Here is a 111448-nt window from a genome sequence, read left to right as displayed (position 1 = left end):
AGGGCAACGCGGGTCATGAAGGCAAAGGCTTCGGAGAAATTCTTGAAGGTGAAGCTGCGGGTGATCGAGCCACCATCCTTGGCCAGCGACCAGCCGTCGAGGCCGGCAAGTTCGGCGCGGATCGCCTCTTTTGCTAGTTTCTCCCTGGCCATGTCCGTCTACCGCATGATCCGCGAAGCGTCGGCGGCGCCGACCAAACGGCTGGCGACGCGGTTGTCGGCACCTGAAAGCGGCCAGGCCTCCTCGACGACGTAAGGCCCGCCGCCAACCGAATCGCGCGACGACATCAGCACGAAGCGGCCGACCCGGAACGGCAGCGTCGAAAAATTGCCGCGTGCCGACAGGTACTGGGCGACGTCGAGCGGGCTCGAATTGCGCAGGCGGGCCAGCGTCACATGCGGCATGAACTTGCGCGGGTCGGCCGGGATGCCGAGCCGCTGGCAGATGCGCTCGATCTCGGCCTGCAATGCGGAAAGATCGGGCGAAGCGGCGACCCCGGCCCACACCGCATGCGGCTTCTTCTGGCCGAAGGCGCCGACGCCGGACAGCGTCAGCGGGAAGGACGGGCGGTGAACACGGTCAAGCGCATTGGCGATGTCGTCGGCGACATGGCCCTCGACATCGCCGATGAAGCGCAGCGTCAGATGATAGTTTTCGACATCGATCCAGCGGGCTCCGGGCAGGCCGCCCCTGAGCAGGGACAGTGAAAGAGCGGCATCACGCGGTATCTCGAGGGCGGTAAAAAGACGCGGCATGGGAAGCCTCCTGTCCTCGAATCGAACTCTTGCCCCTAGCGAATCATCGATATTCAAACGGGGCAAGGGGTTTGTTGGTCGCAGGCCTGCCTAAAAGCTTCCCCTGCGGAAGGTGTTGCGACGGCGAACCCTCGCCTTCAGGAATTGCCCCGGACCGCTTCAATGGTCTTCTCCACACTGGGCAGGATACCCTCGACGATGCGGTCGACGCCTCGGGCGTTTGGATGAAGGCCGTCCTCGAGTTGCAGGACGGATTGACCGGCGATGCCCTCGAGAAAGAAAGGATAGAGCGGCACGCCATATTTTTCAGCCAGTCTCGGAAAGGTCGCGTCAAAGGCGTTCTGGTAGTCGGCGCCGAGATTGGGCGCCGCGCGCATTCCGGCCAGCAAAACGGCGATCTTGCGCTGCTTCAGCTTTGCCAGCATGGCGTCCAGGTTCTTTTCCGCTATGGCGGGCGAAACGCCGCGCAGCATGTCATTGGCGCCGAGCTCCAGGATGACCAGCTGCGTGCCGTCCGGCACCGACCAGTCGAGCCGCGACAGGCCGCCGCTCGTCGTATCGCCGGAGACGCCGGCATTGGCGACCGTGACATCGTAGCCCTTGGCGCGCAGCGCCGCCTGCAACTTCTCGGTGAAGCCCTGACCTGGCCCGAGGCCATAACCCGCCATCAAGCTGTCGCCGAAACCGACAATGGTGAACGGTTCGGCGCGCGCCGACGAAATGGCGCCGCAAATGGCGAGGAAAAGGGCGAAGGCTGCGGCAAAGGTGTGTTTGAAAGCCATGCGGCAGGCCCCATATGACCAGGAACATCTGTTGGCGAAGGCAGGTTTTCGTCTTTGTCGAGCATCGGATGCTCTAGCCTTCATCCCCCATATAGGACGATTTGATTTTGGAAGAAGCCGTCATTTCGCTGAAAGACGTATCGCTGACGCTCGGCGAAGGTGCATCCTCGGTCCATGTGCTGAAGGGCGTCAGCCTCGATGTGGCGGGCGGCGAAGCGACAGGCATCGTTGGACCTTCAGGTTCGGGAAAGTCGACATTGCTGATGGTTTTGGCCGGGCTTGAAAGGGTCGATTCGGGGACGGTCCGAATTGCCGGCGAGCTGCTCAACGGCAAAAGCGAAGATCAGATCGCATCGTTTCGGGGACGAAACATCGGCATCGTGTTCCAGTCGTTCCATCTCATCCCCAATATGACGGCGCTGGAAAACGTTGCCGTCCCGCTGGAGCTTGCCGGCCATGTCGATCCATTCGGCGTGGCGGCACGCGAGCTGGCGGCGGTGGGCTTGAGCGATCGCGTCACCCATTACCCCGGCGAATTGTCTGGCGGCGAGCAGCAGCGCGTGGCGATCGCCCGGGCGCTGGCGCCGTCGCCGCGCATCCTGATCGCCGACGAGCCGACCGGCAATCTCGACCAGGCAACGGGGCGGCACGTCGCCGACCTGCTGTTTGCCAAGGCGGCCGAACGCGGCATGACGCTGGTGCTGGTCACGCATGACCCGGTACTCGCGGCGCGCTGCTCGCGCCAGGTGTCGATGCGGTCGGGGCTGATCGAAGACGCGCCTAAGCCGGCCACCAGGGCTGGCAGGGTGACCGCATGATGCCGCTGGCGCGCACGCTGAGGCTCGCCTTTCGGTTTTCGCTGCGAGAAATGCGTGGCGGGCTGTCCGGCTTCCTGATCTTCCTTGCCTGCATCGCGCTCGGCGTCGCTGCGATCGGCGGCGTCAATTCGGTGGCGCAAGCGATTTCCGCCGGTGTTGCCGACCAGGGCCAGACGCTGCTCGGCGGCGATCTCCGCTTCCAGCTCAACCAGCGCGATCCGACTAGATCGGAACGCAGCTTCCTCGACCAGCTTGGCACGGTTTCGCACAGTGCCAATATGCGCTCGATGGCGAGGCTCGAGGACGGCTCCGACCAGGCGCTGGTCGAGGCCAAGGCGGTCGACGGCGCCTATCCGCTCTACGGCGCGCTGGAGACCGAGCCGGTGCTGTCGCGAGAAGATCTGTTCGGCGAAAAATCCGGGGTCTTCGGCGCCGCCGCGCCGGACCTCTTGTTCGAGCGGCTGAACCTTGGCATCGGTGACCGGCTGAAGCTCGGCAGCGCGACGTTCGAGCTGCGTGCCAGGCTGGTCAACGAGCCGGATGCAGTGTCGGATGGCTTCGGTTTTGCGCCGCGGCTGATGGTGTCGACCGACGGGCTTGCCGCTTCCGGCCTGATCCAGCCGGGCAGCCTGGTCGAGAACGCCTATAAGGTCCGCCTGCCCGGCGGCACCACTGAGGCACTGATCAAGGCGATCCAGGAGCAGGCGGCAAACCAGTTCCCGCAGGCCGGCTGGTCGATCCGCACCCGCAGCAACGCAGCACCGGCGCTGTCCTCGAATATCGAACGGTTTTCGCAATTCCTGACTCTGGTTGGGTTGACGGCGCTGGTGGTCGGCGGCGTCGGCGTGGCCAATGCGGTGCGTGCCTATCTCGACGGCAAGCGCGGCGTCATCGCCACCTTCAAGAGCCTGGGGGCTTCGGGCGGCTTCGTCTTTGCCGTCTATCTGGTGCAGATCCTGATGATCGCCGCCCTCGGCATCACGCTAGGCCTTGTGCTTGGCGCGCTGATGCCGTTCGCGGCCAGCGCCGCACTCCAATCGGTCATTCCAGTGCCGGCGGAAGGTGGGTTCTATCCCGGCGCCCTCGGCATGGCAGCGCTGTTCGGGCTGCTGGTGACGCTGGCTTTCGCCTTGCTGCCGCTCGGCCGCGCCCGGGACGTGCCGGCAACGGCGCTGTTTCGCGAAATGGGTTTCGAGGGCCGCGGTTTTCCCCGCCCGCTCTATATCGCCGCGGCATTGGGCATCGCGCTGCTGCTCGCGGTACTGGCGATCCTGTTTTCCGGCGACCGCCGTATTGCCTCGATCTTCGTTGGCGCCACGATCTTTTCGTTCCTGGTGCTGCGTGTGGTCGGCTCGCTGGTGCAGTGGGCGGCGAAGAAAAGCCCGCGCGTGCGCTCGACCGCGCTCAGGCTCGCCATCGGCAACATCCATCGGCCTGGCGCCTTGACGCCGTCCGTGGTGCTGTCGTTGGGACTCGGGCTGACGCTGCTGGTGACGCTGGCGCTGATCGACGGCAATCTCAGGCGGCAGATCTCGGGCAGCCTGCCGGAAAGGGCACCGAACTTCTTCTTCGTCGATATCCAGAGCAGTGACGTCGATGCCTTCTCCGCGCTGGTCGGCAAAGAGGCACCGCAAGGCAGGCTGATCAAGGTGCCGATGCTGCGCGGCCGGGTGATGGCGCTCAACGGCGTCGATGTCGACAAGGTCAAGGTTCCGGCCGAAGGCGCCTGGGTACTGCGCGGCGATCGCGGCCTGACCTATGACGCAAAGCTGCCGGAGAATGCGACGCTGACCGAGGGCAGCTGGTGGCCGGAGAACTATGCCGGCGAGCCGCTGGTCTCGTTTTCCGCCGAGGAAGGCAAAGAGATCGGGCTGAAGCTCGGCGACACCATCACCGTCAACGTGCTCGGCCGCAACATCACGGCCAAGATCGCCAATTTCCGCCAGGTCGAATGGGAAACCATGGGCATCAATTTCGTCATGGTGTTCTCGCCCAACACATTCGCCGGTGCGCCGCATGGCTGGTTGGCGACGCTGACCGAGACGAATGCGTCGGCAGCCGACGATGCGCATCTTCTCAACGCCGTCACGCGTGCCTTTCCCGCGGTGACGACGGTCAGGGTCAAGGACGCGCTCGAAATCATCAACCGGCTGGTGGCGCAGCTCGGCACAGCAATCAGGGCAGCAGCGGGCGTGGCGTTGATCGCCTCGGTGCTGGTGCTGGCCGGGGCGCTCGCCGCCGGCAACCGGGCTCGCATTCACGACGCGGTGGTGCTGAAGACCCTGGGTGCGACCAGAAAAACGCTGATCGCCGCGTTTTCGCTGGAATACATGCTGATCGGCCTTGCTACCGCGATCTTCGCGCTGGCGGCGGGCGCTGTGGCGGCATGGTTCGTCGTCGCGCGCATCATGACGCTGCCATCGCACTTCATGCCCGAGGTGGCGGTGGCGACCATCGGCTTTTCGCTGGTGGTCACGGTCGGCATCGGCCTTGCCGGCACGTGGCGGGTGCTGGGCCACAAGGCGGCGCCGGTGCTGCGGAATCTTTGAGCCAGAGCCGGTTTCGATTAAATCTCGGTAATGTTCCGGGCGGGAAGGCCAATAAAACCGTATCTCCGGCACTTCACGGAGCATTACGCTTGGTTACGGTCTTGTCCTTTACGCCAAGAACCATCATATTTCGGCGCAGGCATGCTGGAGCCCCGCCAGCGGCGCCTGGGTTCAAAAGGACCTGACACCGGACGGGGCAGAAGCAATATGAGGATTTCCATGGCTGATCCCGTTCGCAATTATCAGACGCGCGCCGTGCCCGGCGCCGGCGTCGATGCTGCCATCGACCAGGGCCTGCGGGCCTACATGATTAAGGTCTACAATCTGATGGGGCTTGGCCTCCTCATCACCGGCCTTGCCGCGGTCGGCACAATCATGCTGGCCACTACCAGCGATCCCGCCTCGGCGGTCGCGACGTTGCCAAGCGGCGAGATGCTGACCTCGTTCGGCTACGCGATCTTCGGCTCGCCGCTGAAATGGCTGGTGATCTTCGCCCCGCTGGCAGCGGTGATGTTCCTGTCGTTCCGCGTCCAGTCGATGAGCGTTTCGGCCGCGCAGACGACATTCTGGGTCTACGCCGGCCTCGTCGGCCTGTCGCTGTCGTCGATCTTCCTGGTCTACACCACCGCCAGCATCTCGCAGACCTTCTTCGCCACCGCCGCCGCCTTTGGCGGGCTGTCGCTCTACGGCTACACGACCAAGCGCGATCTCTCGGCGTTCGGGTCGTTCCTGGTCATGGGCCTGGTCGGCCTGATCATCGCGATGGTGATCAACATCTTCCTGCAGTCGTCGGCGCTTTCCTTCGCCGTTTCGGCGATCGGCGTGCTGATCTTCGCTGGCCTCACCGCCTACGACACGCAGAACATCAAGGAGATGTACTTCGAGGGCGACGAGACCGATGTCGCCGGCCGCAAGGCGATCATGGGCGCATTGAGGCTCTATCTCGACTTCATCAACCTGTTTATGTTTCTGCTGCAGTTCATGGGCGACCGTCGCTAAGTACGGTTTTCCTGGACCAGCGAGTTTGGAAAGGGCGGCCCAATGGCCGCCCTTTTCTTTTGTCCCGGCTTTTGCTGTGATATAGGGCAGATGAACGACGTGCCTAAATTATGCGCAGCATCACGATACGCGCCGCGACATTGGCCGACCTTGACCAGATCACGGAAATCTATGCCGACGCGGTGATAAACGGCACGGCGAGCTACGAACTCGAACCGCCGAGCCGCGCCGAGATGGGCACGCGCTTCGACACTCTGATGGCGGGCGGCTTTCCCTATCTCGTTGCGGAAAAGGCCGGCGCCGTGCTCGGCTATGCCTATGCCGGGGCGTTCCGGCCGCGCCCGGCCTACCGCTTCGTCGTCGAGGATTCCGTCTATGTCGCGCCCGAGGCCAAAGGGCAAGGCGTCGGGCTGCTCTTGATGCAAGGGCTGATCGAAGCGGCCAAGGCGGCGGGTTTTCGCCAGATCATCGCGGTGATCGGCGACGGCCGGCCCGACAGCGCCTCGGTAAGGTTGCACGAGAAGCTCGGCTTTCGTCATTCCGGCCGCCTGGAAGGCTCAGGCTATAAGCACGGACGCTGGCTGGACACGGTTTTCATGCAGCTGCCGATCAACGGCGGGGCGTCCATCCCGCCTGATCCGCAATCGCTGCCCGAGCGCAAGTTCCGCCTGCAAAAATAAAGGGTTACGCCTCGACCAGCTTCAGTGTTCGGTCGAACACGCCAAGCACCCGGCCGAGTTCCTGGCCGCGCTTGAGGATGCGCCCGCCGGCGGCGATGACGGCGAACGCGCCTTGCCGGCGCGCCAGCTTCGGATCCTTGACGATCTGGAAAAGCGGCACTTCGCTGGTGCGGCGGAAGACGGAAAAAACGGCGCGGTCGGCGAGATGGTCGATGGCATAGTCGCGCCACTCATTGGCGGCAACCATACGGCCGTAGAGCCTGAGGATCTGGTCCAGTTCGCGCCGGTCGAACCGCACCGGCTGGTCGAGGCGTTCGCGTCTTGCCTCATGCAGCGGGATCAATATTGCGGATGCGTCCCCATCCTCCGTCCCGCTGCTGCGATCAGTCATGCCTGGATCCTCGCAATGAATCGTACGCCGACCAAAGTTGGCGCTTTCGTTGCCGAATTGCAAGGCCCGGCCGGGCAACGGCAGCACCGCGCGGTTTCTCCAGCGTCCAGTCACGTTTGCGAAACGCCTGTTGAAATTGGTGATGCTTTGCCACAATCCTGCCCTTTTTTATCCGTGCTCATGCCCCAATGTCCGACGAATTTACCGGCGTTGCCTGAGACGGTTCGGTCCGGCACCGGCTCGTAAACCCCAAGCCCCCCGCCCACGGGTCTGCGTCGGATCGAACCAACCTCGGTTTTTCCTTGGAAAGATCGGGTGCGACGATCCCAAAACCTAAATGACCGGCGTCAGAAGCAAGCTGACGCCGGTTTTTTATTAGCCGTGGCGATGCGATCCATCCAGATAGGCTGTCGTCGGAGGCTTGAGCGCGGTTATCCCTTCTCCCACAACAAGGGGAGAACGGGGGCGCCCTATCTAAGGCTTGCGGATAAAGGCTGCGCCCAGGATCGGCCCGGGCATGCCGTCCTTGCCGACCGACTGCAGCAGCACGGCGCAGCCGCCCTTCTTGGCGATCTCGCTCATCGGCAGTTCGTAGCGCTGCGCCTTGCCGTGCCACATGCCGGCGGTCTGGATGCTGGAGACGGCGTTCCAGTAGGTCATGCTGCGGCCACTGTTTTCACCCTTGCCGATCTTTATCGTCTGCGGCGGATTGAAATAGACGATGACGACATGCGCGTCGGTTGGGCCGGTCACAGCGTCGCCGGCATCGATCATGACGCGATCGCTGGTCCGGCTGACCTTGATGCCGACGCGCATGCCTTCGCCGACCCTCTCCATGCGGGCCAGCGCGCCGTCGACTTCCTTGCGGCTGGCGCCGTTGACATGGCTGCGGCCGTTTATGACGGCTTGCGGGGTGTAGACGGAACGACTGCCGAAGGCGCGCATATACTCGTATTGCCGCTCGGTATTTTCCTTGCGGCTCAGCGTGTCCTGCCAGCCGAGGTAATCCCAATAATCGACATGATAGGCGAGCGCGACGATGTCCTCCTTGGCGGCGAGCTCGGCGAAGAATTCATCTGCCGGCGGACAGGAGTTGCATCCCTGGCTGGTGAAGAGCTCGACGACGCCTAATGGCTTGTCGGTTGGCTCGGCAAGGGCCCTGCCGGCAAACGCCGAGAGGGCCAGCGCAAGGGCCGCAAGCCGCAATGGTCTTCGAGATGGCATGGCCGTTCCGATCCCGCCGGTGACGCCGGCTTTGTTCTGGTTGTCGAAATATGTGGCAGAAGCGGCAGTCAACGGGAAGTCACGTTGCGGTGAAATTTTGCCGTTGCAACCGCTGGCAAGGGCGCAATAGGTGGACTTGCACTTCACCATGGAAGCGATTCGGGCGGCAATCAGCATGTGGCAATCTCTCCTGGCGCCGGTCGACCTCTATTGCGAACGGACGGGGCCGGAATTCTGGGCCGAACCGCTCAATGCGCTGAGCAATCTGGCTTTTTTTGCCGCCGGGCTATGGGGTGTCTGGCAGGTGCGCAAGCGCGGCACCGGCACCTTCGCCGAAGTGCTGGCCTGGTGGGTGGTGGCGATCGGCGTCGGCTCGTCGCTGTTCCACACCTTTGCCAACCGTGGCACGGTCTGGGCCGACGTGCTGCCGATCGCCGGGTTCACGCTGGCCTACACGCTGTTCAACCTGCGGCGTTTTCTCGGCATGAAATGGGGCAAGGCGATCGCCATTTTCGTCGCCTTCTATGCCGTCGCCGGGCTGGTGACCTTTGCCGTGCCCGACTGGCTGCGCCAGGCGTCGAACGGGACGACCGGCTATCTGCCGCCCTTCCTGGCGCTCGCCTTCTTCGGGGCCATGGTGGCGGCCAGCGGCAACCGTGCCGGCTGGTACAATCTGGCGGGCTCGGCGATCTTCGTCGTGTCGGTCATCTGCCGGATGATCGATCCGCTGGTCTGCGGCGGCTTTCCGCTCGGCACGCATTTCCTGTGGCACATATTCAACGGGCTGATGCTCGGCGTGCTGCTGGCGGCGACAGCGCGGTTCGGAAAGCCAGGAATTAGGGCAGTAGGGCAGTAGGGCAGTAGGGCAGTAGGGCAGTAGGGGAATAAGTCGCTTCTCCTTGCTTCACCCTACTGCCCTACTCCCTTATTGCCCTACTCCCTTAAGCGGCCAGATCGCGCAGCACGTATTGCAGGATGCCGCCATTCTTGAAGTAGTCGAGCTCGTCCAGCGTATCGATGCGGCAGATGATCGGAACCTCTTTGACGCTGCCGTCGCCGTAGGTGATCCTGGCGATCATCTTCTGCCGCGGCTTGATGTTGCCCAGTCCGTCGATCTCGACCAGTTCGTCGCCCTTGAGGTTGAGCGAGGCCCATGAGGTGCCTTCCTCGAAGACGAAGGGGATCACGCCCATGCCGACCAAATTGGAGCGGTGGATGCGCTCGAAGGACTGGGCGATGACCGCGCGGACGCCCAGCAAATTGGTGCCCTTGGCCGCCCAGTCACGCGACGAGCCGTTGCCATATTCGACGCCGGCGAAGATGACCAGCGGCACGCCTTCCTTCTTGTATCGCATGGCGGCGTCGTAGATCGATTCCTCTTCTTTCGACGGGTAATGGATGGTGTAGCCGCCCTCGCGGCCGTTCTCGCCCAGCATGTGGTTGCGGATGCGGATGTTGGCGAAGGTGCCGCGCATCATTACCTCATGATTGCCGCGGCGCGTGCCGTACTGGTTGAAATCGGCGACGCCGACGCCGTGGTCGGTGAGGTACTTGCCGGCCGGCGAGGCCGCCTTGATCGAACCGGCCGGCGAAATGTGGTCGGTGGTGATCTTGTCGCCGAACAGACCGAGCACACGCGCGCCCTTGATATCGCCGATCTTGCCGAAGCCCGACGTCATGCCGGCGAAATAGGGCGGGTTCTGCACATAGGTGGAATTGTCGTCCCAGGCATAGGTCTGGCCTTCCGGCGCCTTGACGTTCTGCCAGTACTCGTCGCCCTTGAAGACGTCTGCATATTTGCGGGCGAACAATTCGCGCGTGACGTTCTTCTCGATGAATTCCTGGATCTCGACCGAACTCGGCCAGATATCCTTGAGATAGACCGGATTGCCGTTGCGATCCTCGCCGAGCGGTTCGGTGGTCAGATCCTTGGTCACGGTCCCGGCCAGCGCGTGGGCGACGACCAGTGGCGGCGAGGCGAGATAGTTCGCTTGCACGTCGGGCGAGACGCGGCCTTCGAAATTGCGGTTGCCGGACAAGACTGCCGCAGCAATCAAGCCCTTATCGTTGATGGTCTTGGAGATCGGCGCCGGCAATGGGCCGGAATTGCCGATGCAGGTGGTGCAGCCGAAGCCGACCAGGTTGAAGCCGATCTGGTCGAGCTCCTTCTGCAGGCCGGATTTCTCGAGATATTCGGCGACGACCTGGCTGCCCGGCGCCAATGAGGTCTTGACCCACGGCTTCTGCTCGAGGCCGAGCCGGTTGGCATTGCGCGCCAACAGCCCGGCGCCGATCAGCACGCTCGGGTTCGATGTGTTGGTGCAGGAGGTGATGGCGGCGATGACCACATCGCCATGGCCAAGATCGTAGCTCGTGCCCTCGACGGCATAGCGCTTGTCGATTTCGGCGGCCTTCCTGTATTCGGACTCCATGGCCTTGGCGAAGCCAGCCGGAATGTCTTCAAGTGCGACCCGGCCTTCCGGCCGCTTCGGGCCGGCCATCGACGGGACGACACTGCCGAGATCGAGCTCCAGCAGGTCGGTGAAGACCGGATCGGCCGAGCCGGCATCGCGCCACAAGCCTTGCGCCTTCGAATAAGCCTCGACCAGGGCGATGCGGCTTTCGTCGCGACCGGACATTGTCAGATAGCGGATGGTTTCGCTGTCGACCGGGAAGAAGCCGCAGGTGGCGCCATATTCCGGCGCCATGTTGCCGATGGTGGCGCGGTCGGCCAGCGTCATGTTGGACAGGCCCGGCCCGAAGAATTCGACGAACTTGCCGACGACGCCCTTCTTGCGCAGCATCTGGGTGACGGTGAGCACCAGGTCGGTGGCGGTGACGCCTTCCCTCAGCCTGCCGGTGAGCCGGAAGCCGATGACTTCAGGCAGCAGCATGGAGACCGGCTGGCCAAGCATCGCGGCCTCCGCCTCGATGCCGCCGACGCCCCAGCCGAGAACGCCGAGGCCGTTGATCATCGTGGTATGTGAATCGGTGCCGACGCAGGTGTCGGGATAGGCGGTGGTCTCGCCGTCTTCGCTGTTGGTCCACACGACCTGACCGAGATATTCGAGATTGACCTGATGGCAGATGCCGGTGCCGGGCGGCACGACGCGGAAATTGCGGAACGCCTGCTGGCCCCATTTCAGGAACTTGTAGCGTTCCTCGTTGCGCTCATATTCAAGCTCGACATTGCGGGCGAAAGCCAGTGGCGTGCCGAATTCGTCGACGATGACCGAATGGTCGATGACCAGATCGACCGGCACCAGCGGATTGATCTTTTGTGGGTCGCCGCCGAGCGAGGCCATGGCGTCGCGCATGGCGGCAAGGTCGACCACGGCTGGAACGCCGGTGAAATCCTGCATCAGCACGCGTGCCGGGCGATAGGCGATCTCGACGCCGGCGGTGCCCCGGTCAGTCAGCCAGCCGGCGACCGCCTGGATGCTCTCCTTGGTGACGGAACGGCCGTCCTCGTTGCGCAGCAGATTCTCCAGCAGCACCTTCATCGAATAGGGCAATTGGGCAATACCGGTGAGGCCGTTCTTTTCGGCCTCGACAAGGTCATAGTAAACGTACTCGGTGCCGCTGGCGGTCAGCGTGCGGCGGCAATTGAAGCTGTCGAGTGATTTGGACACGTGCGATCCCTAACTGTCGGTTGCCGGAAGGGAACGGACGCCAGTGGGCATGCAAATCACGCGCAAAGGTGCGGGTACGGCCATTTCCGCTATCCGTTCCCAAGCGTCCGGGCCGTTCAAGGCGGCACGCGCGCTGGTTCGGCGCAAATTCGGTTCCCGTGCCGACCGCTGGCACGGATGATGCGGATATAGAGAATTTTCTGGAATAGTTCTAGACACGGAATCGCCATTTTTGGTGCGGCGCGCCGAAGCCGCGCCTGAACTTTCGGCGAAGGGGGACGGATGCGGCTGATCGCCGAAAATCTGGGCGGCGAACGCGGCGGCGAGACGGTATTTTCCGGCATCGAATTCGCGCTGGGGGATGGCCAGGCGCTGGTCGTCACCGGGCCGAACGGCGCCGGCAAATCGACGCTGCTCAGGATCGTCGCCGGACTGTTGCCGGTGGCGGCAGGCCGTGTGCGGTTCGAAGATGGTGGCGAAGACTTTGCGTCGGCGGCCTCGGCGTGTCACTATCTCGGCCACCTCAACGCGATGAAGACGGCGCTGAGCGTTACGGAAAACCTGTGCTTCTGGCGCGATTTTTCGGGCGCCGGTTCCGCGGGTGTTGGAGAGGCGCTGGAAACCGTCGGGCTGGGCGGCATCGGCCATCTGCCTTTCGGCTATCTCTCGACCGGGCAACGCCGCCGCGCGGCGATTGCAAAACTGCTGGTAAGCCACCGGCCATTGTGGCTGCTCGATGAGCCGACGGCAGGACTGGACAACGCTTCGGAGGAGAGATTCGGCGAATTGATGGGGAAGCACCTCGAGAGTGGGGGGATCGTGGTTGCGGCGACGCATTTGCCGCTTGGGATCGAGGGGGCACAAGGGCTGGTGATGGGCGAGGCCGTTTGATGTTGGTGCTCTACGGCGCCCCCCTCTGTCCTGCCGGACATCTCCCCCACGAGGGGGGAGATTGGCAGCTTCGTCGCTGCGCTCAACTCTCAACGATCGAGATTGGCGAAGGCAGTCGTGACAGCCAATCTCCGCCCTTGAGGGGGAGATGTCCGGCAGGACAGAGGGGGGTGCCCAGGCGAAAGCATCTCACATCATGCTAGCCCTCTTCCTGCGCGACATCCGCCTGAGTATCCGCGCCGGCGGCGGGGCGCTTACCGGCGTGATTTTCTTTCTCGCCGTTATCGCGACCATCCCCTTCGGCGTCGGTCCCGAGCTGAAGCTGCTGGCCCGCATCGGCCCGGCGATCCTGTGGATCGCCGCATTGCTGGCCTGCCTGCTCGGCCTCGACCGGCTGTTCCAGGCCGACCGCGAGGACGGCTCGCTCGATCTTCTGGTGCTTGGCAACGACCGGCACATGCTGGCCTTGACCGTTCTGACGAAATGCCTGGCGCATTGGGCGGGAAGCGTGCTGCCGCTGGTCATCGCCGCTCCCTTGCTCGGCCTGTTCATGAACATGGAGCCCATCGGCATCGGTGCGACGGCGCTGACGCTTCTGGTCGGTACGCCGGCGATCACCTTCATCGGTGCCGCCGGTGCCGCGGTGGCGGTGGCGCTGCCGCGCGGGGGCCTGCTGATCTCGGTGCTGGTGCTGCCGCTAACCATTCCCGTGCTGATCTTCGGCGTATCAGCAAGCTATGGCGCGGTGGCGAACCCCGATCCTTTTCTGCAGCCCTTCCTCATTCTCGCCGCGCTGACCCTGTTCCTTGCCGTGCTCGGGCCGGTGGCGGCGGCGCTGGCGCTTCGGCACGGAACGGATTGATGTGGCCGCTGCGCATAGAGAACCCGATCTTTCTCCAGACAATCTACGGCAACTATCCGGACCTGTCTTCCGTCGAGGTAACCAAGGCCGAAATCAATCGTGAAGGGCCTAGCATGTACCTTTCCTTCATCTCGACCGTCCTCCCCTACCGGCCCCCCGCCAAATGGGCGGCGTTCAATGCCGTGTCTTTCGGGCTTGAGTTCATCGCGGTCGAATCGATTAGCCTTCGCAAGTTCCGGAGCCATGGCTGGAGTGCAATCAGGATGTGGGATGACGCCGGTAGAATCCTGCTTACCTGCGAAGGGGCTGTCAGGCTGTCTCTGACGTGCCAATACATGCGTATCAAAAACATATCAGGTGTTTTGCGTTCGCAGTGACCTTCGGCTTGCGATAACCGCAAATCTGCCGCAGACCCGTTCATTGCGACAAACAGCCGGTGAGGCTATGAATTCCGCCGTGAGAAGCCTTGGATCGGGAAAATGAGCGTTCACGCCCTTTATGTCACCGCCGCCTATGCGATCACGGCCGTGGTGCTGGGTGGGCTGATCGGCTGGATTCTGCTCGACCAGCGCGGCCGCAAGCGAGAGCTTGCCGAGCTGGAGGCATCCGGCGTGCGCCGGCGCTCCGATAAGGCAGTCAAATCATGAGCACGGAAACCCAAACACCGGCGCGCCGCCGCCTGATCGTGCTGCTGCCGCTGGTGGTCTTTCTCGGGCTGGCGGGATTGTTCCTGGCGCAGCTTTTGTCCGGGCGCGACGTGTCGGAAGTGCCGTCAGCGCTGATCGGCCTGCCGGCGCCGCAGACCAACCTGCCGGCGCTCGAAGGCACCAATTTGCCGGGCCTCGATTCAAAACAGTTCGCCGGCAAGGTGACGCTGGTCAACGTCTTCGCGTCCTGGTGCGCGCCGTGCCGCGAAGAGCATCCGGTGCTGCTGGCGCTGTCGCAGGACAGACGCTTCGTCATGGCGGCGCTGAACTACAAGGACCAGCCGGAAAACGCCCGTCGGTTCCTTGGCGATCTCGGCAACCCATTCCAGGCGATCGGCGTCGACCAGGCCGGACGCACGGCGATCGACTGGGGTGTCTACGGCGTGCCGGAAACCTTCGTCATCGGCAAGGATGGCAAGATCGCCTATAAGCATGTCGGGCCGCTGACGCCGGACTCGGCGCGGACGCTGCTGTTACCCGAAATCGAGAAGGCACTCGCGGCTCCGGGCTGAGACACCTGAAACGCGATGGACGAACGAGACATCCGCGATCATTTTCTGGCACAGGCGAAAGCCTGCGATGGACTTGGCTCGCCTTTCACCGCGAATTTATGCCGTGCGCTCGCTAAGGTTCTCGACGCAAACACCACGACCGGGCAGGCGGTGCTCGGTTGGCCGGGCGACGCGCGCGCCGACGCCCTCGCATTGCGGCTTTGCGGCGCGCTGCATGGGTTGGTCCTGACGGGTGCCAATGAGCGATTGGCACTGATCTATCCGCCCAACCAGACAAGCGAATCCGAGATCGCGGCGGTGCTGCCGGAGGCAATTGCGCGATCCGACGAGCGGATCGTCGCCGGCCTCGCCGGTGCGCCGCAGACCAATGAAATCGCCCGGTCGGCGATGCTGCTGCCTGGATTTCTGACGGTCGCGCGGGAAACCGGCCTGCCGCTGGACTTGTGCGAGATTGGCGCCAGCGCTGGGCTCAATCTCCTGTTCGACAGCTTTCACTACCGCTACGGCGATGCCGAGTGGGGCGACCGGACCTCCACCGTTCGGTTGGCGCCGGAGGTGCGCGGACTCGCTGTTCCGCTTGGTGGAGCGATCGACGTCCGCCACCGCGCCGGCTGTGACATCGCGCCGGTAGATGTCGCCGACGCAGCCACACGGTTACGGCTTCGGTCTTACGTCTGGGCCGATCAGGCTACGCGGCTGGCCCGGCTCGAAGCTGCGCTGTCACTTGCCGAAAAGTTTCGACCGCCACTTGTCAAAGCGGACGCGGCGGATTTTGTCGGGAAGGCGCTGGCCGCGCGGCAGGAGGGTGGCGCTTTTGTGCTCTATCATTCGATCATGTGGCAATACCTGCCGCGGGCGACCAAGGATGCGATCATCGTCGCCCTGGAGCAGGCGGGCAGACAGGCCACGGCCGCTGCGCCTATCGCAAGGCTGAGGATGGAGCCGCGCGATCCCACAAACAATTGGGCGGTACTCAGCCTGACTTTATGGCCGGGCGGCGAGACGCACCGCCTGGCCCATTGCGATTACCACGGCCGCTGGATCGAATGGGTGGGCTAAGCCCGATCCCATTCACTCAGCCGTAGATCTGCTTGTGGACCTGGTAGAGCATTTCTGAGCGGTCGGCGCGCATGTCGGCGAGGTCGCGGCTGCTGAAGCTGTCGATTTCGGCGACGAGGCGGTTGTAATGCCGGCGCTTGGCGATGCTGGCGCGAGCGCGGCTCATGAGGCTGTCGATGATCATAGCGAGTTTCCTTTTGCGCCGCATTTCGCGGCCAGTTGTTCCTCCCTTGATCTATACGGAGCATGACATAGTTATGGTGCGTTGCAAAAATAAGATGTTGCAATGCACCGTTGCGCTGGGCGCATAGCCGGTTAACGGGATGTGACCTGCCGTCCGGGCCAGCATTCGCTTCCATAATGCTTCAGACGCATCATCGATCTTGCCATATCGATCGCAGGCTGGCTTGATCGCGCCCTTGCCAAGCGACTGCTACCGGGAGGAACCATGGCCAGCGAATTCTACGAAGTTCTCGATCCGCGCTTTTCGCGGCTTTTCAACGGCAATGCACAGGTGGACAGGCTGTTTACCGGCTGCCGATGGGCGGAAGGACCGGCCTGGTTCGCGGCCGGGCGCTATGTGGTCTGGTCCGACATCCCGAACAATCGCATGCTGCGTTACGACGAGACCGACGGCAGCGTCAGCGTGTTCCGTCAGCCGTCCGGCAATTCCAACGGCAACACCGTCGACCGGCAAGGCCGGCTGGTTACTTGCGAGCATTCCGGCCGCCGCGTCAGCCGCACCGAGCATGACGGCTCGGTCATCACCATCACCGACAAATGGCGCGGCAAGCGGCTGAACTCGCCCAATGACGCGGTGGTCAAGTCCGATGGCTCGATCTGGTTCACCGATCCGAGCTACGGCATCGATACCGATTACGAGGGCGACAAGGCCGAAAGCGAGATCGGCGCCTGCCATGTCTACCGGGTCGATCCCGGCACCGGCGAGACCGAGGCGGTGATCACCGACATGGTCAGGCCCAACGGGCTCGCCTTCTCGCTCGACGAGAGCAAGCTCTATGTCGCAGATACCGGCCGCACGCATGGTGCGCAAAACCCAGCGCACATCCGGGTGTTCAATGTCGGCCAGGGCGGCAAGACGGTCTCAGGCGAAAAGGTCTTTGCCGACTGCACCGCCGGCCTGTTCGACGGTTTCAGGCTGGATGCGGACGGCCGCATCTGGACCAGCACCGCCGACGGGGTCCATTGCTACGATCCGGACGGGACGCTGATCGGCAAGGTCAAGGTACCAGAAGTCGTTGCTAATTGCGTGTTCGGCGGCAACAAGCTGAACTGCCTCTACATCGCCGGCACCACATCGCTCTACATGGTCCGGCTCATGGTCAACGGCGCCAAAACCTACTGAGCGGCCGCCAAGCATATGCAAGGGAGGGAACCATGCCATTCGTGAATATCCGCCTGGTCAAGGAGGCGATTGCCGATGACCCGGCCGGCAAAAAGGCCGCGATCGCCGCCCAGGTGACAGCGGCCATCACCGGCGTCACCGGCCTGACCAACAACGATGTCTGGGTGGTTTTCGAGGAGGTCGCTGCACGCGACTGGTTCGTCGGCGAGACCGACGTCGAGACGCGGAGACGGAAGGGCTAATCTCCCGACGGAACGGCAGCGAGGCGGAAGTTTGCGAGAGGCCTGGGGGACAGCGCCCCCTGCCCTGCCGGCCATCTCCCCCACACAGGGCCCACTTGGGGGAGATCGGCAGCTTCGTCGCCTAGCCCGTCTTTCAACGTTGGAGGTTGGCGAAAGCGGGGATGACGGCCAATCTCCCTCCTGTTTGGACCGGAGACATCGCGCTCGTGTCCTCGAATGGCATCCCGAACCTCCCGGCGCAAAGCGCGCCAAACTGTTCGCGATGTCCTCGCACACCTGTTCGCGATGTCTCCGGTCCAAACACCTCCAAGAGGGGGAGATGTCCGGCAGGACAGAGGGGGGCGCGAAGGATCGCCGACGCTCGCTTCGCGTTCGCTCTGCCCTGGGATAACGACAGCACGATGGCCGCCACTTAACGCGAGCGGATGAACTCCGCGAAGGCGGATAGGGCATCGCGCATCGTCAGCCGGTTTTCCGGCTGCGATAAGATATCCTCCACCTCCGGCGGCTTCTTGCCGAGCAGCGCTATTTCGAGCGCTGCCTCCCCATAGAGCGCGAAAGACATTGTCCGCATGACCTCGGCCAGTGCGGCGCGGGCAAACAGCGAGCGCGGCGAGGCGTGGACCAGCATGGCCGGTTTGCCGACGGCGGCATCGCGCGACACCAGCCAGTCGAGCGCGTTCTTCAGGCCGCCTGGCATACCGTGGGCATATTCCGGGCAGGAGACAATGAGGCCATCAGCGGCGGTGACCGCGTCGATCAGCGCCGCTGCTTGCGGCGGCGTCCGCTCGCCTTCGTCGTCGGGGTTGAAGATCGGCAGCCGGCCAAGTCCATCGTAGACGGAGACGTGACAGTCCGGCGGCGCGTTTTGCGCGAGTGCCGCGACCAGGGCCGAATTGGTCGAGGCGGCGCGCAGGCTGCCGGAGATGGCGAGGATGTTCAGCAAAGGAATGGAGACCGGCTTGGGCGATTCGTTGCCGGGCACGCTACCACATGGTCTCCCTGTATTCCTCATCCAGCCAGCGGTCGGTCGCCTCGGCCGAATCGGCGAGCGCCAGCTGGTCGCGCAGGATCTGGCCGAGCGTCGGCAGCGTCGCGCGGTCGTACCAGCTCTCCGGCTTCCACAGTTCGGAGCGCATGAAGGCCTTGGCGCAATGCATATAGGCGGCCTTGACCGTCACCACGACGACGCTTTGCGGCGCCTTGCCGTCGACCGCCAGCCGCTCGCGTAACGCCGCATCGACGGTTATGCGGGCATCGCCGTTGACACGCAGCGTCTCGTTCATGCCGGGAATGAGGAAGAGCAGCCCGACCGAGGGATTGAGAAGGATGTTCTCCAGCGTGTCGAGCCGGTTGTTGCCCGGCCGGTCGGGGATGGCGATGGTCTTCTCGTCGAGCACTGCCACAAAACCCGGCCTGTCGCCCTTGGGCGTCACATCGGCATTGCCGGCGCCGTCGGACGAGCCGATCAGCACGAACGGGCTCTTGCCGATGAATGAACGGCAGTGGCCGTCCAATGTCTTCAATTCCTTGCGGATCGAGCCGTCGGTCAGCCGAGGCGTCTTGTAGATCGTCCTCAACTCGTCGCGCGTGGTGATGAATTCCATGCCCCTCTCCCCTTATTCTGATGCAATTCCCTAGGGAAAACGCTACGCGCTTTTCCCGGGAAAACCGCTACACACTTTCCTGGAATTGCTCTATTTGCCGGCCTTCTCTTCCTTGCCGGCCTTGTCCTCGAGCGAATGGCGCAGGATCAACGGCATTTGGCTTAACGTGAAGACAAGGGTAATGGGAATCGTGCCCCAGACCTTGAAATAAAGCCAGGCTTCCTCAGAAAAGTTGCGCCACACGATCTCGTTCAGCGCAGCCAGAAAAAGGAAGAAGAGTCCCCATCGGAAAGTGAGCTTGCGCCAGCCTTCGGCGTCGAGATTGAAGGCGGAATCAAAGACATAGCCCAACAGCGATCTGCCAAACGCCAACCCGCCAAGCAACGTGATGCCGAACAGGCTGTTGATGATTGTCGGCTTCATGAAAGCGAAGGTCTTGTCCTGCAGCCACAGCGCCAGTGCGCCAAACACAAACACCACGATGGCCGAGACCAACGGCATGATCGGCCAGCTGCGCGTCAAAATCCACGAAACGCTGAGCGATAGCGCCGTCGCCACCATAAAGAACGCTGTGGCAATCAGGATAGGCTCGCCGATATGGCCGAGGATCGGAAATTTCCCGACAAGCCACGCGCCGCGGATGGTGGTGAAAAAGAACACCAGACCAGGCCCGAGCTCGAGCAGGAATTTCAGGCCGGGGTTCAACGCCTTGCGGCGTGGATCGGACGGGTCGCCTTCGAGGATGGGTGGGTTCATAGCGTCCTTCTTACGCATGATCCAATCCAAAGAGCCTGCAACTTTTCGGAATCATGCTCGTCAAGCCACTCCAGCGATCGCCCTGGCGAATTCGCTTGCGGAAAAGGGTTCGAGGTCGTCGACCTGTTCGCCGACGCCGATGAAATAGACCGGCAATTTGTGCTTTGCCGCGATCGCCACCAGAATACCGCCGCGCGCCGTGCCGTCCAGCTTGGTCATTACCAGGCCGTTGACGCCGGCGACATTGCGGAAGATCTCGACTTGGTTGAGCCCATTCTGGCCGGTGGTGGCGTCGACCGTCTGCAGCACGGTGTGCGGCGCTTCCGGATCGAGCTTGCCCAGCACGCGGACGATCTTTTCCAGTTCCGCCATTAGTTCGGTCTTGTTCTGCAGCCGCCCGGCGGTGTCGATGATCAGCACGTCGGAGCCGGCCTCCTTCGCGCGCTCGAAGGCGTCGTAGGCGAGGCCTGCGGCATCGGCGCCGAGCTTCGAGGCAATGACCGGCGAGTTGGTGCGCTCGCCCCAGATCTTCAGCTGCTCGATCGCGGCGGCGCGGAAAGTGTCGCCGGCGGCGAGCATCACCGAGAGGCCGCCATCGGTGAGCTTCGCCGCCAGCTTGCCGATGGTCGTGGTCTTCCCGGTGCCGTTGACACCGACCACCAGGATGACATGCGGCTTGTGGCTGAGATCGAGTTCCAGCGGCATTGCGACATGGGTCAGCACCTTCTCCACCTCGGCCGCCATGATGGCGCGGACTTCGGTGTCGGAGACGTCCTTGCCGTAGCGGCTGGCGGAGAGCGCGTCGGTAACGCGCAAAGCCGTCTCCATGCCGAGATCGGCGCGGATCAGCACATCCTCCAGGTCCTGCAGCGTGTCCTCGTCAAGCTTCCGCTTGGTGAAGACGCCGGCGATGTTGCCCGACAACTCCTTGGAAGAGCGGGCAAGCCCGTCTCGCATGCGCTGGAACCAGGAGCGCCTCGGCGCCGGTTCGGGCGCCTTCTGCGGCTCGGCTTTCTGCTCGACCTTCTTGGTTACGGTGACTTTGCCGGGGGCGGGCTTTGGCTCCGGCGATGGTTGCGGAACGGCTTCTGGCTCGGGCTTTACCTCCCCCTCGATGGGAGGGTGGGGCGCCGGCACGACCTCCGGTTCGGGCGCGATCTCGGTCAAGATCGGTTTCGTCTCGGCCGGCGCTGGCTGGCGGATCGGGGGCGGTATTTCGGCGGGAGGGACTTCGCGCGCTGGCGCTGCTGAGGGAGCCTCGGTGGGCACTACCGGCACTTCGACGGGTGCAGGTTCTGGCTGGGAGGGGACGATTTCTGGCTGCTGCGGCTCGGCCCGGATCTCCTCCGGTTCCTCAGCAGGCGTTTCCGGCTCGGGTGGAATGGTCGGCGGCGGCTCAGGCTTCTGCGATTCCGGCGCCGGTTGGGGTGCCGGAGGCAACTCTGGTTCGACTGGCGGTGGAGGTACGGCTTCGACTTCGGGTCGCGACTCGTCGCGTTTCAAAAACTCCGGGACGGCCCGCTCGGCGGCCGGTTTCAGCGCCTCCAGTTCGTCCCATTTGATCGGCGGCAGCGGCGCGGCCTCGTCTGGCCGCTCCTCGACGACTTCCTTCTTGCCGAACGAAAATATCTTCTTGAAAAACCCAGCCATGTCTTGCGCTCTCAGGCGGCGCGGGCGGCAAGCGGCGCGGCGATCAGTCGGATACCGTCATGGCCGGCGATATCAGCCTCGACAATGTCGCCCGGAGCGCCGGCAGAGACCGCGGCCAGCGTAAACCCTTCGGTGCGGCCAAGGCCGTCACGCTCAATCAGGATCGACTGATGCGTTCCAGCGAGCGAGGCAAGATGGCGGCGATAGGCGGCCTCGCCGGCGGCGCGCAGGCGTGCCGCGCGTTGCTTGACGACGACGCGGCGGAGCTGCGGCATGCGCGCGGCGGGCGTGCCCTGGCGCGGCGAAAACGGGAAGACGTGGAGATGCGTCAGGCCGCATTCCTCGACGATCTCCAGCGAGTTTTCGAACATGGCGTCCGTCTCGGTCGGGAAGCCGGCGATGATGTCGGCGCCGAAAACAATGCCGGGGCGCAGTTTGCGCACATCCTCGCAAAAGCGGATCGACTGGTCGCGGCTGTGCCGGCGCTTCATCCGCTTCAGGATCATGTCGTCACCCGATTGCAGCGACAGATGCAGATGCGGCATCAGCCTCGGCTCGGTGGCGATGGCGTCCAGCAGATCGTCGTCGGCTTCGATCGAGTCGATCGAGGAAAGCCGCAGGCGTTTCACGTCTGGCACCTGCTTCAGGATGGTCTTGACCAATTTGCCGAGCTTCGGTGCGCCCGGCAGATCGGCGCCAAAACTGGTCATGTCGACGCCCGTCAGCACGATCTCGGCATAACCATTGCCGACGAGTCGCTTGATCTGCTCGACCACGGCGCCCATCGGCACCGAGCGCGAATTGCCGCGACCGTACGGAATGATGCAGAAGGTGCAGCGGTGGTCGCAGCCGTTCTGCACCTGGACAAAAGCGCGCGCCCGGCCCTCGATGGCGTCGACCATGTGGGCGGCCGTCTCGCGCACCGAAAAGATATCGTTGACGCGCGCCTTCTCAGTGTCGTTGATGCCGAAATCCGGCAGCGCGCGATAGGAATGCGCCTTCAGCTTTTCCTCATTGCCGAGGACGAGATCGACCTCGTCCATGGCGACGAAATCCTGCGGGCCGGTCTGCGCGGCGCAGCCGGTGACGATGATGCGGGCGGCCGGGTTCTCACGGCGGGCTTTTCTGATCGACTGCTTGGCCTGGCGTACAGCCTCGCCGGTGACGGCGCAGGTGTTGAAGATGATGGCACCGCCTTCGAGGCCGCCGAGGCCCGCACTTTCGGCTTCACGCCGCATCACCTCGGATTCATAGGTGTTCAGCCGGCAGCCGAAGGTGACGACCTCGATACCCTTGTTGCCAAGAGGAGCCATCAGGCGGCGCTTTCGGTGTCGCGCGCCCACGCCCCGGTCGACGGATCGAAGCTGCCGGAAAATTCCCATTCGGCGGCACCGGTGAGGATGACGTGGTCGTCGTCGCGCCACAAAACATGCAGCGAGCCGCCGCCGGGCGTCATCAGCGTGACGCCGCGGCCGGTACGCCGGGTGCGGGACGCGGCGACCACAGCGGCGCAAGCAGCCGTGCCGCAGGCCTTGGTCAGGCCGGCGCCGCGCTCCCAGGTGCGGATGGCCATGGTCTCCGGCGAGGTCACCTGCGCGATGGTGATGTTGGCGCGCTCGGGGAAGATCGGGTGGTTTTCGAGCAGCGGGCCGAAGCGCTCGAGCTCGTACGACCAGACGTCGCGGTCGACCCAGAAGATGGCGTGCGGATTGCCCATCGAGACGACCGACGGCGAATGCAGCACCGGAGCATCGATCGGGCCGATCTGCAGCTCGATCATGCGGGTGTCGCGGAATTCCTCGGCCAGCGGGATGTCCTGCCAGCCAAAGCGCGGCCTGCCCATGTCGACCGAGATCATTCCGTCGGCATGTTCCTCGGCATTGAGGATGCCGGCGACTGTTTCAAAGGCAAATGTCTTCTGGCCGGTCTCGGCGGCGAGCGCCTGGACGACACAACGCATGCCGTTGCCGCAGGCTTGCGCCCTGGTTCCGTCGGAATTCAAGATGTCGATGAAAAAGGCGGTGCCCGGCGTCCTGGGGTCGTGGATCGCCATGATCTGGTCGAACCTGGTCGCCGCATCGGCATTAAGCGCGACGGCTGCCGCAGGCGTCACGCGATCGGCACGGCCACGCATATCGGCAACGATGATTTCGTTGCCGATGCCGTTCATCTTGGCGAAAGGGGCCGCGCTTGCCATCGATCGAAAGGTCTCTTGCCGGTTTGGCGCCTATATGGCGGATAGCGGCAGAAATTACCAGCGCGGCGTGATTTTCAAGTCACCGCGAAGACGCCAAGCACGATCAGCAGGAAGATAATCAGCACGATGCCGATGAGGATGCGTGCGCCGGTGGCAGCGGCTCCGGCCAGTGCCGGCATGCCGAGCAGGCTCGCCGCGGCCGCGATAATCAAAAGAATGATGATCCACCTGATCATGAGAGACACCTCGCAGGCGACAGGTTTGAACACCTACAAACGTCTATGTGATGCCCTAGGTTCCGCCGCGCTAGACCGCCGGCACGTCCCAGACTTCGCCCGGCCGCAAGGCGCGAAAACGTTGCCGCGGCAGGCCGGCAGCATCGAGCGCTTCGCCGAGCTTTCTGGGCGGCTCGTCGATCGGCTCGTTGGTGAGCCGGAACGTGCCCCAGTGACAGCCGGCTGCATAGGCGGCGTTGCACAAAAGCATGCCTTGCACCGCCTCCTCCGGATCCTGGTGATGTGGCGCCATGAACCAGCGCGGCTCGTAGGCGCCGATCGGCAGGATGGCGAGGCGGAAGCCGCCGTGCTTTTGCGCCATCAGCCGGTAATTGATGCCACCGTGGAAGCCGGTATCGCCGGCGAAATAGATCTTTGCGTCGGGCGTCTCGACGACGAAACCCGCCCACAGCGCCATGCGCCGGTCGCGAGTACCGCGGGCCGACCAGTGGTGCACCGGCTCGACATGGACGGCGACGCCATCGCCGATATCGACCCGGTCGCCCCAGTCATGCGCGGAAAGCCTCATACGGGGCACGGCAGCGCCGATGATCGTGTCGTTGCCGAGCGGCGTCAGCAGCAGCGGGTCGTGTCTTGTCTTCAGGCGCTTCAGCGTGGCGAGGTCGAGATGGTCGTAATGGTTGTGGCTGACCAGCACGAGGTCGATCGGCGGCAAATGCGAAAACGCGATGCCCGGCGGATTGACGCGTTTCGGACCGGCGAAGGAGAGCGGCGAGACGCGTCGCGACCAGACTGGGTCGGTCAGGATGTTCAGGCCGGCTGTCTGGACGAGCAGCGAGGAATGACCGACCATGGTGAGGCGCAGCGCAGAACCATCGATGCGCTCGACCGGTCTTGCCGGTGGAAACGGGCTCGGATCCGCCGCCGGCCATTTCGAGCGCTCGCGGCTCAATTGCCATTTCAACAGATCGGCAAAGCGACCCGGCGGCCGTCCGTCGGGATTGAAGAACAAGGTGCCGTCGAAATGATCGCTGGGCGGCCCGCTGTAATAGCGGTTGGCGGCTCTCTTTCTCGCGGCCAAGAAATCGGCTCCCTGCAGTTTGCTGATCGCCAAGAGATAATGCCGGCGCCGGCCCGCACAAGCATTTGAGGTGAACGCCAGGGATTTGGCGCCAGCGCGCCGTATCGAATCAACCGGAGGTGTCGGCCAAACGGCCAAGGCGTAACGCAATTTCAGACAATGTGCATTTTGCGACAAATTTGCAACATTACCGGCGCAAACCGTATTTTAACCATATCGGGTTGAAATTTCGCCACCTTCTCCATCTTGGTGAGGGGGACATTGCGCGGACGGCACCCCCAGCCCGATCCGACGGAGGTTGAAGAATGAAATTTTCGAAAACCGGCCTGCTGGCCGTATCGCTGGCCGCGCTCGTTGCGAGCGGCTGTTCAACCTCACGGTTCACATCGATGGACGAGCAGCAGCCGGCGCCGCTGGAAGCTGCGCCCGCCGGCAAGGTGACCGCAAACCAGCTGCCGCCGCCGGCGACACCCGGCCCGGCCGATCCGTCGAAATTTCCTACCGCGCCGCAGAACACCCAGGTCGCCTCGCTGCCGCCCGACGGGACGGCGCCTGCCGGTGCGGCCGACCTTACCGCGTCCAGCGTCGCCGGCGTGTGGAAGGCAAGCGTGTCCGGCCAGAGCTGTCAGGTGGCGACGCCGCAGACCAAATTCGGTTCGGGCTACCGCGCCGGACCGCTGCATTGCCCGGCGCCGCTCGATGGCATCAAATCGTGGAACGTCGCCGGCAAACAGCTGACGCTCTTTGACGAGAATGGCGGCACGCTGGCACGGCTCTATTCTTCGGGCGGCGAGAAATTCGACGGCCAGACTTCCAACGGCCTGCCGATCTCGCTTACAAGGTAAGAGAACGGCCCCCATTGTTACGCAATTCCGGACGGAAAACCGTTACACACTTTTCCTGGAATTGCCTCTTTTGTTTTTTACGCAATTCCGGACAGAAAACCGCTGCACACTTTTCTTGGAATTGCTCCGGAACGACGTGACCAATGCATCTGCGTGACGGCCTCCAGACCCATGCGACCGTCAAGCAGCGCTATGACCATCTGGTCGAGACGGGCGCCATCGGGCGCGATCCGGCGCAGGAGCGGATCGCCGCTGCGCTCGACCGGCTGATCGAAGAGATATCGGCAAAGCGGCTGGCGCAGAAATCAAGCGCGCTGGGGTGGTTGTTCGCCCGCAAGCGCGAGGTGCACGAGGCGGTCAAGGGCCTTTATATCCATGGCGGCGTCGGCCGCGGCAAGACCATGCTGATGGACATGTTTTTCGAGCTGCTGCCGGTGCGGCGCAAGCGCCGGGTGCATTTCAACGACTTCATGGCCGACGTGCAGGACCGCATCCAGAAGCACCGACAGGCTCGCAAGAACGGCACGGCCAAGGAGGACGATCCGATCCCGCCGGTGGCGCGCGCGCTGGCCGAGGAAGCCTGGGTGCTATGCTTCGACGAGTTCTCCGTCACCGACATCGCCGATGCGATGATCCTGTCAAGGTTGTTTTCGGCGTTGTTTGCCAATGGCGTGGTGCTGGTTGCCACTTCCAATGTTGCGCCGCAGGATCTCTACCGCGACGGCCTGAACCGTCAGTTGTTTTTGCCGTTTGTCGCTATCCTGGAGCGCCACGCGCAGGTGCTGGCGCTTGACGCCGACAAGGATTACCGCCTCGACAAGCTCAGCCGCATGCCGGTCTACGTCACCCCGGCCGATGCCGCCGCCGACCATGCGCTCGACGACGCGTGGGCGGTGATGACACATGGCAGGCCGACGGCCGAGACGATGCTGACGGTGAAGGGCCGGCACGTCATGGTGCCGCGGGCTGCAGGGGAGGCTGCGCGGTTTTCCTTCGCCGATCTCTGCGAGAGGCCGCTCGGCGCCCGCGACTATCTTGCCATTGCCGCCCGCTTCTCGACCATCTTCATCGACCATGTGCCGGTGCTCGGCGAAGGCAAGCGCAACGAAGCCAAGCGCTTCATCCTGCTGGTCGATACGCTCTACGATCATCATGTACGGCTGGTGATGAGCGCCGCGGCACCGCCGGCGCAGCTCTATACGGCCAAGCGCGGCAACGAAGTCTTCGAGTTCGAGCGCACCGCATCGCGGCTGATCGAGATGCAGAGCCACGACTGGCTGGAGGACTGGGCGAAGAGGCAGAGGGCGCAGGGATCATCGACGGAGGCACGGCAGGCACAGGCGTGAGGGATAGTACCGAAGGGGGCGCTGCCGCCGGCGCCTATAATCGATAAACATACATGACGAACCCCTCCGCCGGCCCATGCGGCTCTTTTCGCGACTCGTAAAGTGCGCGAGCAGCAACATTGTCCGGCTCGGTGCCGACCCACGCCTCCTCACAATGCTCGCGACCGAGTGCGAACATGGCGCCGAGCATCCTCGTCGCAATGCCCTGGCGTTGAAAGGCCGGCGCCACGCCGACCTCGTCTACGTAGAGTTCGCTCACCTTGTCCGGGTGGCGGTGGATGACGGCTGCGCATTGGCCAACGACGATGCCGTCGGCGAGGGCCACGACTATGAAATGACCGGGCTCCGCGAGATAGGCGGAGAGCCGATCCGGCCTGACCGGCTCGTCGAAGACTTCGTCGGCAACCCGCATCACAAGGGCGTCATCGCCAGGAAACAGCCTTCTGATTTCCAGTGCCATTGTGTAGAATTCCTCTAGTCGGCTTCAGAATTTTGACGTTTACGTAAGTCCCATTGTTTCTAACCGATTGAAATTACTCACTCCAAAATAATCGTTTGAATTTTTGTGCGGCCGGGGCTATTGCGTGCGGCGAATTTCGCGGTTCCGCAGCATTCCGGCCTCTTCCTCCGACGCCGTCATCAAATCGTCAAGGATTTGGGCGCCGTCATAGTCAAAGGGAAAACATCCTGACATGGCACGCAACAAGATAGCGCTCATCGGCTCGGGCATGATCGGCGGCACCCTCGCCCACATGGTCGGCCTCAAGGATCTCGGCGACGTCGTGCTGTTCGATATCGCCGAAGGCATCCCCCAAGGCAAGGGACTGGACATCGCGCAGTCGTCGCCGGTCGATGGGTTCGACTCGAGGCTGACCGGCGTCAACGACTATGCCGGCATCGAGGGCGCCGATGTCTGCATCGTCACCGCCGGCGTGCCGCGTAAGCCCGGCATGAGCCGCGACGATCTTCTAGGCATCAATCTGAAGGTGATGGAGCAGGTCGGCGCCGGCCTCAAGAAATACGCGCCGAAAGCCTTCGTCATCTGCATCACCAATCCGCTCGACGCCATGGTCTGGGCGCTGCAGAAGTTTTCCGGCCTGCCCAAGAGCCATGTCGTCGGCATGGCCGGCGTGCTCGACAGTTCGCGCTTTCGTTATTTCCTGGCCGAGGAATTCAAGGTCTCGGTCGAGGACGTCACCGCCTTCGTGCTCGGCGGCCATGGCGATTCCATGGTGCCGATGATCCGCTATTCGACGGTTGCCGGCATCCCGCTGCCCGACCTCATCAAGATGGGCTGGACCTCGAAAGAGCGGCTCGACCAGATCGTGCAGCGCACCCGCGACGGCGGCGCCGAGATCGTCGGCCTGCTCAAGACCGGCTCTGCCTTTTATGCGCCGGCCGCCTCGGCCATCGCCATGGCCGAAGCCTATCTCAAGGACAAGAAGCGGGTGCTGCCCTGTGCGGCGTACCTCTCCGGCCAATATGGCGTCAAGAACACCTATGTCGGCGTTCCCGTGGTAATCGGCGCCGGCGGCGTCGAGCGGATCATCGAGATCGAGCTCGCGAAGAGCGAGCAGAAGATGTTCGACAATTCGGTCGCGGCGGTGCAGGGCCTGTGCGACGCCTGCGTCAAGATCGCTCCGCATCTCGCGGCCAAGTAAGCCGGTAACCAAGCCCGCCAAGCAAGCTGGAGACATAGCGCATGAACATCCATGAATATCAGGGCAAGGCGCTGCTGAAAGGCTTTGGCGCACCCGTGGCCGAGGGCGTGCCGGTGTTCAAGGCGAGCGAGGCGGAAGCTGCCGCCAAGGCGCTGCCCGGCCCACTCTATGTGGTCAAGAGCCAGATCCATGCCGGCGGCCGCGGCAAGGGCAAGTTCAGGGAGCTCGGGCCCGATGCCAAGGGCGGCGTCAGGCTGGCGAAGTCGGTGGCCGAGGTCGTCGCCAACGCCGAGGAGATGCTCGGCCATACGCTGGTCACCAAGCAGACCGGCCCGGCCGGCAAGCAGGTCAACCGGCTCTATATCGAGGACGGCGCCGACATCGAGCGCGAGCTCTATCTGTCGATCCTGGTCGACCGCTCGGTCGGGCGCGTCGCCTTCGTCGTCTCGACCGAGGGCGGCATGGACATCGAGGCGGTCGCCCACGACACGCCGGAAAAGATCATCACCGTCGCCATCGACCCGGAAAAGGGCGTGACTGCGGACGATGTGAGGAAGCTCAACGCGGCGCTGAAGCTCGACGGCGACGCCGCCAAGGATGGCGCCACGCTGTTCCCCATCCTCTACAAGGCCTTTGTCGAGAAGGACATGAGCCTGCTCGAGGTCAACCCTTTGATCGTCATGAGGAGCGGCCGGCTGCGCGTTCTCGACGCCAAAGTGTCGTTCGACAACAATGCGCTGTTTCGCCACCCGGACGTGCTCGAATTGCGCGACACCACCGAAGAGGACGAGAAGGAGATCGAGGCGTCGAAATACGACCTCGCCTATGTCGCGCTCGACGGCAATATCGGCTGCATGGTCAACGGCGCCGGCCTCGCCATGGCAACGATGGACATCATCAAGCTTTATGGCGCCGAGCCCGCCAACTTCCTCGATGTCGGCGGCGGCGCGTCGAAAGAAAAGGTGACGGCGGCGTTCAAGATCATCACCAAAGATCCGGCGGTCGAAGGCATTCTGATCAACATCTTCGGCGGCATCATGAAATGCGACATCATCGCCGAGGGCGTCATCGCAGCAGTCAAGGAGGTCGGCCTGCAGGTGCCGCTGGTGGTGCGGCTGGAAGGCACCAATGCCGAGCTCGGCAAGAAGATCATCAACGACAGCGGGCTAAACGTGGTGTCGGCCGATGACCTCGATGACGCAGCCAAGAAGATTGTCGCGGCGGTGAAGGGCTGAGCATTTGGAAAACACTCCGTTTGCCCATCCAATATGGTCAATATTTATGATTGCCATGGGTATCGGCGGACTGTGGGCCTTTCCCGAGCGGAGAAAGATGTCGGAAAAGATGCGCCGCCACACCTCGTTCAGAATTGTTCTTCCAAGATCGCTTGACCTTGGGGTGCATCTTGGCGTGAGCGTCATGCTCTTCTTGGTGGGCCTCCTGTTGCTGTTTCGGATTATCCAGTGAGAACAGAGCGAGTCAGAGGTCGATAGGCGATGCCTCCGCACAAGATAAACCTCGTCGAGGCGGCGGATCAGAAGATCAAGAAGGTCTTCGATCCGCATATCGCCGGCGACGTGAACGACAGCCAGGTCAAGATCGCCAAATTCGGCGATGTCTTCGACTGGCACGCGCATGACAATGAAGACGAAGCATTCTTGGTGCTGCGCGGCCGCATCGCCATCGATTTCCGCGACGGCACGGTTGAGCTTGGCAGCGGCGAGTTCATCGTTGTGCCGCGCGCCGTCGAGCACCGGCCGCGCTCGCTCAGCGAACAGCCGGTGGTGCTGATGTTCGAGCCGGCGACGACGCTCAACACCGGCAACGCTAAGAGCGACCTCACCGTCGCCGATCTCAAGCGGCTCTGACCATGAACGCTGCGCCCTTCTCCTCACTCTCGGCCGATCACCAGCGCCTGCGGGCGCTGGTCGGAGCGTGGCGCGGCGAGGAAGAGGTGTCGGCCACGAAATGGGCCGACGGCGGAACAGCGAGTTCGGAAATACTGGCAGAGGCACAGTTCGGCGGCCTGTTCGTAGTGCAGCGCTATCGCCAGCGCCGCGACGGCACGGTTTCGTTCGGCGCGTACAGCGTGTTCGGCTTCGACCAGCAAAACAAAATCGTCACCATGCACCAGTTCGATTCGATGGGTTTCGTGCCGATGTCGCCGGCCAAAGGCAGCTGGAACGGCACGGAGCTGGTTCTGGAGCGGTCGTCGCAGCGCGGCTCCGCGCGTGTGACTTATATTTTCGACAATGCCGATGCCTTCCGCATGCGACTGCATTTCAAACCTGCCGGCGGCGATGGCTGGCAAGACATGGTGAGCGGCGTCTACCGGCGCGTCTCGCCTTCCTCGATCAACGGTTTTTAGAAAAGGGCTCCGATGTCCATTCTCGTCGACAAGAACACCAAGGTGCTGGTGCAGGGCCTGACCGGCAAGACCGGCACGTTCCATACCGAACAGGCGCTCGCCTACCACGGCACAAAGATGGTCGGCGGCATCCACCCCAAGAAGGGCGGCGAAACCTGGACCGGCGCCAAAGGCGAGGCGCTTCCGATCTTCGCCACCGTAGCCGAAGGCAAGGCCAGGACCGGCGCCAACGCTTCGGTCGTCTACGTGCCGCCGGCGGGTGCTGCCGAAGCGATCCTGGAAGCGATCGAGGCCGAGATCCCGCTGATCGTCTGCATCACCGAGGGCATACCGGTGATGGACATGATCAAGGTCAAGGCGAGGCTCGACCGTTCGACGTCGCGGCTGATCGGGCCGAACTGCCCCGGCGTGCTGACCCCCGACGAATGCAAGATAGGCATCATGCCCGGCAGCATCTTCCGCAAGGGCTCGGTCGGCGTTGTTTCCCGCTCGGGAACGCTTACCTATGAGGCGGTGTTCCAGACCACCAATGTCGGCCTCGGCCAGACCACCGCCGTCGGCATCGGCGGCGACCCGGTCAAAGGCACGGAGTTCATCGATGTGCTGGAGATGTTCCTCGCCGACGAAGAGACCAAGTCGATCATCATGATCGGTGAAATCGGCGGTTCGGCCGAGGAAGACGCCGCGCAATTCCTCAAGGACGAGGCAAAGCGCGGCCGCAGCAAGCCGATGGCCGGCTTCATCGCCGGGCGCACCGCACCGGCGGGCCGCACTATGGGCCATGCGGGCGCGGTCATCTCCGGCGGCAAGGGCGGCGCGGAAGACAAGATCGCGGCGATGGAATCGGCCGGCATCAAGGTTTCGCCATCGCCGGCCCGGCTCGGCACGACGCTGGTCGAGGCGATCAAGGGTTAGGGGAGTAAGGGAGTACGGGAATAGGGGAGTAGGGAACAAGACGAGGGCATTTGCCCTACTCCCTTACTCCCCTATTCCCTTACTCCCCTCCAACAAAGGAGACGAAGCAAAGGCTTCGACAGTGACATGGCAAGACAAGATCAGGCCAACGACCAGTTTTCGCTTACCTCTTTCCTCTATGGCGGCAATGCCGATTATATCGACGCGCTCTATGCCGCCTATGAGGACGATCCCGCGTCGGTCGATCCCGAATGGCAGGACTTCTTCGCGGCGCTGAAGGATGACGCCGGCGACGTGCGCAGGAACGCCAAGGGCGCCTCTTGGGCCAAGCCCTCCTGGCCGATGCAGGCCAATGGCGAGCTGGTCTCGGCGCTGGACGGCAATTGGGGCCTGGTCGAAAAGCACATCGAAAAAAAGGTCAAGGACAGGGCGGTCGGCAACGGCGCAGCGCTTTCCGACGCCGACGTGCATCAGGCGACGCGCGATTCCGTCCGCGCCATCATGATGATCCGCGCCTTCCGCATGCGCGGCCATTTGCACGCCAATCTCGATCCGCTGGGCATTGCCAAGCCGCTCGAGGATTATAACGAGCTGTCGCCGGAGAATTACGGCTTCACCGAAGCCGATTACGACCGGCCGATCTTCCTCGACAATGTGCTCGGGCTGGAATTCGGCACCATCCGGCAGATGCTCGATATCCTGACCCGGACCTATTGCTCGACGCTCGGCGTCGAATTCATGCATATTTCCGATCCCGAGGAGAAGGCCTGGATCCAGGCGCGCATCGAGGGCACCGACAAGGAGATCTCCTTCACCGCCGCCGGCAAGAAGGCGATCCTGCAGAAGCTTGTCGAGGCGGAAGGCTTCGAGCAATTCATCGATGTCAAGTACAAGGGCACCAAGCGCTTCGGCCTCGATGGCGGCGAGTCGCTGATCCCGGCGCTGGAGCAGATCATCAAGCGCGGCGGCCAGCTCGGCATGAAGGAGATCGTGCTCGGCATGGCGCATCGCGGCCGGCTGAACGTGCTGTCGCAGGTGATGGCCAAGCCGCACCGCGCCATTTTCCATGAGTTCAAGGGCGGCTCCGCCGCGCCCGACGAGGTCGAGGGCTCGGGCGACGTGAAGTACCATCTCGGTGCCTCGTCGGATCGCGAGTTCGACGGCAACAAGGTGCATCTGTCGCTGACCGCCAATCCCTCGCATCTGGAAATCGTCGACCCGGTGGTGATGGGCAAGGCGCGCGCCAAACAGGACTATCTGTTCGGCCGCAGCCGCGAGGAGATCGTGCCGCTGGAAGAGCGTGCTAAGGTGCTGCCCTTGCTGCTGCATGGCGACGCCGCCTTTGCCGGCCAGGGCGTGATTGCCGAAATCCTCGGCCTGTCGGGCCTGCGCGGCCACCGCGTCGCCGGCACGCTGCATTTCATCATCAACAACCAGATCGGCTTCACCACCAACCCGCGCTTCTCGCGCTCGTCGCCCTATCCGTCCGACGTGGCCAAGATGATCGAGGCGCCGATCTTCCACGTCAATGGCGACGATCCGGAAGCCGTGGTCCATGCGACCAAGGTGGCGATCGAATTCCGCATGAAGTTCCACAAGCCTGTCGTGGTGGACATGTTCTGCTACCGCCGCTTCGGCCACAATGAGGGCGACGAGCCCGCCTTCACCCAACCGATCATGTATCGCAAGATCCGCAACCAGAAGACGACGGTGCAGATCTATGCCGACCGGCTGATTTCCGAAGGCCACATCACCCAGGCCGAGTTCGAAAAGATGAAGGCCGATTGGCGGGCGCATCTCGAGCAGGAATTCGAGGTGGGCCAGCATTACAAGCCGAACAAGGCGGACTGGCTGGACGGCGCGTGGTCCGGCCTGCGCTCGGCCGACAACCAGGACGAACAGCGGCGCGGCAAGACCGCCGTGCCGGTCAAGATGCTGAAGGAGATCGGCAAGAAACTGACCGAGGTGCCGAAGGATTTCGAGGCGCACAGGACGATCATCCGCTTCCTCGACAACCGCCGCCAGGCGATCGAGTCCGGCGAAGGCATCGACTGGTCAACGGCCGAGGCGCTGGCCTTCGGCGCCATCCTGCTCGACGGCAATCCGATCCGGCTGTCCGGACAGGATTCGGAGCGCGGCACCTTCTCGCAGCGCCATTCCGTGCTCTACGACCAGCGCGACGAGACACGCTACATTCCGCTCAACAATCTGTCGGCTGCGCAGGCCGGCTTCGAGGTCATCAACTCGATGCTGTCGGAAGAGGCCGTGCTCGGCTTCGAATATGGCTACTCGCTGGCCGAGCCGAAGGCGCTGACGCTGTGGGAAGCGCAGTTCGGCGACTTCGCCAACGGCGCCCAGGTGGTGTTCGACCAGTTCATCTCGTCGGGCGAGCGCAAATGGCTCAGAATGTCGGGCCTCGTCTGCCTGCTGCCGCATGGCTATGAAGGCCAGGGGCCGGAGCATTCGTCGGCCCGGCTCGAGCGCTTCCTGCAGCTTTGTGCCGAAGACAACATGCAGGTCGCCAACGTCACGACGCCGGCCAATTACTTCCACATCTTGCGCCGGCAATTGAAGCGGGACTTCCGTAAGCCGCTGATCCTGATGACGCCGAAGTCGCTGCTGCGCCACAAGCGGGCGGTATCGACGCTGCCGGAAATGTCGGGCGAAAGCGCCTTTCACCGGCTGTTGTGGGACGACGCGCAGCTGCTGTCAGGCCAGGCCATCAAGCTCACCAAGGATTCGAAAATCCGCCGTGTCGTGCTCTGTTCGGGCAAGGTCTATTACGACCTCTACGAAGAGCGCGAGAAGCGCGGCATCAACGACATCTATTTGCTGCGCGTCGAGCAGCTCTATCCGTTCCCGGCCAAGGCGCTGATCACCGAACTGTCGCGCTTTCGCAATGCCGAGATGGTGTGGTGCCAGGAGGAGCCCAAGAACATGGGCGCATGGTCGTTCATCGACCCGTATCTCGAATGGGTGCTGGCGCATATCGACGCCAAGCATCAGCGGGTGCGCTATACAGGCCGGCCAGCCGCCGCCTCGCCGGCGACCGGATTGATGTCGAAGCATCTCGCCCAGCTTGCCGCCTTGCTCGACGACGCGCTTGGTGAATAGAACAGAACCGAAAGAAACGGACAGGCACAATGGCAACCGAAATCCGCGTCCCGACACTTGGTGAATCCGTCACCGAGGCGACCATCGGCAAATGGTTCAAGAAGGTCGGCGACGCGATCGCCGCCGATGAGCCGCTGGTTGAGCTCGAAACCGACAAGGTGACGGTGGAAGTGCCGGCCGCCGCCGCGGGCACGCTCGCCGAGATCGCCGTCAAGGAAGGCGAGACGGTCGGCGTCGGCGCACTGCTCGGCACGATTTCGGCGGGCGCCGGCGCGGCAGCCAATGCCGCCGCCGCTCCGGCGGACAAACAGGATGCGGTATCGCAGGCTTCGGCTCCCACCGCAGCCTCGAGCGTCAAGCAGGCCGCTGCCGAGACGGCCAAGATCGCCGGCGACGCCGGCGCGATCGAGACGCGCACAATGCCGCCGGCGCCGTCGGCGGCAAAGCTGCTGGCCGAGCACAATCTCGCGGTCGACCAGGTATCGGGCTCGGGCAAGCGCGGCCAGGTGCTGAAAGGCGACGTGCTCGACCTTATCGCCAGGGGCGCGCCGTCGCAGCCGGCCGAAATGCCGAAGGCAGCGCCTGTACCGGCACCCGTTGCCGCGCGCGCGCCGTCCCCGGCCGACGATGCGTCGCGCGAGGAGCGCGTGCGCATGACCAAGCTGCGCCAGACGATCGCGCGCCGCCTCAAGGAAGCGCAATCGACCGCCGCCATGCTGACCACCTTCAACGAGGTCGACATGAGCGCGGTGATGGCGCTGAGGGGCAAATACAAGGACGTGTTCGAGAAGAAGCACGGCGTGAAGCTCGGCTTCATGGGCTTCTTCACCAAGGCCGTCACCCATGCGCTGAAGGAGATCCCGTCGGTCAATGCCGAGATCGACGGCACCGACATCATCTTCAAGAACTACGCTCATATCGGCGTTGCCGTCGGTACAGAGAAAGGCCTTGTCGTGCCGGTTGTGCGCAATGCCGACCAGATGTCCATCGCCGAAATCGAGAAGGACATCGGCAGGCTGGGGCTTGCGGCGCGCGACGGCAAGCTCTCCGTCGCCGATATGCAAGGCGGCACGTTCACGATTTCCAACGGTGGCGTTTACGGGTCGCTGATGTCGACGCCGATCCTCAATGCGCCGCAGTCGGGCATTTTGGGCATGCACAAGATCCAGGAGCGGCCGGTGGTGGTCGGCGGCCAGATCGTGATCCGGCCGATGATGTATCTGGCGCTGTCCTACGACCACCGCATCGTCGACGGCAAGGAAGCGGTGACTTTCCTGGTCCGGGTCAAGGAAAGCCTGGAGGATCCCGAGCGGCTGGTGCTCGACCTCTAGGGGGCTCCGGTGGCTGAGCCGATCGACCCGATAGATCTGTTCGAACTATTGTCGACAGGCCGTGCTGGCCCAATCGAGCTCGGCAAGAGCGACCGCGAGACGGTTCGCAGCTTGATAGATCCGGAGGATCTGCGGGCGGACAATCATTATCGCCACGGGGACGCCGGATCGGCGTGGTGCATCTATGGTGCCAATTGCGAGTTCTTCTTCAGTCCCGATTTTCGTCTGAGGTCGATTAGTGTCGAGCCTGTCTTCGGAAGACTGGAATCGGGTGGAACGATGGCGACTTGGTACGGCCATCTTAACGTCGATGTGGGCCGGCATCCCGTGACTTTTGCAGGCACAAAACCGATTGCCATACATACCTTGCCCAAGGCACTGCAGTTCCTGAACAAGAGCGAGTTCAAGTGGGCAATCGGCGGCGGTCGTGAGCGCGACGTCTATATTGAGCTGGCGGAGAGTTCTCGCATCTTGACTCTCAAATATGAGGTGAACGCGGTTCCGGTCGACAGGAATGAAAACGTAGCGTTTGAGATAGACTATTTTCTTTCGACGGTCTTCATCCTCGATCAAGCTGTTCAAGGCGGATAGCAGTGACGATCCGTTCTTTCTTGTCCGAAAGCCTGTCGACCGCATCGATAGCGGTCGGCGCGGCGATGATCCCGGCGGCCGCGCACGCCGCCTGCCCGCTCGAGCTCGCCGTCTATGGCGATCCTGAAAACGCCGCCGAGATCGATTTCAGGCCGACCGGCGAGTCGGCCGCCGTCACCAACAGCTTCAAGATGGTACTCGACAAGGGCGTCGTGCTCGACGGCATCGTCATGTGGACCGAGGGCGCGGCGCGGCCGCATGGCTCGCTGATGTACAAATGCCCGGCCGGCGACGTCACCGGCGACGAGCTCGCCGCCTGCACCGTGTGGGAGGGCGTCATCTACACTGCCGACGACCAGGGCGATATCACGTTGCTGCCGGGCGAAGGAAAGGATGCGCCGAAGAAGCTGATCTTGCCTGACTTGGGAGCGTCGTTGCAGATGTCGGCGGCCTATGGCGCCAACGGCTTTTCCAAGGTGCCCTGGGACGTCTTTGCCCTGAAGGGATGTCAGGAATGAGCGCGAGCGGAAAGATCCTGCTGGTGACCGGCGGCAGCCGCGGCATTGGCGCCGCTACATGCAGGCTTGCCGCCAGGGCCGGCTATCGCATTGCGGTCAATTACGCGTCGAATGCAAAAGCCGCCGAAACGGTGGTCGCCGACATCGAGGCTGCTGGCGGAGAAGCCTTCACAGTCAAGGCCGATGTCGGCAGCGAGACGGACGTATTGGCCATGTTCGAGGCTGTCGATGGCCGTTTCGGTCGGCTCGACGCGCTCGTCAACAATGCCGGCGTGGTCGACCAGAGCGCGCGCATCGACGAGCTTAGCGCTGCAAGGCTGGAGCGCATGATGCGCATCAATGTGATCGCGCCGATGCTTTGCGCCCGCGAGGCGGTGAAGCGGATGTCGACCAGGCATGGCGGCAAGGGTGGTGCCATCGCCAATGTTTCTTCGATCGCGGCAAGGCTTGGCGGGCCGGGTCAATATGTCGACTACGCCGCCTCCAAGGGCGCGGTCGATTCCTTCACCATCGGGCTTGCCCGCGAAGTGGCCGGCGAAGGCATTCGTGTCAACGCGGTCAGCCCGGGCATCATCGACACCGAAATTCATGCCTCCGGCGGGCAGCCGGATCGCGTCGAGAGAATGCGCAAGGTGGTGCCTATGCAGCGCGTCGGCACCGCCGAGGAAGTCGCAGCCGCAATTCTCTGGCTGCTGTCGGACGAGGCGTCCTACACAACCGGCGCCAATCTGGAAATCGGCGGCGGCCGCTAAAGCAAAAGGGGACAGTATCATGGCCTATGACGTCGTTATCATCGGATCGGGACCAGGCGGCTATGTCTGCGCCATCAAGGCGGCGCAGCTCGGTCTGAAGACGGCGGTGGTCGAAAAGAACCCGACCTTCGGCGGTACCTGCCTCAACATCGGCTGCATCCCGTCAAAGGCGCTGCTGCATGCGTCCGAGATGTTTGCCGAGGCCGGCCATTCCTTCGAGGCGCTCGGCGTCGAGATCGGCGCGCCCAAGCTCAACCTTGGGAAGATGATGGCACACAAGGATGCGACGGTGACGGCCAACGTCAATGGCGTCGCCTTCCTGTTCAAGAAGAACAAGATCGACAGTTTTCGTGGCACCGGCAAGGTGGTTGCGGCCGGCAAGGTGTCGGTGACCTCCGATGACGGCAAGGTCGAGGAGATCGAGACCAAGAACATCGTCATCGCCACCGGCTCCGACGTCGCCGGCATTCCCGGCGTCAAGGTCGATTTCGATGAGAAGGTGATCGTCTCGTCGACCGGCGCGCTGTCGCTGGACAAGGTGCCGGGCCATCTGGTGGTGGTCGGTGGTGGTGTCATCGGTCTGGAGCTCGGCTCGGTATGGGCGCGGCTCGGCGCCAAGGTCACCGTGGTCGAGTTCCTCGACACCATCCTGGGCGGCATGGATGGCGAGGTCTCCAAGCAGTTCCAGCGCCTGCTGTCGAAGCAGGGCTTTGAATTCAGGCTGGGCGCCAAGGTGACCGGCGTCGCCAAGGCCAAGAAGGGGGCGACGGTTACCTTCGAGCCGGTCAAGGGCGGAGCAGCCGAGACGATCGAGGCGGACGCGGTGCTGATTGCGACGGGACGACGGGCCTATTCGGACGCTCTCGGGCTGAAGGAGGCCGGCGTCGACGTCGACGAGCGCGGCCGGGTCAAGACCGACGGCCATCTCAGGACCAACGTGCCCGGCATCTACGCCATCGGCGATGTCATCGCCGGGCCGATGCTTGCCCACAAGGCCGAAGACGAGGGCGTGGCGGTGGCCGAGACCATCGCCGGCCAGGCCGGTCATGTGAACTATGACGTGATTCCGAGCGTCGTCTACACCACGCCGGAAATCGCCACGATCGGCAAGACCGAAGAAGAATTGAAGAAGGCCGGCATCGACTACAAGGCCGGAAAATTCCCGTTCAGCGCCAATGGCCGCGCGCGCGCCATGCTGCACACCGACGGCTTTGTGAAAATCCTGGCCGACAAGGCCAGCGACCGTGTACTCGGCGTCCACATCGTCGGCTTCGGCGCCGGCGAGATGATCCACGAGGCGGCCGTGCTGATGGAATTTGGCGGCTCGTCGGAAGACCTAGCCCGCACCTGTCACGCCCATCCGACAATGTCGGAAGCGGTAAAGGAGGCGGCATTGGCGACGTTCTTCAAGCCGATCCATATCTGAGCGGTTGAATCGCAGGCGACGGTGGCGATTGGCGAAATAGCCAATCTCCCCCAAGTGGCCCCAACTGGGGAGATGTCCGGCAGGACAGAGAGGGGCGCGAAGGATCACCACAGACGGCTTCCATTCTCAACCGCAGATGGATTTCAGGGTCTCCGCGATGTCGCTTCGCTCCTGCTCCGCGCTGGATGACGAAGATGAAGTTGGCCCATGGCTAATCGCAGCTCAGAGCATCGACGGCTGCTCCCCAAAAAAACGGCCCGCCTTTCAGCGGACCGTTCATATATTAAATCAGCAGTCTGATTACTGAGCCGGTGCCGGCGCTGGTGCTGGTGCCGGGGCTGGCGCAGGGGCCGGAGCCGGAGCCGGTGTTGCCGGGGCCGGAGCCGGAGCGGGTGTTGCCGGAGCTGGCGCAGGAGCCGGTTCGGCTGGTTTCATCGGCTCGGCCGGCGCTGGGGCCGGAGCTGGTGTGCTGGCTGCGGGCGGTTCGGCAGGCGCAGGTGCCTCGCTACGTCTTCCAAAAACATAATAGGCGACAATTGCCAGGATAACGACGACCAGGGCAATCAGCCAGCCGCTGCCGCCGCCGCTTGGCCGTGCGGAGCCCGGCGAGGTGAATGGGTCGTTCGGATTGGGTGTGTTCGCCATAAAAGTGTCCTCCGTGGATGAAAAACATCAAGTAATAGCCATCAACGTACAATCGTTGAATCGGTTTCACATTAGGCGTTGAAAACGCCGAAAACAGGGCAATTCTGATCCGGAATCGCTCGCAGGCATGCATTTCCACCGCAAAATGGGTTCGATCGAGCCAAACCGAACCTTTTTCGGTTTCTTGGCACGAAGCGCGGCTGATCCGCCGGCGCGCCACGCGTAAGGGCTGATCCCGCCTCGGCAATGATTCGGTGTGCAACTCCGCCGTGTCGTTCAGTTGACGGCGGTCACCGTATAGCCGGTCTTGCGGAAACCCTCGACCAAGCCTTGCGCTCCGGGAAGGTGCATGGCGCCGACCGCCATGAAGACATTGCCGTGGGCGAGGATCGGCGCTGCACGATCGACCATCACCTTGTTGCGGCTGGTGATCATGGTCTGCTCGAATTCGGCGTAACCCGATTGGTCGTCGACCTGTTCGGGGACGACAGCCCGAAACAGCGGTACATACATGCCAGTGTCGCCACGCCGGTAAAGCACGATCATGGTTTCGTTGACGTCGTTCACCTTGTCGCCAAGCTTCAGCGTATCGACCAGCCCCTTCAGGTGAAAGGCGATCGGCAGCGAAGCCATGGCGCGCAGCTGGTCGGCGATTGTCTCCAGCCCCTCGACCGATTTGCCCGAAGCCTCGGCGTCCTTGGCAAGCTTGACGTCGAGCACCGGCGCACCGCCAGCCTGGCGGGCTACTTCGCATGCAGGTAGCGCCACCATCGCCGACAGCAACCAGGGTTTCATCTTGGCGACGGTCGCTGGCGGGATGCCACGCGCATCGAGCGCCTTGTTGACCACCGCCGCATCCTCCGGCGACAGCAGCGACGAAAGCGTCGTCTTGTCGGTGAACATCATCAGATCCGGCTCTTTCAGCATTGCTGCCATCATCTTCTGCTTGTCGAGCACTTCGGTGGTCTCGATGATGACGGTGCCAGCCGCATCGAATGCCTTCTGTGCGGCGGGTGGCAGCGTGGTGACGCGCGGGTCGGTAACGTGCATGGTGCCGAACAGGAAGGACGGTTTTTCGCCCGATTTTTCGAGCTTCCACAGCAGGCCCTTGCCGTTCGGCGTCGCTGCCGCCTCCGCCTCGATCTTGCGGTAGGCAGCCGGGTCGTCCTTTTGCAGCGCGCTCAGCATATCGCTACCGGTGCAGGCCGAAGTCTCGGCGCGTGCCTTGCCCGCCGCGAGCAGCGCGACGATGAGGAAAGAGAGGAAAAACAGGGCGTTCAGCGCGACGAGCAGCTTCAGCGACACATGGGTCGCGCGGTCGGCGATGGCGATGAGGCGTTTCATGCTGCGGTTCTAGGTGCAAAAAGCGGCAAAACGGTTAACCGGCGCATCAAAATTGTTGCGAGATGGCCACCGACACATGCATCGATCACGCACGAGGATGAGCTGCTTCGTAAATCTCGAGCAGCCTGGCGGTGTCGACGCCGGTGTATATCTGGGTTGTCGACAGGCTGGCGTGGCCGAGCAACTCCTGGATGGTGCGCAGGTCGCCGCCGCGCCCTAGCAGATGCGTGGCGAAGGAATGGCGCAGCGCATGCGGCGTCGCCGTGTCGGGCAGGTTGAGCGCCGAGCGCAGCTTGGCCATGTCGCGCTGGACGATTGCCGGGTTGAGTGGGCCGCCGCGGGCACCGCGAAACAGCAGGCCCTTGGGATCGAGATGCCAAGGGCAGAGGCGGCGGTATTCGGCAATCGCCCGCAGCGCCACCGGCAGCACCGGCACCAGCCGGGTCTTGCCACCCTTGCCGGTGACGCGCAGCACGGTATCACCAGGTGAGGAAAGATCGGCGCTCGACAGGCCGAGCGCCTCGGAAATCCGCAAACCGGACCCATAGAGCAGGGTCAGCACGGCGGCGTTGCGCGCGGCAATCCACGGCTCCTCCGCCAGTTGGCCTTCCACCGAGACGACGTGTTTTGCATCGCTTGCGGTCAGCGGCTTGGGCAGCGATTTCGGCTGCCGCGGCGCGCGCAAGGCTGTCGCACCTGCCGCATTGGCGAGGCCGCGCCTTTCCAGGAAACGCAACAGCGAGCGGATGCCGGCCAGCCCGCGCCCGAGCGTACGGGCGCCGGCGCCCTCGGCACGGCGGGCAGCGAGAAAGCCGCGCAAATCGGCGGGGCGCAGATCGGCGATGTCGGAAATGCCGGGCGAGCCGCCGCAATGGCCGGTCAGGAAATGCAGGAACTGGCGTGTGTCGCGCTCATAAGCCTCGACGGTTTCGGGCGATAGCCGGCGTTCGCGCGCCAGCATCTTCAGCCAGGCCTCGCGCGCCGCCTGCAGGTCGGGTTTTGCCGATATGAGGAATTCCTGCATTGCACTCTTCCAGTTCCCCGCCATCTTCCGGCACGCGGGTTAGGAAGCGGTGAAGAGCGGCGTCATTGAAATGACGACGGGCTGGGGTTAGAGCAAAGCAAAGGATTTTCCGCAGATGAGCAAGCCGCAAAACCCCGTCCAGATGGCCGTGATCGGTGCCGCGCACGGCATCAAGGGCGAATTGCGCGTCAAGAGCTTTACCGGCGACCCGCTGGCGCTGGCCGATTACGGTCCCCTCTACGCCAGGGACGGCCGCGCCTTCCAGATCGTTGACATCAGGCCCGCCAACACCGTGGTGGTGGTGCGCTTCAAAGGCGTCAACGACCGCAATGCCGCCGAGGCGCTGGCCGGCACCGAATTGTTCGTCGATCGTTCGGTGTTGCCCGATGAGGGCGAAGAGGATGAATTCTACCATGCCGACCTCGTCGGACTGGAGGTCAAGGACGACACCGGTGCGGTCGTCGGCAAGGTCGTCGCCGTGCACAATTTCGGCGGCGGCGACATTCTCGACGTGACGCTGGCGGGGCGCAAGGGCGTGCTCATCCCGTTCACTCAGGCCGCCGTTCCGGAAGTGTCGATCGCCGGCGGCTTTGTCCGCGTTGATCCAGCCGCCGCAGGTTTGGTCGAGGATGAGGACGGCGAGCCTCCCGATGATAACAGCTTCGACCCCAGGGGCAGGCCGCGCGGGCCGAGGGACGCCGGAGGCAACCGGTGAGTTTTTCGGCTTCGGTGCTGACGCTCTATCCCGAGATGTTTCCCGGCGCGCTTGGCCTGTCGCTGGCCGGCCGCGCGCTCGAGACCGGCATTTGGTCGCTCGAAACGATCCAGATCCGCGACTTTGCCAGCGATCGTCACCGTACCGTCGATGACACGCCGGCCGGCGGCGGCGCCGGCATGGTGATGCGGGCAGACGTGCTGGCCAGCGCCATTGACCATGCCTCGCCGGCAGCCGATCCACGTCCGCGCCTGCTGATGAGCCCGCGCGGCAAGCCGCTGAACCAGGCACGCGTGCGCGAACTCGCCGCTGGGCCGGGTGCCGTGATCGTCTGCGGCCGCTTCGAAGGCGTCGACCAGCGGGTCATTGAGGCGCGCGGCCTCGAAGAAGTTTCGATCGGCGACTTCATCCTGTCCGGCGGCGAGCCGGCGGCACTCGTGCTGCTCGACGCCGTGGTGCGCCTGCTGCCCGGCGTCATGGGCAATGCGGTATCGGGCGAGGAAGAGAGCTTTGAAAACGGCCTGCTCGAACATCCGCATTACACACGGCCGCAGGAATTCGAGGGGCGGCCGATCCCCGAAGTGCTGATTTCGGGCAATCACAGGAAGATCGCGGCGTGGCGGCGGGCCGAAGCGGAGAGGCTGACGAAGGAGCGACGACCGGATCTTTCAGCCGCTCAGCCCTTATCGAAATAGTAGAAAGCCAGGAACAGGCCGACGGCGATGACGAAGCCGCGCACCGCGTTCTGCGGCACGCGCCTGGCGATCCAGACGCCGGCATAGCCGCCCAGCGCGCCACCCGGGATCATGATGATCGCCTGCAGCCAGGCAATGACGCCGCCCGAGACGAAGACGAGGATGGCAACCGCAGCGATGACTACGGCCAGCATGTTCTTCAGTGCGTTCAGCCGGTGATAGTCGCCGGACTGGGTGAGACCGAGCGTCGCCAGCATCATGACGCCCATGCCGGCGCCGAAGAAGCCGCCATAGACGGCGGTGGCGAACTGCGCCAGCGACCCGACCAGCGAACCTACCGCGGCCTCATGCCCCGGCTTGGGCGCCGGCTTCAGCCATGGCCCGGCAGCGAACAATGCGGTTGCCGCCAGCAGCAGCCACGGCACCAAGGCGCGGAACGACGGGTTGTCGAGCCCTAGAAGGATGAGCGCGCCAGACAGCGCACCGAGAGCCGAAATGAGGCTGAGCAGCAGTGCGCCACGCCAGAAATGCTTGATGTCGTGCCAATAGGCGAGCGTCGAGGTGATGTAGCCAGGAAATTGCGTCACCGACGATGTCGCATTGGCGACGATCGGCGGCAGGCCGGCCAGGGTCATGGCGCCAAAGGTTATGAACGTGCCGCCGCCGGCAACGGCATTGACCGCGCCTGATAGAAAGCCGGCGAGAAAGAGCAGGACCGCGTCCAAGATTGGCATGAGGGTGTCGTCGCTGGAGGAAAATGCTTATCTTCCGGCTTAGGAAGCTTGACGCGCGGGCGCAACCCCCTGGACCACAAGCGATCACGGGATTGCCACAGCGGCCTCAGCCAAAAAGAAACAGCGCCAAAAAAGAAACAGCGAAGGCGTGACAAAGCGCCGAAATAGCTGTATGTGCGCGCCGAACCGGAAGAAAATATGCCAAGAGCGATCTTCTGGCCCGTCAACAATGACGGTGTAGTCGCCCCTGCCCGATGTTCTCGAACAGAAGTTCTCGAACGAAGGGCATAGCCGAGCGGTCGATGCGACTGCAAGGCGAGTGTCGGACGCTCTGACTGTCGGAAGAACAAGAAGTGGATTATTGAGATGGACATCCTCCGTCAGCTCGAGGCCGAGCAGGCCGCCAAGATCGAAGCCAAGCGCAAGCTCCCCGAATTCCAGCCCGGCGATACCGTGCGCGTCCAGGTCCGTGTGACCGAAGGCACCCGCACCCGCGTCCAGGCCTATGAGGGCGTCGTCATCGCCCGCGCCGGCGCCGGCTTCCAGGAAAACTTCACCGTCCGCAAGATCTCCTACGGCGAAGGCGTGGAGCGGGTGTTCCCGGTCTATTCACCGATGGTCGAAGGCGTCGAGATCGTGCGCCGCGGCAAGGTGCGTCGCGCCAAGCTGTACTATTTGCGTGACCGTCGCGGCAAATCGGCCCGCATTTCGGAAAACACCGGCGTGCGCGCCCGCAAGCTGAACGACGAAGAGCGCGATGCGCTGAACGCCGAGAAGGCGCGCATCGAGGCCGAGAAAGTGGCCGCCGCCCAGGCGCTGGCCGCCGAGAAGGCCGCGCAGGACGCCGCCGAGAAAAAGGCCGCCGACGAGGCCGCCAAGGCCGCGGAAGCAGCTGCCGCCGAATAAGGCTCTTCAAGAACGTATTTTCGGAAAGGCGGCTTCGGCCGCCTTTTTGTTTCGCGAGGCGGATTCTATTTTGCCGGGCTGCATCGGCCGCAATCGATACGGATCGTTCCGTAATGCCGCCGTTGAAAGCATTGAAATCCATTTTCGTGCCGAACGCCGCATCGGAGCGGCTTGCAAGGCGCCGGCGGAAAGCTAAAGTCGGCGCCGGATTTCCTGCATGCCTCGGCCGATCGAGGCGGTTCAGTTCCTGGGGAGCATCGTCATGATCAATTCGAAACTGCTGCTGGCCGGCCTGCTGGCTTGCCTTCTCGTGCCTGTCGCGGCTCTGGCGCAGGCGCTGCCCGACCTCGGCGGCAAGAAAGTGGTGGTGGTGACCGAAAACGCCTATCCGCCGCTGCAGTTCATCGATGCCAAGACCGGCAAGCAGATCGGTTGGGAATATGACGCGATGAACGAGATCGCCAAACGGCTGAATTTCAAGGTCGAGTACCAGAATACCTCCTGGGACGCGATGATCCAGGCGGTTTCCGACAATCAGTACAACATCGGCATGACCGGCATCACCATCAAGGACGACCGCAAGCAGAAGGTCGATTTCTCCGATCCGTATATGCGCTCGGAACAGTTCATGCTGGTGCGCGGCGACGAGAAGCGCTTCACCGATGCAAAGACGTTCGCCGCCTTCAAGGACGGGCTGATCGGCGCGCAGGCCGGCACCACGCCCTTCTACACCGCCGTCTACAGCGTGCTCGACGGCAACGAGCAGAACCCGCGCATCAAGCTGTTCGAGACATTCGGCGCGACGGTGCAGGCGCTGAAGGCCGGCGACGTCGACGTCGTGCTCACCGACGGCACTGCCGGCAAGGGCTATATCGATGCGTCCAATGGCGGCCTTAAGCTGATCGGCGGCCCACTCGGCACCGAGGATTTCGGCTTCATCTTCCCCAAGGGCTCCGACCTGGTGAAGCCGGTCAACGCGGCAATCGCCGCGCTCAAGGCCGACGGTACGCTCGACGCGCTCAACAAGAAGTGGTTCCTTGATTACAAGATGGGGCAGTAGGCCCGCTTGTTGCGCGCATTTCATGACGATTGTGCGCGGGAACTCGCGCTGACTCTGCGCTCGTACACCCCCCTCTGTCCTGCCGGACATCTCCCCCTCAAGGGGGGAGATCGGATTTCGCATCGGCTTTCGCCAATTTTCAGTGTTGCAGAACGGGCCGCGAGGTCAAAGCTGCCGATCTCCCCCCTTGAGGGGGAGATGGCCGGCAGGCCAGAGGGGGGTGTGACAGAACGCTGCCTTCGTGACTCTGTTATCGGTACCGCTTGATGCCGTCGGCGCCTCTCGCCTCAGCCAAATCCGACTTCCCGTGGTGGCTTGCCGTGGCCGTGGCGATCGCCTTGGCCGCCGCCATCTTCATCGCTGCCAGCGACGTCTATGCCCAGGTCTTCGCAACCGTCGCCAAGGGCATCGGCGTCACCATCTTCGTCACGGTGGTCGCCTTCGCGCTGGCTTGCGCGATCGGCCTCGGCGTCGCGCTGATGGGCCTGTCGGGCTCACGCTGGCTCAGCCAGATCGCCCGCTTGTACGTCGAGATCATCCGCGGCGTGCCGATGCTGGTGCTGTTGTTCTGGATCGCCTTTGCCGGCGCGCCGGCCTTCGTCGCGGCATGGAACGCGCTGATGGCGCCGCTGCAAAGCGCCGGCCTCTTCGGTGAGCTGCTGGTACGCGACGTGTCGTTGCTTTGGCGCGCCGTCATGGCGCTGACCATCGGCTATTCGGCCTTCATCTCGGAGGTGTTCCGCGCCGGTATCCAGGCGGTCGAGAAGGGGCAGATCGAAGCGGCCAAGGCGCTCGGGCTGACGCGCACCCAGCGCTTCCGGCTGGTCATCTTTCCGCAGGCGATCCGCACTATCCTGCCGCCGCTCGGCAATGATTTCGTCGCCATGGTCAAGGATTCCTCGCTGGTCTCGGTGCTCGGCGTCGCCGACATCACCCAGATGGGCAAGATCTACGCCGCCGGCTCGTTCCGCTTCTTCGAAACCTATTCGATCGTCGCCTATATCTATCTCATCCTGACCGTCGGCCTGTCGTTGGCCTTGCGGGCGCTGGAGAAGCGGCTGCGCCACCAGCATGGGGAATAGAAGGCAGGCGAAAACGGCGCTACCATCGAGCGGACGCGACCGGGGAGGACCCATGATCATCGACAAGGCCAATGCGGCGCTGGAAGCGGTCTATACGGCCGACACGCCCGAGACGCTCGCCAAGGCCTATGCGCAATGGGCCGCGACCTATGACGGCGAAACCGCGGCGCTCGGCTATCTCCTGCCGTTCCTGATCACCGCCTGGGTGGCGCGCCATGTGCCGCCGGGCGAAGGGCCGCTGCTCGACGCCGGTTGCGGCACCGGCCTGTCGGGGCCGTCGCTCAAGGCACTCGGCTACCACGATATTGCCGGGCTCGACCTGTCGCAGGACATGCTGAAAATCGCCGGCAGCCGGCAGGTCTACAGCGAGCTGAAACAGGCGATGCTCGGCGGGCCATTGCCTTGGGCGGACGGGTATTTCCGCGCCTTTTTCTCGACCGGCGTGTTCACCATCAGCCACGCACCGGCGTCGGGCCTGCATGAACTGGTACGCATCACCAGGACGGGCGGCCACGCCATCTTCACGGTCCGCGACCAGGTTTTTGAAAGCGGCGGGTTTCAAGCCGTGTTTGGCGAACTGGAGCAGGCGAAAAAATGGCGGCCGGTCGAGGAGAGCCCGTGGTTCCGCTGCTACGCAATCGCCGAGCCCGACGCGCTGGTGAAGACGTTTGTGTTCGAGGTGCTGTGAAGCGCCTGCGAAGGCCGCCACGATTGCTGAAAAGCCAAAACATTGATATGAGCAGCGCCATGGAAGAGCTTTTTGGCGATCCGGCCTATAAGGGTTTCGTGCTGCAGGACAGAAAACGCCTGCCGTCGCGATTTTCCGCGCGCGTCTGCGGGGCGCTGACCAGCCGACTTAGCTAGGGCAGACTCGCCAGGCTGTTTCGCCGGTCCGACCGGCGTCGTTTTCCCTTTTTAAATCGACGGATTTAAGCAATGAGCGCACCGCGCACCCTCTACGACAAGATTTTCGACGACCATGTCGTCGACCGCCAGGACGACGGCACCTGCCTGCTCTATATCGACCGCCATCTGGTCCACGAAGTCACCAGCCCGCAGGCTTTCGAAGGCCTGCGCATGACCGGCCGCAAGGTTCGGCATCCGGAAAAGACGCTGGCCGTGGTCGACCACAATGTGTCGACCTCGCCCGAGCGCAAGTTCGGCATCAAGAACGAGGAAAGCCGCATCCAGGTCGAGGCGCTGGCCAAGAACGCCAAGGATTTCGGTATCGAATATTATTCCGAGAAGGATATCCGCCAGGGCATCGTCCACATCATCGGTCCCGAGCAAGGCTTTACGCTGCCCGGCATGACCATCGTCTGCGGCGACAGCCACACCTCGACGCATGGCGCGTTCGGGGCGCTGGCGCATGGCATCGGCACCTCGGAAGTCGAGCATGTGCTGGCGACGCAGACGCTGATTCAGCGCAAGGCCAAGAACATGCTGGTGCGCGTCGACGGCGCACTGCCGGAAGGCGTCACCGCCAAGGACATCATCCTTGCCATCATCGGCGAGATCGGCACGGCCGGCGGCACCGGCTATGTCATCGAATATGCCGGCGAGGCAATCCGTGCGCTGTCGATGGAAGGCCGCATGACGATCTGCAACATGTCGATCGAAGCCGGCGCGCGCGCCGGCCTGATCGCGCCCGACGAGACCACCTTCGCCTATGTCAAGGACAAGCCGCGCGCCCCCAAGGGCGAAGCCTGGGACGCCGCGCTCGCCTACTGGAAGACGCTGCAGTCCGACGAAGGCGCGCATTTCAACAAGGTGGTCGTGCTCGACGCGGCAAAGCTGCCGCCGATCGTCTCCTGGGGCTCCTCGCCCGAGGACGTGGTCTCGGTGCAAGGCATCGTGCCGAACCCGGACGACATCACTGATGAGAACAAGCGCACCTCCAAGCAGCGCGCACTCGACTATATGGGCCTGAAGCCGGGCACCAAGATCACCGATATCGAACTCGATCGCGTCTTCATCGGCTCCTGCACCAATGGCCGCATCGAGGATCTGCGCGCCGCCGCCAAGGTGATCGAGGGCAGACAAGTCAATCCGCGGGTCAGTGCGATGATCGTGCCGGGCTCCGGCCTGGTCAAGGAACAGGCAGAGGCCGAAGGCCTCGACAAGATCTTTGTCGCCGCCGGCTTTGACTGGCGTGAGCCGGGCTGCTCGATGTGCCTTGCCATGAACGACGACCGGCTGAAGCCGCATGAGCGCTGCGCCTCGACCTCGAATCGCAATTTCGAGGGGCGCCAAGGCTTCAAGGGCCGGACCCATCTGGTGTCGCCGGCAATGGCCGCGGCGGCGGCGATCGCCGGCCATTTCGTCGACATCCGCGAGTGGAAATAGGGCAGGCGCGCGCAGTCGGATATGAGGAGCCCGAGGCGCAATGCGGTTCGGGCATTCTTCAGTCGGGCCGCCTGACAAATTCGTGGAATCCCTCACGGCGGCCGGGTTGGTCCTTTGCGACGACCAGCGCCAGTTGGCGCTCGTCGAAGAGTTTGAACCATTCATCCCATTCGACCAGTTCGTAGCCGCCGGCATTGACCGGGCGTTCGGCCTCATCCTGGTCCTGATAGGCATGCTGGCCGAAGACCAGCCTCAGCATGGGCTGCGTTCCGGCTTCGGGCGACACGTCGACGATCGCCGGAAAGCCGGCGCGTGCCGCGGCCCATGAGCGAATTGCATCGTGATCGGTCAGCATGATCGTGTCGGCCATCGGAGCGTCTCCTGGTTGCCGTCGTGAAACGCCGCTCGCCGTTCGCGGTTCCGCTCAGCGGCTTTGTCGACGCACCTGTCGTATATTCGCTTTCGCTTAACCGCTTGTTTGGGCTTCCGCTCTAAGGTCCTCCAAGGGGAAGCGAGGGGAAATTACAGCGCTTGGACACCGGCCTGCTCATAGCGCTGCTCAATCCAGGCATCGCCCTCACACTCGGCGCGGCATTTCTCGTGCTGTGGTTCTATCAGCGCCACCGTCCCTATCTGGCTGTGCTGGCGGCGGGCTACTCGGCCTCGGCCGCAGGCTTCCTGCTCCAGTATTTCACGCTGCCGGTCGGCATGGCGCCGACCAAGCTCATCTCGATCCTGTGCTTCACCTTCGCCACCTGCTGTCTCGCGGGCGCGGTCATTGCGCGCTATGGGCGGCGCGTGCCTTACCCGGCGGTCGGCATTCTGGCCTGCGGCGGCCTGGCCGCGTTCTCGTGGTTTCTTTTTGCCCGGCCGGATCTCACCTGGCGCATCCTTGCCATCAATTTCAGCTTCGGCGGCATCAGCCTGGTTGTCGCCGCCGAGTTGCGCGTGGTGCGCAACAACGGCCCGACAGAAATGATCCTGTTCGTGCTGTCGCTGCTTTCCGGCCTGAACTTCCTGGGGCGGACGCTTGCCGTCGTCATCGCGCATGGGCCGTTCACCAGCTATGAAGGGCTTTACTCCTCGTCCTACTGGACGACGGCGCTGCTGTCGCATGCATTGCTGTCGCTGCTCATCGCGCTTTGCCTGTTCGGCGCCGCCGCGCTCGATGTGATGAAGGCTCTGAAGACCGAAACCCTGACAGACCCGCTGTCGGGCCTGCTCAACCGCCGCGGGTTCGAGGAGCGCGCCACGCTGGTCCTGCAGCACTGTGCCACGGCGCGATTGCCGGTTGCGCTGGTGCTGTCCGATCTCGATCATTTCAAGGCGCTGAACGACCAGCATGGCCACGCAGCCGGGGATCGCGTCATCGCCGACTTCGCTGCCAAGCTTCTGTGGGCTGCAGGTACGCGCGGCGTTGCCGGCCGTATCGGCGGCGAAGAGTTCGCCGTGCTGTTGCCGCTCAGCGACCTTGGCGCGGCAAGACTGTTTGCCGAAGCCATTCGCACGGTCTATTCGGCGGGCAGAATCGACGGACTTCCGCCCGACACAAGAGTGACCGCGAGCTTCGGCGTGGCCGCCCGCACCAGCGACGAAGGGCTGGACCCGCTGATGCGCCGCGCCGACGAAGCGCTCTACAAAGCCAAAAGGAGTGGCCGCGACAGCGTATACCTGTCCTATCAGCGGCCTGAAACGGTCGTCCTTCCCAATCGGACCAGTGCTGGCTGAGCGTCAGCGGCGGCTTCGAATTAACGTCTTTTTCGCGCGTTGGTGATTTGCTGTTCGGGGGGAGTGCCAAAACGCCATGGGCAGCGCTAATTTCATCCTGATGATCAACCTGTTCGTTGCAGGGCTGCTGGCGGCGGCCTTCATGACGATCGCGGTCTATGACGCCGGCCGGGTGTCGGCACGCTGGCTGGCGTTCGGCTATGTGCTCGGCACGGCTTATTTCGCGATCGAGTTCAGCATTCCTGCCTTCGACAATGCGCGCCCCGTGGTTGTCGCCGCCTTTGCCGCCTTCCTTGGCGCTACCGTCGCCTTCAATGGCGGGCTTGCCCATAAATACCGCGTTTCGCCGCCTTGGCCGCCGATGCTGTTCTTCCTGGTCTTCGCCACCCTCGCGGTCTACTTCGTGCAGGACCTGCCACGCCAATCCTTTGTGCGAATGGCGGCCTACCAGCTTCCCTATGCGGTCATGCAGTTCACCGGGCTGGCGATCGTCTTGTCGTCCAGGCAAAGACGCGAGCGGCTCGACTATATGCTGATGGCTGTCCTGGCGGCCAGCACCTTGCAGTTCGCCAGCAAACCCTTCATCGCCCATGCGCTTGGTGGCTGGGGCGCCAACCCGCAATCTTATGCGCAGACCAGCTATGCGTTGGTGTCGCAGTCGGTCGGCACCGTGTTCGGCCTGGCGCTTGCGCTGGTGACATTGGCTATCCTGGTCCGCGACGTGCTCGCCGAGGCGACGTCGAAATCGGAAACCGACACGCTTTCGCGGCTGCTCAACCGTGGCGGCTTCGAGCGCCATGCCGAGATCGCACTGCGTGACGCCATGCGGCGCGCCGTTCCAGCGGCACTGGTGATTGCCGATCTCGACCATTTCAAGCGCATCAACGATACTTACGGCCACGCGTCGGGCGATCGGGTCATCGAGAGCTTTGCCGGTTTTCTCCGCGATGCCGCGGCCGACCATCATGTCGCCGGCCGCATCGGCGGCGAGGAATTCGCGATTTTCCTGCCCGGGACCAATCTAGCCGCCGCCCGGCTCTTTGCCGAGGGTACGCGGAGCGCCTTCGGTGCCACGCCGATCGACTGCCTGCCCGCGGATCACCGCTGCAGCGCCAGCTTCGGCGTTGCCGAGCTTGGTCCGGGCGAAAGCTTTTCCGACCTGTTGCGGCGCGCCGACAAAGCGCTCTATCAGGCGAAGGGCAGCGGTCGCGATTGCGTGCGTGTCTCGGTGGGGCCGGCTGTTGCCCTGCCGGCGCCGTCAACCAAGGGCGGCGTGGCCGTCAGCGGCAGGGGCTGAGCTCCGGCATTTCGCCGTCGGAGAGGCCGTACATATAGCTGCGGCCCTTGACGAAAACCGGCGGCCTATAGTAGTCGCCGCCGCGGACATCGTCCGATTCGTTTTCGTAGATCACGTCGGGCTGGCCGGCGCTGGTGTAGTCGGACAATTCCTTGGCCAGCTTGCCCTCGCCAACGAGGATACGCTTGTAGCCGGCGGCGCTGTCGATGACGAGATTGCCGAAGGAATCGGCATAGACGCGGTCATGATGGCGCGTCCCGGCGAATGCCGGTGCGACGACGCCGACGGCGAGCGCCGCCAATAGGAACCAGGGAAGGCGCGATCCTGCTGAATTCGAATGCATGGCGTGCTACTCCATTGCTGAGAGGCAAGCCTCCTCGAATCAGAAATTAACCTTTTATTAACCTTTGTTAAGAGGGCAACCGCAGCAGGGGCGAGGTCTCGGAAAATATGGTTAATGCCCGATCGCCCACCGGCCATCATTCGGCCATGCCTTGTTCCCACCATCCCCAGCATCGGGCGCGACTCAAAAAGCATGAAATCCGGTGGCTTGCCGGAGCATCGCGGCGGGCTCGATGCGCGGGGAAAGCAGCATGAGATTACGCCGCACGTTTCGGATGGCGCTGGCCATTCCGCCGCTGCTGGCTGCAGCCGCCTGCGCGCCGCAGACCAGCGCGCCCAAGCTCGGCAACACGGCCGCCGCTTCCGTGTCGCTTGCTCCGGCTGCTAGCGAACCGACGGCACCGCAGCCGCGCACAGCTACTTACAACTGCGCCGACGGCAGCGTGATGACCATCGAGAATCTCGGCACGTCGGTGCGCGTCCTCGGCCAGAACGGCGCCAGCGCCGAGCTGCCGGCCTCACCGGCCAATCAGACCAGCCGTTACGGCGAGGCGCATGACGCAATCGTGATCGATGGGCGTGAGGCGCTGGTGATGAAGGGCGGTGCACCACCGCTGGCCTGCAAGCGCTGATCCGCCCCTTGCGCCAGCCATATTTTGCAGTGCGGCGACATTGTGCCGGCGCAAGGCGACAGCCCTAATCGATTGAAGCTGAAAGCCTGGCTTTCATCAGACTAAATTACGTTTTCGAAACGGTTTTCCGGCTTTGACGCGGTGCAAAAAGAGCATTAGAAACCGGCTGTCTGAAGTCGCAACCGGAAGCGGTAATGCCGCATTCCCACCTGAGGCTCCAGAGACGCCGAACTGGGGGAGCCATGAGCAAATCACCAGCCACCCGCGAATTTGCCAGGCATGAACGGCCGCTTTCGCCGCATCTGACCGTCTATCGGCCGCCGATCACCATGACGATGTCGATCGTCCACCGCATCACCGGCGGGGCGCTCTATTTCGGCACGCTGCTGGTCGCGCTGTGGCTGATGGCGGCGGCGAGCTCGGAGGCGACCTTCAACGCCGTAAACTGGGCCTTCGGCTCGTGGCTGGGACGGCTGGTGCTGTTCGGCTACAGCTGGGCGCTGATGCACCACATGCTGGGCGGCGTGCGCCATCTTATCTGGGACACTGGGGCAGGGCTGGAAAAGCATACGGCATCGAGGATCGCCTGGGCGACGCTTGCCGGCTCGGTCACGCTGACGCTGCTGATCTGGATCGCCGGCTACATGGCGCGGGGAGCCTGACATGAACGGCAAGAACACCGACATGCGCACGCCGCTGGCCAAGGTCCGCGGCCTCGGTTCCTCCCGCGAGGGCACCGGCCATTTCTGGCGCCAGCGGCTGACGGCGATCTCCAATATCCCGCTGGTCCTGTTCTTCGTCGGCTTCCTGATCGCACTCAACGGCGCCAGCTATCTCGAGGTGCGCGCCGCACTTGCCAATCCGTTCGTTGCACTGGTGCTGGCGCTGGTGCTGTTGTCGGTGCTCTACCACATGCGGCTCGGCATGCAGGCGATCATCGAAGACTATGTGCATGGCGAAGGCACCAGGCTGGCGCTGCTCGCCCTCAACACATTCTTTCCCGTAGTCGTCGGCGTCGCTTCGGTCTTCGCCCTGCTTAAACTGGCATTTGGAGGCTGATTTTTTGGCCAAGGACGCGAAGAACGCCAACACGGCTTCCGCCTATAGCTATGTCGATCACAAATTCGACGTCGTGGTCGTCGGCGCCGGCGGCGCCGGCCTGCGCGCCGCGCTCGGCATGGCCGAGCAGGGCCTGCGCACCGCCTGCATCACCAAAGTGTTCCCGACGCGCTCGCATACGGTTGCGGCGCAGGGCGGCATCGCCGCCTCGCTCGCCAATATGGGGCCCGACAACTGGCAGTGGCATCTCTTCGACACCGTCAAAGGCTCAGATTGGCTGGGCGACACCGACGCTCAAGAATACATGGTGCGCGAAGCGCCGGCGGCGGTCTACGAGCTCGAGCACTACGGCGTTCCCTTCAGCCGCACCGAGGACGGGAAAATCTACCAGCGGCCGTTCGGCGGCATGATGATGAATTTCGGCGAGGGGCCGCCGGTGCAGCGCACCTGTGCGGCCGCCGACCGCACAGGCCACGCCATGCTGCACACGCTCTACGGCCAGTCGCTGAAGCACAATGCGCAGTTCTTCATCGAGTATTTCGCGCTCGACCTGATCATGGAGCCGGACGGCACCTGCACCGGCGTCGTCGCCTGGAACCTCGACGACGGCACCATCCACCGCTTTTCGGCCAAGATGGTGGTGCTGGCGACCGGCGGCTATGGCCGCGCCTATTTCTCGGCCACCTCGGCGCATACCTGCACCGGCGATGGCGGCGGCATGGCCGCACGCGCAAGCCTGCCGCTGCAGGATATGGAGTTCGTGCAGTTCCACCCGACCGGCATATACGGCGCCGGCTGCCTGATCACCGAGGGCGCGCGCGGCGAGGGCGGCTATCTCGTCAATTCCGAGGGCGAGCGCTTCATGGAGCGCTACGCGCCGTCAGCCAAGGATCTGGCTTCGCGCGACGTGGTCTCGCGCTGCATGACGCTGGAAATCCGCGAGGGCCGCGGCGTCGGCCCCAAGAAGGATCACATTTTCCTGCATCTCGACCATCTCGACCCGGCCGTTCTGCACGAGAGGCTTCCGGGTATTTCGGAATCGGCAAAGATCTTTGCCGGCGTCGACCTGACCAAGGAGCCGATCCCGGTGCTGCCGACGGTCCACTACAATATGGGCGGTGTGCCGACCAATTACTGGGGCGAGGTGCTGAACCCGACGGCGTCGAATCCGGACCAGGTGTCGCCCGGGCTGATGGCGGTCGGCGAAGCCGGCTGCGCCTCGGTGCACGGTGCTAACCGGCTGGGCTCCAACTCGCTGATCGACCTGGTGGTGTTCGGCCGTGCGGCGGCAATCCGGGCCGGCCAGGTGATCGACCGCACATCGGCGATCCCTTCGCCCAACGAGGCTGCCGTCGAAAAGATCATGGACCGCTTCGACCGGCTGCGTCACGCCAACGGCTCGACGCCGACAGCGGTTTTGCGCGAAAAGATGCAGAAGGCGATGCAGGAGGACGCGGCGGTGTTCCGCACCCAGGACTCGCTGGAAAGCGGCTGCAGGCGCATTTCGCAGATCTGGGGTGAACTCGGCGACGTCAAGGTGTTTGACCGCTCGATGATCTGGAACTCCGACCTGGTCGAGACGCTGGAGCTGGAAAACCTGATGGCCAACGCCATCACCACCGTCTACGGCGCCGAGGCGCGCAAGGAAAGCCGCGGCGCGCACGCGCGGGAGGACTTTTCGGCGCGCGACGACGCCAACTGGCGCAAGCATACGCTGGCCCGGCTCAACGAGGCCGGCGAGGTGGCGCTCACCTACCGGCCGGTGCACACCGAAACGCTGCTTAGGGAAGCAGACGGCGGCATCAACCCGGCCAAGATCGCGCCGAAGGCCAGGGTGTATTGAGATGAGGCTGCTGGCGGTTGCGGGATATTCCGGCACGCCCCTTCCGGCCAAGCTCGGCCTGAAGGACGGGATGATTGCCGCTTTCGTCGCCTTGCCGGCCGAACTCGAGGATTTGACCGAAGCCGTGGATTTTGCCGAGCTCGACCGGCTGGCCAACTGGTCGGCGATTTCGGGCGTTCATGAGAAATACGATGCCGTACATGCTTTCACCCGGCAGCGTATCGAGATCGAGGACCGTCTAGGCGACGTCGAAGCGGCGATCAAGCGGGACGGCATGGTCTGGGTGTCATGGCCGAAGAAGGCATCGAAAGTGCCGACCGACGTCACCGAGGACGTTATCCGCACAGAGGCGCTGAAGCTCGACCTCGTCGACGTCAAGGTCGCCGCCGTGAACGAGATCTGGTCCGGGCTGAAGCTCGTCATCCGAAAGGACCTGAGGTAATGGTCGAACTCACGCTTCCGAAAAACTCGAAGATCATGGCCGGAAAAACCTGGCCGAAGCCGGAGGGCGCGACCAATCTGCGCGAATACCGCATCTACCGCTGGTCGCCGGACGATGACGAGAACCCGCGCATGGATACGTATTTCGTCGACATGGACGATTGCGGGCCGATGGTGCTCGACGCGCTGCTCTGGATCAAGAACAAGATCGATCCGACGCTGACGCTGCGCCGCTCCTGCCGCGAGGGCATCTGCGGCTCCTGCGCCATGAACATCGACGGTTCGAACACGCTGGCCTGCACCAAGGGCTGCGACGACATTTCCGGCGCGATCAAGGTCTATCCGCTGCCGCACATGGCCGTGGTCAAGGACCTGGTGCCCGACCTCACCACTTTCTACGCACAGCACGCCTCGATCGAGCCGTGGCTGAAGACGGTGTCGCCCGAGCCGGCCAAGGAATGGCTGCAGAGCCATGAGGATCGCGAAAAGCTCGACGGGCTCTACGAGTGCATCTTGTGCGCCTGCTGCTCGACCTCCTGCCCGAGCTACTGGTGGAACGGCGAGCGCTATCTCGGCCCGGCGACGCTGCTGCAGGCCTATCGCTGGCTGATCGATTCCAGGGACGAGGCGACGGGCGAGCGGCTCGACAATCTCGAAGACCCGTTCCGGCTCTATCGCTGCCACACCATCATGAACTGCGCCCAAACCTGCCCCAAGGGGCTCAACCCGGCGAAGGCGATCGCCGAGATCAAGAAGATGATGGTGGAACGGCGGGTATAGGCGGCGGGCGGATCATCTCGTCGGCAGTGATCCTTCGCGCCCCCCTCTGTCCTGCCGGACATCTCCCCCTCAAGGGGGTGTTTGGACCGGAGACATCGCGAACAGGTGTGCGAGGACATCGCGAACAGTTTGGCGCGCTTTGCGCCGGGAGGTTCGGGGTGCCATTCGAGGACACGAGCGCGATGTCTCCGGTCCAAACAGGGGGGAGATTAGCAGCTTGGAGGACAGCGCCCTTTCTGCAGCCTTGAAAAGTGGCGAAGCGGTGATGACAGCCAATCTCCCCACTAGAGGGGGAGATGTCCGGCAGGACAGAGGGGGCGCTGTCCCGCCGAGTTCGAAAGGATAGCAAACTTATGACCGATTCCGACCTTCCCATCCTCTCTCCCATCGAAGCCCGCGTGCTCGGCTGCCTGATCGAGAAGAAGGAGCTGACGCCGGACGTCTATCCGCTGACGCTCAACGCGGCACATGCGGCGGCCAACCAGAAGACGGCGCGCGAGCCGGTAATGTCGGTCGAGCTTGCCGAGGTCAGGCGGGCGCTTGGCCAGCTCGAGCAGAAGGGCCTCATCAGGCAGGTGTTCGCGTCGCGCGTCGAGCGCTACGAGCATATCGTGGCGCAGCGCTTTTCCCTGACCTCGGCGCAGATCGCGCTGCTCGGCCTGTTGCTGCTGCGCGGCCCGCAGACGGCCTATGAATTGCTGGCGCGAAGCGAGCGCATGGCGCGGCTGCCGTCGATCGACGAGCTTCGCGGCAATCTCGATCTGCTGATCGGCCGCCGGCCACCGCTGGTGCAGCAGATCGATCGCGGCCCAGGCCAGCGCGAGGATCGCTACGTCCATCTGCTCAGCGGGCCGCCGCAGCTGTCGGCTGCCGCAGCACCCCTGCAGTCGTCCTCGCCGGCGTCGGATATGGAAATGCGCGTGCGGGCCCTCGAGGAGGAGGTCGCGGCATTGCGCGCCCGCCTCGACGCGCTCGTTGGCGAAAAAAGCCAATAATCATTCGAGAGGGGGCGCGAAGGATCGCCCGCTTTTCGCAGACCAGCTCTCACCCGAGCCTGGCGTCGAGCGATACTTTGATGGCGCCGAGCGCTTTCGAGACCGGGCATTCGGCCTTGGCCTTCTCGGCCAATTCCTTGAACTTGGCGGCATCAATGCCCGGTACCTTGCCGACCAGCGTGATCGCGCTGCCGGTGATGCCGGTGCCGGGGACCAGCGTTACCACGGCCTTGGCGTCGAGCTCGGCAGCCGGGGTGCCGTTCTCGGCGAGAAAATGCGAAAGCTGCATGGCGTAGCAGCCGGCATGGGCGGCGGCGATCAGCTCTTCCGGGTTGGTGCCGGATTTGCCGCTCTCGTCCTCGAAACGCATCTTGGCGGAATAGGGCGTGCCCTTCAGCGTCCCGCTCTGTGTATCGAGCGTGCCCTTGCCTTCCTTGAAACTGCCTTTCCAAACGGCGTTGGCGGTGCGGTCCATCAATTCCTCCTTGATTGTCGTGGCTGAGCCCGTGATCGGCATCCAGTCGACTATAGCGCGCGCGGGAGCGAAGGCCACCCACGCTTTCGTATCGGCGGCGGCGTGACACATCATGTCGAGCGAAAAAAATTCGAAAAAAATATGCGTGCAAAAATGTCGACTTCCATCTGTCCCGGCCGTCCTGCGGGCGGCCATGGACTTGGTGGCCGGATGGAGGACCACATGAACAATCTGTTTTCTGCTCACTGGACAAGCACCGGCCACAGGGCCGGTGAACAACAAGCCGACTGGTCGCGCCTGCAGCCTTCCGGCTTCGGCCGACTGCTTGCGGCGATTGCCATCATTGGGATTGCGGTATCTCTTCTCGACTATGCTGCGGCCGGTCTCGATTCTGCGGCAGGCAAGGGCTCCGCGGAGATTTCCGTAGCCTCGTCTTCGGCTTCAAGCCAGGAATGGAGATAAAAATGAAGTATGTTTGCCTGGTCTATGGTGAAGAAAAAGATCTCTACGCAATGACCCCCGAGAGGCTGGCCAAGCTCGACGCCGATTCGATGGCCCATGACCGGTCATTGGACCAACGCGGGATGCTGATCATCGCGCAGGCGCTGCAATCGGTGAAAACGTCGAAAACCGTTCGCAGGCGCAAGGGCAAGCGGCTGGTCACCGACGGCCCCTTCGCCGAAACCAAGGAGCAGTTGCTCGGTTTCGTCATGATCGAGGCCGAGAGCCTCGATGAGGCGCTGGAGATCGCGGGCGAGATTCCGCTGGCCGAAATCGGCACGATCGAGGTGCGGGCGATCTACAAGGTGCCCGGGTCATAGAGATGTCTCGATAAGTTCCTCCACGGAGCGGTGGCGACCAACGACTGGCATGGGCTTTCGTTTTCTTCGCCGGACGCAACTTTTGCGTGTTGAAGCGAAGCAATACTTCTCCTATCGTCGCCGAGATCGGGGGATTTCGGGGCATGCATATATTGATTGCAGCAATCGGCCTGCTCGGAGCAGCGGGTTTCTGGTGGTACCGGCTGAAGATCATGAACGACGCGGCGCGTGAGGTTGCCGACGTGGTTGGCCGCGTGCAGGGCAACGTCCGCCGCAAGAAACTGCGCAAGCAGGCGGCGCTCTCGCCGCTGACGGCGATCGACGACCCGGTCGTCGCCGCCGCGACGCTGATCACCGCCATCGTTTCCGAACATGGTCCTGTGCTGCCGCAACGCGAAGCTGCCATTCGATCGGTGATCTCGGAGATTGCCGACAAAAAACAGACCGATGAAGCGGTGATCTACGCCAAATGGGCGGCATCGCAAATCGACGACGCCACGGTCGTAATCGACAAGCTGGCACCGTTCCTGCGCGAACGGCTCGACGCGGCCGAAAGGAGCGATCTGCTGCGGATGGTCAGCCGTGCGGCGGAAGCCGGCGGACAAAACCTGCAGATTCCCGACCAGCGCATGCTGCGGCTGCGCCAGAAGCTGGGCTTCGAGGTCAACTAAGTCCCCTGATACGAAATTCGGCAGACCGCATGGCGATTAAGCCGAGACGCCTGATCGCTTCGTCATCCTGGGTCTTCTCTCCGCTTCGCGTCGCTACGCCCAGGGATGACGAAGTTGGGGAAGCTTCAGGGCCTGTTTAGATCGCCTCGCCCTTCAACAGTTTCGGCGTGTCGCCGGACAGACCCGACGCCTGGCGGATGAAAAACCCCTTCAGCCGGGGCATGCGCTCGACGAGGCCGAGGCCGATGTCGCGCAAAGTGCGCAGCGGGCCGAAATCGTTGGAAAACATCCGGTTCAGCACATCGGTGGTGATGCCCATCTGCACCGTGTCGAAACGCCGCCATTGCTGGTAGCGCTCGAGCACGTCGAGCGCGCCGATGTCCTGGCCGAGCCGGTCAGCCTCGACCACCACTTCGGCCAGCGCCGCCACGTCCTTGAAGCCGAGATTGAGACCCTGGCCGGCGATCGGGTGGATGCCGTGGGCGGCGTCGCCGGCCAAGGCGATGCGCGGCGCGACGAAGGCGCGCGCAATGATCAGCCCTAGCGGCCAGGCACGCGGCTTGTCGGCGAGATGGATTTCGCCGAGTTTCAGGCCAAAGCGCTGCTCGAGCTCATATTCCAGGACCAGCGTGTCGCCACTGACCAGTTTCTCGGCATCCTGCGACCGTTCGACCCAGACGATCGACGAGCGGTTGGTGCCGTCCTTGCCCGGCTTGAGCGGCAGCGTGGCAAACGGGCCTGCGGGGAGGAAATGCTCTTCGGCGCGGCCGTTGTGCGGCCGCTCGTGCGCCACCGTGCAGACGATGCCGGACTGGCCATACTCCCATTTCACCGTCTTGATGCCGGCCATGTCGCGCAGCTTCGAATTGACGCCGTCGGCGGCAACCAGCAGCCGCGCCTTCAGCGTCGCGCCGTCGGCAAGATGCACGGTGATGCCGGCGCCGTTGATGTCGAAGCCGCTGACGGCGACGCCTTCGATGATGCCGATGCCGAGTTGTTCGGCGCGCCGGCGCAAGGCGCCGTTCAAATCCTTGTTGGCGACCATATGCGCAAAGGGTTCGCCGGGCGCGACCTCGCCGTCGAAGGTGAGGAACACCGGGCGGACCGGATCGGATGTGCGCGAATCGGTGACGATCATTTCGGTGATCGCCTGCGCCCCCGGCGCGATCTCGTTCCAGACGCCGAGCTGGTCGAGCATGCGGCACGCGGCGGCGGCAATCGCCGAGGCGCGGCCGTCCTTCTGCCAGACCCTGGCGGGTGCTGCATCGACGACGGCGACGGCGAGGCTCGGCCGCGCCTGCTTCAGCGACACGGCGGCGGCCAGGCCGACATAACCGGCGCCGGCGACCAGAACGTCGAGCGAATTCTTGCTGTCGAGCATGGCAATTCCTTTCGCAGCCTGACTGTCGCCGGGCATTCCGCCCTTGACTGCCCGCTGTTCCTGTCGGAAACCGCCATGGTAATTTTGCGGCGAGGTCAAGATGACGGCAGCCATGGACGAGCTTCTCGGCATTCTCGACCTCGAGCAGCTGGAACACAACCTGTATCGTGGTCGCAGCCCCAAGCTCGATTGGCAGCGCATCTTCGGCGGCCAGACCATCGCCCAGGCGCTGGTCGCCGCGCAGCGAACGGTCGAGCCCGAGCGCCACGTGCATTCGCTGCATGGCTATTTCATGCGGCCGGGCGACACCAAGGTGCCTATCATCTACGAGGTCGACCGCATCCGTGACGGCGGCTCCTTCACCACGCGCCGCGTCGTGGCGATCCAGCACGGCCAGGCGATCTTTTCGCTGGAAGCCTCGTTCCAGCAGGATGAGGTCGGCCTGGAACATCAGGTGCCGATGCCGCAGGACGTGCCGGCGCCCGACACGTTGCTGTCGCAGCGCGAATTGCTGTGCAAGTTCGGCGAAGCCGTGCCCGACGGCATCAAGCGCTATTGGGAGCGCGACCGGCCGATCGAGATGAAGCCGGTGATGCTGAAGCATTATACCAGCCGGGAAAAGCTCGAGCCGAAGCAGAACATCTGGATCCGCACCACCGGCCCGGTGCCGGCCGACCGCGCCACGCAGGCGGCCGTGCTCGCTTACCTCTCGGATATGACGTTGCTCGACACCTCGACCTTTGCTCATGGCCGCGCTATTTTCGATCGTGATATCCAGGCAGCCAGCCTCGACCACGCCATGTGGTTCCACCGCAACCATCCGCTCGACGACTGGATGCTGTACACGCAAGACAGCCCGTCGACGCAAGGATCGCGTGGCTTTACCCGCGGCTCGCTGTTTGCCCGCGACGGCACCTTGATCGCCTCGGTTGCCCAAGAAGGACTCATCCGGCTGAAGCGGCCGCCTGCGGAGTAGGCATTTTTCGAAATTTGCCTATTTTTTAAGCATATGCACTGCCGCGCCTGTGAACAGGCAGCTGCCAGACCTTCTCGATTTCGTTGTTTAACAACAGCTTAACACCCTGCTTCGGCAATTGGCACGGAGCTTGAATCCTAGCGGGCACTCTCCGGCTCTCATGGGGATCGGCGAAGTCGTGCAAACGCGGGGACCCGCAACAGCAAAGGGTGAAACCTTATGAAGATCGTGATGGCAATCATAAAGCCGTTCAAGCTCGACGAGGTGCGCGAGGCGCTCACCGCAGTCGGCATCCAGGGCCTGACCGTCACCGAAGTAAAAGGCTACGGACGTCAGAAGGGTCACACGGAAATCTATCGCGGGGCGGAATACGCGGTCAGCTTCCTGCCGAAGATCAAGATCGAAGTCGCGGTCGCTGTCGACATGGTCGACAAGGCCGTCGAAGCCATCACCGCGGCGGCCAAGACCGGCCAGATCGGCGACGGCAAGATCTTCGTTTTCGGCATCGACCAGGCGGTGCGCATTCGCACCGGCGAAACAGACACCGACGCGCTTTGAGCTGCGGATACGTATTCCAATGGAGAGTTCAATGAATATTCCTTCTACCTTGAAGATAACGGGACGCGCGGCCGTTTTAAGTTCGCTCGCTCTCGCTGCACTGGGCACGGTTGCTGCGTTCGCGCAGGAAGCGGCACCGGCGGCACCGGCTGCCCCTGCGCCCGCGCTCGACACCGGCAACACAGCCTGGATGCTGACCTCGACGGCGCTGGTGCTGATGATGACCGTACCGGGCCTGGCGCTGTTTTATGGCGGCATGGTGCGCAAAAAGAACGTGCTCGCCACCATCATGCAGAGCTTTGCCATCACCTGCCTGGTGACGGTGCTGTGGTTCATGTTCGGCTACTCGCTGGCCTTCTCGGATGGCGGCGGCATGAATGCCTATCTCGGCGGCTTCTCGAAGTTCTTCCACAACGGCATCACCACCTCCTCGCTGTGGCTGCCGGGCGTGGCGAACATTCCTGAGTTCGTCTTCTCGATGTTCCAGATGACCTTCGCCATCATTACGCCGGCGCTGATTGCCGGCGCCTTCGCCGAACGCATGAAGTTCTCGGCGCTGCTCATCTTCATGGGCGCGTGGCTGCTGGTGGTCTACGCCCCGATCGCGCACTGGGTGTGGGGCGGCGGCTTCCTCGGCACAGCCGGCGTTCTCGATTTCGCCGGCGGCACGGTCGTTCACATCAACGCCGGCGTTGCCGGCCTGGTCTGCGCGCTGGTTCTCGGCAAACGTGAAGGCTACGGCACCACCAACATGGCGCCGCACAACCTCGTCTACTCCGTCATCGGCGCTTCGCTGCTGTGGGTCGGCTGGTTCGGCTTCAACGCCGGCTCGGAACTGGCCGCCGACGGCCTTGCCGGTGCCGCGATGCTGAACACCCAGGTTGCCGCTGCCGCTGCGGCGCTCGCCTGGATGTTCGCCGAATGGATCGTCGCCAAGAAGCCGAGCGTGCTTGGCATCATCTCGGGCGCCGTCGCCGGCCTGGTCGCGGTGACGCCGGCTTCCGGTTTCGTCAATCCGACCGGCGCCTTCATCGTCGGCATCGTCGCCGGCGTGCTCTGCTACGTCTCGGCCGTCAAGCTCAAGCACGCGTTCGGCTATGACGACTCGCTCGATGCATTCGGCGTGCACGGCATCGGCGGCATCATCGGTGCATTGCTGACCGGCGTGCTCGCCGATCCGGCGATCAACAGCCTTGGCTCGGGTGCCTCTGTCGGCAAGCAGCTCTACGGTATCGTCTTCACCATCCTGTGGACGGCGATCGCGAGCTTCGTGATCCTCTATATCGTCAAGGCGCTGGTCGGCCTGCGTCCTTCGACCCAGGAAGAGGTCGAAGGCCTCGACATCAGCCAGCACGGCGAAGTGGTGCCGTGAGGTTTATTGGCTGGCACCGGCGTTTTGCCGGTGCCGGGAAGATCCCGTCGTGATGCTCCCGAAAGGGCTCACGCCTTGAGGCCCGGAAGATTTCCGGGCCTTTTTTTGTGCGCAGGCGGCCGTTATGGCTCGATCACACAATCGCTTGATCAAGGTGCTCGATCGGCCGGCGGCGTGAAACAGCGGCCGCAGCGGCTCCGAACTGTGGTGGCGGTCGCCCGTTCCGGTGACGCGGAATGCCCATGGTTAATGCGCCCTTAACCTTCCCGCCGCTAGTCTGACAGCCGAATCTGCCGTGTTGCGCGTCCGCGCCCGGCCGGGCAACGACAGACGAGGAAAAGCATGCGTTCAGGGGCTTCAGCACCGCTTGCGCTGGCCGATACGGAGCACGGCATCCGGTCGTTCGCGAGGCGCCAGGTCGGGCGGCTGGTCGGTGCCGGGCTGTTTGCTCTGGTTGGTTTCGGCGTCGCCGCCCTTGCTACCTGGAACGTCGCCGATCCGAGCTTTTCGCACGCCACCGACAATAGCGTAACCAATGCAATGGGTTATGCCGGCGCCGTCTTTTCCGACATTGCCATGCAGTTCTTCGGACTTGCCGCCGTTGCGGCGCTGGTGCCGGCGGTGATCTGGGGATTTCTGCTGTTTACCGCGCGCGGCGTCGACCGGCTGCCGAAACGGGCGCTGGCCTGGTTCGGGTTTTCGCTGCTTGGCGCGGCAATTGCCGGCTGCGTCGTGCCCCCCAAGACCTGGCCGCTGCCGACCGGCCTCGGCGGCGTCTTCGGCGACATGGTGCTCAATATCCCGGGCCTGGTCATCGGCGGCTATCCGACCGGCCTCGTCGCCAGCGTGCTCGCCGTGCTCCTGGCAGCGCCGGCGCTGTGGGTATTCTTGTATGGCTCGGCGCTGATTTCGCGCAAGAACGGCTTTGCCGTCCTCGAACAGCCTGCAGTGCCCGATCCGCAGGACGACCTGCTTTTCGACAATGAAGAGGACGAGGGCGACGAAGGTATATTGGCGCTTGGCGCCATCACCCACTGGTGGTTGTCGCTGCGGGCCTATCTGCGCCGCCGCGCCGCGCGCCGGCGCGAGCGCGACGATTTCGAGCCGGAGATGGAACCGCGCCCCAGCGCCTGGCGGCGGGCGGCCGAACGGGTCGAATCGGCCGAGTTCGCCGAGGCGCGGATGAGCCCGGGCGGGCGCGCCCGCGTCGAGCCGGAATTCTTCGCCGCCATGGTCAACGACCGCAGTGCCTCGATCGACCCTGACGATGCCGACGTCTTCGATAACGACGACAATGACGACGACATGGATTTCGCGCCCGAGCCGGCCGGCCAGCGCCGCGCTGCGCCAACCGCCAAGGTGCAGAACTTCCGTTCCGACGCCGCGACGCGCGTCGAGGCGCCGGCGCCGCGGCCGGCCCCCGGCGCCCGCGTCCAGCGCGAGGCGCAGACTTCGCTGATCGGCTCGGAAAAATTCGAGATGCCGTCGCTGCACTTCCTGTCGGAACCAAAGAACGTGGTGCGCGACGCCAGCCTGTCCAAGGACGCGCTGGAGCAGAACGCCCGCCTGCTTGAGGGCGTGCTGGAGGATTTCGGCGTCAAGGGCGAAATCATCCATGTGCGTCCGGGTCCGGTCGTCACGCTCTACGAGCTGGAACCGGCGCCCGGCATCAAATCGTCGCGGGTCATCGGCCTGTCCGACGACATCGCCCGCTCGATGAGCGCCATCGCCTGCCGTGTCGCCGTGGTGCCCGGCCGCAACGCGATCGGCATCGAATTGCCGAACGCCAGGCGCGAGACGGTCTATTTGCGCGAGATCATGGCCAGCCGCGATTTCGAAACCACCAAGGCCAAGCTGGCGCTGGCGCTGGGCAAGACCATCAATGGCGAGGCGGTGATCGTCGACATCGCCAAGATGCCGCACGTGTTGGTCGCCGGCACCACCGGCTCGGGCAAGTCCGTCGCCATCAACACCATGATCCTGTCGCTGCTCTACCGGCTGACGCCGCAGGACTGCCGGCTGATCATGATCGATCCAAAGATGCTGGAGCTCTCGGTCTATGACGGCATTCCGCATCTTCTGACGCCGGTCGTCACCGATCCGAAGAAGGCGGTGGTGGCGCTGAAATGGACCGTGCGGGAGATGGAGGACCGCTACCGCAAGATGTCCAAGGTCGGCGTCCGCAACATCGACGGCTTCAACGCGCGCGTGCAGCAGGCCGAGAAAAAGGGCGAAAGGATCTCGCGCACCGTGCAGACCGGCTTCGACCGCCAGACCGGCGAGGCGATCTACGAGACGGAGAACCTCGACCTCGAGCCGATGCCCTACATCGTCGTCATCATCGACGAGATGGCCGATTTGATGATGGTCGCCGGCAAGGACATCGAAGGCGCAGTGCAGCGCCTGGCGCAGATGGCGCGCGCCGCTGGCATCCATGTCATCATGGCGACGCAGCGGCCGTCGGTCGATGTCATCACCGGCACCATCAAGGCGAATTTCCCGACCCGCATCTCCTTCCAGGTGACATCGAAGATCGACAGCCGCACCATCCTGGGCGAGCAGGGCGCCGAACAGCTGCTCGGCATGGGCGACATGCTCTACATGGCCGGCGGCGGCCGCATCCAGCGCGTGCACGGTCCCTTCGTCTCCGACGACGAGGTGGAGAAGATTGTCGCGCATCTGAAATTGCAGGGCGTGCCGGAATATCTCGACGCCATCACCGAGGACGACGACAAGGATGACGATGAGCCGACGGGCAAAGGCAGTGGCGGCGGCGACGGCGGTAATTTCGAGGATTCCGACGATCCCTACGACCAGGCGGTCGCGGTGGTGCTGCGCGACGGCAAGGCCTCTACCAGCTACATCCAGCGCCGGCTCGGCATCGGCTACAATCGCGCCGCCTCGATCATCGAGAAGATGGAGAAGGAAGGCATTGTCGGCCCGGCCAACCATGCCGGAAAACGCGAAATCCTGGTGCCGACGGAGGACGACAAGTTCTAGAGCGCGTCCGCGCCGGCAACTTTGAACCTTTTGGCGCGTTGCAACGACGGGCGCCGTGCGGCCGCCAAACTTAAGCCCAACTGGGGGGCCAGACCAATATAACGAGCAAGCAATCAGATGATGGTGACCGGCATGAAAAACGCAACTCTCCCCCCAAGCAGGGATTTCGCCCCAACCCGCCGGCAGGTGCTCGGCCTCGGCCTGGTCCTGGCCGGTGCGGCGGCCGCCAATGTCGTGCCCGGCTTCCAGTTGCTGGCGTCGGCGCAAGCAGCGGTTCCGGCGACGGCGCAGAAGATCGCCGATCATTTCTCCTCGGTCAAATCGATGAGCGGCGAGTTCGTGCAGTTCGGACCCAAGGGCGAGCAGACCGGCGGCAAGTTCTTTCTGGAACGGCCGGGCAAGATCCGCTTCAATTACGACGGCGCCTCGAATTTCAGGGTGATTTCCGACGGCAAGTCGGTGGTCATCCTCAACAAGAAGCTGCGGACCTCCGACCTCTATCCGCTGTCGAAGACGCCGCTGAAGCTGCTGCTCGACGACAAGATCGATCTGTCGGGCGGGCGCGTCAGAAGCGTCAAGGAAGAGGACGATCTCACCACCATCCAGCTTGCCGACAAATCGGTGTTCGGCAATTCGAAGATCACCATGATGTTCGATCCGAAATCTTATGAATTGCGGCAGTGGACCATCACCGATGCGCAAGGCAAGGACACGACGGTGATGATCTTCAACACCAAGGAGGGCGTCAGCTTCGCCCCCGACACCTTCGCCATCGACTATACGGCGAACCGCGAGCTGAACACCAAGACGCGGTAACTTCCTACTGCTGCGGGATGGTTTTTCCGCGTTGGTGCGGGCGGCTTGTTTTTGCGGTGCGCGGCTGGCAGTAGTTTCCGCGATTGACTTCCGTCGGAGCCATCCGGCGGATCTTGCGTTGTCCGGAACCCCACATGCCGTTTTCCGTCGCTACCTGGAACATCAACTCCGTCCGGCTGCGCATGCCGATCGTCGAGCGCCTGCTGGTCGAGCAGGCGCCGGACGTGCTCTGCCTGCAGGAAACCAAGGTTCCGGACGAATTGTTTCCGGAGAAGGCGTTCCGCAAGCTCGGCTACGAGCACATCGCCTTCCATGGCCAGAAGGGCTATCACGGCGTTGCCACCATAGCGCGGCGGCCGATCGAGGTGGTCGAAAAGCGCCGCTTCTGCGAGATCGACGACAGCCGGCATCTGTCGGTCACCGTCAACGCCGGCGGCAAAACGATCCTGCTGCACAATTTCTACGTTCCGGCCGGCGGCGACGAGCCCGACCCGGCCGTCAACCGCAAGTTCAAGCACAAGCTCGATTTCGTTGCCGAGATGAACGCCGTGCGGGCCGAGCATGACGAGCACTCCGGCTCGATCCTGGTCGGCGACCTCAACATCGCGCCGCTCGAGCACGATGTCTGGTCGCACAAGCAGCTCCTCAATGTCGTCAGCCATACGCCGGTCGAGACGGAAAACTTCGAGGCAATGCGGCTCGCCGGCGACTGGATCGACCTGATGCGGCTCAATGTGCCTTACGAGGAGAAACTCTACACCTGGTGGAGCTATCGCGCCCAGGATTGGCAGGCCTCAAATCGCGGCCGCCGCCTCGACCATGTCTGGTCGTCGCCAAACCTGGTGCCGCATTTTGCCGGCTATGAAATCCTGCGGCCGGCGCGCGGCTGGGAACGGCCCTCGGACCATGTGCCGGTGATCGGGCGTTTCAACCTGGATTAGCTTTGTCTCGCCTCAGCGAAACCTGAAGCTATCCGCGATGTAGTCGGGACGGGCGTTCAGCGTGGCGAAAACGTCCTCCAGGTCAGGCGCCCCCGCCAATATGCCCGACAGGACCAGCGTCGTCGCGACACCGACGCCGTTGCCGCCGGCGATGTCGTGCTCGACGCTGTCGCCGACGCAGACCACGCTGTCGCGCTCCGGGTGGCCCGCCAGTGCCAGCGCTGCCTCGAATATCTGCGGATTGGGCTTGCCAATGCGCACCACGCTGCCGCCGAGGCTCTCATAGAGATCGGCGAGCCGGCCGGCGCCGAAGCGAGGGCCGACGGCAGTCAGCATGATCTTGTCGGGATTGGTGCAGAAGCATGGCACCCGCCGCGCCGCCGCCGGACCAAGAAGCCGGCGATAATGGTCGAGGTCGTAGCGATCGCCCTCGCTGGCGGAAATCAGCACCAGTTCGGCATCGTAGCCGTCCTTGGCCAGGACGAAGGGCAGGCCGTCGACAGCCGAACGGTCATTGTCGCGGCGGATCAGCAGGCATTTTGTCTGCGGGCGCAGGGCTCCGGAGGCTGCCATTTGGTGGAAGGAGCGCCACGCCACCTCGCCGGAGGAGACAAAGTGATCCCAGCTTCCCGGTTCGAAGCCGAGCTTCAGCAGGCGGTGCTCATTGGGTTGCGCCCGCTTGCCGGAATTCGAGATCAGTACGATGGTCTTGCCGGCGCGCTTGAGTGCCGACAACGCTTCGACAGCACCTGGATAGGCGCTGGTGCCGTCGTGCAGCACACCAAATTGGTCGAGCAGGAACACCTGATAGCGGTCGGTCAGCGCGGCGATGCCGTCGAGGTGTTGAATTGCCTTGGTCGTCATAAAAGCCCCGCTGCGCTTGCGCCCATCAGCGCCAGCCGCGCCGTGCCGGCAGCGGCCTCCTCCGAAAGAGCCGGCACGAGAGCGACGCCAAGCTTGCGCTGCCGGATCGCTGTCCAGGCCGGATTGGCCGCACCGCCGCCGACGCTCCTGACCGATGTCAGTCGGGGGGCGCCGAGTTCGGCAAGCCGGCGATAGCCGAGCGCTTCGATCGCCGCAATACCCTCGAACATCGCTTTCAGATAGTCGGCGTCGTCGGCGGGCCGCGGCTCGAGGCGCGGCGGCAGCGCCGGATCGGCTATGGGGAAGCGTTCGCCCGGCGCCGGCAGCGGGTAATAATCGAGGCCGGTCTTCGTCGCCGGGTCGATTTTTTTGCTGAGTTCGACAATGCGGGCGACGGGGAAATGCTGGGCCAGCACCTTGCCGCCGGAGTTCGAGGCGCCGCCCGCCAGGTAGGTGTCACCCAGCCGATGGCTGTAAATGCCGAATTGCGGCGCCGAGATCGGCCGGTCGCAGAGGATCTTGATGGTCAGCGACGAGCCGAGCGCGGTAACGCCGTCGCCCGCGGCACTCGCACCGGTCGCCAGGAATGAGGCGCAACCATCCGTCGTGCCGGCAACGACAACCACGTCGCGCGGCAGGCCGAACATTTTCGCAGCGCTGGCGGTGAGCGTGTCCGTGACATCGCCCGGCCGCACGACGCGGGGCAGGAATTCCATGCGCACGCCGGTCGCCGCGATCCAGTCCGGCCAGCGCCTGGCCCCGACGTCGTAGCCGGTCTTCAGGGCATTGTTCTCGTCGCTGACATCGAAGCGGCCGGAAAACTGTCCGGCGATCCAGTCTGCCTGGTGCAGCACAGTGGCGACGCCGGGCAGGTGCTGGAAAGACAGCGCCTTGGCGAGACCGGAGGTCGCCCCGAGTGCAGCGCTCGTTGCCGGTGCCGCGTCGGCTATTGCTGTCAGGATAGTGTCGTCAGCGACCTTGTCGTTGTACATCAGCGGTTCGGCCAGCGGCCGCCCGGCGCCGTCGACCGGCAGCAGCGTGCCCGACGTACCGTCGACGGCGATCGAGCGCACTGCCGCGCGATCGATACATTTGAGCAGTTCCGCCAACGTCGCGCCGACCGCCTCCCACCATATGGCGGGGTCGCGGCCGTTCGGCCCAAATCGCTCGAGGGCAATAGCGGAATGCGCGGCAACGGAAAAGTCCGGACGCATGGCGACGGCGCGCGCGCCGGATGTGCCGATGTCGATGCCGATGGCAAGCGGGCCAGACGAACGCGACATGTCAGCTGCCTCCGGCATTGAGTTTCTGGCGATATTTTTCGGCGTCCCAGTTGATCAGCTCGTCATTCTCCGCCGCTGTCAGATAATTCAGCTTCGCCGCGACATCGATCCGCGCCGTCACGTCGGAAAGGCAGCGCTGCATGGCGTCGGCACCGGCGCCGGCGTCGCCGCGCATCAGCACGCCGAGTCCAGGAAACAGGATCGCCACGGGTGCGGCGCCGCAGCGCTCGATGACGCGCTTCGCACCCTCGTCCGGTCTCGCCACGACCGAGCCTTCGCCGAGAAAGATGACGTGGTCGGGGTAGAGGCTGCCACCCGAAGCCATGCGGCAGCTTTCGGGGTCGATCGCCACCGCATGCGCCTCAACGTCCGCCGGCAATCTGTAGTCGCTGTCGCCGGCGCGCGCCGTCAATGCCGCGATGTCCGGTTCCGCCACCTGGCGCGGCGGCCGCGCCAACAGTCGTGTCACGCGCCGCAGCAGCATGTCGGCCGCGGCGACGGTCTCGGCTGCAACGACCAGGCCGTGATTGCCGAGGATCAGGATATCCACGCCTGGCCGAAGGCGCTCGGCGATACCCTGCGCGAGCGGCAGTCCCGGCCGGCGATAGGGAATATACGCCCATTGATGGCCGTCGAGCCGCCTGGCCGCCTCGGCCTCGCAGTCGGCCTGCACGGCCAGCGAAATGGTCTCGACGCAGTGAACATGCAGAACGATGCGCTGCGGCATCAGCGCATGCACGGTGGTCTCGATCGACGGGCGCAAGCCGCGCGCGTTGAGGGCGTCGACAGTGAAGGCCTGCGGCTGTTCGGCGGCCGGGTCGCGCCGTTCGATGGCGTCGAGCAGTGGCGGGATGCCGACCGGCACCATGATGTCGGCGATGAGCGCGTCCTTCAGCCAGGTGCCGGAGGCCTTGATCCAGAGCGTGTCGCCGGCTTTCAGCGAGGTGTTGCCGCCGGCGGCCTGGGTCAGATGCGGGTCGCTGCCGATGGCGGCCGAAAGCGACCGCAGCGCTGCCAGTTCCTGCGCATCCGCACTGATCGTCATCGAAATTCCTCTACAATCCGGCCGCGTGGCCACGGCTTTGGACGTCCCGGTGCCGGGACGAAGACCCATGCTGGTATCGCAGATGCGAGTAAGTTACGTCAACAGTGATGTTATCGCGTCAAATCAGGCTTGCAATCCGAGGGCCGTTGAGTAAGTTGCACCAATTGCCATGCAAAACGGCAATGCCGTGCAAAATGCTTGGGAGGCAAGCGCATTGGGAGGTAAGGGTTGAGCGACTCCGGCCGCCAGCGTCAGATTGTCGAGCTTTTGCGGGACCGGCCTTTCGCATCGGTGCGCGAGCTGCAGGAGCGGCTTGGCGTATCGGCGGCGACGGTGCGGCGCGACATCGACAAGATCGACGAGGCCGGCGAAGCGCGCAAGGTCTATGGCGGCATCTCGGCGCTCGATGGCGCTTCGCAAGCCGGCGTCGCCTATGCCAGGCCCTATGACGAGAACCGCGACCTCGCCGTCGAGGCGAAGCGGCAGATCGCCGCTCTCGCCGCCACCATGGTGCGCGACGGCGACGCGGTCATCGTTCATGGCGGTTCGACCTGCTTCCATCTCGGCGTCAAGCTCGCCGACCGCAACATCCGCCTCTACACCAACTCGATGCCGCTCGCGGCCTATCTCAGCGACCACGGCCATTGCAGCCTCACCGTCGCCGGCGGCGAACTGCACCGCGAGCCGGGCATCATCCATTCGCTGACGCAGACGGTGCCGTTCTACGCCTCGAAGTTCTTTCTCGGCGCGCAAGGCATCGGCCAGGAAGGCCTTCTGGAATCGCACCCGCTGCTGGTCCGCTCGATCGTCGAGCTCAGCCTCTGCGCCGACCAGATCGTCGTGCTGGCCGACAGCCGAAAACTGTCGATCCACGCGCGCAATGTGGCACTGCCGCTGTCGCGGATCGGCACGCTGGTCACCGATGACGGCCTGTCCGAGACAGATGCCCGCATGCTCGAAGATGCCGGCGTCATGGTGCGGATCGCGGCTTCCTCGGGAGGCGCCCAGTGAACATCGCCGTCCTCGATTTCGGCAAGACCAATTCGAAGCTGTTCGTCTTCGGCCAGGACGGACAGATCCTCGACGAGCGCCGCAGCCAGCCGAGCTGGATCCGAAAAGGCGGCTTCAGCGTGCTTGACGAGCCAGCGCTGCACGACTGGGCGGCTCGCGCCATCGATGCTGCAGTCGACACGCATGGCGTGGAAGGGCTGATGGTATCCGGCCATGGCTGCACCTTCGCGTTGGTCGACGAAGCCGCGCTGACGCATCCGATCCTCGATTACGAGCAGGAACCGCCAGCTGAAATCGCCGCGCAGATCGACCGCCGCATTCCGGATTTTGCCGAGACCTTTTCGCCGCGCCTGCCGCTTGGCTTCAACTACGGCCGCCACATGTTGTGGCTGAACGAGGTGGAGCCCGGTGCCTTCGCCGCAGCGAAATCGATCCTCGGCTACCCCCAATATTGGAGCTGGCGGTTTGGCGGCCGGCCGGTATCGGAAGTGTCGTATCTTGGCTGCCACTCGCATTTATGGGCGCCGCGCAAACGCGATTTCAGCTCGCTGGTCGATGCCGAGGGCTGGCGCGGCCAGATGCCCGCCTTCGAGCGCGCCGGCGCGGTGATCGGCGAGCAGCGCTTCGGCCAGGCCGCGAAGCCAGTCGCCATCCATAATGGCGTCCACGACAGCAATGCCGCGCTGCATGCCTACCGCCGGCAGCAACTCGGGCCGGTGACCGTGGTCTCGACCGGCACCTGGGTGGTCGTGCTCAATCCCGACTGCCCGCTCGACGCACTCGACGGCGAGCGCGACATGCTGGTCAATGTCGATGTCGATGGCGGCCCGGTGCCAACCGTCCGCTTCATGGGCGGGCGCGAATTCGCCACGATCAGCGCCGGCTGGCAGGGCGCAATCGCGCCGTCATCGACACAACGGGTGATCGACGCCGGCATCATGGCGCTGCCGAGCTTTGCACCCGGCGGCCCGATGCCGCACCGCCGCGGCGAACTGGTCGGGCGTACGCCCAGTGCCGAGGAACGCGCGGCCATGGCGCTGCTCTATGTCGCGCTGATGGTCGATCTGTGCCTCGAGCTGATCCATTCGGACAACACAGTGATCGTCGACGGCGGCCTGAACAATGGCGGGCTGCTTGCCGCGTTGCTGGCGCAGTTGCGGCCCGGGCAGGCTTTCCTGCAGGGCGCAACGCTGGAGGGCAGCGCCACCGGTGCTGCCGCACTTGCCTTCGAAAGCGTCGGACGCGAGTTTGCCACCGAAGCGCCGGAGGCGGTGCATGCGGCAAGTTTCAGCGGCCTTGCCGGCTATCGCAACGACTGGCGCGGCCTTGCCGCCGACCGGGCTGTGGCCAGCGCAACTGCAGGAGGTGCGCGATGAGCGCCGCCGCCCGGATCGAGACGGTGCGCCAGCCGGTGCTGGAGATGCGCCACATCTCCAAGACGTTCGGTGCGATCCGCGCCTTGCACGATGTGTCGCTGACCGTTCACGCCGGCGAGCTGCACGCGCTGATGGGCGAAAACGGTGCCGGCAAGTCGACGCTGATGAAGGTGCTGTCCGGCGCCTACCGGCCGGACCCCGGCGGCGAAATCCTGATCGACGGCGTGCCGGCCGCGACTGGCGACCCGATCAAGGCGCGCGCCGCCGGCATTGCGGTCATCTATCAGGAGCTGTCGCTGGCGCCTAATCTGTCGGTAGCGCAGAACATTTTTCTCGGCAACGAGCCGCGACGGTTCGGCGTTGTCGACCGCGAGCAGTGCAATCGGCGCGCCAGCGAGATCATCGCGCGGCTCGGCGTGACCTTCTCGGCGCGCACTCCGGTCGCAAGCCTGTCGCTCGGCGAGCGACAGCTGGTGGAAATCGCCCGCGCGCTGTCGACCAATGCGCGCATCATCGTCATGGACGAGCCGACCACGTCGCTGACCTCGCGCGAGACCGACCGGCTGTTCGAGGTGATCGCGACGCTGAAGTCGCAAGGCATCGCCATCATCTACATCAGCCACCGCATGGAAGAGGTCTACCAGCTCGCCGACCGCGTCAGCGTGCTACGCGACAGCGGCTATGTCGGCACGCTCGACCGCGCCGACCTGAACGCCTCGCGCCTGGTATCGATGATGGTCGGGCGCGATCTGTCGACGTTCTACAAGAAGGATCACCGTCCGCCGGACAGCAAGCGCGCCATCGCGCTGTCGGTGCGCGGCATGTCGGACGGCAATCTCATAAAGAATTGTTCCTTCGACCTCCACAAGGGCGAGGTGCTGGCATTGGCCGGCCTGGTCGGCTCGGGCCGCACCGAACTGGCACGGCTGATCTTCGGCGCCGACAGGCACACATCAGGCACGCTGGAGCTCGGCGGCAAACCGATATCCATCGGTTCGCCGAGCGAGGCGCTCGATGCCGGCATCGCCTACCTGACCGAGGACCGCAAGCAACTTGGCCTGTTTCTCGACATGTCGATCTCCGACAATATCAGCATGGGCGTGCTGGCAAAGGACGCGAAGGCCGGCGGTTTGCGCGACTTCACGGCTGCCGAAAAGCGCGCCGCCAAGGCGGTGTCAGACCTCTCCATCCGCACCAGCTCGGTGCAGGCCAATGCCGGCTCGCTGTCGGGCGGCAACCAGCAGAAGGTGCTGCTCGCCCGCCTGCTGGAAACCGAGCCGCAGGTCGTCATCCTCGATGAGCCGACCCGCGGCGTCGATGTCGGGGCGAAGTCGGAAATCTATCGGCTGATCGACAACCTGGCCAAGAAAGGCATCGCCATCCTGATGATCTCCAGCGAACTGCCGGAGGTGATCGGCATCGCCGACCGCGTGCTGGTGATGCGCGACGGCACCATTGCCGGCGAGGTGACGGCGTCGGAGGGCGAGCCGCTGCGGCAGGAAGCGATCATGGAACTTGCAACGGGAGCGGCTCAGCGATGACCGACAAGGTGGCCGACACGATGAAAGCGGACGACCGGGCGGTCGGCAGGAGCACGAGGTGGCGTACCGCCATTGCCGCACTCGGCATGCTGCCGATCCTGATCCTGCTGGCGGTCGGCTTCCAGTTCATCAATCCGCGCTTTTTCACCCAGACCAATCTGCTGATCGTCATGCAGCAATCGTCGATCAACATCGTGCTGGCCGCCGGCATGACCTTCGTCATCCTGACCGGCGGCATCGACCTGTCCGTCGGCTCCATCCTTGCCGCCTCGGCGATGGTGGCGGTGATGGTGTCGCTGGTGCCCGATTGGGGACTGCTGGGCGTGCCCGCGGCCATTCTCGTCGGGCTCGGTTTCGGCGTCATCAACGGGCTGCTGATCGCCTATATCAAGCTGCCGCCCTTCATCGTCACGCTGGGATCGCTGACCGCCGTGCGCGGCGTCGCCCGCCTGCTCGGCCAGGACACGACGGTGTTCAACGCGGACCTGCCGTTCGACTTCATCGGCAACGGTTCGCTGTTCGGCATTCCGTGGCTGGTAATCATCGCGCTGGCGGTCGTCGTCCTGTCCTGGCTGGTGCTCAAGCGCACCGTGCTCGGCACCTGGATCTACGCCGTCGGCGGCAACGCCGAGGCCGCCAGGCTGACCGGCATCAAGGTGCCGCTGGTGCTGCTCTTCGTCTACGGCGTTTCCGGCCTTCTGGCCGGCCTTGGCGGCGCCATGTCGGCGGCCCGGCTCTATGCCGCCAACGGGCTTCAGCTCGGCCAGTCCTACGAACTCGACGCCATTGCCGCAGTCATCCTCGGCGGCACCAGTTTCGTCGGCGGTGTCGGCTCGATCTGGGGCACGCTGATCGGCGGCCTGATCATCGCCGTGCTGTCCAACGGGCTCATCCTCGCCGGTGTTTCGGACATCTGGCAGTACATCATCAAGGGATTGGTCATCATCGTGGCGGTCGCCCTCGACCGTTACCGGCTCCAGGCAGGAGCAAGAACGTGATGGCCCTTAGTCGCCGGCATCCAACGAGCCGGTTTCATGTGTAACGCACCGTGAGAGGCGCGGGGCATCAGGAGGAAAACAAAACAATGAAGACCATCGCTAAACTGCTCTGCGGCGTCGCCCTTGCGGCCGCCGTCATCGCGCCGGCATCGGCAAAGGATCTGAACAAGGTCGGCATCTCGGTCGGACTGCTCGGCAACCCGTTCTTCGTCGCCACCATCAAGGGCATCGAGGACGCGGCCAAGAAGATCAACCCGAATGTGCAGGTGACCTCGGTATCGGCCGACTACGATCTCAACAAGCAGGTATCGCAGGTCGATTCCTTCATCGCTGCCGGTGTCGACGTCATCATGCTCAACGCAGTCGATGCCAAGGCGATCGCGCCGGCGGTGAAGAAGGCGCAGGCGGCCGGCATCGTCGTTGCCGCTTTCGACGTTTCGGCGCCGGGCGCCGACGTCACCGTGATGACCAACAACGTCAAGGCCGGCGAAGAGGCGTGCCAGTATCTGGTCGATAATACCGGCGGCAAGGGCGACTATGTCATCCTCAATGGCCCGGCCTCGTCGTCGATCCTGGAGCGGGTCAAGGGCTGCAAGGACGTGCTGGCAAAGCACCCCGACATCAAGATCCTTTCCGACGACCAGAACGCCGAAGGCTCGCGTGACGGCGGCCTGAAAGTGTTCCAGTCGCTGCTGACGCGTTTCGACAAGATCGACGCGGTCTTCGCCATCAACGATCCGACGGCGATCGGCGCCCAGCTTGCGGCCAAGCAGCTCAACCGCTCGGAGTTCATCTTCACCGCGGTCGACGGTGCACCCGATATCGAGAAGGAACTCGCCTCCGGCACGTCGATGATCAAGGCCTCGGCCTCGCAGGATCCCTATGTGATGGCCGGCCAGTCGCTGACGATGGCGGCTGACCTGCTTGCCGGCAAGAAGCCGGCCGAGCCGACTGTGCTGCTCGACCCGAAGCTGATCACGGCCGACAATTTGAAGGATTACAAGGGCTGGACCGCGGCTCGCTAAGCCCCCCACGCGGGGGGGGGCGGTTTTGACCGCCCGCACCTTTTTGTCCGAGCATCGGATTGCCAAAACCGCTTTGGACTTGGGTCAGCTGGAAATAACCGGAGACGATCATGTCGCGCATCGGAATCCACTCATTCGTCTGGTCGGCGAGCTCGGCGCAGGGCGACCTCGAGCGGACGCTGGCCAACACCAGGGAAGCCGGCTTCGACCTGATCGAATTCTCCTATCTCGACCCCGCCAATGTCGACATTGACGGCCTGGCCAAGCGGATCGCCGATCTCGGCCTCGGCGTTGCGATCAGCATTGGACTGCCGGCCGACGGCGATATTTCGAGCGCCGACAAAACGATTGCCGCGCACGGCGTCGAAATCCTGGAACGTACGATCGCGCTGACCCGCGATCTCGGCGGCCAGAAGGTTGCCGGCATCCTCAGCACCAGCCACGGCTTGCAGAGCGAGGCGCCGACGCGTGACCAGTGGAACCGCAGCGCCGGCACGCTGGCCGAGGTGGCGGACACGGCAAAATCAGCCGGCGTCACCCTCAACCTCGAAATCGTCAACCGCTTCGAAAGCAATCTGCTCAACACCGCCGCGCAAGGCATGGCCTTCATCGCGGACAGCGGCTCCGACAATATCTTCCTGCATCTCGACAGCTTCCACATGAACATCGAGGAGGCCGATGTCGGCTTGGCCATTCGCAATGCGGTCGGGAAGATCGGCTATGTGCATATCGGCGAGAGCCATCGCGGCTTCCTCGGCACCGGCAATATCGATTTTGCCGGGATATTCGATGCGCTGACCGCCATCGGCTACAGCGACGACCTCAGCTTCGAATCCTTCTCCTCGGAAATCGTCGACGAGAACCTGTCGCGGAAAACCGCGATCTGGCGCAATCTGTGGACCGACAATTTGGAGCTGGCCAAACATGCGCGCCGCTTCATTGCGCTGGGACTGGAGACGGCACGGCGCAAGGCCGAGCTTGTTTCCGCAACGCACCGGCCCTGAGCCCTCGCAGTTCCGAAGTCGATCTGGTTAGGCCAGAGGCGCTATATTAGCCGGCAAAACGCGGCCCAAGTTCCTCAATGCGGCGAATCATCGCCTGGAAATCCTCCAAAATGCGCTGGTGCAGGTGAACCGCCAGTTCCGGGTATTCCTCGAGGATGCGGCGGAACATCTTGCGGCTGAGCCGCAGCACTTCCGAATCGATTTCGGCGGAGGCGCTGGTCAGCCGGTTGGTGTCGGCGATCAGCGCCAGTTCGCTGAGCATGGTGCCGGGGCCGACGGTGCCGATCGGGATGCGCTCGCCGTCGTGCTCGCGGTAGAGGACGATGCGGCCGCTGACCACGATGTAGGCTGAATCAGCCTCGTCGTCCTCGCGGTAAAGCTTGTGGTCGGCTTTCAACATGGTGGTTTCGGCGCCGAAGGCGAGCAGACGCAGCTGTTCCTGCGTAAAGCCCTCGAAGAGCCTCACGGTGGACAGGATGCGGATGTCGTCATCCAGCGCCATCTAGCTATGTCCCCGAACCGTCAGTCCGACTCCTCCCCTACGAGGCCGATCCAAAACCACCTCCAGCCTCAGGACCGTACCCGAAAAGCGCCCCGCCCGGATCGCTTATTTGAATAATGAAATGTTTAAGGAACCAGCTTGTAGCCGCCGCTTTCTGTCACGAGAATTTCCGCGTTGGAAGGATCGCGCTCGATCTTCTGGCGCAGCCGGTAGACGTGAGTTTCGAGCGTATGCGTGGTGACGCCGGAATTGTAGCCCCAGACTTCCTCCAGCAGCACGTCGCGGGTCACCACCTTCTGGTCGGCACGGTAGAGATATTTGATGATCGAGGCTTCCTTTTCGGTCAGCCGCACCTTGGCGCCCCGCGGGTCGATCAGAAGCTTCTGGCTGGGCTTGAACGTGTAGGGGCCGACCGAGAAAGTGGCGTCCTCGCTCTGTTCGTGCTGGCGCAACTGCGCGCGGATGCGGGCCAGCAGCACGGCAAAACGGAACGGCTTCGTCACATAGTCGTTGGCGCCGGCCTCGAGGCCAAGGATGGTGTCGGAATCGGTATCATGGCCGGTCAGCATGATGATCGGCGCCTTGTAGCCGCCCTTGCGCAATATCTTTACCGCCTCGCGGCCATCCATGTCGGGCAGGCCGACATCCATGATGAGCAGGTCGATGAGCCCGCCACGCGCCGTGGCGACGCCTTTGGCGGCGGTCGCTTCCTGCAGGACATCGAATTCCTCATAAAGCGACAATTGCTCGACAAGGGTGCCGCGCAGGTCGTCATCGTCATCGACGATCAGAATGGTGCGTGAAGTCATGGATCAATCCGTTGTTTTGAAAAGAGATTTCAGTTGACCGCTGCCTGTTTATGCGGAAGCTGACCGGCACAACAGCCGTTCACAGTGATTTGTTCCGTGGCACGATCATACAAGAAAAAACACGATCGCAATGCAGTCGGCGCAATTTTGCCGAAAGGGCTCACCGTGCTCACCGTGCGCGCGCGCCCCGGCCAACCCAGCCAGGGCTTTCTGCAGGCCGGCAAACTGGTGTTTCCATGTGCGCTGGGGCATGGCGGCATCTCGGCCGGCAAGCGCGAGGGCGACGGCGCCACGCCGCTTGCCTCGATGCGGATATTGTCGGGATATTTTCGCGGCGACCGTTTTGCCGGCGGCCGCCGGACGCGGCTGGCGATGACGCCGATCGGCCGCGACCTCGGCTGGTGCGAAGTGCCTGGGGACCGCAACTACAACCGCCCGGTCAAAATCCCCTATGGCGCCAGCCATGAGCGGATGCTGCGCACCGACGATCTCTATGACGCCTGCCTGGTGCTGGACTGGAACATTGTGCCGCGCCGGCGCGGGCGCGGCAGCGCCATCTTCTTCCACCTGGCGCGCCCCGGCTTCACGCCGACGCAAGGCTGCGTCGCGGTAACGGCCCGCACCATGGCACGGCTGCTGCCGCTGCTGTCGGAGCGGACGGTGGTAAGAGTGGTAAGGTAAGGGAGTAGGGGAATAAGGGGGTAGGGGAATAGGGCAGTAAGGGTAAGGCAGGCGTGGGCGCGCCGCTTAGCTCCCCTACTCCCCTACTCCCTTACTCCTTTGCCACCCGATGTCGAGAAGGCCGAGCCGGCCGCGTTCGCGGTCCATGGCGCGTGCGATGTCCTTGCGTTCGCCGCCGATGTCGCGAAGCTGGCGATCGGAGAGATCCTCGACATTTTGGTAGGGAAGATTGACCGCGATTTTTGCGTGCCGAAGCCAGTCAAGCACGGCGCGCAGCCAGGCCGGGCGGAGGGTTACCGAGCGCAAGGCGATGTCAGACATGGTGCAATCCGCTTCTCCGGACATCAAATCCGGTTTGATGTTTCTTCGATGCTCAGAGCATGGCGGATTGAAATTCAAACGGGAAACGAGTAGTTTTTTCTGCATCTTCAAGTTCTATTTGATGATTGGAATGCTCGACCGAACCCTCCTCGTCTGGCACTGATGGCGCGCCTGCTGCCTGGAACCCGTGCGCTGCGGACGCTGGAGGCAGCGGCGCGGCACCTCAATTTCACCCGCGCCGCCGACGAGCTCGGCCTGACGCCGGCAGCGGTCAGCCATCAGATCAAGGAAATCGAGGATCAGCTCGGCATCGTGCTGTTCACACGCACCAGCCGCACGATCCGGCTGACCGAGGCGGGCGCGGTGCTGTTCGAAGCTTCGACCGATGCGCTCGACCTGCTTGGCCGGGCCGTCTCACGGGCGCAGAAGACGGCGCGCGGATCGGCGCTGCTGAAGGTCACCCTCGATGCGCAATTCGCGACGAAGTGGCTGATGCGGCGCGTCGACGATTTTCGCAAGCAGCATCCGGCAATCGAGCTGCGTTTCGACATCAGTTACGAGGTGCGCGACTTCGATCGCGACGACGTCGATCTCGGCATCCGTTTCGGCACCGGCAAATATCCGGGGCTTCGCTCGCACCGGCTGTTCGAAAACGTCATCATCCCCGTCTGCAGCCCGGCCTTGCTGCGGTCAGGGCCGCCGCTCAAGGAGCCGCGCGACCTGTTCCATCATACGCTGGCCCATATCGAGTGGTCACGCCAGGGCGTCACCTGGCCGAATTGGAGCATGTGGATGGCGGCGGCGGGCGTCGACGATTTCGACGACAGCCGGACCATCGTGTTCGGCAATTCGACGGATGCCGTCCAGGCCGCGCTCGACGGCAACGCGGTCGCGCTCGCCGATTTCGCCATGGTGGCAAACGACCTTTCGGAAGGTAGGCTGATCCGGCCGTTCGAACTCGGCATCAAGGTCGCGCCCGAATTCGCCTATTTCCTGGTCTATCCCGAAAGTGCGGCGAATGATCCGCGCATTGCCGCCTTTCGCGATTGGCTTCTCGACGAAATCGCAAGGACCCCGACCTGACGTTCAGCCCGCCGCCGCGCCGAACCAGCCGATCACCGCGCCGATGAGAAGCAGCACGCCGAGCCAGTGACCGACATCGATCAGCGTCAGATCCCAGCCGAAACCTTCGTAGCGATGGTTGACCGAAAGCGTCGTGGCGACGAACCCCAGCCAGAGAACGAAGCCGAAGATCACCCCGGCAAGCAGGCTCGGTTCGCCGCCGGTCACGGCGCCAATGATCAGCGACATGACCAGCGCCATGACGAGCTCCGCGACGAAGGAGACGACGAAGGGCAGCATCGATTTGCTCATGGTCGCCGGATCAAGCTTGGCGGCCTTCAGCCACGGCTTGCTCAAGCCCATGTACCAGGCCCCGCCGAACAGCCACGCCACGACGGCGGCGACGATTACCGCCAGCCAATTGATTGCTGAAAAATCCATGGTTCCCTCCGGTCGATTGCGCGATGGAACGCCTGTTCGGCGATGCCGTCAAGCAAGGCGCCAGACGGTGGTGCGCTTGACCTCGGCGTCCTCCAGCGCCCGGGTCACCGCCACTTCATAGACGGCAAGCGGTTCCAGTCCCGCCCTCGGCAGATAGGAACGGCCGGGATCGCCGACGAGGATGTCGCCGCCGCGCGCCTTCAGCGCGACGAACCACGGCATCAGCCTGTCGGCGAAAGTTTTGTCGTAGAAGACGTCGCCGGCCAGCACCACGTCCCAGCCGGCATCGCTGCCGATGCAGTCACCGATGAGGAATTTTATCTCGGTTCCATTTGCCTCGGCATTGAGGCGGATCGCGGTCGCGCAGAATGGGTCGATATCGGCGGCGATCACCTCGGCAGCTCCGGCCTTCACCGCGGCAATGGCGACAAGGCCGGAGCCGGAGGCGAAGTCCAGCACGCGCTTGCCGCGCACCGCCGCCGGATTGTCGAGGATGTAGCGGGCAAGGCCTTGGCCGCCGGCCCAGGCGAAAGCCCAGAAGGGTGGCGGCAGGCCGATTTCGGTCAGCTCGTCCTCGGTCCGCTGCCACAGTTCGTGCGCCTCGTCGGCCAGGTGCAGGCGGATCTCCGGCACATGCGGCGGCGCCATCAGCGCCGTGTTGTCGAGGATGAATTTCCTGGCGCTGTCCGGCGTCAGCGCCGTCATGGCGCCGGCGTCAGGCCGCCCATGCGGCAAACCTCTTGCCATTCGGCCGGCGTCACCGGCTGCACAGACAGCCGCCCGAGCCGCACCAGCGCCATGTCGGCCAGCTTTGGATTGGCCTTGGCCTGCTCCAGCGTCACCGGCTTCGGCATGGCCTTGAAGGCGCGGATGTCGACGCACTCCCAGCGGGGATCGTCGGTGGTGCTGTCCTGATGGGCCAGAGCGCAGACTTCGGCGATGCCGACGATGTCCAGCCCGTCATTGGAATGGTAGAAGAAGCCGAGATCGCCGATCTGCATCGCCTTCATGTTGTTGCGCGCCGCATAATTGCGCACGCCGTCCCACTGCGTGCCGGCCTTGCCCTTGGCCTTGAGGTCCTCGAAGGAGAAGACCGAAGGTTCGGATTTGAACAGCCAGTAGTTCATCTCAGTTGTCCCGTTGCCGTTGTCGGTTTGTCGCTATCCAGCGTTGGCGCTGCCCCTCACCCTTACCCGCTCCCCGTAAGGACGGGGAGAGGGGTCGCCAGCGCTGGAGCTTCTCCCTTCTCCCCGTTCTTCACGGGGAGAAGGTGCCGGCAGGCGGATGAGGGGCAGGGCGAACGAACGATCATTCACTCACAGGTTTGTTGAAGCTCCAGTTCCATTGCCGGATTTCGACGCTTTCGAACAGCCCTGCCTTGGTATAGGGATCGGCCGCCGACAGGGCTTTTGCCGCCGCCAGATCGGGCGCCTCGACAACGACGAGGCTGCCGTCCGGCTTGCCGTCGGCGTCGAGGAAAGGGCCGGCGAAACCCAGTTTCTTGTCGCCGTTCAGCCCTTCCAGAAAGGCAATGTGCTTGGACCGCGTATCGAGCCGCACCTGCAGCCTTCCTGGCTTGTCCTTGCAAATCAACGCAAACAGCATCTTTCCATCTCCGCAATCGTTCGCGATTACATGTCGGTTTCGGTCTTGAGTGGCCTTGTCATCAACGCCGACACAGCCTGGTCTATGGTTATGGTGCCGTCCAGTATGGCGGCGACGGCGGCGATGATCGGCGCGTCGATCCGGCGCTCGCCGGCGATGCGGGCGGCGATTGCCGCAGTCGGCACGCCTTCGGCCAAAGGCAAGCCGACAAGCGGCTTGCCTTGCCCCAGCGCCAGCCCATAGGCGAAATTGCGCGACTGCGCGGACGAGCAGGTGAGCAGCAGGTCGCCGAGGCCGGAAAGCCCCATCAGCGTCTCCGGCCTGGCGCCAAAGGCGGCGCCGATGCGGCGCAATTCGACGAAGCCGCGCGTCACCATAGCCGCCTGGGCGCTGGCACCGAGCCCGGCGCCGGTGACGGCACCCGCGGCAATGGCAAAGACGTTCTTCAGCGCGCCGCCGATCTCGACGCCGATCAGGTCGTCGCTCGAATAACAGCGCAGATTTTCCGCCGAAAAGCGGGCGGCAAGCTCGGTGGCCAGAGCCTCGTCGCGGGCGGCGACCACGACGGCCGTCGGCAGGCCCCTGGCGACATCGGTGGCAAAGCTTGGGCCGGACAAAGCGGCGACCGGATTTGCCGGCAGTATTTCCTCGGTGATGGACGATAGCAGCGCGCCGGTGTCGCGCTCGATGCCCTTGGCGCAGAGGACCAGCGGGACGCCTTCCGGCATATGGCTGGACGCGGCCGTCAGCATAATCCGTAACGATTGCGCCGGCGCTACCGCCAGAACGCAGTCTGCACCGTCGAGCGCCACCTCGATGTCGCTCGTCGCCACGATGCCGGGATCGAGCGCGATGCCCGGCAGATAGCGCGGATTTTCGCCACGGTCGATCGCCGCGACGGTCTCCGGGTCGCGCGCATAGAGGCGGACGAAATGACCGGCGCGCAGCGTGGCCAGCGCCAGCGCCGTGCCCCAGGCGCCGCCGCCGAGCACGGCGACGCGCCAGCCGCTTGGCGCCTTGTGCTCGCTGCCGGTCATGCCTTGGCCCCACGCCGGCCCGAGCCGACCATCGGGGCCGAGACGCTGTCCAGCGGCCAGCGCGAGCGCGGCACGAAATCGGCGGCGTTTTCACCTGATATGCCGGCGCGCAAGCGCTCGATGCCGGCCCAGGCGATCATCGCCGCATTGTCGGTGCAGAGGTTGAGCGGCGGCGCGACGAAGCTGAACCCGGCCTGCTCGCACAGGCCCTGCAATGTCGCCTTGATGGTCCGATTGGCGGCGACGCCGCCGGCGACAACCAATGCAGGCTCGGCCTTGTCCGGGAATTGCTGACGGAACCGGGTCAGCGCCCGCGCAACACGGTCGCCCAGCGCATCCGCGACCGCCGCCTGGAACGAGGCGCAGATATCGGCGACATCCTGGTCGCTCAGCGGGGCAATCGCGGTTGCCGCCTGGCGCACCGCGGTCTTGAGGCCGGAGAAGGAAAAATCGGGCTGCACGGAGCCCTTCATCGGGCGCGGAAAGGCGAAACGCGTCGCGTCACCGGTTGCCGCCGCCTTCTCGACATTCGGTCCGCCCGGATAGGGCAGGCCGAGCATCTTGGCCGTCTTGTCGAAGGCCTCGCCAAGCGCGTCGTCGATCGTCGTCGCCCAGCGCTGGTAGTCGCCGACGCCGCGCACGGCGACGATCTGGGTATGGCCGCCGGAGACCAGCAGCAAGAGGTAGGGAAAGTCGAGGCCGTCGGTCAATCTGGCCGTCAGCGCATGGCCTTCGAGATGGTTGATGGCGATCAGCGGTTTTTTTGCTGCCGCGGCGATTGCTTTGGCCGTCATCAGGCCGACGATCAGCCCGCCGACAAGACCGGGGCCGGCGGTGGCGGCAATCGCATCGATGTCGGCGAGCTCGACGCCGGAATCGGCCAGCGCTGCCTCGATGATGCCGTCGAGCGCCTCGACATGGGCGCGCGCGGCGATCTCCGGCACGACGCCGCCGAAAGCAGCATGCTCCTCGATCTGGCTGAGCACGATGTTCGACAGGATTTGCGGCGTGCTGCGACCGTCCAGCGCCACCACGCTGGCGGCGGTCTCGTCGCAACTCGTCTCGATGCCCAGAACGCGGATCAATTCGTCGCTGTCCTCGATGATTGTGCAACCGGCCTTTCCCCGATAGGAGAAAGCCCGAAAACCTGCCGGGGGTTATCACGGACGACGCGTCATGCAAACAACCTTGAGAATCGGAACACGCGGCAGCCCGCTGGCGCTGGCGCAGGCGCATGAAACGCAGGCGCGGCTGATGGCGGCGCACGGCATGCCGGCGGAAGCTTTCGAGGTGGTTGTCATCTCGACCACCGGCGACCGCATCCAGGACCGGCCGCTGTCGGAAGCCGGCGGCAAGGGCCTGTTCACCAAGGAGATCGAGGAGGCGCTGCTGGCGCGCCGCATCGACATCGCCGTGCATTCGTCGAAGGACATGCCGACGCTGTTGCCCGAGGGGCTGGAACTGTCCGCGTTCCTGCCGCGCGAGGACGCGCGCGATGCCTTCATCGGCAAGGCGGCGCGAACGATTGCCGGCCTGCCGCAAGGCGCCAGGGTCGGTTCGTCGTCGCTGCGGCGCCAGGCGCTGATCCGGCGGATGCGGCCGGACGTCGAAGTGGTGATGTTTCGCGGCAATGTGCAGACGCGGCTGCGCAAGCTCGACGACGGCATCGCCGACGGCACCATCCTCGCCTATGCCGGGCTGAAGCGGCTCGGGCTCGAAGACGTCGTCACCGACCTGATGCCGCTCGAGGTCTTTCCGCCGGCGCCGGGGCAAGGCGCGATCTGCATCGAAAGCCGCATCGGAGACCGCGACGTGGAACAGATGCTGGCAGCGATCCACGACGGGCCGACCGGCGAGGCGCTGGCCTGCGAGCGCGCCTTCCTGGCGGCGCTCGACGGGTCCTGCCGCACGCCGATCGCCGGACATGCGACGATATCGGGCGGAACGGTTTCCTTTGCCGGGCTGATCATCTCGCCCGATGGCACGCAGTCGCATGAAGTCAGGCTGCAAGGGCCGGCGCAGGAGGCGGCGCGCATTGGCGCGGAAGCCGCGGCGACCGTTCGGGCCAAGGCCGGCGAAACATTCTTCGATGGCTGGACCTGACATGCTCCGCGTCCTGGTGACGAGGCCCGAACCGGGCGCGTCGCGCACGGGGCGCCGGCTTGCGGATGCCGGCTTTCAGCCGATCCTGCTGCCATTGACCGGAACCGTGACGCTGCCGGTCGATGCCGGCGCGCTCGCTGACGCCGCGGCGGTCGCGGTCACCAGCGCCAATGCCGTTCGCCATGCGCCGAAAGAGGTCATCGCGGCGTTCGCCGGCTTGCCGTGCCACGCCGTCGGCAGGAAGACGGCGGAAGCCGCCCGCGCTGCCGCGTTTCTGTCGGTCAGCGAAGGCCCGGGCAATGCCGAGGCGCTGGCCGATGCGCTTGCTGGCGGTTACGCGGGGAAGACGATCGTCTATCTCTGCGGGCGGGTGCGATTTCCCGGCTTCGAGGAAGGGCTGTTGGCGTCGGGCGTTCAGGTCCGCGCCGTCGAGACCTACGACACCGTTGTCCTGGATTACTCCGACGAGGCCGTTCTTGCGCGCCTGTCCGCCCGGCCGGTCGAGGCGGTGCTGCTCTATTCGGCCAAGGCGGCAAAAGCGATGCAGGCCCTGGCTAGCCGGCCGGCGCTGCGTAGCCTTTTTCAGGACACGCGCTGTTTCGCGCTGTCGGGACGCATTGCCGCGGCCTTGGGCGATGTCGCTGGCGAAAGGATACGGATTGCGCTCGAGCCCAGCGAAGATGCCTTGCTGGGACTTTTGCAGGCGCCGCGCTGATGGCATTAGCGGCGGCTCTGTGCCGTGCTTGAAGGGCGGCGCCAAACGCAGGCGATTGCCCTCGGGCACATTTTGTTCTTGCTTTGTGCCGGCAGCTATGCTAGTAATTTGATTATGGTGCCAATTGGCTCCAACGACCCGCCCGCCGAGGCGGGTTTTTTGTGTGCCGAGCATGGGCCTTGGCTTGAAACGCGGATTCGGCCCTGCGGCGTTTTGCCAAAACTGAACTCCAAGCCGTGGCGTCATCACGCCGCCCCTTTTCACCGCTTGGTGATGTGCTAGACCCTTTCAACCATCCCGAAGCGAATTTTGCGGAGCCCGAGCATGGTCAAGACGCCGAAGATGCGGCATTCCAAGAGCCGCCGTGAGCCGGTGACCATCGAGCTTGAGCCTGGCGCCGTCTCGCGCGTCGCCGACGAACAGGATGCCGTGACCTCGCAGACCGACGAGGCGCGGGCCGAGGAAGCGGCGAACGCCTCGCAGCCGGAGCCACCTGAAGAGCCGGTGCATGCGGACCAGACCGATCTCGAGCCATGGGAACATGCCGACGCAGCCGCGCCGGCCGGCACGCAAGAGCCGGCGGACGCCGGCGACGATTCTGCCAGGGAAGCGGAAACCCCCTATCCCGCCGGTTCGGATGCGCCGGCCGGGCGCTCCGCGGTTTCCGATTACAGCTTCGAAGATGCATCCAGCGGAACCGGGGCCAACGAACCGAGGATCCCAGGTTCCGGCGAGAAGACAGCTGAGACGAGGGACGACCATATGGCAGCGCAGCCGAAGCGAAGCGGCATCAACGGCATCGCCGCCGGTATTATCGGCGGCGTCATCGCCCTCGCCGCGGCCGGCGGGCTGCAATTTGCCGGCCTGCTCGGTGCGCCGGGGACGGGCGGCGTGTCGCTCGACGCGATCAATGGTGAGATCGTTTCGCTGAAACGCGAGGTCGCGGACCTCAGACAGGCCGGCGCCAACAATGACGCATCGGCCAAGGTGGACGGGCTGTCGTCGGCGCTGGATCAGGTCAGGGCGGACGTCGCGGCGTTGAAGTCGGCGGTCGAGCAAGGCGGTGCCGGCGACAATGCCGGCCTGGCAGCACTTGGCGACAAGGTAAGGCAGATCGAGACGGCGGTTGCGGCCCTCGGCAAAGCCGGCGGTACGGCGCCGGTCGATCTCGGCCCGCTCAACGAAAGGCTGGCCGCGCTCGATGCGCTGGTGAAATCGGCCGGCGAGACGACAAAGGCGCAGGACAGCCGGCTTGCGGCCCTGGAACAGTCGGTTTCACAGATCTCCGGCAAGGTCGATGCACAGGCTTCGCAGCCGAAGATCGCACTGGCCATTGCCGCTTCGGCGCTCAAGGCAGCGCTCGACCGTGGTGCACCGTTCGCCGCCGAGCTGGAAACCTTTGCCGCGATCTCACCCGATGCACCCGAGATCGCGACGTTGCGCACCTATGCCGAAAAGGGCGTCTCGATGCGCTCCGAGATCGCCGCCGAAGCGGACGCCGCCGCCAACGCGATGGTCGCTGCCGCGACGCCCATCGACCAGAATGCCGGCATCCTGCAGAAGCTGCTGTCCAGCGCCGAATCGCTGGTCAAGGTCAGGCCGATCGGCGCCGTCGAAGGCACCGGCGTCCCGGAAACCGTCGCTCGCATGGAGGTCGCGGTCAGCCAGGGCGACTACGCCAAGGCGCTCAGCGAATATGAAACCCTGCCTGAGGCGGCCAAGGCCGCCGGCGCCGACTTTGCCGGCAAGTTGAAAGCGCGGATGGAGGTCGAGACGCAGATCGATTCGCTCATCGCAGGCGCGATGAAGGCGTGAGGAACCCGATGATCCGCATCCTCGCCTTCCTTGCCGTCGTCTTTGCGCTCGGGCTCGGCTTCGCCTGGCTGGCCGACCGGCCGGGCGAAATGCTCGTCACCTTCAACGGCTATCAATACCAGGTCAGCCTGATGGTCGCGGCGGTGGCGGTCGTTGCCGTGGTTGCCGCGGTAATGATCGTCTGGTGGCTGGTCAAGGCGCTGTGGAACAGCCCCTATACGATCTCGCGCTATTTCCGCGTGCGTCGCCGCGACCGCGGCTACCAGGCGCTGTCGACCGGGATGATCGCCGCCGGCGCCGGTGACGGCGCGCTCGCCCGCAAGAAGACCAAGGAAGCGGCAAAGCTGATCCGCTCCGATCAGGAGCCACTGATCCAGCTGCTCGACGCGCAGGCCTCGCTGCTCGAAGGCGACCATGAAGGCGCCCGCGAAAAGTTCGAGACCATGCTCGATGATCCCGAAATGCGGCTGCTCGGCCTGCGCGGGCTTTATCTCGAGGCCGAGCGGCTCGGCGACCGCAACGCAGCCCGCCACTATGCCGGCCGTGCCGCGGCGGTAGCGCCGCAACTGACCTGGGCGGCCGAATCGACGCTGGAAGACCTGACCGAACGCGGCGACTGGGATGGCGCGCTGAAACTGGTCGACGCCCAGAAGTCGACCCGGCAGATCGAGCGTGACGCCGCCAACCGGCGCCGCGTCGTGCTGCTGACCGCCAAGGCGCAGGCGCTGATCGACAGCGATGCCAATGCCGCAAGGACGGCGGCGCTCGAAGCCAATCGGCTGCGGCCGGATTTTGCACCGGCGGCGGTCGTCGCGGCGAAATTGCTGTTTAGACAGAACGACGTGCGCAAAGGCTCGAAAATCCTCGAGGCGGCGTGGAAGGCCGAGCCCCATCCGGAGATCGCCGAGCTCTACACCCATGCCAGGCCGGGCGATGCCGTGCTCGACCGGCTGAACCGGGCAAAGAAGCTGCAGGAGCTGAAGAAGAACCATGCCGAGTCCTCGCTTGCCGTGGCGCGCGCCGCGCTAGATGCGCAGGATTTTTCAACCGCCCGCCGCGAGGCGGAAGCCGCCATCCGCATCGATCGCCGCGAAGGCGCCTATCTGCTGCTGGCCGATATCGAGGAGGCCGAGACCGGCGACCAGGGCAAGGTGCGGCAGTTGCTGTCGAAGGCGGTGAGAGCGCCGCGCGACCCGGCCTGGGTTGCCGACGGCGTCGTCTCCGACCGCTGGGCTCCGGTATCGCCGATCACCGGCAGGCTCGATGCATTCGAATGGCGGGCGCCGATGGAGCGGCTCGGGCAGTTGATCGACGGTCATGAGGATACGCCGGAGGTGCAGGTGCCGGCCATCGCGGCGGCTCCAGCCAGGCCGGTACAGGAAAGGGCCGGGTCGATCGAGCACACGGCGGAGACACCGGGCACAGCGACCGAGGAGAAGACGGACGACCGCGCCGGCGAGGATCATGTGACACCAATGACCGCGGCGGCGTTTGCCCAAGTGCCGGAAGATGCCGAGGCCGTCGAGCCGGCGCAGGAGCTGACGCGGCTGCCCGACGACCCCGGCGTCGATCCAGACGACGCGGCGGATAAATCGACGCGCCGGTTTCGTTTATTCTGATCAGGGTCGAGTGGACCCCGGCTTATTGGGAATGATTTGATGTTCGAACGCGTTTTGTCGTTTCTAAGGGATCTGCCGTCCCGTGGTGGCGCCAGCCCCAGCGCCGACGATCCGCGCATTGCCGCGTCCGCCCTGCTTTTCCACGTGATGAACGCCGACGGGGTGCGCCAGGATAGCGAATGGGAACGGTTCAAGAAGGTGCTGGCGGAAAGCTACTCGATCAGCGGTGACGAACTCGACGCGTTGGCGGCTGCCGGCGAGCGGGCCGACAATGAGGCGATCGACCTCTACGCCTTCACCAGCGTGCTCAAGCGCCATCTCGACGCCGAGGCGCGAAAGGCCTTCATCGGCCTGATGTGGGAGATCGTCTATGCCGATGGCGAGCTGCACGAGCTCGAGGACAATACCGTGTGGCGGGTCGCCGAGCTGATCGGCGTCGAACGTCGCGACCGTGTCGAGGCGCGTCTCAAGGCGGCCGCCGCGGCGCCTGGTGCTGCCGGAACCTCAAGCGACGAATAGACAGGATCCCGCCTTCCAATGCCGCCCAAGCCAAGTCCGAGACCAAAGATCCTGATCGTGCTGCATCAGGAGCATTCGAGCCCCGGACGGGTCGGCCATATGCTTATCGAGGAAGGCTTCGACCTCGACATCCGCCGACCGCCGCTCGGCGAGGCCTTGCCGCAGACGCTGGATGGCCATGCCGGCGCCGTGGTGTTCGGCGGGCCGATGAGCGCCAATGACGGCGACGAGTTCGTCCGCCGCGAGACCGACTGGCTCAAAATTCCGCTCAACGAGAACCGGCCGCTGCTTGGCATCTGCCTCGGCGCGCAAATGCTGGTCAAGCATCTTGGCGGCAGGGTCGAGGGCCATGGCGAGGGCCTCGTCGAAATCGGCTGGTATCCGCTGAAGGCGACCGAAGCGGGCAGCAGGCTGATGCATTGGCCGGAGATGGTCTATCAGTTCCATCGCGAAGGGTTTTCGCTGCCGAAGGACGCGACGCTTTTGGCGACGGCCGAAACCTATCCCAACCAGGCCTTCCGCTATGGCGACAATGCCTGGGGCATTCAGTTCCATGGCGAATTGACCCGGGCGATGATGCAGCGCTGGGTGGTGCGCGGCGCGCACCGCTTCGAACTGCCCGGCGCGCAGCCCGGCCGCGATCATCTCGGCGGCCGGCTGATCTGGGACATGCACCTCAAGCGCTGGCTCGGCGAGTTCCTGCCGATGATTTTCGGCAAGCCGGCGCTGCGGTAATCAGTTTCGTCCCCTGAGATGACGCACCTTGCGCAGCTGCGGGAACAGCACCGCCCATAGGCCGGCAACAGCGATCGCCCCGACACCCCCGACCACCACGGCCGGAACCGTGCCGATCAACGCCGCCATGGTACCGGCGCGGAATTCGCCGAGCTCATTGGAAGCGCCGACAAACACCTGGTTGACGGCGTTGACGCGGCCGCGAACGGCGTCCGGCGTCCACAGCTGGATCAGCGTCTCGCGGATATAGACGCTGAACATGTCAGTGGCGCCGAGCAGCGCAAGGGCCGCAATCGACAGCCAGGTGATGGTCGAGAGGCCGAACAGAACCGTGAACGCGCCGAACAGCGCGACGAAGCCGAGCATGACAAGGCCGGCATGGTTGCGGATCGGGTGTCCGGCCAGCCAGATGGCGACGCAGATGGCGCCGACGCCGGGCGCCGAGCGCAACAGGCCGAGCCCCCATGGGCCGAGTTCGAGGATATCGCGCGCGTAGACCGGCAGCAGCGCCGAGGCGCCGGACAGGAGCACCGCAAACAGATCGAGCGAAATCGCACCGAGCACGATCTTTTCGCTCCAGATATAGCCGAAGCCGGCGAACAGGGTCTGTACCGTCGGCCTGTCGGTCCGGCTGCGCTGGGCAGGCTTCGGGATGGTGAAGATCAGCACGGCGGCAACCAGCATCAGCACAGCGGCGGTGGTGTAGGCGGCTTCGGCTGAAAGCCCGTAGAGCAGGCCGCCGGCGACCGGCCCGACGATGGTTGCCGTCTGCCAGGCGGACGAGTTCCAGGCGATGGCGTTGGCAAAATCCTCGGGCGGCACCAGATTGGCGAACAGCGATGAGGAGGCCGGCCCGAAGAAGGCGCGCGCGATGCCGAACATGGCGAGCACGATGAAGACCGGCATCGGCCCGGAGAGGCCGCGTAGCGTCAGCAGCAGCAGGGCCAAGGCGCAGCCCGCCTCGACCAGCACCGCCAGCGCCATGATCAGCCGGCGCCCGAAACGATCGGCAACGTCGCCGGTGACCAGCACCAGCAGCAGAGAAGGCAGGAACTGGACGATGCCGACAAGGCCGAGGTCGAACGGGTCGCGGGTGAGATCGTAGATCTGCCAGCCGACGGCGACCGACACGATCTGGGTGGAGAATGTCGAGAGGAAGCGCGCCGCCCAGTAGCTCAGGAACGGCCGATGGCGAAAGGCGGCATAGCGCTGGTCGGATGGTACTTGGGATTCTGTGGTCATGGAATAAGGCCCCGTGGCGGCTATGTCGGCCGGCGGGGCACTTCCTCGATGGGCGCTGGTCCGGCCAAAAAAGCCTTTAGCGCAGTTCGGCGCAGGGCGCGCGCAAAAATCCGGCGTGGCTCCAGCTTTTTTCAGGCTGCCATACCAATTGCAGGCGGCAACCACGCTCGGCGGAGATGGAGAGGGTTATTTGGCGCGCAGGTCGAGTTCCTTCGCGCCCCCCCTCTGTCCTGCCGGACATCTCCCCCTCAAGGGGGGAGATTGGACGTCCAAGGGGGGAGATTGGACGTCGCGACGTCCTTCGCCAGTCTCCGGCTTCGAAGGCAATTTGTACGTTCAAAGATTTGTACGTTTAAAGCGTAGCGCCATCGGCGAGGCAGCTGATCTCCCCCCTTGAGGGGGAGATGTCCGGCAGGACAGAGGGGGGCGCTGTCCCGCCAATCTTCGAGGCTTGCGTTTGCAGGGCTTCGAACGATGCTTTAGGCCGTCGCCTTGGCCTTCCTGCCCCTGCCCTTGACGGGCGCGGGCGGGGGGGCTTTGCGGCCGAGACCGATCGCCTTGGCCAGCTGCGAACGCGAGGCCGCGTAGTTGGGGGCGACCATCGGGTAGTCCGACGGCAGGCCCCATTTGGCGCGATAGGCGTCGGGCGTCAGCCCGAAATGAACGCCGATATGGCGCTTCAAGGATTTGAACTTCTTGCCGTCCTCGAGACAGATGATGTAGTCCGGCGTCACCGATTTCTTGGGATTGACGGCAGGCGTCAGCGGCGCGGCGACCGGCACAGCCGGTTGCCCGAGGCCGCCTATGGAAGCGCTGACGCTGGCGATGAGATCGCCGAGGCCGGAAGCCGGCAAGCGGTTCTTCTCGACATAGGCGGACACGATATGGGCGGTCAGCTCGAGCAGGTCGATATTTTTGCGAGCGTTGTTGTTGTCGTCGGTCAATCTATCTCTCCGTCCATGGGGGTCGCAGAAATTCCTAGTCGGCAAATCTGCGCAATGCAATGACGCCGCACCACGTCACACATTATTTTGAATAATAATACTAACGGCAGCGCGGGATTAACAACCCTGAGCCGGTGCTCGATAATATCAGACAATCAGCAATATCAAATAATCAGGGATTTGTCGCGCCATAGTCGAAATCCGCCCTCGAAGGCGCGTGTGTTGTCGCCGCGTCTGCAATCGGCGGGCAAGTCGGCGAGTTCGTCGACATTGCCGCCGCCGATGACCACGTAGTCCGGCTGCATGGCGGCGCGAAGCCGGTCGACCACGTCGAAGACGTGTTTGCGCCATTTCTTCTTGCCGCGCTTTTGCAGGCCGCGTTCGCCGACATAGTCTTCGAAACTGCCGCGCTTCTTATAGGGAAGATGGGCAAGCTCCATCGGCTGGGCAACGTTATCGACGATCATCGCGGCCCCAAGGCCGGTGCCGAGGCCAAGGAACAGCATGCGGCCGCCCTCATAACTGCCGATGGCCTGCATGAGCGCATCGTTAACGACCTTGACCGGTTTGCCGAACTCGGCGGCGAAATCGCAGCCGACCCAGCCCTTGCCGAGATTGGCGGGTTCGGTCAGCGGCCGGTTGTGGTGCACCGGGCCCGGATAGCCCATCGAGACGACATCGTAGCGCAGCCCTTCGGCGAGCGTCTTCACCGCCGCGACCATCTGCTGCGGCGTAAGCTCCGGTCCGGAAGCGGTCTTGCGCTCGTCGCCGCCGGCACTGGTGCGGATCTTGACGTGCGAGCCGCCGATATCGATCGCAAGCACGATCTTTTCTTCCTCCGATGCCGGTTGCTTCACCGCCTTGGCCATCGCTTTCACCTTCCAGAAATCATTTCGCTGGATTGATCCAGCCGTTCGGCGGCCCGAATCCAGCCATGGCTTCGGCCGGCCCCCACGTCTTTGGCGCGTAGACAGGGGGCGGCGTGGTGTCGCCGAGCACCGGGCCGACGATGCGCCAGGCGAGCTCGCTGGCGTCCTGGCGGGTGAAAAGCTGGCCGTTGCCGTTCATGGCGTCGCCGATCAACCGCTCGTACGGCGGCATGTTGCCCTTCGAATCGTCCAGCGCGGTGAGCTCGACCTGCTCACCGACCATGTCATCGCCGGGCGCCTTGCGACGGGCGCCGATCGAGATCGCCACCTGAGGATCGATGCGGAAGCGCACGTGATTGCAGTCGCCGGGCTTGATCGGATCGAAGACGTCGAGCGGCGGTCGCTTCAGTTGCACGATGACCTCGGTGGCGTGCACCGGCAGGGATTTGCCGGCGCGAATGAAGAACGGCACATCCTGCCAGCGCCAGGTATCGACGAAAAAGCGCACCGCCGCGAAGGTCTCGACCGGCGAGTTCGGCGCCACGCCCGGCTCGTTGAGATAGCCGTCGAACTGGCCGCGCACCACATCGTCCCTGGTCAGCGTCCGGATCGCCCGCAGGACCTGCACCTTCTCGTCGATGAGATCGTCGGCCGAGCGGCCGACCGGCGGTTCCATGGCGAGCAGCAAGAGGATGTTGAGCAGATGGTTTTCGACGACGTCGCGAATGCAGCCGACCTCGTCATAGAAGCGGCCGCGGCCCTCGACGCCGAAATCCTCGGCCATGGTGATCTGCACGCTCTCGACGTAATTGCGGTTCCAGATCGGCTCGAGGAAGGAATTGGCGAAGCGGAAATAGAGCAGGTTCTGGATCGCCTCCTTGCCGAGATAATGGTCGATGCGGAAGATCGACTTTTCGTCGAAGACCAGATGCAGCACCCGGTTCAGCCAGCGCGCCGATTGCAGATCGTGGCCGAATGGCTTTTCCACCATCAGGCGCGCGCCCTGGGCGGCGCCCGACTGCTCCAGCCCCTGGACGACCACCTCGAACATCGCCGGCGGCACCGCCAGATAGTGCAGCGGCCGCTCAGCGCTGCCGAGCGCGGTCTTCAGCTTCTCGAAGGTCGCAGGCGCCCGATAGTCGCCGCTGACATAGCGCAGCAGCGATGCAAGCCTGGCAAAGATCTTGTCGTCGATGCTGCCCAAGGCGTTGACGATGCCGTCGCGGGCGCGCGCCTGCAGCTTGGCGGGGTCCCAGGGATCGAAGGCGACGCCGATCACCGGCTCGTTCAGCGTCCCTTTGGCCACCATGGCGTAAAGGGCGGGGAAGATCTTCTTGTGGGCGAGATCGCCGGTGGCGCCGAAAAGCACCAGCGTGTCCGATCGTTCCTGGCTCATGGGCGTGCCTCCCTGTCGCCCGTCACGAGCCGGCCTTGGGTTTTTCGACATGGCCGCCAAAGGCATAGCGCATGGCGGACAGAAGCTTGTCGGCGAATTCGGATTCGCCTTGCGAGGAGAACCTGTCGAACAGCGCCGAGGACAGCACCGGCGCCGGCACGCCGGTGTCGATCGCCGCCTTCAGCGTCCAGCGGCCTTCGCCGGAATCCGAGACCCGCCCGCCGAACTGCGTCAACGACGAATCGGCCTTCAGTACGCCGGCCGTCAGGTCGAGCAGCCACGAGCCGATGACGCTGCCGTGCCGCCAGACCTCGGCCACTTCAGCGATGTCGATGTCGAACTGGTAATATTGCGGGTTTTCCAGCGGGCTGGTTTCGGCATCGGCGGTGCGCTGCCGTTTGCCGGCATTCGCCGACTTCAGGATGTTCATGCCTTCGGCATAGGCGGCCATAACGCCATATTCGATACCGTTATGGACCATCTTGACGAAATGGCCGGCGCCGCTTGGTCCGCAGTGAAGATAGCCGAAGGGCGAGGTTCCGGCATTCTTGGCAGGGGCGGGCGAAGCGGCGTCGGCGCCCGGCGCCAGCGTTGCGAAGACCGGATCGAGGTGCTGGACCGCGCTGTCGGGGCCGCCGATCATCAGGCAGTAGCCGCGCTCGAGGCCCCAGACGCCGCCGCTGGTGCCGACATCGACATAGCTCAAGCCTTTCAAGGCGAGGCGCGCGGCGTGGTCGACGGCCTCGTGATAATAGGAATTGCCGCCGTCTATGATGATGTCGCCCGGCTCCATCAGGGCAGCCACCTGGTCGACGATCTTGCCGGTGATCGCCGCAGGCAGCATCAGCCAGGCGCTGCGCGGCTTCGCCAGCTTGCCGACGAACTCCTCCATCGACGCGGTTCCGACCGCGCCGGCGCTCACAAGCGCGGCGACGCTCGCCGGGTTAATATCGTAGACGACGCATTCGTGGCCATCACGCAGCAGGCGCCGAACCATGTTGGCGCCCATCCGGCCCAGTCCCATCATTCCTATCTGCATGGTCTCGTCCTGCCTTACTTGAGGGATCGATGATCTAGTGGCGCTGTGATTGAAGCATGATCTTGTCCAAAAACCGGTCTCCACTTTGCGGGATCATGTTCTATCCGGTATCGCCGATGTCGACAGAAAAGTCAGCATTCTCCCAATGGCCGCTGTCGGGCCAGAAGAAAGTGAAGACAATGCTATTGCCCGGGCTATTGCCCGGAGCAATCTCGGCAACCTGCAATTCCGCAAGATGGATGCCGAAAGCATTCGCGGTGGTCTCGGTGTCATGGACGGTTGCCCAATTGTCGCTGCTCCAATGAACCACCGCCCGGGCCAGCAGTTCGATGCGCAGCGCCTTGCCTGCCGGGATGGTACGGATCTTGTGGTTGAAACGCCATGCCCTGAAGCGCGACACCGTCCTGCCCTCGATATAGCGCTTGACCCCTTGCGGCGGCATGTCGAACACGGCGCCGTCGCGGAGAGACCGCAGCAGCTTGATGTGCTCGGAATGCGCCCAGACCAGCGGCTTGGCGCTGCCGGAGGGCCCGCCATGCCGCAATTCGCGCTCCGGCATGTCGGGACCGTCCCAGACCTGCTCCGGCAGCAGGCCGCCCGGTCCGGCAGAGTTCTCGAACGTCCTGAGCAGGCTTGCCGCACTATCCCTGCGGCCTGCCGCCAGCTCGTAATGAGCGCGCTCGCCGACCAGCAGCGGCCAGGGCCGGCCCCGGCCGGTTCCATCGAAGGGCGCGCCGTCGGCATGCTCGCCATAGCCGTCGCCATTGTAGCGGTACCAGAGCGGCCCCTGCGGCAGCTCGCAGCGCAATTGCGCGTCGATGACCTTGACCGTGTCGAGGATGCGCGGATCGTCGGCCGCCCTGAGGCCGAAGCGGACCAGCGCCAGCGCATCCGGGCTGACGATCGCCTTGGCCGGCCGGTCCGTATCGGCCGGCGGGCGGTTCTTGATCGGGACGTAGCCGTCTTTCGGCGATGCCGCGCCGGCTTTGTCGGGCGGCGCAATGCGGACATAGTAGCCTTCGACGCTGGCTTGCTCGCATGCCGCGGTGCCGGCGACGTAGGTCCAGCGCTCGATCTGGTCGTTCCAGACGTCGGCGGTTTCGCGCAGATAGTTTGCCGGCTCTGTTTTGCCGGCGGCATCGAAGATGTCCGCAGCCGCAAGCAATGCGGCGATCTCGACCGCAAGTGTGAACGGGCTGTAGCCGGCGTCTTCTTCCCAGCGGTCCTCGCCGGTGACCGGGCCGTTGCGCACGACATAGGCGGCAGCGCGCTCGATCATCGGCATGAAGGAGGAGAGTGCGGCAGGCGGCAAATGGCCGGCGCGGCGCAGTGCGTCGGCAAGCAGCAGCGGGAAGGCGCATTCGTCCATCTGGATGCCCGGCCAATAGGCCGATCCGTCGAGCCAGGCGTTCTGCGGCCAATGGCCGTCCGGCTGCTGGATCGCGCGCAGATAGCCAAGGATGCGCAAGGCTTCCGCCGGGTCGCCGGCGGCGAGGAAGCCGCCGGCGGTTTCGACCAGATCGCGCGGCCAGACCAGGTGATAGCCGCCGAGATCGTCGTCGCCCTTGTTGAAGCCCCACGGGATCGACAGGCTGGCAACGGCTGCTCCGGCGGACGACCGGTGTGTCGCCAGCACCGCCGTGCTGAGGCGGTAGCTGTTGAGGCCGGACGCCGCATGCCGGTCCAGCGGCAGCAAACCGGCCTGCCATTTGCGCCATTTGTCGACGTAGGATCCGGCTGCGGGCTCAAAACCTTGCCTCAGGCTGGCGAAAGCAGTTTCCGCCGCCTGTTGCGGCGTCGTGCCGAAGCCGAGCGCCAGCAATATTTTTGGGTTCGCAGCCGAAAAGGCGATCTCGCCGGTCAGCGCGACATTGCCGTCCTCGGCCCTGCGGCAGGCCGGATCGAGCCGGCCGCCTTGACCAAGCTGCTGCCAGCCGTCGGAGACGCCGACATAGCCGGCCGAGCACGCCTTCCACGGCAGCGACGAGGCGAGCGCCAGGCAGGTGCCGCGTCCCGATGCAAACAGGACAGGCTGTCCTTCATGGTCGTCGATCCAGGCGGTGTTGCCCATGCCGGCGTTGACGAGGTGCGGTGCCAGCAGCGCGTAGACGCGGTAGTCGGCGGCCGCGCCTTTGAGCGGCGTGAACATGATCTCCTGCAGCAAGACGGGACGTTCCGGATCCGTCAGGATGCGCTTTTCGATCCTGTAGGTTCCATCGCTTGCGGTGTTGACCAGCCGGTAGGCAGGCACCCCGTCCGCCAGGGGTTCGATACTGTGTTCGGCGTCGCGTTTTTCTTCCGAGAAATAGCCGTCGGGTCCGGTGACGATCAGCCCCAGATCGCGGGTGCATGCGCTATCGAGGCGCGGGTAGTAGATCTCGTTGAGGATACCGTGGCTGATGGTGAACCAGATCGGGCAGGCCGGCGAGAGCGCGGTGCCGACGCCGCTCTTGGCGCTCGAGGTCCAGCGTGCCGGAATGCCGGGTGCACCCGGGGCAAGGTTCGTCGCCATTCAATCGGTCTCCAGTGCCATCCCTAGACCAGGAGTCGAACCGGTTTCAATGATTGCACCGCAAGTTGATCGCCGGCCATGGTTTGATGTTGACAGCTTGCCGCCTATCTGCATTTGTCTGATAATAGATAAAAAACAAGATTGTGAGCGTATCAGCCAATACCCACCAGCCAGCCATTAACCACCAGTAAGACAGCAACTCACGGGAGGAGTATGACATGAGGAAAATATTCGCTTTGGGGGCTCTTGCGGCGATGCTCGCCGCAGGTACCGCGCTTGCCGACACCAGCGGCAAGAAAATCGCCTTCTCCAACAATTACGCCGGCAATTCCTGGCGGCAGGCGATGCTGGACAGCTACGCCATCGTTACCAAGAAGGCGGTTGCCGACAAGGTGGTCGGCGCCGCGGACGTCTTCACGACGGCCGACAAGGAAGTGCCGACGCAGGCAGCCCAGGTGCAGAACCTGATCCTGCAGGGCTATGACGCGATCGTCATCAACGCGGCGTCTCCGGATGCGCTCAACGGCGCCATCAAGCAGGCCTGCGACGCCGGCATTATCGTCGTTTCCTTCGACGGTATCGTCACCGAACCCTGCGCCTACCGCGTCGTCGTCGACTTCAAGGACATGGGCAAGCAGGAAGTCGAGCAGATGGCCAAGTTCCAGCCCAAGGGCGGCAACCTGCTGGAAATCCGCGGCCTCGCCGGCACTTCGATCGACGATGCCATCCATGCCGGCATCCTCGAAGGCGTCGCTGCCCATCCCGAGTTCAAGATCGTCGGCTCGGTGACCGGCGACTGGGACCAGACCACGGCACAGAAAGCCGTAGCGACGATCCTGCCTTCGCTGCCGGATGTTGTCGGGGTCGTCGACCAGGGCGGTGACGGCTACGGCGCGGCGCAGGCTTTCGCCGCCGCCGGCAAGCCACGCCCGACCATCATCATGGGCAATCGCCAGGACGAGTTGCAGTGGTGGAAGGAGCAGAAGGAAAAGGACGGTTACAAGACCTGGTCGGCATCGATCGCACCGGGCGTATCGACGCTTGCCTTCTGGGTGGCGCAGCAGGTGCTCGACGGCCGCACCGACGTGCCGCACGACCTGCTGGTGCCCTATCTTGCCTTCACCCAGGACGATTTCGAGGCCGCGCTGCCGAAGATTCCGAAGGGCGGCGTCGCCAGCCACGAATACACGCAGGAAGACGCCATCGCGGCGATCAAGGCCAACATCAAGTGAGCATGGCGCTATTGTTGCCGCCACGGATAACCGGGTATCGTTGAGGGATGCCCGAGGCCAATGCAGACATCATCATGCCGGATGGCGCCGAAAAGCTTTTCGGCGCCGTCAGTTTGGACATCATAAGACTGGACGGAGCCGAAAAACATTTCGGCGCCGTCAGGGCGCTCGCCGGTGTCGATTTCAGCGTTCGTGCCGGAGAATGCGTCGGTCTCGTCGGCCATAACGGCGCCGGAAAATCGACGCTCATGCATATGGTGGCGGGCACGCTTGCCCCCGACAGCGGGCAGATCGCGGTCCGCGGCGGTGTCGAGGCAAGTTATTCGGTGCCGCGCGCGCAGCAGCTCGGCATACGCTGTGTGTTCCAGGAGCTGTCGCTCTGCCCGAACCTCAGCGTCGCCGAGAACACGCGGATCAACCACGCGTCGCTGCATGGCTTCGGCTGGCGGCGCAAGGCGGCCGATCTGATCGCCGCCAAGCTCGACGAGATCTTCCCCGGCCACAGCATCTCGGCATCCGACATCGTCGGTGATCTTTCCATCACCAGCCGGCAGATGGTGGAGGTGGCGCGCGCCTTCACGGTCACGCAGGAGCCGCTCGAGCTGGTTATCCTCGACGAGCCGACATCCTCGCTCGACGCGCATACCGCCGGCCAGCTGCTGGCGTTCGTGCGCCGCTTCATCGCTGCCGGCAAGAGCTGCATCCTGATCTCGCATGTGTTGGGCGAAGTGCTCGGAAATGCCGACCGCATCGTGGTGATGCGCGACGGCAAGGTGGTCGCCGCCGGGCAGGCCGACGCCTTCGACCGCGACAGGCTGGTGACGGCGATGGGCGGAGCGGAGGCGCGCGAGAAGACCGCCGCAGAGATTGCGAGCGGCAAGCCGGAGCCCGGTCCGCTGCGGGTCCGGGCGCGCCCGGCGCGACAGCAGGACGGCAACGAGCTCGTCGCCCGTGCCGGTGAGATCATCGGCCTTGCCGGACTTGCCGGGCATGGGCAGACCGATCTTTTGCTGGCTATCTTTGCTGCGTCTTCCCGTGCCAAGACCGGCATCGAGGTCACCGCGCCGGTGGCGCTGGTTGCCGGCGACCGCCAGTCGGACGGGATTTTTCCGCAATGGTCGATTGCCGAGAACATTGGCATCCGTTCGCTGGCGCGATTGCGCAACGGCCTCCTGATCTCGCCGCAGCGCGAAGCCGAGCTTGCCGAGTTGTGGCAGCGGAAAATCGGCATCCGTACGCCCGACATGAACAACAACATCTTCTCGCTGTCCGGCGGCAACCAGCAGAAGGCGCTGTTCGCGCGGGCGCTCGGCTCCGACGCCAAGATCGTGCTGATGGACGATCCGATGCGCGGCGTCGACATTGGCACCAAGCTCGAAGTCTACGACCTGGTGCGCGAGGAGGCTCGCCATGGCCGCACTTTCCTGTGGTACACCACCGAAACCGAAGAGCTCGACAATTGCGACCACATCTATGTGTTCAAGAACGGCCGGATCGTCGCCAACCTTCGTCGCGACGAACTGACGGAGGAAAAGATCATCCAGTCGTCGTTCGGCGATGCGGCCTGAGATGACAGCGGTATCCGTCGAGAATGGGCTAAAATCTTCGGCTCGCGCCACCAGGCGGGCGCGCATGCTGCGCAGCCTGCTGCCGGCACTGTCGCTGGCGCTGGTGCTCATCGCCATCGCCTGGCTCAACCCGCGCGCCATCAGCTATTTCGGTTTCAGCCTGATGCTCAATCTGGCGATCCCGATCGCTCTGGCGACGATCGCGCAGATGTTCGTCATCGCCGGCAACGAGCTCGATCTGTCGATCGGCACCTTTGTCGGCTTCGTCGGCTGCGTGACGGCGACATGGCTGAAGGACGCGCCGCTGCTCGGCGTCGTGATCCTGCTCGGGTCGATCGGCGTCTACGCGCTGCTCGGCGCGCTGATCCATCTGCGCAACCTGCCCTCTATCGTGGTGACGCTCGGCATGAGTTTTGTCTGGCAGGGCATGGCCATCCTCATCCTGCCCAAGCCCGGCGGCAAGGCGCCGGACTGGCTGCTGGCGCTGATGGCCTTCAAGCCACCCTTCATTCCGTTCCCGATCATCGCGGCATTGCTGATCGCAGCCGTCGTCCATTTTGGCCTGATGCGCACCTCCTACGGCGTCATCCTGCGTGGATCGGGCGGCAATTCAGCCGCACTCAAGCGCGCCGGCTGGTCGCTCCTGCGCACCAAGATCGCGCTGTTTGCGCTGACCGGCCTGTTCGGCGTTTTGTCCGGCATGGCGCTGATCGGCATCACCACCTCGGCCGATGCCAATATCGGCAATGGCTACACGCTGCTTTCGATCGCCGGGGTCATCCTCGGCGGCGGCGAGTTCGTCGGCGGCCGGGTGTCGCCGATCGGCGCCGTCATCGGCGCGTTGACGCTGGCGCTGGCGGCATCGCCCCTCTTGACGTTCATGCACATTCCGCCCGACTGGCAGGTCGCCGCCAATGGCGCCATCCTGATCATCGTGCTGGCGGCGCGGGTGCTGATCAGCCGCAGGGAGAGGTGAGCATGGCATCGCTGCGGACACTGCTCGCCAGACCCTGGATCTGGTCGTTCTTCGGGGCGCTGCTGGTGTGGCTGGCGACCATCGCCTTCACCGGCGGCTATGGCGGCGGCGGGATGATCACGGCGGCGCTGTCGCTCGCAGTCTTCACGGTCATCGTCGGCGTCGGGCAGATGTTCGTCATCACGCTCGGGCCGGGCAATGTCGACCTGTCGCTGCCGGCCAATATCGGCCTTGCCAGCGCCGTCGCCATGAAGGTCATGGATGGCAATGATGCGATGATCGCGGTCGGCCTGCTGGCAGCGCTTGCCTGCGGCATGGCGATCGGCGCCGTCAACTACCTGCTGATATGGGCCCTGCGCATTCCGCCGATCATCGCGACGCTGTCGGCCAGCTTCGTCATCCAGTCGGTCGATATCAGCTATGGGCGGGGCCTGCAGATCAAGCCGCCGCCGGGCTTTGCCGACTTCACCAACTGGCAGGTGTTCGGCATCCCGGTGCTGGCGATCCTCACCGTTCTGTTCACCATCGGCGCCGGCATCGTTTTGCAGCGCATGATCTACGGCCGCTCGGTGCTGGCGATCGGCCAGAACATCCGCGCTGCCTGGCTGGCCGGCGTCAATGTCGGCCGCACCCGTTTCCTCACCTACACGCTGTCGGGCGCGCTCGGCGGCCTCGACGGCGCACTGCTCGCCGGCTATTTCCGCGGCGCCAATGTCGATATCGGCAATGAGTATCTGCTGGCCTCGATCGCCGTCGTCGTCATCGGCGGCACGTCGGTGGCGGGCGGCAAGGCCAATGTGCCGGGGGTCTGGGGCGCGGCGCTGTTCCTGGTGCTGCTGTTGACCATGCTCAACACGTTCGGCGTCAGCGTCGGCGTCCGCCTGGTGCTGACAGGGCTGATCATCGTCGGCGTCATCACCGCCGCGGGCGGGCAGAAGGCGCTGCGCTAAAGCAAGGCCACCCGGCGGCGAAGGGATATCGATCCGGCCTGCAAAACACGTGGTTCCCATCCGCATGCCAGCGCTGTAAATCCCGTCGCGCTATTGGCCAACATCATTGCGTGAGGTTTGCGTGTCCGATTTCGTCAGCACTACAAGGCACGGCAACGTCGCGGTGGTGAGCATCGACAATCCGCCGGTCAACGCGCTGAGCTTCCATGTGCGCGAGCCGCTGATGCAGGCGCTCGTTTCCCTGCGCGACGAGCCGTCGGTCGGAGCAATCGTGATAGCATGCGCCGGGCGGACCTTCGTCGCCGGCGCCGACATCACCGAATTCGGCAAGCCGGCGCGGCAACCGGACCTGGGCGCCCTAGTCGCCATGCTGGAAACCATCGCCAAGCCGACGGTCGCGGCCATTCACGGCACTGCGCTCGGCGGCGGCCTGGAACTGGCACTCGGCTGCCATTTCCGTGTTGCCGACCGAACGGCAAGGCTCGGCCTGCCGGAAGTCAAGCTCGGCCTGCTGCCGGGCGGCGGCGGCACGGTTCGCCTGCCGCGCCTGGTTGGTCCGCTGAAGGCACTCAGCATGATCGTTTCGGGAACGCCGATCGGTGCGGCCGAGGCGCTCGCCGCCGGCCTGGTGGATGCCGTCTTCGATGGCGACCTGACCGCGCAAGCGGTGAGTTTCGCCAACGAAACGGCCGCGAAAGGCGGTCCGTTCACGCCGGTGCGCGACCGCAATGATCGCCTCGACCAGGCCGACTTGCCGGCGTTCGACAAGGAAGCGGCAGTGCTTGCCGGCAAAGCACGCGGCCTCGAGGCGCCGATCGCCTGTGCGCAGTCGGTCCGCAACGCCCTGACGCTGCCCTTCGACGAAGCGCTGGCGGCGGAGCGCGACCTGTTCGTCAAGCTTGTCGCCGGGGACCAATCACGCGCGCAGCGGCATCTGTTCTTCGCTGAACGTGAGGCGGCAAAGATTGCCGGCAAGGACGTCGCCAGGCGCAAGATCGCCCGGGTCGGCGTCATCGGCGCCGGCACAATGGGCGGCGGCATCGCCATGGCGTTCGCCAACGGCGGCGTCCCCGTGACCTTGCTGGAAGCGACACACGAGGCCTTGCAGCGCCGGCTGGCGACGATCAACAAGAATTATGCCGTTTCCGTCATCCGCGGCTCGCTGAGCGAAGACGCCAAGCGCCAACGGCTTGGGTTGTTCAAGGCTTCCACCGACTATGCCGATCTTGCCGATTGCGACCTGATCGTCGAGGCCGTGTTCGAGGAGATGGCGGTCAAGAAGGAGGTCTTCGGCAGGCTCGATGCCGTGGCCAAACCGGACGCGATCCTCGCCACCAACACCTCCTATCTCGACGTCAACGAAATCGCCGCTTCGACGTCGCGGCCGCAAGATCTCCTCGGCATGCATTTCTTTTCGCCGGCTAACGTCATGAAGCTTTTGGAAATCGTCCGCGCCGACAAGACTTCGACCGACGTGCTGGCGACCATCGTCGATCTGGCACGGCGGATCGGCAAGGTGCCGGTCGTTGTCGGCGTCTGCCACGGCTTCGTCGGCAACCGCATGCTGGCGGCGCGCGGTGCGGAACTGGAGACGCTTCTGCTCGAAGGCGCAATGCCGCGCCAGGTCGACCAGGTGTTCACCGATTTCGGCTGGCCGATGGGGCCGTTCGAGATGAGCGATCTCGCCGGCCTCGACATAGGCTGGCGCAACCGCAAGGCGCGTGGCCAGACGGCCGTGATCGCCGATGCGTTGTGCGAACAGGGACATTTCGGCCAGAAGACCGGCAGCGGCTTCTATCGCTATGAAGGCGGTTCGCGCACGCCGCTGCCCGATCCCGATGTCGAGGCGCTGATCCGCAACAAGGCTGCCGAGCGCGGTGTTGCACCGCGCGCGATCGGCGCCGAGGAGATCATCGAGCGGACGCTCTATCCGATGATCAACGAGGGCGCCAAAATCCTCAAGGAAAAGATTGCCGCCCGCGCCTCCGATATCGACGTCGTCTGGGTCAACGGCTACGGCTTCCCGGTCGGCAAGGGCGGGCCGATGTTCTGGGCGAGCCTCGAAGGCGTGGACAAGATCATCCAGCGGCTGGATCACTGGCACCAGCAGACCGGCAAGGATGTCTTTCGAGTGGCACCCCGGCTCAGGCAAATGGCCGAAACCGGTTCCTGGGACGGCGCTGCCGGCTGAACTTGGGACTACCGAATCCGTGCGTCCATGATCTCGACAAAACGCGCGAACAGACCCGCCTGCGACTTTATCTTGAGCTTGCGGTAAATGTTGCGGCGATGAACTTTTACGGTTCCCGGCACGATGCGCATCGCCCTGGCAATCGATTCCGTGGAATGGCCCTGAAGCACCAGATCGACGACATGCTGTTCGCGCGGCGTGAGCGAAAGGCTCTTCCAGATGTGAGCACGTTCGAACTCACTGACCGGAGCAATCGCCTCGTCTTGCTTCGTCCCAACCGGTCCGTCAGCCGGAAGGGTAGGCCAGCGCAGCCTGACGAGGCTGATCACCGCAGGCGCCATGTCGCGCAGCAACCTGGCATCGGCGGTTCCGAACGGCCCCGAAGCGCGCAATCGCATTAGCGAGACCACCAGCGCGTCCTTTCCCGGCAGCGGCACGAAAAAGCCGACCTCCTCCGCAAGCCTGGTCTGGCTGTAATAGGAGCGGTAATATTCGCTGGCATAGAAGCGATCCGGCGCCAATTCGCGCATGCGCCAAAAGCCTTCCTTGCGCTCGACTGCCGCATGGTGGAACGGATCGAGCAGATAAGGCCCTTCCTGATAGAGCGCAACGAAGACGTGGCTTTCGGCCGGCGAGAATGTCTCGAACAGCAGCGGCGGGCGTGAGGCGCCGCGATAGCCGAAGATCACGCAATGATCGAAGCTGACATGCTGGCGGAGCCAGGCGACCATCGCCTTGCCGAAAAGCTCGCCGCTCGTCTCCCGCGTCGCTGCGATGAGCGCAGCGAGCCGGCTGTATTCATCGCTGCGTGAAACGCCCAATTCATACCCCTCCATACGAGAAAATAGACGAAATATACCACCTGGGAGGTATATACTAGCCGCCATTGGCTCTGATAGCGTTTCGAGACCAACTAGCCGCTGGAGCCCGCAGCTTTGACCGCAGTGCCCGACATCGAGTTTCGCGGGGTCACCAAACGCTACGGCAGCGTGATCGCGGTCAGCGGCATCGATCTTGCCATCCCGCCGTCTGCCTTTGTCGCGTTGCTCGGGCCGTCCGGCTGCGGCAAGACAACCTGTTTGCGCATGATCGGCGGTTTCGAACAGCCAAGCGAAGGTGTGGTATTCATCCGTGGCCGCGACATGGCCGGCACGCCGCCCTATCGGCGGCCGGTCAACATGGTGTTCCAGCAATATGCGTTGTTTCCGCATCTGGATGTGGCGGACAACGTCGCCTATGGCCTACGCCAGGCGCGGCCGCGCCTGTCGTCGCGGGAGATCAGCCTGAAGGCAGGCGAGGCGCTCGCCATGGTTCGGCTTGCGGGCTATGGACGCCGCAAGATCCATGAGCTTTCCGGCGGCCAGCAGCAGCGTGTCGCCCTGGCGCGGGCGCTGGTCAACAAGCCGGCGGTGCTGCTGCTCGACGAGCCCCTGGCGGCGCTCGACAAGAAGCTGCGCACCGACATGCAGATAGAGCTGCAGAACCTGCAGCGCGAGATCGGCATCACCTTCGTCCTGGTCACCCACGATCAGGAAGAGGCACTGTCGATGAGCGATTTCGTCTGCGTCATGAATGGCGGGCGCATCGTCCAGCTTGGGCAGCCGAGCGAAATCTACGATGAACCCGCCGACCTCTTCGTCGCCGATTTCGTCGGCAAGACCAATCTCTTGAGCGGCAAGGTCGTCGGGCTCTCGGGCAAGCTCGTCGAGATAGCGCTTGCCGACGGCACCGTCATCGCCGCGCGCAAGCGCACTTCGCTAGCCCAGGGCGAAGCCGTCTCGGTCAGCCTGCGTCCTGAATCCTTAAGTCTCGGCGCGCCCGGAAGCGGCCGGCTGAACGGGCTTGTCCGCAACCGGATCTTTCTCGGTTCCACCGC

At 64.1% G+C, this 111448-nt stretch carries 114 protein-coding genes (2 of these 114 only partly in view); 72 read left to right on the top strand and 42 right to left on the bottom strand.

Translation table 11 applies throughout. The annotated features are described in order from the left end of the window. The 3 genes from NKH28_RS11220 to NKH28_RS11210 form a co-directional block, all read right to left on the bottom strand. Positions 1-152, bottom strand: partial view of a 4a-hydroxytetrahydrobiopterin dehydratase gene (locus NKH28_RS11220; protein ID WP_023679826.1) — the 5' portion only. Its footprint begins 145 nt before the window's first position; only the first 152 of its 297 coding nucleotides appear in the window; it begins with the start codon at positions 150-152; its stop codon lies beyond the left edge, outside the window. Between the two features lie 6 nt (positions 153-158). Further along, positions 159-755 carry an RNA 2',3'-cyclic phosphodiesterase gene (thpR, locus tag NKH28_RS11215; RefSeq protein WP_352450198.1) on the bottom strand — a complete coding sequence of 199 codons (597 nt, stop codon included), beginning with the start codon at positions 753-755 and terminating at the stop codon, positions 159-161. Between the two features lie 137 nt (positions 756-892). Beyond that, positions 893-1537 carry an arylesterase gene (locus NKH28_RS11210; protein ID WP_352450197.1) on the bottom strand — a complete coding sequence of 215 codons (645 nt, stop codon included), beginning with the start codon at positions 1535-1537 and terminating at the stop codon, positions 893-895. A gap of 107 nt (positions 1538-1644) precedes the next feature. Between NKH28_RS11210 and NKH28_RS11205 the strand changes: the two genes are divergently transcribed. The 4 genes from NKH28_RS11205 to NKH28_RS11190 all read left to right on the top strand — a co-directional run bounded on the left by NKH28_RS11205 (position 1645) and on the right by NKH28_RS11190 (position 6583). Then, positions 1645-2355, top strand: coding sequence for an ABC transporter ATP-binding protein (locus NKH28_RS11205; protein ID WP_352920405.1), 711 nt, complete (start codon positions 1645-1647; stop codon positions 2353-2355). After that, a complete protein-coding gene (locus NKH28_RS11200; protein ID WP_352978946.1) occupies positions 2355-4904 on the top strand; it encodes an ABC transporter permease in 2550 nt (849 codons plus the stop codon). The genes NKH28_RS11205 and NKH28_RS11200 overlap by 1 nt, the downstream gene beginning before the upstream one ends. Before the next feature lie 219 nt (positions 4905-5123). Further along, positions 5124-5903: a Bax inhibitor-1/YccA family protein gene (locus tag NKH28_RS11195; RefSeq protein WP_254817871.1), complete on the top strand. Its 780-nt coding sequence runs from the start codon at positions 5124-5126 to the stop codon at positions 5901-5903. Positions 5904-6013: 110 nt separating this feature from the next. After that, positions 6014-6583, top strand: a complete 570-nt coding sequence (locus NKH28_RS11190; RefSeq protein ID WP_352978870.1) for a GNAT family N-acetyltransferase — start codon at positions 6014-6016, stop codon at positions 6581-6583. A gap of 4 nt (positions 6584-6587) precedes the next feature. Here NKH28_RS11190 and NKH28_RS11185 read toward each other — a convergent pair whose 3' ends face one another. Together NKH28_RS11185 and NKH28_RS11180 are read right to left on the bottom strand one after the other, a co-directional pair. Further along, the gene (locus tag NKH28_RS11185) at positions 6588-6974 is read right to left on the bottom strand and encodes a DUF2794 domain-containing protein (protein ID WP_031212724.1); all 387 of its coding nucleotides are present in this window, start codon (positions 6972-6974) and stop codon (positions 6588-6590) included. A gap of 474 nt (positions 6975-7448) precedes the next feature. Beyond that, the gene (locus NKH28_RS11180) at positions 7449-8198 is read right to left on the bottom strand and encodes a DUF1223 domain-containing protein (RefSeq protein ID WP_352470828.1); all 750 of its coding nucleotides are present in this window, start codon (positions 8196-8198) and stop codon (positions 7449-7451) included. 175 nt (positions 8199-8373) lie between these two features. Here NKH28_RS11180 and NKH28_RS11175 point away from each other — a divergent pair, with 175 nt between their 5' ends. Continuing rightward, entirely contained in the window at positions 8374-9054 is a 681-nt protein-coding gene (locus NKH28_RS11175) for a ceramidase domain-containing protein (RefSeq protein WP_352470827.1), read from the top strand. Positions 9055-9139: 85 nt separating this feature from the next. On the opposite strand, the gene acnA is transcribed toward NKH28_RS11175, so the two are convergent. Beyond that, entirely contained in the window at positions 9140-11830 is a 2691-nt protein-coding gene (gene acnA / locus NKH28_RS11170) for an aconitate hydratase AcnA (RefSeq protein WP_352978868.1), read from the bottom strand. Between the two features lie 282 nt (positions 11831-12112). Here acnA and ccmA point away from each other — a divergent pair, with 282 nt between their 5' ends. The 6 genes from ccmA (at position 12113) to NKH28_RS11140 (ending at position 15861) form a co-directional block, all read left to right on the top strand. Continuing rightward, entirely contained in the window at positions 12113-12721 is a 609-nt protein-coding gene (gene ccmA, locus NKH28_RS11165) for a heme ABC exporter ATP-binding protein CcmA (RefSeq protein ID WP_352685344.1), read from the top strand. Between the two features lie 196 nt (positions 12722-12917). Then, on the top strand, positions 12918-13583 hold the full coding sequence (gene ccmB / locus NKH28_RS11160) for a heme exporter protein CcmB (RefSeq protein ID WP_352470824.1): 666 nt from the start codon (positions 12918-12920) through the stop codon (positions 13581-13583). Then, a complete protein-coding gene (locus NKH28_RS11155) occupies positions 13583-13960 on the top strand; it encodes an Imm50 family immunity protein (RefSeq protein WP_352470823.1) in 378 nt (125 codons plus the stop codon). Before ccmB ends, NKH28_RS11155 begins: the two co-directional genes overlap by 1 nt. Positions 13961-14062: 102 nt before the next feature. Then, positions 14063-14230, top strand: a complete 168-nt coding sequence (gene ccmD / locus NKH28_RS11150) for a heme exporter protein CcmD (RefSeq protein ID WP_352456348.1) — start codon at positions 14063-14065, stop codon at positions 14228-14230. Then, positions 14227-14802, top strand: a complete 576-nt coding sequence (locus tag NKH28_RS11145) for a DsbE family thiol:disulfide interchange protein (protein WP_352491647.1) — start codon at positions 14227-14229, stop codon at positions 14800-14802. Before ccmD ends, NKH28_RS11145 begins: the two co-directional genes overlap by 4 nt. A 15-nt stretch (positions 14803-14817) precedes the next feature. Next, complete coding sequence (locus NKH28_RS11140) at positions 14818-15861, top strand: DUF2332 domain-containing protein (protein WP_352978866.1); 1044 nt, start codon at positions 14818-14820, stop codon at positions 15859-15861. A gap of 16 nt (positions 15862-15877) precedes the next feature. On the opposite strand, the gene NKH28_RS11135 is transcribed toward NKH28_RS11140, so the two are convergent. Beyond that, complete coding sequence (locus tag NKH28_RS11135; protein WP_023721879.1) at positions 15878-16045, bottom strand: hypothetical protein; 168 nt, start codon at positions 16043-16045, stop codon at positions 15878-15880. Between the two features lie 264 nt (positions 16046-16309). Here NKH28_RS11135 and NKH28_RS11130 point away from each other — a divergent pair, with 264 nt between their 5' ends. Continuing rightward, the gene (locus tag NKH28_RS11130; protein ID WP_352470820.1) at positions 16310-17227 is read left to right on the top strand and encodes an SMP-30/gluconolactonase/LRE family protein; all 918 of its coding nucleotides are present in this window, start codon (positions 16310-16312) and stop codon (positions 17225-17227) included. Positions 17228-17259: 32 nt separating this feature from the next. Then, positions 17260-17469 carry a tautomerase family protein gene (locus tag NKH28_RS11125; protein WP_352978864.1) on the top strand — a complete coding sequence of 70 codons (210 nt, stop codon included), beginning with the start codon at positions 17260-17262 and terminating at the stop codon, positions 17467-17469. A 412-nt stretch (positions 17470-17881) separates the two neighbouring features. On the opposite strand, the gene NKH28_RS11120 is transcribed toward NKH28_RS11125, so the two are convergent. The 8 genes from NKH28_RS11120 to NKH28_RS11085 form a co-directional block, all read right to left on the bottom strand. Continuing rightward, entirely contained in the window at positions 17882-18415 is a 534-nt protein-coding gene (locus NKH28_RS11120) for an NADPH-dependent FMN reductase (RefSeq protein ID WP_352470913.1), read from the bottom strand. 40 nt (positions 18416-18455) lie between these two features. Then, a complete protein-coding gene (locus NKH28_RS11115; RefSeq protein ID WP_352491642.1) occupies positions 18456-19076 on the bottom strand; it encodes a pyridoxamine 5'-phosphate oxidase family protein in 621 nt (206 codons plus the stop codon). A 90-nt stretch (positions 19077-19166) separates the two neighbouring features. Then, on the bottom strand, positions 19167-19832 hold the full coding sequence (locus NKH28_RS11110; protein WP_352978944.1) for a septation protein A: 666 nt from the start codon (positions 19830-19832) through the stop codon (positions 19167-19169). Between the two features lie 60 nt (positions 19833-19892). Beyond that, positions 19893-21482, bottom strand: coding sequence for a signal recognition particle-docking protein FtsY (ftsY, locus tag NKH28_RS11105; protein ID WP_352978862.1), 1590 nt, complete (start codon positions 21480-21482; stop codon positions 19893-19895). A gap of 11 nt (positions 21483-21493) precedes the next feature. Beyond that, entirely contained in the window at positions 21494-22795 is a 1302-nt protein-coding gene (gene mtaB, locus NKH28_RS11100) for a tRNA (N(6)-L-threonylcarbamoyladenosine(37)-C(2))-methylthiotransferase MtaB (protein ID WP_352850296.1), read from the bottom strand. Continuing rightward, entirely contained in the window at positions 22795-23679 is an 885-nt protein-coding gene (dapF, locus tag NKH28_RS11095) for a diaminopimelate epimerase (protein WP_352470815.1), read from the bottom strand. The genes mtaB and dapF overlap by 1 nt, the downstream gene beginning before the upstream one ends. Before the next feature lie 74 nt (positions 23680-23753). Further along, positions 23754-23915: a DUF1328 family protein gene (locus NKH28_RS11090; RefSeq protein WP_031195454.1), complete on the bottom strand. Its 162-nt coding sequence runs from the start codon at positions 23913-23915 to the stop codon at positions 23754-23756. 70 nt (positions 23916-23985) lie between these two features. Then, entirely contained in the window at positions 23986-24996 is a 1011-nt protein-coding gene (locus NKH28_RS11085; RefSeq protein ID WP_352540819.1) for an MBL fold metallo-hydrolase, read from the bottom strand. A gap of 305 nt (positions 24997-25301) precedes the next feature. On the opposite strand from NKH28_RS11085, the gene NKH28_RS11080 reads away from it, so the two are divergent. Further along, complete coding sequence (locus tag NKH28_RS11080) at positions 25302-25841, top strand: protease inhibitor Inh/omp19 family protein (protein ID WP_352450179.1); 540 nt, start codon at positions 25302-25304, stop codon at positions 25839-25841. A 143-nt stretch (positions 25842-25984) separates the two neighbouring features. After that, positions 25985-27187: a cell division protein ZapE gene (zapE, locus tag NKH28_RS11075; RefSeq protein ID WP_352819202.1), complete on the top strand. Its 1203-nt coding sequence runs from the start codon at positions 25985-25987 to the stop codon at positions 27185-27187. 34 nt (positions 27188-27221) lie between these two features. Here zapE and NKH28_RS11070 read toward each other — a convergent pair whose 3' ends face one another. Beyond that, positions 27222-27647, bottom strand: coding sequence for a GNAT family N-acetyltransferase (locus NKH28_RS11070; protein WP_352978860.1), 426 nt, complete (start codon positions 27645-27647; stop codon positions 27222-27224). A 232-nt stretch (positions 27648-27879) separates the two neighbouring features. Here NKH28_RS11070 and mdh point away from each other — a divergent pair, with 232 nt between their 5' ends. The 11 genes from mdh to lpdA all read left to right on the top strand — a co-directional run bounded on the left by mdh (position 27880) and on the right by lpdA (position 39863). After that, complete coding sequence (mdh, locus tag NKH28_RS11065) at positions 27880-28848, top strand: malate dehydrogenase (RefSeq protein ID WP_352456335.1); 969 nt, start codon at positions 27880-27882, stop codon at positions 28846-28848. A gap of 41 nt (positions 28849-28889) precedes the next feature. Then, positions 28890-30083, top strand: coding sequence for an ADP-forming succinate--CoA ligase subunit beta (gene sucC / locus NKH28_RS11060; protein WP_352978858.1), 1194 nt, complete (start codon positions 28890-28892; stop codon positions 30081-30083). 261 nt (positions 30084-30344) lie between these two features. Next, complete coding sequence (locus NKH28_RS11055; protein ID WP_352615464.1) at positions 30345-30716, top strand: cupin domain-containing protein; 372 nt, start codon at positions 30345-30347, stop codon at positions 30714-30716. A gap of 2 nt (positions 30717-30718) precedes the next feature. After that, positions 30719-31216: a DUF1579 family protein gene (locus NKH28_RS11050; protein WP_352767366.1), complete on the top strand. Its 498-nt coding sequence runs from the start codon at positions 30719-30721 to the stop codon at positions 31214-31216. 12 nt (positions 31217-31228) lie between these two features. Continuing rightward, positions 31229-32131, top strand: a complete 903-nt coding sequence (gene sucD, locus NKH28_RS11045) for a succinate--CoA ligase subunit alpha (RefSeq protein ID WP_352978856.1) — start codon at positions 31229-31231, stop codon at positions 32129-32131. A 126-nt stretch (positions 32132-32257) separates the two neighbouring features. After that, the gene (locus tag NKH28_RS11040) at positions 32258-35245 is read left to right on the top strand and encodes a 2-oxoglutarate dehydrogenase E1 component (RefSeq protein WP_352615459.1); all 2988 of its coding nucleotides are present in this window, start codon (positions 32258-32260) and stop codon (positions 35243-35245) included. A gap of 29 nt (positions 35246-35274) precedes the next feature. Further along, on the top strand, positions 35275-36576 hold the full coding sequence (gene odhB, locus NKH28_RS11035) for a 2-oxoglutarate dehydrogenase complex dihydrolipoyllysine-residue succinyltransferase (RefSeq protein ID WP_352470805.1): 1302 nt from the start codon (positions 35275-35277) through the stop codon (positions 36574-36576). A 9-nt stretch (positions 36577-36585) separates the two neighbouring features. Continuing rightward, positions 36586-37167 (top strand): hypothetical protein, encoded by a 582-nt coding sequence (locus NKH28_RS11030; protein ID WP_352832380.1) that lies wholly within the window; start codon positions 36586-36588, stop codon positions 37165-37167. Between the two features lie 65 nt (positions 37168-37232). Then, entirely contained in the window at positions 37233-37685 is a 453-nt protein-coding gene (locus NKH28_RS11025; protein ID WP_352615520.1) for a hypothetical protein, read from the top strand. Continuing rightward, positions 37682-38437, top strand: coding sequence for an SDR family oxidoreductase (locus NKH28_RS11020; RefSeq protein ID WP_352615455.1), 756 nt, complete (start codon positions 37682-37684; stop codon positions 38435-38437). The genes NKH28_RS11025 and NKH28_RS11020 overlap by 4 nt, the downstream gene beginning before the upstream one ends. A gap of 19 nt (positions 38438-38456) precedes the next feature. Continuing rightward, entirely contained in the window at positions 38457-39863 is a 1407-nt protein-coding gene (gene lpdA, locus NKH28_RS11015; RefSeq protein ID WP_352767376.1) for a dihydrolipoyl dehydrogenase, read from the top strand. A 921-nt stretch (positions 39864-40784) separates the two neighbouring features. Here the strand turns inward: lpdA and NKH28_RS11010 are convergent. After that, a complete protein-coding gene (locus NKH28_RS11010; protein WP_352767378.1) occupies positions 40785-41852 on the bottom strand; it encodes a TraB/GumN family protein in 1068 nt (355 codons plus the stop codon). 85 nt (positions 41853-41937) lie between these two features. Further along, entirely contained in the window at positions 41938-42876 is a 939-nt protein-coding gene (locus NKH28_RS11005; protein ID WP_352470801.1) for a tyrosine recombinase XerC, read from the bottom strand. Positions 42877-42991: 115 nt separating this feature from the next. Here NKH28_RS11005 and rimM point away from each other — a divergent pair, with 115 nt between their 5' ends. Together rimM and trmD are read left to right on the top strand one after the other, a co-directional pair. Then, positions 42992-43591 (top strand): ribosome maturation factor RimM, encoded by a 600-nt coding sequence (rimM, locus tag NKH28_RS11000; protein WP_352978854.1) that lies wholly within the window; start codon positions 42992-42994, stop codon positions 43589-43591. Beyond that, entirely contained in the window at positions 43588-44286 is a 699-nt protein-coding gene (gene trmD, locus NKH28_RS10995) for a tRNA (guanosine(37)-N1)-methyltransferase TrmD (RefSeq protein WP_352470799.1), read from the top strand. Before rimM ends, trmD begins: the two co-directional genes overlap by 4 nt. Here the strand turns inward: trmD and NKH28_RS10990 are convergent. Then, positions 44268-45020, bottom strand: a complete 753-nt coding sequence (locus tag NKH28_RS10990) for a sulfite exporter TauE/SafE family protein (RefSeq protein WP_352500810.1) — start codon at positions 45018-45020, stop codon at positions 44268-44270. The two genes, trmD and NKH28_RS10990, sit on opposite strands and share 19 nt — an antisense overlap. A gap of 366 nt (positions 45021-45386) precedes the next feature. Here NKH28_RS10990 and rplS point away from each other — a divergent pair, with 366 nt between their 5' ends. The 6 genes from rplS to leuC all read left to right on the top strand — a co-directional run bounded on the left by rplS (position 45387) and on the right by leuC (position 50414). After that, positions 45387-45926, top strand: coding sequence for a 50S ribosomal protein L19 (gene rplS / locus NKH28_RS10985; RefSeq protein ID WP_254817835.1), 540 nt, complete (start codon positions 45387-45389; stop codon positions 45924-45926). A 46-nt stretch (positions 45927-45972) separates the two neighbouring features. After that, positions 45973-46122, top strand: a complete 150-nt coding sequence (locus NKH28_RS10980) for a hypothetical protein (protein ID WP_352978852.1) — start codon at positions 45973-45975, stop codon at positions 46120-46122. Positions 46123-46188: 66 nt separating this feature from the next. Then, positions 46189-46986, top strand: coding sequence for a transporter substrate-binding domain-containing protein (locus tag NKH28_RS10975; protein WP_352978850.1), 798 nt, complete (start codon positions 46189-46191; stop codon positions 46984-46986). A gap of 266 nt (positions 46987-47252) precedes the next feature. Next, the gene (locus tag NKH28_RS10970) at positions 47253-48068 is read left to right on the top strand and encodes an amino acid ABC transporter permease (protein ID WP_352470797.1); all 816 of its coding nucleotides are present in this window, start codon (positions 47253-47255) and stop codon (positions 48066-48068) included. 52 nt (positions 48069-48120) lie between these two features. Beyond that, entirely contained in the window at positions 48121-48756 is a 636-nt protein-coding gene (locus NKH28_RS10965; protein WP_352978848.1) for a class I SAM-dependent DNA methyltransferase, read from the top strand. Between the two features lie 248 nt (positions 48757-49004). Continuing rightward, on the top strand, positions 49005-50414 hold the full coding sequence (gene leuC / locus NKH28_RS10960; protein WP_352470795.1) for a 3-isopropylmalate dehydratase large subunit: 1410 nt from the start codon (positions 49005-49007) through the stop codon (positions 50412-50414). Positions 50415-50472: 58 nt separating this feature from the next. Here the strand turns inward: leuC and NKH28_RS10955 are convergent, their stop codons facing one another. Then, positions 50473-50784, bottom strand: coding sequence for a hypothetical protein (locus tag NKH28_RS10955; RefSeq protein WP_023679773.1), 312 nt, complete (start codon positions 50782-50784; stop codon positions 50473-50475). 161 nt (positions 50785-50945) lie between these two features. Between NKH28_RS10955 and NKH28_RS10950 the strand changes: the two genes are divergently transcribed. Then, complete coding sequence (locus NKH28_RS10950) at positions 50946-52142, top strand: GGDEF domain-containing protein (protein ID WP_352978846.1); 1197 nt, start codon at positions 50946-50948, stop codon at positions 52140-52142. A 76-nt stretch (positions 52143-52218) separates the two neighbouring features. Then, positions 52219-53439, top strand: a complete 1221-nt coding sequence (locus tag NKH28_RS10945) for a GGDEF domain-containing protein (protein ID WP_352978844.1) — start codon at positions 52219-52221, stop codon at positions 53437-53439. Here NKH28_RS10945 and NKH28_RS10940 read toward each other — a convergent pair. Beyond that, positions 53423-53782, bottom strand: coding sequence for a hypothetical protein (locus NKH28_RS10940; protein ID WP_352978842.1), 360 nt, complete (start codon positions 53780-53782; stop codon positions 53423-53425). The two genes, NKH28_RS10945 and NKH28_RS10940, sit on opposite strands and share 17 nt — an antisense overlap. 250 nt (positions 53783-54032) lie before the next feature. Between NKH28_RS10940 and NKH28_RS10935 the strand changes: the two genes are divergently transcribed. The 7 genes from NKH28_RS10935 to NKH28_RS10905 all read left to right on the top strand — a co-directional run bounded on the left by NKH28_RS10935 (position 54033) and on the right by NKH28_RS10905 (position 59531). Further along, on the top strand, positions 54033-54413 hold the full coding sequence (locus NKH28_RS10935; protein WP_352470792.1) for a hypothetical protein: 381 nt from the start codon (positions 54033-54035) through the stop codon (positions 54411-54413). 242 nt (positions 54414-54655) lie between these two features. Further along, positions 54656-55075 (top strand): succinate dehydrogenase, cytochrome b556 subunit, encoded by a 420-nt coding sequence (gene sdhC / locus NKH28_RS10930; RefSeq protein ID WP_352978840.1) that lies wholly within the window; start codon positions 54656-54658, stop codon positions 55073-55075. A 1-nt stretch (position 55076) separates the two neighbouring features. Next, on the top strand, positions 55077-55472 hold the full coding sequence (gene sdhD / locus NKH28_RS10925) for a succinate dehydrogenase, hydrophobic membrane anchor protein (protein WP_352978838.1): 396 nt from the start codon (positions 55077-55079) through the stop codon (positions 55470-55472). Positions 55473-55476: 4 nt separating this feature from the next. Then, entirely contained in the window at positions 55477-57315 is a 1839-nt protein-coding gene (sdhA, locus tag NKH28_RS10920; protein ID WP_352978836.1) for a succinate dehydrogenase flavoprotein subunit, read from the top strand. A gap of 1 nt (position 57316) precedes the next feature. Next, positions 57317-57757 (top strand): DUF3052 family protein, encoded by a 441-nt coding sequence (locus NKH28_RS10915; RefSeq protein ID WP_352685320.1) that lies wholly within the window; start codon positions 57317-57319, stop codon positions 57755-57757. Then, a complete protein-coding gene (locus tag NKH28_RS10910; RefSeq protein WP_352978834.1) occupies positions 57757-58536 on the top strand; it encodes a succinate dehydrogenase iron-sulfur subunit in 780 nt (259 codons plus the stop codon). The genes NKH28_RS10915 and NKH28_RS10910 overlap by 1 nt, the downstream gene beginning before the upstream one ends. A 353-nt stretch (positions 58537-58889) precedes the next feature. After that, entirely contained in the window at positions 58890-59531 is a 642-nt protein-coding gene (locus NKH28_RS10905) for a YceH family protein (protein ID WP_352978832.1), read from the top strand. Between the two features lie 49 nt (positions 59532-59580). On the opposite strand, the gene NKH28_RS10900 is transcribed toward NKH28_RS10905, so the two are convergent. After that, positions 59581-60006: an OsmC family protein gene (locus tag NKH28_RS10900; protein WP_031212702.1), complete on the bottom strand. Its 426-nt coding sequence runs from the start codon at positions 60004-60006 to the stop codon at positions 59581-59583. A gap of 222 nt (positions 60007-60228) precedes the next feature. On the opposite strand from NKH28_RS10900, the gene NKH28_RS10895 reads away from it, so the two are divergent. The 3 genes from NKH28_RS10895 (at position 60229) to NKH28_RS10885 (ending at position 61498) form a co-directional block, all read left to right on the top strand. After that, positions 60229-60468, top strand: a complete 240-nt coding sequence (locus NKH28_RS10895) for a hypothetical protein (RefSeq protein ID WP_352450153.1) — start codon at positions 60229-60231, stop codon at positions 60466-60468. A 2-nt stretch (positions 60469-60470) separates the two neighbouring features. After that, positions 60471-60827 carry a YciI family protein gene (locus NKH28_RS10890; RefSeq protein WP_352450152.1) on the top strand — a complete coding sequence of 119 codons (357 nt, stop codon included), beginning with the start codon at positions 60471-60473 and terminating at the stop codon, positions 60825-60827. 143 nt (positions 60828-60970) lie between these two features. Continuing rightward, the gene (locus tag NKH28_RS10885; RefSeq protein ID WP_352978831.1) at positions 60971-61498 is read left to right on the top strand and encodes a hypothetical protein; all 528 of its coding nucleotides are present in this window, start codon (positions 60971-60973) and stop codon (positions 61496-61498) included. A gap of 136 nt (positions 61499-61634) precedes the next feature. On the opposite strand, the gene NKH28_RS10880 is transcribed toward NKH28_RS10885, so the two are convergent. Continuing rightward, a complete protein-coding gene (locus NKH28_RS10880; RefSeq protein WP_352978942.1) occupies positions 61635-62879 on the bottom strand; it encodes a ubiquinone biosynthesis hydroxylase in 1245 nt (414 codons plus the stop codon). 100 nt (positions 62880-62979) lie between these two features. On the opposite strand from NKH28_RS10880, the gene tesB reads away from it, so the two are divergent. The 6 genes from tesB to NKH28_RS10850 all read left to right on the top strand — a co-directional run bounded on the left by tesB (position 62980) and on the right by NKH28_RS10850 (position 70542). Beyond that, complete coding sequence (gene tesB / locus NKH28_RS10875; RefSeq protein ID WP_352978829.1) at positions 62980-63855, top strand: acyl-CoA thioesterase II; 876 nt, start codon at positions 62980-62982, stop codon at positions 63853-63855. Between the two features lie 219 nt (positions 63856-64074). After that, positions 64075-64413, top strand: coding sequence for a P-II family nitrogen regulator (locus tag NKH28_RS10870; RefSeq protein ID WP_023679755.1), 339 nt, complete (start codon positions 64075-64077; stop codon positions 64411-64413). A gap of 49 nt (positions 64414-64462) precedes the next feature. Further along, positions 64463-65785 (top strand): ammonium transporter, encoded by a 1323-nt coding sequence (locus tag NKH28_RS10865; RefSeq protein WP_502893763.1) that lies wholly within the window; start codon positions 64463-64465, stop codon positions 65783-65785. 342 nt (positions 65786-66127) lie between these two features. Next, positions 66128-68785, top strand: coding sequence for an FtsK/SpoIIIE family DNA translocase (locus tag NKH28_RS10860; protein WP_352978827.1), 2658 nt, complete (start codon positions 66128-66130; stop codon positions 68783-68785). A 132-nt stretch (positions 68786-68917) separates the two neighbouring features. Next, the gene (locus NKH28_RS10855) at positions 68918-69601 is read left to right on the top strand and encodes an outer membrane lipoprotein carrier protein LolA (RefSeq protein WP_352978825.1); all 684 of its coding nucleotides are present in this window, start codon (positions 68918-68920) and stop codon (positions 69599-69601) included. Between the two features lie 134 nt (positions 69602-69735). After that, the gene (locus tag NKH28_RS10850; protein WP_352450145.1) at positions 69736-70542 is read left to right on the top strand and encodes an exodeoxyribonuclease III; all 807 of its coding nucleotides are present in this window, start codon (positions 69736-69738) and stop codon (positions 70540-70542) included. A gap of 12 nt (positions 70543-70554) precedes the next feature. On the opposite strand, the gene NKH28_RS10845 is transcribed toward NKH28_RS10850, so the two are convergent. The 3 genes from NKH28_RS10845 to NKH28_RS10835 are packed head-to-tail and all read right to left on the bottom strand — an operon-like array spanning position 70555 to position 73734. Next, positions 70555-71406, bottom strand: a complete 852-nt coding sequence (locus tag NKH28_RS10845; protein WP_352978823.1) for a TIGR01459 family HAD-type hydrolase — start codon at positions 71404-71406, stop codon at positions 70555-70557. After that, complete coding sequence (locus NKH28_RS10840; protein WP_352686726.1) at positions 71403-72689, bottom strand: FGGY-family carbohydrate kinase; 1287 nt, start codon at positions 72687-72689, stop codon at positions 71403-71405. Before NKH28_RS10840 ends, NKH28_RS10845 begins: the two co-directional genes overlap by 4 nt. Before the next feature lies 1 nt (position 72690). Then, on the bottom strand, positions 72691-73734 hold the full coding sequence (locus NKH28_RS10835; protein ID WP_352978821.1) for a class II aldolase/adducin family protein: 1044 nt from the start codon (positions 73732-73734) through the stop codon (positions 72691-72693). A 228-nt stretch (positions 73735-73962) separates the two neighbouring features. Between NKH28_RS10835 and NKH28_RS10830 the strand changes: the two genes are divergently transcribed. The 6 genes from NKH28_RS10830 (at position 73963) to NKH28_RS10805 (ending at position 80689) form a co-directional block, all read left to right on the top strand. Beyond that, on the top strand, positions 73963-74745 hold the full coding sequence (locus NKH28_RS10830; RefSeq protein WP_023680486.1) for a DeoR/GlpR family DNA-binding transcription regulator: 783 nt from the start codon (positions 73963-73965) through the stop codon (positions 74743-74745). Continuing rightward, complete coding sequence (locus tag NKH28_RS10825) at positions 74742-76121, top strand: FGGY-family carbohydrate kinase (RefSeq protein ID WP_352978819.1); 1380 nt, start codon at positions 74742-74744, stop codon at positions 76119-76121. The genes NKH28_RS10830 and NKH28_RS10825 overlap by 4 nt, the downstream gene beginning before the upstream one ends. Beyond that, positions 76118-77662: a sugar ABC transporter ATP-binding protein gene (locus tag NKH28_RS10820; protein WP_023680484.1), complete on the top strand. Its 1545-nt coding sequence runs from the start codon at positions 76118-76120 to the stop codon at positions 77660-77662. The genes NKH28_RS10825 and NKH28_RS10820 overlap by 4 nt, the downstream gene beginning before the upstream one ends. A 20-nt stretch (positions 77663-77682) precedes the next feature. Continuing rightward, positions 77683-78660, top strand: coding sequence for an ABC transporter permease subunit (locus NKH28_RS10815; protein WP_502894527.1), 978 nt, complete (start codon positions 77683-77685; stop codon positions 78658-78660). 86 nt (positions 78661-78746) lie between these two features. Next, positions 78747-79685 (top strand): ABC transporter substrate-binding protein, encoded by a 939-nt coding sequence (locus NKH28_RS10810; RefSeq protein WP_352470775.1) that lies wholly within the window; start codon positions 78747-78749, stop codon positions 79683-79685. Between the two features lie 110 nt (positions 79686-79795). Next, on the top strand, positions 79796-80689 hold the full coding sequence (locus NKH28_RS10805; protein WP_352770204.1) for a sugar phosphate isomerase/epimerase family protein: 894 nt from the start codon (positions 79796-79798) through the stop codon (positions 80687-80689). A gap of 46 nt (positions 80690-80735) precedes the next feature. On the opposite strand, the gene NKH28_RS10800 is transcribed toward NKH28_RS10805, so the two are convergent. Further along, positions 80736-81191, bottom strand: a complete 456-nt coding sequence (locus tag NKH28_RS10800; protein WP_352470773.1) for a Crp/Fnr family transcriptional regulator — start codon at positions 81189-81191, stop codon at positions 80736-80738. Between the two features lie 125 nt (positions 81192-81316). Further along, complete coding sequence (locus tag NKH28_RS10795) at positions 81317-82000, bottom strand: response regulator transcription factor (protein ID WP_023680479.1); 684 nt, start codon at positions 81998-82000, stop codon at positions 81317-81319. Between the two features lie 144 nt (positions 82001-82144). Between NKH28_RS10795 and NKH28_RS10790 the strand changes: the two genes are divergently transcribed. Continuing rightward, positions 82145-82681 carry a L,D-transpeptidase family protein gene (locus NKH28_RS10790; protein ID WP_245274862.1) on the top strand — a complete coding sequence of 179 codons (537 nt, stop codon included), beginning with the start codon at positions 82145-82147 and terminating at the stop codon, positions 82679-82681. A 75-nt stretch (positions 82682-82756) separates the two neighbouring features. Here the strand turns inward: NKH28_RS10790 and NKH28_RS10785 are convergent, their stop codons facing one another. Next, a complete protein-coding gene (locus tag NKH28_RS10785) occupies positions 82757-83002 on the bottom strand; it encodes a hypothetical protein (RefSeq protein ID WP_352978940.1) in 246 nt (81 codons plus the stop codon). A 162-nt stretch (positions 83003-83164) separates the two neighbouring features. On the opposite strand from NKH28_RS10785, the gene gcvA reads away from it, so the two are divergent. Continuing rightward, a complete protein-coding gene (gcvA, locus tag NKH28_RS10780) occupies positions 83165-84085 on the top strand; it encodes a transcriptional regulator GcvA (RefSeq protein WP_352451320.1) in 921 nt (306 codons plus the stop codon). Between the two features lie 3 nt (positions 84086-84088). Here the strand turns inward: gcvA and NKH28_RS10775 are convergent, their stop codons facing one another. The 6 genes from NKH28_RS10775 to tsaD form a co-directional block, all read right to left on the bottom strand. After that, complete coding sequence (locus NKH28_RS10775) at positions 84089-84505, bottom strand: DUF1761 domain-containing protein (protein WP_352817345.1); 417 nt, start codon at positions 84503-84505, stop codon at positions 84089-84091. Positions 84506-84553: 48 nt separating this feature from the next. Next, complete coding sequence (locus NKH28_RS10770) at positions 84554-85210, bottom strand: class I SAM-dependent methyltransferase (RefSeq protein ID WP_352817348.1); 657 nt, start codon at positions 85208-85210, stop codon at positions 84554-84556. After that, complete coding sequence (locus tag NKH28_RS10765) at positions 85207-85632, bottom strand: EVE domain-containing protein (RefSeq protein ID WP_023680473.1); 426 nt, start codon at positions 85630-85632, stop codon at positions 85207-85209. The genes NKH28_RS10770 and NKH28_RS10765 overlap by 4 nt, the downstream gene beginning before the upstream one ends. A 181-nt stretch (positions 85633-85813) precedes the next feature. Then, entirely contained in the window at positions 85814-86110 is a 297-nt protein-coding gene (locus NKH28_RS10760; protein ID WP_352978817.1) for a YciI-like protein, read from the bottom strand. Positions 86111-86136: 26 nt separating this feature from the next. Next, a complete protein-coding gene (locus NKH28_RS10755; protein ID WP_352978815.1) occupies positions 86137-87147 on the bottom strand; it encodes an NAD(P)H-dependent glycerol-3-phosphate dehydrogenase in 1011 nt (336 codons plus the stop codon). Beyond that, complete coding sequence (gene tsaD / locus NKH28_RS10750; protein WP_352540951.1) at positions 87144-88229, bottom strand: tRNA (adenosine(37)-N6)-threonylcarbamoyltransferase complex transferase subunit TsaD; 1086 nt, start codon at positions 88227-88229, stop codon at positions 87144-87146. Before tsaD ends, NKH28_RS10755 begins: the two co-directional genes overlap by 4 nt. Before the next feature lie 94 nt (positions 88230-88323). Here tsaD and hemC point away from each other — a divergent pair, with 94 nt between their 5' ends. The 6 genes from hemC (at position 88324) to NKH28_RS10720 (ending at position 94653) form a co-directional block, all read left to right on the top strand. Continuing rightward, entirely contained in the window at positions 88324-89250 is a 927-nt protein-coding gene (hemC, locus tag NKH28_RS10745; RefSeq protein WP_352817356.1) for a hydroxymethylbilane synthase, read from the top strand. Between the two features lies 1 nt (position 89251). After that, positions 89252-89965 (top strand): uroporphyrinogen-III synthase, encoded by a 714-nt coding sequence (locus tag NKH28_RS10740; RefSeq protein ID WP_352978938.1) that lies wholly within the window; start codon positions 89252-89254, stop codon positions 89963-89965. A 324-nt stretch (positions 89966-90289) separates the two neighbouring features. Continuing rightward, entirely contained in the window at positions 90290-91780 is a 1491-nt protein-coding gene (locus NKH28_RS10735) for a COG4223 family protein (protein WP_352978813.1), read from the top strand. 8 nt (positions 91781-91788) lie between these two features. After that, on the top strand, positions 91789-93399 hold the full coding sequence (locus tag NKH28_RS10730) for a heme biosynthesis protein HemY (RefSeq protein ID WP_352978811.1): 1611 nt from the start codon (positions 91789-91791) through the stop codon (positions 93397-93399). A 39-nt stretch (positions 93400-93438) separates the two neighbouring features. Then, the gene (locus NKH28_RS10725; RefSeq protein ID WP_352978810.1) at positions 93439-93918 is read left to right on the top strand and encodes a tellurite resistance TerB family protein; all 480 of its coding nucleotides are present in this window, start codon (positions 93439-93441) and stop codon (positions 93916-93918) included. Between the two features lie 18 nt (positions 93919-93936). Beyond that, the gene (locus tag NKH28_RS10720) at positions 93937-94653 is read left to right on the top strand and encodes a glutamine amidotransferase (RefSeq protein WP_292657163.1); all 717 of its coding nucleotides are present in this window, start codon (positions 93937-93939) and stop codon (positions 94651-94653) included. Here NKH28_RS10720 and NKH28_RS10715 read toward each other — a convergent pair whose 3' ends face one another. The 6 genes from NKH28_RS10715 to NKH28_RS10690 all read right to left on the bottom strand — a co-directional run bounded on the left by NKH28_RS10715 (position 94654) and on the right by NKH28_RS10690 (position 102655). Beyond that, positions 94654-95895, bottom strand: coding sequence for an MFS transporter (locus NKH28_RS10715; protein WP_352481011.1), 1242 nt, complete (start codon positions 95893-95895; stop codon positions 94654-94656). A gap of 479 nt (positions 95896-96374) precedes the next feature. Further along, the gene (locus NKH28_RS10710) at positions 96375-96839 is read right to left on the bottom strand and encodes a Ros/MucR family transcriptional regulator (RefSeq protein WP_352481010.1); all 465 of its coding nucleotides are present in this window, start codon (positions 96837-96839) and stop codon (positions 96375-96377) included. A 164-nt stretch (positions 96840-97003) separates the two neighbouring features. Continuing rightward, positions 97004-97708, bottom strand: a complete 705-nt coding sequence (locus NKH28_RS10705; protein WP_352978808.1) for an ROK family protein — start codon at positions 97706-97708, stop codon at positions 97004-97006. A gap of 19 nt (positions 97709-97727) precedes the next feature. Beyond that, positions 97728-99104: a glucose-6-phosphate dehydrogenase gene (zwf, locus tag NKH28_RS10700; RefSeq protein ID WP_352978806.1), complete on the bottom strand. Its 1377-nt coding sequence runs from the start codon at positions 99102-99104 to the stop codon at positions 97728-97730. Positions 99105-99126: 22 nt separating this feature from the next. Then, complete coding sequence (gene gnd / locus NKH28_RS10695) at positions 99127-100143, bottom strand: phosphogluconate dehydrogenase (NAD(+)-dependent, decarboxylating) (RefSeq protein WP_352540861.1); 1017 nt, start codon at positions 100141-100143, stop codon at positions 99127-99129. A gap of 100 nt (positions 100144-100243) precedes the next feature. After that, the gene (locus tag NKH28_RS10690) at positions 100244-102655 is read right to left on the bottom strand and encodes a glucan 1,4-alpha-glucosidase (RefSeq protein WP_352540862.1); all 2412 of its coding nucleotides are present in this window, start codon (positions 102653-102655) and stop codon (positions 100244-100246) included. A gap of 218 nt (positions 102656-102873) precedes the next feature. Between NKH28_RS10690 and NKH28_RS10685 the strand changes: the two genes are divergently transcribed. The 5 genes from NKH28_RS10685 (at position 102874) to NKH28_RS10665 (ending at position 109572) form a co-directional block, all read left to right on the top strand. Continuing rightward, the gene (locus NKH28_RS10685) at positions 102874-103887 is read left to right on the top strand and encodes an ABC transporter substrate-binding protein (RefSeq protein ID WP_352978803.1); all 1014 of its coding nucleotides are present in this window, start codon (positions 102874-102876) and stop codon (positions 103885-103887) included. Positions 103888-103961: 74 nt separating this feature from the next. Continuing rightward, a complete protein-coding gene (locus NKH28_RS10680; protein ID WP_352978936.1) occupies positions 103962-105455 on the top strand; it encodes a sugar ABC transporter ATP-binding protein in 1494 nt (497 codons plus the stop codon). Position 105456: 1 nt separating this feature from the next. Continuing rightward, positions 105457-106431, top strand: coding sequence for an ABC transporter permease (locus NKH28_RS10675; RefSeq protein WP_023678190.1), 975 nt, complete (start codon positions 105457-105459; stop codon positions 106429-106431). Between the two features lie 2 nt (positions 106432-106433). Beyond that, positions 106434-107381, top strand: coding sequence for an ABC transporter permease (locus NKH28_RS10670; protein WP_023678189.1), 948 nt, complete (start codon positions 106434-106436; stop codon positions 107379-107381). Between the two features lie 121 nt (positions 107382-107502). Then, entirely contained in the window at positions 107503-109572 is a 2070-nt protein-coding gene (locus tag NKH28_RS10665; protein ID WP_352978801.1) for a 3-hydroxyacyl-CoA dehydrogenase NAD-binding domain-containing protein, read from the top strand. Between the two features lie 8 nt (positions 109573-109580). On the opposite strand, the gene NKH28_RS10660 is transcribed toward NKH28_RS10665, so the two are convergent. Beyond that, positions 109581-110393: a helix-turn-helix domain-containing protein gene (locus tag NKH28_RS10660; protein ID WP_292657193.1), complete on the bottom strand. Its 813-nt coding sequence runs from the start codon at positions 110391-110393 to the stop codon at positions 109581-109583. Between the two features lie 114 nt (positions 110394-110507). On the opposite strand from NKH28_RS10660, the gene NKH28_RS10655 reads away from it, so the two are divergent. Further along, positions 110508-111448: the 5' portion of an ABC transporter ATP-binding protein gene (locus tag NKH28_RS10655; protein ID WP_352540866.1), read on the top strand. The gene runs 190 nt beyond the window's last position; 941 of the gene's 1131 nt are visible here — the first part of the coding sequence; it begins with the start codon at positions 110508-110510; its stop codon lies beyond the right edge, outside the window.

It is taken from the genome of Mesorhizobium sp. M1227 (genome assembly GCF_040318315.1).
Classification (GTDB): Bacteria; Pseudomonadota; Alphaproteobacteria; order Rhizobiales; family Rhizobiaceae; genus Mesorhizobium.
This window is presented reverse-complemented; position numbering and strand designations above follow the sequence as displayed.

Bases quoted from the DNA above. Each gene is read 5' to 3' on its own strand.
- thpR (WP_352450198.1), bottom strand. From the start codon at position 755: ATGCCGCGTCTTTTTACCGCCCTCGAGATACCGCGTGATGCCGCTCTT.
- NKH28_RS11210 (WP_352450197.1), bottom strand. From the start codon at position 1,537: ATGGCTTTCAAACACACCTTTGCCGCAGCCTTCGCCCTTTTCCTCGCC.
- NKH28_RS11200 (WP_352978946.1), top strand. From the start codon at position 2,355: ATGCCGCTGGCGCGCACGCTGAGGCTCGCCTTTCGGTTTTCGCTGCGA.
- NKH28_RS11195 (WP_254817871.1), top strand. From the start codon at position 5,124: ATGGCTGATCCCGTTCGCAATTATCAGACGCGCGCCGTGCCCGGCGCC.
- NKH28_RS11190 (WP_352978870.1), top strand. From the start codon at position 6,014: ATGCGCAGCATCACGATACGCGCCGCGACATTGGCCGACCTTGACCAG.
- NKH28_RS11185 (WP_031212724.1), bottom strand. From the start codon at position 6,974: ATGACTGATCGCAGCAGCGGGACGGAGGATGGGGACGCATCCGCAATA.
- NKH28_RS11180 (WP_352470828.1), bottom strand. From the start codon at position 8,198: ATGCCATCTCGAAGACCATTGCGGCTTGCGGCCCTTGCGCTGGCCCTC.
- NKH28_RS11175 (WP_352470827.1), top strand. From the start codon at position 8,374: ATGTGGCAATCTCTCCTGGCGCCGGTCGACCTCTATTGCGAACGGACG.
- ccmA (WP_352685344.1), top strand. From the start codon at position 12,113: ATGCGGCTGATCGCCGAAAATCTGGGCGGCGAACGCGGCGGCGAGACG.
- ccmB (WP_352470824.1), top strand. From the start codon at position 12,918: ATGCTAGCCCTCTTCCTGCGCGACATCCGCCTGAGTATCCGCGCCGGC.
- NKH28_RS11155 (WP_352470823.1), top strand. From the start codon at position 13,583: ATGTGGCCGCTGCGCATAGAGAACCCGATCTTTCTCCAGACAATCTAC.
- ccmD (WP_352456348.1), top strand. From the start codon at position 14,063: ATGAGCGTTCACGCCCTTTATGTCACCGCCGCCTATGCGATCACGGCC.
- NKH28_RS11145 (WP_352491647.1), top strand. From the start codon at position 14,227: ATGAGCACGGAAACCCAAACACCGGCGCGCCGCCGCCTGATCGTGCTG.
- NKH28_RS11140 (WP_352978866.1), top strand. From the start codon at position 14,818: ATGGACGAACGAGACATCCGCGATCATTTTCTGGCACAGGCGAAAGCC.
- NKH28_RS11135 (WP_023721879.1), bottom strand. From the start codon at position 16,045: ATGATCATCGACAGCCTCATGAGCCGCGCTCGCGCCAGCATCGCCAAG.
- NKH28_RS11130 (WP_352470820.1), top strand. From the start codon at position 16,310: ATGGCCAGCGAATTCTACGAAGTTCTCGATCCGCGCTTTTCGCGGCTT.
- NKH28_RS11125 (WP_352978864.1), top strand. From the start codon at position 17,260: ATGCCATTCGTGAATATCCGCCTGGTCAAGGAGGCGATTGCCGATGAC.
- NKH28_RS11115 (WP_352491642.1), bottom strand. From the start codon at position 19,076: ATGGAATTCATCACCACGCGCGACGAGTTGAGGACGATCTACAAGACG.
- NKH28_RS11110 (WP_352978944.1), bottom strand. From the start codon at position 19,832: ATGAACCCACCCATCCTCGAAGGCGACCCGTCCGATCCACGCCGCAAG.
- ftsY (WP_352978862.1), bottom strand. From the start codon at position 21,482: ATGGCTGGGTTTTTCAAGAAGATATTTTCGTTCGGCAAGAAGGAAGTC.
- mtaB (WP_352850296.1), bottom strand. From the start codon at position 22,795: ATGGCTCCTCTTGGCAACAAGGGTATCGAGGTCGTCACCTTCGGCTGC.
- dapF (WP_352470815.1), bottom strand. From the start codon at position 23,679: ATGGCAAGCGCGGCCCCTTTCGCCAAGATGAACGGCATCGGCAACGAA.
- NKH28_RS11090 (WP_031195454.1), bottom strand. From the start codon at position 23,915: ATGATCAGGTGGATCATCATTCTTTTGATTATCGCGGCCGCGGCGAGC.
- NKH28_RS11080 (WP_352450179.1), top strand. From the start codon at position 25,302: ATGAAATTTTCGAAAACCGGCCTGCTGGCCGTATCGCTGGCCGCGCTC.
- zapE (WP_352819202.1), top strand. From the start codon at position 25,985: ATGCATCTGCGTGACGGCCTCCAGACCCATGCGACCGTCAAGCAGCGC.
- NKH28_RS11070 (WP_352978860.1), bottom strand. From the start codon at position 27,647: ATGGCACTGGAAATCAGAAGGCTGTTTCCTGGCGATGACGCCCTTGTG.
- mdh (WP_352456335.1), top strand. From the start codon at position 27,880: ATGGCACGCAACAAGATAGCGCTCATCGGCTCGGGCATGATCGGCGGC.
- sucC (WP_352978858.1), top strand. From the start codon at position 28,890: ATGAACATCCATGAATATCAGGGCAAGGCGCTGCTGAAAGGCTTTGGC.
- NKH28_RS11055 (WP_352615464.1), top strand. From the start codon at position 30,345: ATGCCTCCGCACAAGATAAACCTCGTCGAGGCGGCGGATCAGAAGATC.
- NKH28_RS11050 (WP_352767366.1), top strand. From the start codon at position 30,719: ATGAACGCTGCGCCCTTCTCCTCACTCTCGGCCGATCACCAGCGCCTG.
- sucD (WP_352978856.1), top strand. From the start codon at position 31,229: ATGTCCATTCTCGTCGACAAGAACACCAAGGTGCTGGTGCAGGGCCTG.
- NKH28_RS11040 (WP_352615459.1), top strand. From the start codon at position 32,258: ATGGCAAGACAAGATCAGGCCAACGACCAGTTTTCGCTTACCTCTTTC.
- odhB (WP_352470805.1), top strand. From the start codon at position 35,275: ATGGCAACCGAAATCCGCGTCCCGACACTTGGTGAATCCGTCACCGAG.
- NKH28_RS11025 (WP_352615520.1), top strand. From the start codon at position 37,233: ATGATCCCGGCGGCCGCGCACGCCGCCTGCCCGCTCGAGCTCGCCGTC.
- NKH28_RS11020 (WP_352615455.1), top strand. From the start codon at position 37,682: ATGAGCGCGAGCGGAAAGATCCTGCTGGTGACCGGCGGCAGCCGCGGC.
- lpdA (WP_352767376.1), top strand. From the start codon at position 38,457: ATGGCCTATGACGTCGTTATCATCGGATCGGGACCAGGCGGCTATGTC.
- NKH28_RS11010 (WP_352767378.1), bottom strand. From the start codon at position 41,852: ATGAAACGCCTCATCGCCATCGCCGACCGCGCGACCCATGTGTCGCTG.
- NKH28_RS11005 (WP_352470801.1), bottom strand. From the start codon at position 42,876: ATGCAGGAATTCCTCATATCGGCAAAACCCGACCTGCAGGCGGCGCGC.
- rimM (WP_352978854.1), top strand. From the start codon at position 42,992: ATGAGCAAGCCGCAAAACCCCGTCCAGATGGCCGTGATCGGTGCCGCG.
- NKH28_RS10990 (WP_352500810.1), bottom strand. From the start codon at position 45,020: ATGCCAATCTTGGACGCGGTCCTGCTCTTTCTCGCCGGCTTTCTATCA.
- rplS (WP_254817835.1), top strand. From the start codon at position 45,387: ATGGACATCCTCCGTCAGCTCGAGGCCGAGCAGGCCGCCAAGATCGAA.
- NKH28_RS10975 (WP_352978850.1), top strand. From the start codon at position 46,189: ATGATCAATTCGAAACTGCTGCTGGCCGGCCTGCTGGCTTGCCTTCTC.
- NKH28_RS10970 (WP_352470797.1), top strand. From the start codon at position 47,253: ATGCCGTCGGCGCCTCTCGCCTCAGCCAAATCCGACTTCCCGTGGTGG.
- NKH28_RS10965 (WP_352978848.1), top strand. From the start codon at position 48,121: ATGATCATCGACAAGGCCAATGCGGCGCTGGAAGCGGTCTATACGGCC.
- leuC (WP_352470795.1), top strand. From the start codon at position 49,005: ATGAGCGCACCGCGCACCCTCTACGACAAGATTTTCGACGACCATGTC.
- NKH28_RS10955 (WP_023679773.1), bottom strand. From the start codon at position 50,784: ATGGCCGACACGATCATGCTGACCGATCACGATGCAATTCGCTCATGG.
- NKH28_RS10945 (WP_352978844.1), top strand. From the start codon at position 52,219: ATGGGCAGCGCTAATTTCATCCTGATGATCAACCTGTTCGTTGCAGGG.
- NKH28_RS10940 (WP_352978842.1), bottom strand. From the start codon at position 53,782: ATGCATTCGAATTCAGCAGGATCGCGCCTTCCCTGGTTCCTATTGGCG.
- NKH28_RS10935 (WP_352470792.1), top strand. From the start codon at position 54,033: ATGAGATTACGCCGCACGTTTCGGATGGCGCTGGCCATTCCGCCGCTG.
- sdhC (WP_352978840.1), top strand. From the start codon at position 54,656: ATGAGCAAATCACCAGCCACCCGCGAATTTGCCAGGCATGAACGGCCG.
- sdhD (WP_352978838.1), top strand. From the start codon at position 55,077: ATGAACGGCAAGAACACCGACATGCGCACGCCGCTGGCCAAGGTCCGC.
- NKH28_RS10915 (WP_352685320.1), top strand. From the start codon at position 57,317: ATGAGGCTGCTGGCGGTTGCGGGATATTCCGGCACGCCCCTTCCGGCC.
- NKH28_RS10910 (WP_352978834.1), top strand. From the start codon at position 57,757: ATGGTCGAACTCACGCTTCCGAAAAACTCGAAGATCATGGCCGGAAAA.
- NKH28_RS10905 (WP_352978832.1), top strand. From the start codon at position 58,890: ATGACCGATTCCGACCTTCCCATCCTCTCTCCCATCGAAGCCCGCGTG.
- NKH28_RS10900 (WP_031212702.1), bottom strand. From the start codon at position 60,006: ATGGACCGCACCGCCAACGCCGTTTGGAAAGGCAGTTTCAAGGAAGGC.
- NKH28_RS10895 (WP_352450153.1), top strand. From the start codon at position 60,229: ATGAACAATCTGTTTTCTGCTCACTGGACAAGCACCGGCCACAGGGCC.
- NKH28_RS10890 (WP_352450152.1), top strand. From the start codon at position 60,471: ATGAAGTATGTTTGCCTGGTCTATGGTGAAGAAAAAGATCTCTACGCA.
- NKH28_RS10885 (WP_352978831.1), top strand. From the start codon at position 60,971: ATGCATATATTGATTGCAGCAATCGGCCTGCTCGGAGCAGCGGGTTTC.
- NKH28_RS10880 (WP_352978942.1), bottom strand. From the start codon at position 62,879: ATGCTCGACAGCAAGAATTCGCTCGACGTTCTGGTCGCCGGCGCCGGT.
- tesB (WP_352978829.1), top strand. From the start codon at position 62,980: ATGACGGCAGCCATGGACGAGCTTCTCGGCATTCTCGACCTCGAGCAG.
- NKH28_RS10870 (WP_023679755.1), top strand. From the start codon at position 64,075: ATGAAGATCGTGATGGCAATCATAAAGCCGTTCAAGCTCGACGAGGTG.
- NKH28_RS10860 (WP_352978827.1), top strand. From the start codon at position 66,128: ATGCGTTCAGGGGCTTCAGCACCGCTTGCGCTGGCCGATACGGAGCAC.
- NKH28_RS10855 (WP_352978825.1), top strand. From the start codon at position 68,918: ATGAAAAACGCAACTCTCCCCCCAAGCAGGGATTTCGCCCCAACCCGC.
- NKH28_RS10850 (WP_352450145.1), top strand. From the start codon at position 69,736: ATGCCGTTTTCCGTCGCTACCTGGAACATCAACTCCGTCCGGCTGCGC.
- NKH28_RS10845 (WP_352978823.1), bottom strand. From the start codon at position 71,406: ATGACGACCAAGGCAATTCAACACCTCGACGGCATCGCCGCGCTGACC.
- NKH28_RS10840 (WP_352686726.1), bottom strand. From the start codon at position 72,689: ATGTCGCGTTCGTCTGGCCCGCTTGCCATCGGCATCGACATCGGCACA.
- NKH28_RS10835 (WP_352978821.1), bottom strand. From the start codon at position 73,734: ATGACGATCAGTGCGGATGCGCAGGAACTGGCAGCGCTGCGGTCGCTT.
- NKH28_RS10820 (WP_023680484.1), top strand. From the start codon at position 76,118: ATGAGCGCCGCCGCCCGGATCGAGACGGTGCGCCAGCCGGTGCTGGAG.
- NKH28_RS10815 (WP_502894527.1), top strand. From the start codon at position 77,683: ATGAAAGCGGACGACCGGGCGGTCGGCAGGAGCACGAGGTGGCGTACC.
- NKH28_RS10810 (WP_352470775.1), top strand. From the start codon at position 78,747: ATGAAGACCATCGCTAAACTGCTCTGCGGCGTCGCCCTTGCGGCCGCC.
- NKH28_RS10805 (WP_352770204.1), top strand. From the start codon at position 79,796: ATGTCGCGCATCGGAATCCACTCATTCGTCTGGTCGGCGAGCTCGGCG.
- NKH28_RS10800 (WP_352470773.1), bottom strand. From the start codon at position 81,191: ATGGCGCTGGATGACGACATCCGCATCCTGTCCACCGTGAGGCTCTTC.
- NKH28_RS10795 (WP_023680479.1), bottom strand. From the start codon at position 82,000: ATGACTTCACGCACCATTCTGATCGTCGATGACGATGACGACCTGCGC.
- NKH28_RS10785 (WP_352978940.1), bottom strand. From the start codon at position 83,002: ATGTCTGACATCGCCTTGCGCTCGGTAACCCTCCGCCCGGCCTGGCTG.
- gcvA (WP_352451320.1), top strand. From the start codon at position 83,165: ATGGCGCGCCTGCTGCCTGGAACCCGTGCGCTGCGGACGCTGGAGGCA.
- NKH28_RS10775 (WP_352817345.1), bottom strand. From the start codon at position 84,505: ATGGATTTTTCAGCAATCAATTGGCTGGCGGTAATCGTCGCCGCCGTC.
- NKH28_RS10770 (WP_352817348.1), bottom strand. From the start codon at position 85,210: ATGACGGCGCTGACGCCGGACAGCGCCAGGAAATTCATCCTCGACAAC.
- NKH28_RS10765 (WP_023680473.1), bottom strand. From the start codon at position 85,632: ATGAACTACTGGCTGTTCAAATCCGAACCTTCGGTCTTCTCCTTCGAG.
- NKH28_RS10760 (WP_352978817.1), bottom strand. From the start codon at position 86,110: ATGCTGTTTGCGTTGATTTGCAAGGACAAGCCAGGAAGGCTGCAGGTG.
- NKH28_RS10755 (WP_352978815.1), bottom strand. From the start codon at position 87,147: ATGACCGGCAGCGAGCACAAGGCGCCAAGCGGCTGGCGCGTCGCCGTG.
- hemC (WP_352817356.1), top strand. From the start codon at position 88,324: ATGCAAACAACCTTGAGAATCGGAACACGCGGCAGCCCGCTGGCGCTG.
- NKH28_RS10740 (WP_352978938.1), top strand. From the start codon at position 89,252: ATGCTCCGCGTCCTGGTGACGAGGCCCGAACCGGGCGCGTCGCGCACG.
- NKH28_RS10735 (WP_352978813.1), top strand. From the start codon at position 90,290: ATGGTCAAGACGCCGAAGATGCGGCATTCCAAGAGCCGCCGTGAGCCG.
- NKH28_RS10730 (WP_352978811.1), top strand. From the start codon at position 91,789: ATGATCCGCATCCTCGCCTTCCTTGCCGTCGTCTTTGCGCTCGGGCTC.
- NKH28_RS10725 (WP_352978810.1), top strand. From the start codon at position 93,439: ATGTTCGAACGCGTTTTGTCGTTTCTAAGGGATCTGCCGTCCCGTGGT.
- NKH28_RS10720 (WP_292657163.1), top strand. From the start codon at position 93,937: ATGCCGCCCAAGCCAAGTCCGAGACCAAAGATCCTGATCGTGCTGCAT.
- NKH28_RS10715 (WP_352481011.1), bottom strand. From the start codon at position 95,895: ATGACCACAGAATCCCAAGTACCATCCGACCAGCGCTATGCCGCCTTT.
- NKH28_RS10705 (WP_352978808.1), bottom strand. From the start codon at position 97,708: ATGGCCAAGGCGGTGAAGCAACCGGCATCGGAGGAAGAAAAGATCGTG.
- zwf (WP_352978806.1), bottom strand. From the start codon at position 99,104: ATGAGCCAGGAACGATCGGACACGCTGGTGCTTTTCGGCGCCACCGGC.
- gnd (WP_352540861.1), bottom strand. From the start codon at position 100,143: ATGCAGATAGGAATGATGGGACTGGGCCGGATGGGCGCCAACATGGTT.
- NKH28_RS10690 (WP_352540862.1), bottom strand. From the start codon at position 102,655: ATGGCGACGAACCTTGCCCCGGGTGCACCCGGCATTCCGGCACGCTGG.
- NKH28_RS10685 (WP_352978803.1), top strand. From the start codon at position 102,874: ATGAGGAAAATATTCGCTTTGGGGGCTCTTGCGGCGATGCTCGCCGCA.
- NKH28_RS10680 (WP_352978936.1), top strand. From the start codon at position 103,962: ATGCCGGATGGCGCCGAAAAGCTTTTCGGCGCCGTCAGTTTGGACATC.
- NKH28_RS10675 (WP_023678190.1), top strand. From the start codon at position 105,457: ATGACAGCGGTATCCGTCGAGAATGGGCTAAAATCTTCGGCTCGCGCC.
- NKH28_RS10670 (WP_023678189.1), top strand. From the start codon at position 106,434: ATGGCATCGCTGCGGACACTGCTCGCCAGACCCTGGATCTGGTCGTTC.